This window comes from Megasphaera stantonii (assembly GCF_003367905.1).
GTDB classification, from domain to species: Bacteria; Bacillota; Negativicutes; order Veillonellales; family Megasphaeraceae; genus Megasphaera; species Megasphaera stantonii.
Window position 1 is genome coordinate 2,302,127 of record NZ_CP029462.1, and the last position, 115,343, is coordinate 2,417,469.

Sequence of the window (115,343 nt, forward strand, 5' to 3'; positions counted from 1 at the left end):
AGGAAGTTCGTTTTATGCAGTTGTAAGGGCACGGGCCCTTAGGAAAAATTCAGTGGCGATAGCTGCGGGGATCCACCTGTTCCCATGCCGAACACAGCAGTTAAGCCCGCAAACGCCGAAAGTACTTGGGGGGAGGCCCCCTGGAAGGATAGGAAGCCGCTGATTCAGAAAGAACGTATACGATATGTATGCGTTCTTTTTTTGTATATGGCGGCTTCCTATCCTTCCAGGTTCCTGGGATAAGCAGAGAGCCAGTTTTGAAGGAGCGAAAGCGACGCGCAAAACTGTGCGAATCGCTTATGTCGGGTCCGTGCGTAAGCAGCACATGTCATGAAGAAGTATTCATGTGTGCAGACCCGACTGATAGGTGAGACGACCGCTAGCAGGAGACGTATTATGTTATATATATAGCGGCTTCCCATCCGATGCCAAAGAACTTGCCCTGGGATAAGCATAAGCAGGGAACACCGTTTGAAGGAGCAAAGAGATGCGCAAACGGTAGTGAAGTTGCTTACTTAAAATCGGAATAAACAAAACATCAAGATATTTAACCTACGGATCGAGTGTGCCAACTTGATGCCTTGCAGGAAACATATTAATCAAGTAGGTATTCTTTTTATATAGATTCCTTTCTGTTTTTCCATTTTCCTGTATATGAAAATCGGGCCAAACGATTTAGTTTTTTAAGCGTTTTATATCGTTAACAATTGTTTTAATTGCATTATAGGTATAAAAGTGATATAATACTATGCGCTGGGGAAATTTGATAACTACGATTTAAGGGGTGTAGTATTATGACAAGATTTTCTAGTTTTGCTCAGACGCTGCAGGCGTCCGATATTGCCGAATTATTGGCGTTAACAGAAAAACCGGAAGTAATTTCTTTTGCCGGCGGCTTGCCTGCTCCGGAATTATTTCCGATTGAAGAAATGAAAAAGGTCGACGAAGCCATTTACAATGAAGAAGGCCGTAAAGCCGTGCAGTATGGCACGACGGAAGGTTACGTGCCTCTGCGCGAAGAAATCTGCAAGCGCATGAAGGATAAATTCTTTGTAGACTGCAAGCCTGAAGACGTCGTCGTCACGACAGGTTCGCAGCAGGCGTTGTTTATTCTGGCTCAGATTTTGGTAGACAAGGACCAGACGATTTTGATGGAAAGCCCGTCTTACATGGGCGCTATCATGGCTTTCGACCCTGTCGGACCGAAATATACGGAAGTTCCGACAGATGATCAGGGCATCGTTCCGGAAGAATTGGAAAAGATCTTGGCTGCCGATGATTCTATCCGCATGATTTACGTCATTCCGGAGTTCCAGAACCCGACGGGCATTACCTGGCCTGTAGAACGGCGCAAAGCCTTCATGGATATCGTCAATAAGTACGACGTCGTCGTATTAGAAGACGATCCGTATGGCGAAATCCGCTACGATATCGAAAAGCTGCCGTCTTTGAAATCGATGGATACGCAGGGCAAGGTCGTCTTCCTCGGCTCGTTCTCCAAGATTTTCATGCCGGGCCTGCGCCTGGGCTGGATTGTAGCAAATCCGGAAATTATCGATAAATTCGTAAAATTCAAACAAGCTGTCGACCTCGGCACGTCTACCTTCGGTCAGCGTCAGGCAGCATACTTCCTCAAGATGTTTGACATGGAAGCGCATATCGCTAAAATTACGGCATTGTATGCGAAACGCCGCGATCTCATGTATCAGTCCATGGAAAAATACTTCCCTGAAGGCGTTACCTTTACCTATCCGAAGGGCGGCTTGTTCACCTGGGTTACTCTGCCTGAAGGCATGGATGCGAAGGAATTAATGCCGAAATGCCTGGCGAAGGATGTTGCGTATGTTCCGGGCGGTATTTTCTACCCCAACGGCGGCAATGCTAACCATTTCCGTCTGAACTACTCCAACATGCCGGAAGACCGCATTGTCGAAGGCATCAAACGCTTGGGCGATGTATTGAAGGAAGAATTGGCAAAATAAGATTGTCATACAGCAAAAGGCACATGTCTTACGGCATGTGTCTTTTTTTTGCCTGTCATTGTGCTGAACCCTAATGCATGATACAATAAATTGTATTATGTAAGTGTTGGACAAGGAGGAGAGTATGGCGCGGCCTATTGATATATTAAAACGATACTTCGGTTACGAGTCCTTTCGTCCCGGCCAGGAGGAGGTTATTGATACCTTGCTGGAAGGGCGGGATTGTCTGGCTATCATGCCGACAGGTGCCGGCAAGTCGATTTGTTTTCAGGTGCCCGCTCTGCTGCTGCCGGGGATTACGCTTATCGTGTCGCCTCTCATTTCCTTGATGAAGGATCAGGTCGACTCGTTGGTCAATCAGCAGATTCCGGCGACGTATATTAACAGCCAGTGTTCCTTCGACGAGGCGAAGCAGCGCTTTGCGGCCATACGGGCTGGGCGGATCAAATTAGTATACGTGTCGCCGGAACGGCTGCAGAACGAATTCTTTTCGTCCTTTATGCAGACTATGCCGATTGCAATGCTCATCATCGACGAGGCTCACTGCGTGTCGCAATGGGGCCATGATTTCCGCCCGAGCTACTGCGCCGTGAAGGAATGGCTGGCTCGGCTGCCGCGCCGTCCTGTCGTCGGGGCATTCACGGCGACGGCGACGGAAAAGGTTAAGGCCGATATGATGAATCTGCTGGGGCTGCAAAACGAACGGGTATTTATTGGCGGCTTCGACCGGCCTAATTTATATTTCCGTGTCGTATCTCCTGCAGATAAAACGATGTTTATCCTAGCGTATTTGCAGCGGCACAAGCAGGACAGCGGCATCATCTATGCGGCGACGCGCAAGGAAGTGGAGCGGCTGTACGGCGAGCTGCGCCGCCGGGGCGTGCGCGTCGGCAAGTATCACGCCGGCATGAGCGACGAAGCGCGGCGAAAGGCACAGGACGACTTTACCTATGACAACGTCGACGTCATGGTGGCGACAAACGCTTTCGGCATGGGCATCGATAAGAGCAACGTCCGCTTTGTCATCCATTACCAGATGCCGAAAAATCTGGAAAGCTACTATCAGGAAGCGGGACGGGCCGGACGAGACGGCGGACCGGGCGAGTGTATCCTGTTGTTCAGCCGGCAGGATATTATGATTCAAAAGTATCTCATTGAAATGTCCGTCCAGGATCCGCAGCAGCAGGACAAGGAGTTCCACATGCTGCAGCGCATGGTCCAGTACTGCGAAGGACGGCATTGCCTGCGCCGCTACATCTTAACGTATTTCGGCGAGGAGCCGTCGTGGCAGCGCTGCGAAAAATGCGGCAACTGCGACCAGGAGACTGTAGAAGAAGACCGAACCTTTGAAGTGCGCAACATTTGCCAGTGCGTCGACGAGCTGAAAGGGCGGTTTGGCCTGACGATGGTCTGCGATATCTTGAAGGGCAGCCAAAATGCCAAGGTCAAGCGCTACGGGTTTCAGAATAAATCGTCCTTCGGCCTGCTGCAGACCTATTCGGGACCGGAAATTCGCGATATGGTCAAGCAGGCTGTCGAAGACGGATACTTGGAGCAGTCGGAGGGAAAATATCCCGTTCTTTCCCTGACTGCGTCGGGAAGGGACGTGCTGGCCGGCAACTGTCAGGTCGTACAAGCGCGGGTCGTCGCGCCGCCGGAAGCGGAAATCGACCTTCCGAAACGGCAGGTCAAAAAGAAAGCCTCCGTTATCGACGAAGATGCCTTGCGGCCCTTATTCGACGCTTTGCGGGCCAGGCGTTACGAGTTGGCGCAGCGCGAGCATATTCCGCCCTTTGTCATCTTTTCTGACGCGACGCTGTGGGAAATGGCGGCGCAGAAGCCCCTAAGCCTGGAGGCCATGGCGCAGATCAAGGGCGTCGGCGATTTTAAGCTGAACAAGTACGGGAATCAGTTTATTCACGTTATCGAATCGTACATACAGAACCAGAGGTGATACTCATGAGCACTGCTGATACGCAGTATTTAAATATTGTAGAAAACATTTTAGCACGGGGCTATTACGCCAACAACCGCACGGGCGTACCGACATATAAGCTGCCCCATCAAATCATGCAGTTTGATTTGGCTGAAGAATTTCCCATCTTGACGACGAAATTCGTCGCCTTCAAGACGGCTGTCAAGGAAATCCTTTGGATTTGGCAGCTCCAGAGCAACGACGTGAGGGAACTGCAGAAAATGAACTGCCACGTGTGGGACGAATGGATGCGGCCCGACGGCACCATCGGCAAGGCCTACGGCTATCAGATACGGAAATACAAGCAGGTAGACAAGCTCCTCGACATGCTGCGCAACGACCCGCAGAACCGCCGCATGATCGTATCGCTGTGGAATATTGAAGACCTGCCGGATATGGCGCTGCAGCCCTGCGCCTTCCAGACGCTGTGGGACGTGACGGATGGCCGCCTGAACTGCATGCTCATCCAGCGCAGCGGCGACATGGGGTTAGGCGTGCCGTTCAACATGACGCAGTATGCCGTGCTGATTCATCTCATTGCCCAGTCCGTCGGCCTGCAGCCGGGTTTGTTTACGCACGTCATCAACAACGCCCATATTTATGAAAACCACGTAGAAGCCCTCAAAACGCAGCTGGCCCGCCGCGGCGAAGCCATGGACGCACCGAAGCTCGTCATCGCTAAGGATATTACCGACTTCTACGCCTTTACGCCCGACGATATTGCCCTGGATAATTACCGGCATTTAGGAAAGCTGCCCATGGAGGTGGCTGTGTAAATGATACATATGATTGCTGCCGTAGCCCGCGACGGGGGCATCGGCAAGGACAACGGCTTATTATGCCATATTTCGGCTGATTTGAAGCGGTTTAAGGCGCTGACGATGGGATATACCATCGTCATGGGCCGCAAGACCTTTGAAAGCCTTCCGGGCCTGTTGCCGGGCCGGTCTCACGTTGTTGTGACGAGACAAGCCGCTTATGGCGAGGCCCATGACGGCATTCAGGTCTGCCATTCTGTCGACGAGGTCTGCCGCCTCATGGCCGACGGCGAAGAGTATTTCATTATCGGCGGCGCGGCCATGTACGAAGCGTTTATGGACAAGGCCGACAGCCTGTATTTGACAGAAATCGACGGCGTTTTTCCGGCCGATACGTTTTTTCCGGAATTCGATAGGAGCCAGTGGCAGATCTGCGAGCGGGAAGAGCATACGGCCGAAGAAGGAAAGGGGCATGCCTTCGCGTTTGTCCATTACGTCAGAAAATAGAATAAGAAGCGGCATGGCAAGGCGGCGCCGCAGCGTTTCTGCAAAACTTCCTATTGAGAATGGTACTGAAACATAGTAAAATAGTACCAGAGCCTGCGTGCTGTAAGTTTATGATTTATAGGAGTGATGTATTGTGTTGCAAGAAGACATGCGCCGCCGTTTGTACGTATCGGCTATGCAGCGCGGCGCTGCCGTATATGCTGTCCTGCTGCTGCCCCTTGGCTATGTCATGCCGCCTTATTTGGCTTGGGAAAACGGGGTATTGGAAATGCTCCAAAACATCGTTTTATTTGGCGATATGTGTTTGGCGGCCTATTTTTTCCGCAAGACGGCGGGAATGGGCGGAAAATCCATTCATCGGCTGTGGCTGGCGGCAGCCGGATATTTTTTACTGCTTCTGGGGCGGGAGCTCAGCTGGGGACGAGTCTTTTTCCCGACGGGAATGGACAGCCACGGCCCGACCTTTGTGTCCATGAATTCGATTCCCGGTCATGAAATGATACACGCCGCCATCGGCGTATATACGGCCGTCGTATTTTGCTCTCTCGTCGCTTGTATGCCTTGGAAGAAAATTCTTCATGATATTCCCTTTCCCACCTTTTTATTCGGCATCTTGGCGGCAGCGGCCGTGCTGGCGTCCTGCGGCGATAAGGGCTTGCTGTTTCATTCGTATATGGACGCCAACGTGGAAGAATTATCTGAATTATTGGTATACCTCGTCCATGGGTATTTTGCCTGGTATTATTACGAGTGGTTCCGGCGCCTGACGTAACAATAGCATATGCGGCTATACGAAATATTGCATGCTTCTTGCCCTATAGGGCGGCGTCTTGCCGTGCGGCGGCGGACTGTGATATCCCCTATGCAGGGGAGGGATGCATTATAGGTTACGCCGTAAATATATGGCATAATACAGCCATAAATTTGGTTGACATTGCTTATCGGTTATGTTACACTAACACAAGAGCTAGAAGCTAGCTGGAATTGTTTTTTTAGGAGGATTTCGTTATGCACGGAAAAGTAAAATGGTTTAGCGCAGAAAAAGGTTATGGCTTTATTGAAAGAGAAGATGGCGGCGATGTATTCGTACATTTCTCGGCTATCCAGGAAGAAGGCTTCAAATCCTTGACGGAAGGTCAGGAAGTTGACTTCGAAATCGTTGATGGCGCTCGTGGACCTCAGGCTGCTAACGTAGTTAAAGCGTAATAGCGTTCACAAAACCAAGTTCATAAATCGACCTTTTAACCGGTGACCCTGTTGTTGCCGGTTTTTTATATGCCCGTCGAAAGATAGGTTTTTCTAGGTCAAGAGGCGGCAAGCTGCACTGGCGGCATAAGGAAAAGAGAAAACGATTTGTATCCTGTGCCGGTAAAAAATATACTGCAACTATTTATATGCGTATGGAATAATCGGCGTAATCATGCGGATTTATAGCTGTATGTCAGTTGATACATGCATTAATTTGTATAAAATATGCATAAAAACTTGAAAAGTTATACTGTCTGTGCTATGATATGCACAGACAGTATTGTTTTTCAAGTTTGGAGGATGCATAGAATGAAACACGCAAATAGTTTTGCTGAGTATACGGCAGATGAAATCAAAGGAATCTTATTGTTAGCCGAAAAAATCAAACAGAATCAGAAAGCTTATTCCCATATTCTGGAAGGCAAGAAATTATACACCTTGTTTGAAAAAACATCGAATCGGACCTACCTGTCCTTTGCTATCGGCATGGAAGAATTAGGCGGCCGTCATTACAATCAGAAATGGGCGGACAGCAATTTCACCATCGGCGATTTGGGCAGTGAGGTAAAATATGTCTGCCGCAACGTCGACTGCATCATGGGCCGGTTTAAGAAAGCCGAAACGACGCATGGCTTTATGAAGAACGCCACCGTTCCGGTCATCAACGGCTGCGACAATACGTTCCATCCGACGCAGGCCCTGGCCGACATGCTGACCCTGTATGAAAAGACGGGCCGCTTTGACGTGAAGGTACTGTACATCGGCGCGAAAAACAATACGTACAATTCCCTGAGCGAAATCGTCGCCAAGCTGGGCGGCACGATGTACGGTTTGACGCCGTTCAGCCAGGTCATGGCCGTAGGCGGCGAATTTTACGACGAATTGAAGCAGACGGGCCATTATGTCGAAGTGCCGACGGATATTTCTCAGGCCGACTTGAAAAAAATCGTCGCCGACGTAGACTGCGTATATACCGATACGTGGGTAGATATGGAATTTTTCACCAATCCCGAATATAAGGAAAAGAAAGAATCTATCATCAATATGATGATGCCGTACCAGATTAACGCGGACCTGCTCGAAGGAACGGATACGATGGTATTCCATGATATGCCCATTCATCCGGGCTTTGAAATTTCCCAGGACGTCATGGAGGCCCATATGGAAACCATTCTCGACGAAGCGGAAAATCGCCGTCACGCCGAAAAAGGGCTGCTCGTCTACTTGATTACAGGTACCTTGGACTGGTAAGATATTCTCATATTAGCCGATATATGCAACACACCCGGCACAGCGCGTTTCAGGCGAAATCGCGCCGTACAGGGTGTGTTTTCATTTTACCGAGAGGAATGCTGTTCAGTCCGTTCTCCTTCTTCCTGAAGACGGCGGCTGTACGCTGCCAGACGCTCTTCCAGCGTGCCCGTATGAAGCTCGAACAGGTGGTTGTCGTAGTCGTAAAAATAAAGGGAACGGCCCTCGCCGGGGATGCGGCTCCGCGCCTCCCGCATGGGAACGCCGGCCTTCGTCAGCCGCTCTTTATAGGCCTCAAACTCGCCGTCGCTGATTTGGAAGGCAATGTGGTTGTACGTTTGTTCCGGCAGGGACGGCCCTTCCATGATGACGAGCCATAAGGAGCCGACGAGGAAAAATCGTTCCCGCGACAGGGAAAAGGTACGGCTGCCGCTGTCGTAGACGATGCGGGCGGAAAAGATGGTCTGAAAAAATTCTGTCGCTTTGTCCAGATTCTGAACGATAAATGTCATGTGGCTGACGCCGGAAATCATAGGCGATCCCTCCTGTGTGAGTTTGTTTTACTATACCATAACCGATGAAGGCGCACAAGGCCTCAGGGAAGAAAGGCGTTCCAGCTTCGGAAAGGGCCTCGACAAGACGGAGAGTTTTTGATAGTGTATATATGAATCTTTTAATAGGATATAGAGGGGGATAGTGCATGAGAATTTTAGTGGCAATGGAAGTCCATGAAGAACATGTGCGTTGGATTGAAGAGGCCGCGCAGGGCCATGAGGTCGTGTATTGGCCCGTCAAGGGGCTGGTCAGCGCCAGCGTATCAGAAGAAGAATTAGCCAAGGCCGACGTTATCATCGGCAACGTTGTGCCTGCCCAGCTGCGCCATGCCCGCAGGCTGCGCTGGCTTCAGGTCAGCAGCGCCGGCGCCGACGCATACTGCAAGGACGGCGTCATGCCGGCCGGAGCGGCCCTTACGAATGCGACAGGCGCTTTCGGCCTGGCCATAGCGGAGCATATGACGGCCCTGGTTTTTGCCATGATGAAAAAGCTGTACCGATACTACGACAATCAGAAAAACGCCGACTGGCATGACGAAGGCCAGGTAGAGTCGGTATACGGAAAAACGGTCCTGGTCATTGGATTCGGCGATTTGGGCCGCCAGTTCGGCAAGCGCATGAAGGCCATGGGTGCTCATGTCGTCGGCATGCGCCGCCGTAGTGGCGACGTGCCGACTGAAGCCGATGAAATGGGTACGATGGATAAGCTGGACGAGTATCTGGCCAAGGCGGATATTGTAGCGTCGTGCCTGCCCAACACGGCGGAAACGTATCACTTGTATACGAAGGAACGCTTCGACGCCATGAAGAAGGGCGCTTATTTTATCAACGTCGGCCGGGGCAGCAACGTCGTGCAGGACGATTTGTGCGCCGCTGTCCGCAGCGGGCACTTGGCCGGCGCTGCCGTCGACGTGACGGAGCCGGAGCCGCTGCCGGCAGACAGCCCGATGTGGCACACGCCGGGGCTTTACGTTACGCCTCACGTATCGGGCGGATACCATTTGCAGGCTACGCACGACAACATCGTCCGCATTGCCGCTGCCAACCTGCGTCATTTCCTGGCCGGCGAGGCGCTGGAAAACGTCGTCGATTTCGCCACTGGATATAAGAAATAAGGGAAAACACATGAGAAAACCCGCAGTAACGCGAGATAGTATTCGCTGTTACTGCGGGTTTTTCGGCCGAATAATGGGTATCGTCCGGCTTCCTTTATCGATAAAGTGAGCCGTTCCGTTCGTCGTGTCGATGAGGGCTGCTTTGAAAGCTTCCGTCCGTTCCTGCGGAATTTGCAGGGTAAAGGTTACGGTGTCGGAAAAGGCGCGGTCGGCGACGAGGATATCGAAGGACGGAGTCATCCGTTCCAGCGTGCTGACGAAGGAGTAGGAGACGGTAACGTCGGCAATGTCGTAGGGCTTATAATCGGCGATATCCGCTGCCTGAAGCCCCAGGGTGACGGCGTGGCTGTAGGCCCGGATCAGGCCGCTGGCGCCGAGCTTGACGCCGCCGAAGTAGCGCGTAACGACGACGACCGTATTGGTAACGCCGCTTTTTTTCAGCGTTTCCAGCATAGGCCGCCCGGCCGTTCCTGACGGCTCCCCGTCGTCACTCGATTTCTGCAGGGCGCCGTCGACGCCGATTTGGTAGGCGTAGCAATTATGATTGGCATCCCAATACTGCTTGCGCAGTTTTTCAATGCACGCCGCTGCTTCTGCTTCGCTGCGGACCTCTGCCAGCGTCGCGATGAAGCGGGATTTTTTTACGATGTATTCCGTTTCGGTCCGGCCGTATACGGACGTGATAAAAGAAGTAGTCATAGATAATCTGTCCTTTGCACTATACTTTTCTCTTATCATATCGCATTTGGCGGCGTTTGACAAAGGGGAAGCGCTATTTCCGCATCGACAGGTCTTCGATGTTCAGCAGCGTTTCGATGGCTTGCTGCTGCGATTGCGGCAAGGCGTGGATCGCCCGGATGATGCGGCTGTCCTTTTCGGAAATCGAAGCGCAGTACTGACAGTCCGATTCGTGTTCCTTATCATCCTGACAGAACATTCCCGGCCTGCCGACTAAGATGCAGATAGGGATTTGGAAAAAGTCGGCCATTCGCAGCAATACGGAAATGTCAGGGGAATACAAGCCCGTCTCCCATGAATACACGGCTTGCTTGGACATGCCGAACAGCGCGCCGAATTCCGTCTGCGTCAAGCCTTTTTTCTTGCGGTAATACCTGATTTCTTGTCCTAGTGTCATAATGTAATCTCCCAGTGTGAACAAATGATACGTTATAGTGTACTGCCCTTATTATAAGGTGAATAGAAATGCAAGTCAATACAAAAATTGCATATTCCTTAATCTTGTCAAAAAATATCTGAATATTTAAAAGATAAGATAAATTCTATTACTGCAACTATTTACACTTAAATCATATAATATGCATACATATGAATAAAAATTCTATAAATAAGGCGTAAACACTGGGATTGTTAATAATAAAATATTATATATGCGATAAATATAATTTATATTGAAAAGAAAGTATATACTAAATCGTGGAGGCCTTTTTGGTCGGCTGCGCCCATCAGTTCCCGGGCAGAGTGCATGGCTAAGATAGGAATGCCGACGTCCATGGTCCGGATGGGTAGATTGGCTGATAAGAGGGAACCGAGAGTCGAGCCGCCGGGCATGTCGGAGCGATTGACGAACCGCTGGCAAGGAATATGGGCCCTGCGGCATAAGGCGACGACAGCGGCCGCCGCTTCGGCGTCGCCGGCGTAGGACTGGCTGGCCGCCGTTTTGAGAGCGACACCTTGGCCGAGGCGGGGCATGTTGGTAATGTCGCACTTTTCCGGTACGTTGGGATGCATGGCGTGGGCGACGTCGAGGGACAGGATGAAGGCGTCGGACGCGTCGATGCGATACTCCCGGCGCGTATAGCCGAGGGAGGCGTAGAGTTCTTCTAACAGGGCGGGGAAGGCCTGGGACAAGGCGCCCTGTTTCGTCCGGCTGCCAACCTCTTCATTGTCGAACAGGGCGACGACGTGGAGGCCGTCGTGTCCCTTGCTTCGGACCAGACTGTCGACGCAGGCGTAGGCCGACGTCAGGTTATCCAGGCGGGGAGAGGAAATGAATTCGTTTTTCAGCCCCATCAGGCAGCCTTCTTCACACAAGTACACCGTAAGGTCGTAAGATAAGATATCCTCGGGCCGGCAATGGCATTCGGCGGCGAGAAATTGGAGAAAATAGGAGGCGTCGTCGCCTGGCCCCGTCAATGTCATGAGAGGCAGCATGTCTTTTTGAGGATTCAGGGCTACGCCGTCGTTGACATGGCTGTTCATGTGTATGGCCAGGCGGGGAATCGTCAGCAGGGGACGCCTGGCGTCGATCAGATGTACTGCCGGCTTGAAGGGATCGTCGCTGGCCACGGCTACCTTGCCGGCCAGGGACAGGGGCCTGTCGAGCCACGATTCGCGGATCATGCCGCCGTAAATTTCGACGTTGAGCTTTCCGTAGCCTTTTTGCGCCAGCGCCGCCGCCGGTTTGACGCGGAGGCAGGGAAAATCCGTATGGGCTGCGGCGATGCGCAGGTTAGCCCGCGGGTCAGGGCCAATTGTAAAGGCGATGAGGCTGGAATCGTAAAGGGAAATATAATATCCCTGACGAGGCTCCAGCTGCCAGGGCTCGTTCCAGCGCAGTTCCCGGAACCCTGCTTCCTTCAAGATGGCCGCGCTGGCTTTTACGGTGTGATAGGGCGAAGTGGCTTGGCTGATAAAATGCAGCAGGCGCTGCGAAAGATGTATGTCAGAGTATGTCATAATCGTACCGTCCTTTTCTGGAAAACTAGTATATCTTGGTATTTATTATAGCATATCTGGGAAATATGCGTTTAGAAAGGACATTTGCACGAATAAGCATGACGAATAGGGGAGGAAGCAGAAGGTTTCAGGAATTGCATGCTTTTTACTGTCTTTAATGAAATCATGCATTGAGTTTAAATAAATAAATTTAATAAAAGAAATTTCTTTAAAAATATCAAACAACAAGCAGATAAACATTGACATAAGTAAAGTGAGAAGTTTATAATAAGTATTGTAATTTGATGTATGCGAAAAAGGTATACTGAGCGGAACGCATGCGATGGTTAATGGTAGTGTATTTTCCTGACGAACAGCCGTTTCAGGGCATATGCCGCCGAAAATTTATGATGACAGAGGTGACGTAGTATGAGTGAACAAAATGCGAAAGTCGTTCGTGAAGATTTGAACCGCGGCCTGCAGGAAAGGCACATCCAGCTGATTTCCTTTGGCGGGGCCATCGGCGTCGGCTTGTTCTTAGGGTCGGCGTCGGCTATTGAAAAGGCCGGTCCGGCCGTCGTCGTAGCCTACATTATCTGCGGCCTGGCTATTTTCTTCGTCATGCGGGCTATGGGCGAAGTCGTTGTCGAGTATCCCGTATCGGGCTCCTTCAGCGCCCATGCCTATCAATTCTTGAATCCCTTGGCCGGATATATTTCCGGATGGAATTACTGGTATTTCTGGATTGTTACCTGCATGGCTGAGATTACGGCCGTCGGCGTGTACATGCATTTCTGGTATCCCGACTTGCCCCAGTGGATATCCTGCCTGGCTGCGCTGGCTATCATGACCTGTGCCAATTTGATTTCCGTCAAGGCTTACGGGGAATTTGAATTCTGGTTCGCCCTTATCAAGATTATTACCATCATCTTCCTTATCATTACGGGCGGCGCCATGATTTTCTTCGGCTTCGGAAATAACGGCGTGGCTGTCGGCCTCAGCAACCTGACGGCGCACGGCGGCTTCTTCCCCAACGGCTGGGAAGGCGTGTTCGGCACGCTGGTCATGATTTCCTTCGCTTACGTCGGCATCGAGGTCATCGGCGTGACGGCCGGCGAAGCCCACAATCCGGCGAAGACCCTGTCCGGAGCGATCGACAAGGTGCTGTATCGAATCCTTTTGTTCTACGTACTGGCCTTATTGGTCATCATGGCTATTTATCCTTGGAACCAGCTCGGCCATCAGGGAAGCCCCTTCGTCATGGTATTTGAAAAATTAGGCATCAGCAGCGCGGCTCATATCATCAATTTCGTCGTCATTACGGCGGCTCTGTCTTCGTGCAACTCCGGCATTTACAGTACGGGGCGCATGCTGTACAACCTGTCCCTGCAGGGGAAGGCGCCCAAGTCGCTGAGCGTCGTCAGCTCTCATAAGGTGCCGTACCGCTGCATACTCGTATCCGTATTGTTCATGCTTATCGGCGTCGCCATGAACTATTTCCTGCCGGCGCAGGTATTCGTCATCGCTACGTCTATCAGCTCCTTCGCCTGCATGATTACGTGGAGCCTCATCTTGTTCAGCCAGATGAGCTATCGCAAATCGCTGAGTCCGGAACAGCGGAAATCTATTCGCTATAAAATGCCCTTATCGCCGTATTCTAACTATTTTGCACTCCTCTTTTTCGTCGTCGTCGTCATCTCGGCGGCCTTCGACGCCACGACGCGCATCGCCATTTTTGCGACGATCGTGTGGGTAGCGGCCTTGCTGCTCGTCTATTACGGCACGGGCGTTCATAAGGCGGAAAAAATCCGTTTCGAGCATTATAAGGGAGACGCCGTGGACCCGTCCAACCGGTAGGCCCGAATCTTGAAAAAGACGATAGCGTGCAGTATAGTTATAGTAGAAATCATATAAGCAACGTAGGGAAAGCAGTTGCCGGTCAGGACGACTGGCGGCTGCTGTTCCTTTTTAGACAGGATGGTGACAACCCATGGATGTACTGGAATTAACGGAGCATTTTACGAAACGGCCTGTGTGGGCCCAAATTGATTTAGACGCGGCGGCGTATAATATGCAGCATATTCGTCAGGCCGTCGGGCCGGATACGCTGATTACGTCCGTCGTCAAGGCCAACGCCTATGGCCACGGCGCGGTAGAGCTGGCGAAGGTGTTTTTGGAAAATGGAGCGGATCGGCTGGCCGTTGCCTGCGTCAGTGAGGCCGTAGAGCTGCGGCGGGCCGGCATTACGGCGCGCATCGTCATCCTGGGCCATACGGACGGCCGCCGGGCGCGGGACGTCGTGCTGTACGGCATCGACGCCGCCGTATTTCATTATCAGGATGCAGTCCTGTTTTCCGAAGAAGCGCAGCGGCAGAATCAGACGATACATGTTCACATCGCCGCCGATACGGGTATGGGACGCATCGGCTACCGGCCCAGTGAAGAAAGCATCGCAGAAATCAAGAAGATCGCAGCCTTGCCTCATGTAGCCATTGAGGGGCTGTTTACGCATTTTGCCGTCGCCGATATGGCTGGCGACGAGTCGGTGGGCTATACGAAAAAGCAGTACGAAGCCTTTGCCTGGTTCTGCCGGCGGCTGGAGGAAGAAGGCGTTCCCGTTAACGTCCGCCATTGCTGCAACAGCGCCGGCACGGCAGTGTATCCCGATTTCCGCTGCGACATGGTGCGGCCCGGCATTATCCAGTACGGATACAATCCGTCCGACGAAGTGCCGGTCCCGTCTTTTACGCCCCGGCCGGTCATGTCCCTGCGGTGCTGCGTGACTCACATCAAGACGATTGAACCAGGCGATACGGTCAGCTATGGCCGTCACTTTACGGCAAAGCGGCCGACGGTCATTGCGACGCTGCCGCTGGGATATTCCGACGGCTATCCCCGCGTCTTGTCCAATCGGGCTGAGGTCCTCGTCCATGGACGGCGGGCACAGCAGGTCGGCAATATCTGCATGGATCAGTGCATGATCGACGTGACCGACATTTCCGGCGTTCAAATCGGCGACGAAGTCGTGTTGTTCGGACAGCAGGGCGGCGAAGCGATTCTGTTGGAAGAAATTGCCGGATTGATCGGCACGATAGATCATGAAATTCTCTGCAATATTAACCGCCGCGTCCCCCGCGTGTATATTCAAGGGGGAAAGGTCGTTAAGCGCGTAGAATATCTATTCGAATAGGTTCGGCAGCAGGCCATTGAGGATGGGCCGCTAAATACAGGTTCTCAATATAGGCGCGGCAGGACGTACGTTGCTTTGTACGGACTGCCGGGCCTATTTTTTGTTGCTTATTCTGCGGCCCCTATGGTATTATATAATGTAAACCTCAATGGGGCATCCTTGTCATAACGCAAGCCCTGATAGAGCGTCATTGCAGATATATTCGTGGAAACGGAGAGAACCTACATTGGATATTATAGAAAATAAATTCTACTTTTTGCTTACATATGGATGTCAGATGAACGAGTCCGACAGCGAGCGCTACGCCGGCCAGCTGGAATCGCTGGGGTATCGCCGGACGGAAGACATGGATATGGCAGACGTCGTCCTGCTCAACACCTGCTGCGTCCGCGAGACTGCCGAAGGAAAGATCCTGGGAAAAATCGGCGAGCTCAAGCACGTCAAGCAGCATAACCCGAACCTCATCATCGCCGTCACTGGCTGCATGGCCCAGGAATGGCAGGACCGCCTGTTTGAACGGGCGCCTCACATCGATTTGGTCATCGGCACGCATAATATACACAAGCTCGTCGAGCTCATTCGGGAACGGCAGGCTAAGTCAGGCCATTATTTGGAAGCCGACATGACTGTACCGGCCTTTCACGATTTGCCGACGAAGCGGTTCCAGAAATTCTTCGCCTGGGTGCCGATTATGAACGGCTGCAATAAATTCTGCACGTACTGCATCGTTCCCTACGTGCGGGGCCGCGAAGTAAGCCGGCCTATTGCCGACATCGTCAGGGAAATCGAGGAGATTGCCAAAGAAGGCTATAAGGAAATTACCCTGCTGGGGCAAAACGTCAATTCGTACGGGCTGGATTTAAAGGACGGCACCGATTTTTCGGCCCTTCTCCAGGCCGTGGACCGTATCGACGGCATCGAACGGGTGCGGTATATGACCAGCCATCCCAAGGACATGACCTTTGCCATGATCGATGCTATCGCCGACAGCAAGAAGGTCGTCAACCACATGCACCTGCCGATTCAGAGCGGTTCCGACGAGCTGCTGAAAAAAATGAACCGGGGCTATACGGTAGACCAATATATGGAACTGGTAGAATACGCCCGCAAGCGCATCCCCGACCTGGTTCTGACGACGGACATTATCGTCGGATTCCCCGGCGAAACGGAAGAGATGTTTTGCCAGACTCTGGATCTGCTGAAACGGGTTCAGTACGACATGGCTTACACCTTCATTTATTCGCCTCGCACGGGGACGCCGGCAGCCAAGATGGATCATCAGATTCCCCAAGAGGAAAAGAGCCGCCGCCTGCAGCGCCTCATGGACGTGCAGAACGTATATAGCCTGCAGCTGAATCAGGCTATGGAACATAAGGAATACGAAGTCATCGTCGAAGGGCCGACTAAAAACGACGAAAACCACTGGTTCGGCCGGACGACGGGCAATAAGATGATTATATGGGAACACGACGGGTCCGCAGCCGTAGGCGACACCGTAAAGGTCGCCGTCGATAAGGGGCAGACCTGGGTATTGAAAGGACATTTAATTCATTAAGGAGGCAGCGCGTTGGCTGATACAGTAAAGTTGACTCCTATGCTTAAGCAGTATTTGGAGGTCAAGGCTCAATGTCCGGATAAGATATTGTTTTTCCGGCTTGGCGATTTTTATGAAATGTTTAACGACGACGCTTTGACGGCATCGCGGGAATTGGATTTGACGCTGACCGGACGGGGCGTCGGAAATAAGGAACGGGTTCCTATGTGCGGCGTGCCCTTCCACTCGGCCGACACCTACATCGAGCGGCTGGTCCACAAGGGCTACAAGGTGGCGATCTGCGAGCAGATGGAAGACCCGAAAACGGTCAAGGGCATCGTCAAGCGCAAGATCATCAAGGTCATCACGCCGGGGACAATTACCCTGGAAAATGCCGTAGCCTCGAAAAAGAACAACTATATCAGCTGCGTCTGCGCGCGCGACACGTCGATTGCCGTCGCCCTGATGGACGTGACGACGGGAGAATGCCTGTGGTCCCTATGCAACGCCGGCGCCATGGACGACGTGCTGTTTGATATTTTTTCGGTATATGAGCCGAGCGAGCTCATATACGCCCATATGGACGAATACATGGACGCCGTCCAGGCTTATCTGCGCAGCCGGCTGGCCCAGTGCGCAGTGACGCCCTTTGCCGCTGACGATGCCGCCGACTACGAAGCGGTCGCAGTCCGGTATTTTGGGGCGGAAGCGGTAGAGGAAGCGAAGGGAGCAGCGGCCTGCATCGGCATGCTCCTGACCTATGTCGGCGAAGTCATGCAGTCCGATATCGGCCATATCAACTCGCTGGAACGCATTGACAACGAGCGCCGTCTGGTCATCGACGCCGCCAGCCTGCGCCATCTCGAAATTACGCAGAACGTCCGCGACGGCGGCCGCAAGGGCACGCTCCTGTCGATTTTGGACAAGACGAAGACCGCTATGGGCGGCCGGCTGCTGCGCAAGTGGCTGGAAGCGCCGCTGGTGCGCATGGCCGATATTACGCTGCGCCAGGACGCCGTCGAAGAGATTCTCAGCCATGAAATCATGCGGCAGGATCTGGCCGATACGATGGACCGGATTTACGATTTCGAACGCATCCTGACCCGCATCGAAACGGGGACGGCCAGCCCGAAGGACCTGGTGGCCCTGCGGGAATCTCTGGCGGCAATACCCCAACTCCGGTACATCCTGGAGCAGGCCGATGCGGACCTGCTCCAGCGCCTGCGCGATCGGATCCAGACGCACGACGATATGTACGACCTGCTGTGCCGCAGCATCAAGGACGAGCCGGGACTGGTTATCCGCAACGGCGGCGTCATCCGCGACGGCTATTCAGCCGAGCTCGACGAAATCCGCTCTATTGCCGCTAACAGCAAGGCCTATTTGAAGGAGCTGGAAGAGCAGGAAAAAGAAAAGACGGGCATCAAGATGAAAATAGGCTATACGAAGGTATTCGGCTATTACTTTGAAATTTCCCACGCCAATACAAAGCCTATTCCCGATTATTACGTGCGCAAGCAGACGCTGGTCAACGCCGAACGGTATATCACGCCGGCGCTGAAGGAGTTTGAAGTCAAGGTGCTGACGTCGCAGGAACGGATGCTGGAGCTGGAATACCAGCTTTTCGGCCAACTCCGCAGGGACATACAGGGCCATATCCGGGAAATGCAGCAGACCGCCCGGGCCATTGCCCGCGTCGACTGCCTGTACAGCCTGGCCTGCGCCGCCCATGACAACCACTATATACGGCCGGGCCTGAATACGAAGCAGGCCGTGCAGATCAAGGACGGCCGCCATCCGATTATTGAAAAATTCCTGAAGGACGAGCTGTTCGTGCCGAACGACGTGACGCTGAACCACAGCAGCCATGAAATCCTGGTCATCACCGGCCCGAATATGGCCGGCAAGTCGACGTACATGCGGCAGGTTGCCGTCCTGGTACTCATGGCTCAGACTGGCTCGTTTATCCCGGCCCGCGAGGCGTCTATCTGCCCGGTGGACCGTATTTTCACCCGCATCGGCGCCAGCGACGACATCCTGAGCGGTCAGAGCACCTTTATGGTAGAAATGAAAGAGGTATCTTATATTTTAAGCCACGCGACGGAGCGCAGCCTCCTCGTCCTCGACGAAATCGGCCGGGGCACAAGCACCTTTGACGGCATGTCCATTGCCCGGGCTGTCATCGAGTATTGCCTGAAGCACATCCACGCCCTGACGCTTTTTGCCACCCATTACCACGAATTGACCGACATGGCCGATACGTCGGAAAAAATAAAGAACTACACTGTGGCCGTAAAGGAACGGGGCAAGAATATAAAATTTTTGCGGCGCATCATTCCCGGCGGCGCCGACCGCAGCTACGGCCTGCACGTAGCCCGGCTGGCCGGCCTTCCCGAAAGCCTGCTGAAGCGGGCCGACGTCATCCTGTCGGAACTGGAGTCCCAGGGAGCCGTGGCGACGCCGGTGACTAAAAAAGAAAGCCGTCCGCCGGCGGACAGCCTGTTTACCGATCCCGTGCTGGAGCGGCTGTTGTCCGTTGACGTGTCGAGTATGACGCCTATTGAAGCGATTTCATTTCTCTACTCCTTGCAGAAAGAAGCTAAAGAAGGGAGCGGCATGAATTGAGTTCTATTATAAATTTGCTTGACGAGGCGACGCGCAATAAAATTGCCGCCGGCGAAGTCGTAGAGCGGCCGGCGTCGTGTGTCAAAGAATTGGTGGAAAACGCCATCGACGCCGGCGCGTCGGCTATCGAAGTGGAAATAGCCGATGGCGGCCAGTCGTATATGCGCGTTACCGACGACGGCTGCGGTATGAGCCCCGAAGACGCGCGCAAGTGCATTATCCGCCATGCGACGAGCAAGATCAGCGCCGTCGAAGATATCTTTGCCATCAGCTCGCTGGGGTTCCGCGGCGAAGCCGTACCCAGCATCGCCGCCGTATCGCATATGCAGATTACGACGCGCCGGCCTGACGACGACTTTGCTACGCATCTCCTTCTCGACGGCGGCGAGATTACCAGCGAAGACCAGATCGGCGCGCCTGTAGGCACGACGATGGAAGTAAGCGATTTATTTTACAATACGCCGGCCCGCCGCAAATTTTTGAAGAGCGAGCGGACGGAAAGCTCCAAGATCAGCGAAATGATTACCAAGCTGGCCTTGTCGCATCCGTCCATTGCCTTTACCTTTACGAATAACGGCCGGACGACGCTGCATACGGGCGGAGGCGGCGAGCTGAAAGAAACGATAGCCAATATTTACGGCGCGGCGCTGGCGAAGGAAATCTTTTCCATTTCTCATGACGACGGCGATATTGCCATTGAGGGCTACGTAGGCAAGCCGTCGGTGTTAAAGAGCACGCGGGCCTGGCAGACCTGCATCGTCAACGGCCGCATCGTGCACAATCCCCTCATATTTAAGGCCGTGGAAAACGCCTATCACGCCATGCTGCCCAAGTCGGGCTACCCCTTTGCCATGATTCACATTCACATGGATCCGGCGGCGGTAGACGTCAATGTTCATCCGGCCAAGACGGAAATAAAATTTGCCGACGAACAGGCCGTGTATCGGGCCGTGTACCACAGTATCATTACGGCTCTGGTAGCCCAGGAAAAGCCGGAGGACATTGCGACGAACATCGACATGCTGCCGCAGCAGATACAGCGCAGGGAAGCGGAGGAAGAGGCGTTGGAGCTGAAAGAGCAGACGGCGGCTCCGCCGGCACAAGCCCAGGAACTTCCCTTTGAGGACCTTTCGCCCCTGCCGCAGCGGCGCGCCGACGCTGTACAGGAACCGAGGCGTATGCCCGTGTGGGAAACGAGAGATGTCGTGACTCCCGTATACAGCCGTCAGGACGAGACGGGCAGAACGGCTGCGCGGTCGTCGGCCAATACATATGAGCCCTCCCGGTCTTCAGCTGACGATTGGGACGCCTTTAGCCGCGAACTGGCGTCGAAGGGGCAGGCGGCGCAGGACGACGCGCCGGTCATTACCTTCGACGGCGATGAAGACGTATTTATTCCTCTGGGCGAGGTAGCCGACTGCTTCATTATCGCCAAGAAGGGCCAGGATTTGTACATCATAGACCAGCATGCAGCCCATGAACGGATACGATACGACAAATTCTGCCGGCGGGCGGAGAAAATGCCCAGCCAGCAGCTTCTGACGGCGGAATTCGTGGAAGTCGACGGCGACGACATGACCTTGCTTCTGGAACGGCCGGACGTATTCGCCGATTTGGGCTATACCTATTCCGAGGCGGGGCCGTCGACGCTGCGCGTGGAAGAGGTTCCCTGCGACTTGCCGACGAGCCAGATAGCCGATTCTCTCGAGGATATCTGCCGGGCTCTTCACGAAAACGACGCCGTAGACAAGGCGGCGCTGCGCCATCGTTCCCTGGCGTATTTATCGTGCCACGGCGCGATCAAAGCCGGCGACGCGCTGAATATCCGCCAGATGAAGCAGCTGCTGGAAGACTTATTCCATACGGATAAGCCCTATGTATGCCCGCATGGCCGGCCGATTATCGTGCGCTTTACGCCGGACGAGCTGGCGAAATTATTCAAACGGACGTAGCGATGGAAAAAATATATGTAACGCCTTCGCTGAAGGCAAAAGATACGTTGACCAAGGAAGCCCGCGTCTGGGCCGATGAAATCGGCGCCGCCTTCGTGCCGCGCCGGGGCCGGACGATGGAAGAATTGCAGGCTGCGTACGGAGAAGATATCCTCGTGTATACGTCGCGGGGGCCGCAGCTCAAGAGGGCTGAGGGCACTCACTTTTTCAGTCTGAATATGGCAGAGCTTCGCATTCAGCATATTCGAAGGGGGCAGACAGATCATCTGCTCGAAGCTATCGGAGCGGAAGGGCCGATACGGCTCCTCGACTGCACCTGCGGCTTTGGCGCCGACGCGATTACGGCGTCCTTTGCCCTGCCTGCCGGGTCCGTCGTCCATGGGCTGGAAGCTTCGCCGCTGCTGGAAGCCGTGACGGAATGGGGATGCCGGTACTTTTGTCATGAAATGGACGATGTGACGGCGGCCTTGCGGCGCATCCAGGTGCGGCGGGGAAATTATAAAGAGTATTTAGAAGACGAGTCGGCCCCTCCGTACGACGTATTGTATTTTGACCCTATGTTCAGCCGGCCCGTGGCGTCGAGCTGCCAATTCCAGCCCGTGCGGCCTATTATGGATCACGAGCCGCTGACGGTGGAATCCCTGCGGCTGGCCGTCAAAAAAGCGCGGCGGCGCGTCGTCGTCAAGGGCCGGTATTTCCGCGAGCTGGAACAGGCGTTTCCGCAGATGAAGCGGTACGGCGGCAAATACAGCCGCGTCGGCTACGCCGTCTTAGACGGGGAGGCATAAATGGAGAAAGTAATTGCAATTATCGGCCCGACGGCCGTCGGCAAGACGGCCCTGAGCTTTTCCCTGGCCGAACATTTTCATACGGAGCTCATTTCCGGCGATGCCTATCAGATTTACAAGCGCATGGACATCGGTACGGCCAAGCCGACGGCCGGCGAGCTGCGCCGTTATACCCATCACCTCGTCGACATCGCCGAGCCGGACGAGCCCTATTCGGCGGCCTTGTTCTGCCAGATGGCCCGGAAGGCTATTTCCGACGTAGCGGCGAAGGGGAACATCCCCATTCTCGTCGGCGGAACGGGATTGTATGTCCAGGCATTGCTGGAAGGCTACAGCTTTGATAGCTCCGGCGCCGACGAGGCGCTGCGGCAGAAGGCCAGAGAGCGTATCGCTGCATTGTCGGAAGTCGAGCTGAAATCCTACATTATGGAGCAGACGGAGTGGCAGCCTGCGGACTGGCATGAACTGCTGTCGAATACGAACCGCCTCGTGCGCCTCATGGCGGCGATTGAAAAGGGCGAAGGCCGGCAGCTTGTGCGGGCCGGAAAGGCGGAAGGCCTCGTGTACGACGCTTTCGTCGTCGGCTTGTCCCTGCCGCGAAGCGAATTGTACGAGCGCATTGAACGGCGCGTCGATTTGATGCTGGAAGCAGGTTGGCCCAAAGAGGTCAAGGGGCTGCTGGACGCCGGCGTATCACCTCAGTGCCAATCCATGAAGGCCATCGGCTACGAAGAACTGACATTGTACGCCCAGGGAAAGATGACGCTGGCAGATGCGGCGGAGCGCATTAAAATACGGACACGGCGCTTTGCCAAGCGGCAGATGACCTGGTATCGCCGTATGCCCTATATACGCTGGTTTGAAAAAGAACAGTACCCTTCGGAAGCAGCGCTGGCCGACGATGTCATCGCCTGGATTGAGGGCAGATAATATATACATAATTATAAGAATAAATTAGAATCGTTCCTGCAAAGAGCAAAGACAGGATGCAGGGAACGCAGCAGGAGAAAGGATCTGAGTTTTTGTCTATCGATTTGGAACATATCAGAAAGCAGGCTATGGCGGCCTGCGCCGCTCAGTTTGAACGGATTGACGCGATTTGCCTGCATAACACGCAGAAGGTACTGCAGGCGTATAGAGAATGCCAGATTTCGTTGTATCAGTTTGCCGGTACGTCCGGATACGGATACAGCGACATGGGACGGGAAAAGCTGGACGAAGTATTCGCTCACGTGTTTAAGGCGGAAAAAGCCCTCGTACGGCCCCACTTCGTATCGGGGACCCACGCCCTGGCTACGGTGCTGTGTGCCCTCCTGCAGCACGGCGATACGATGATATCCCTTATCGGCGCGCCGTACGATACGATGCAGAGCGTTATCGGCTATGCCCACGAAACGCCGCATTCCCTGAAGGAAAAGGGCGTCATATACGATGAAGTGCCGCTGAAGAACAATGCCTATGATTTGGAAGGCATCCGGGAAAAAGTAGGGGCGGCCCAGCCGAAGCTGGTGCTGATTCAGCGTTCCCGCGGCTACAGCACGCGGGCGTCCTTGAAGATTTCCGATATCCGCGAAATCATTCAGACTGTCAAAGCCGTAAGCCCGCAGACGATCTGCTTCGTCGACAACTGCTACGGCGAATTCGCCGCCGAAGAAGAACCGATTGAAGCCGGCGCCGATATTATCGCCGGCTCGCTCATCAAAAACCCCGGCGGCGGCATTGCGCCGACAGGCGGCTACATTGCCGGCCGGGAAGATTTGGTCTCGGCGGCGGCGGACTATTTGACGGCGCCGGGACTGGGCGACGAACTCGGCTCCTATGCGGCAGGCTACCGCTTGTTCTTCCAGGGCTTTTTCATGGCTCCTCATGTGACGGCCCAAGCCATTAAAGGAGCCGTCTTTGCGGCGGCCGTCTTCACCCAGTTGGGATTCAAGGTATCTCCGCTGCCGGAAGAAGAACGGTACGACTTGATTCAGACGATTTATTTGGAAAATGAACAGAACATGTGCCTGTTTTGCCAGGGAATTCAGTCCTTCTCGCCAGTTGACGCCCACGTCACGCCGATTCCCGACGACATGCCCGGCTATGCCGACAAGATCATCATGGCTGCCGGCGATTTCGTGCAGGGCTCGTCCATTGAATTGTCGGCCGACGGTCCCATTCGCGAGCCCTATATGATTTATCTTCAGGGCGGCATCGTCTTTGAACACAACGTATTGGCCGTCATGAGCGCTGCCAAGTATATCAGCGACCATGCCGAAGGAGAACGGAATGATTAAGGAAGTCCTCGTCGTCGAAGGCCGCTCTGACGTGGCCCGCATTCAGGCCAGCGGCATCGACGCCGACATGATTACGACCGACGGGTTTAACCTGCGCCCGGATACGATCCGGCAAATACAGTATGCCTATGAAAAGCGGGGCATCATCATCCTGACCGACCCGGACAGCGCCGGCGAGCGCATCCGCAAGTATTTGACCGAGCGCTTTCCCGACGCCAAGCACGCTTTCATTCCCCGCAAGGACGCCATCGCCAACGGCGACCTGGGCGTAGAACAGGCGTCGCCCGAAGCGATTCGCCTGGCCTTGGAAAAGACGCGCTGCGCCGTGTACGAGCCGGAAGAACAGTTTACGATGGCCGACGTCGTATTGGCTGATTTGAACGGCTCTCCCGAAGCGGCGGACCGCCGGGCTGCCGTCGGGGCCATTCTTGGCATCGGCTACGGCAATGCCAAGCAATTTTTAAAGCGCCTCAATCACTACGGTGTTACCCGCGCCGAATGGGAAGAGGCCCTCGCCAAGATAGAGGAGGTAGACGACAGTGAAAGACGTTGATTTGTCCAATCCCGACGTAGTACGCTACGTCGTCAATCGCTTCGGCCTGCGCATGAACAAGAAGCTGGGCCAGAATTTTCTCATCCGCCATGCTGTCGTCGACGATATCGCCGCAGCGGCGGAGCTCAAGCCCGGCGATCCCGTGCTGGAAATCGGGCCGGGCATCGGCACCCTGACCCAGGCGCTGGCCGAAACGGGGGCGGCTGTAACCGCCGTTGAGCTGGACGACCATCTGCTGCCCGTATTGGACAAGACGCTGGAGCATTACGACAATGTCCGCGTCGTCCACGGCGATATCATGCGCATCGACATTGCCGAAACGATGAACCATAAGCCTTTTAAAGTCTGCGCTAATCTGCCCTATTACATTACGACGCCGATTATCATGAAGCTTCTTGAGCAGAAGCTTCCCATTGAAAAAATCGTCGTCATGGTGCAGAAGGAAGTGGCCGAACGGATGGTAGCCGCGCCGGGTAGCAAGATATACGGGGCCTTGTCCGTGTCGGTCCAATACTACACGGAGCCCCGGATGTTGTTTGAAATTTCGCCGAAATGCTTTATGCCTGCGCCGGAGGTTACGTCGGCCGTCGTGTCCATGGACGTGCGGCAGACGCCGCCCGTGCAGGTGCAGGACGAAAAACGGTTTTTCCAGGTCGTCAAGACGGCCTTTTCTCAGCGCCGCAAGACCTTTTCCAATACCCTTAAATCGGCGGGCTTGTCGAAAGAGCAGATTGCCGGCATATTGGAAGCCAGCCGTATAGACGGCAGCCGCCGCGGCGAAACGATGAGCTTGCAGGAATTTGCCGACGTAGCCGACGCCTGGAGCCATATGGCGGCGGATGAAGGGAAGTAATATTTCTTTGAGGAGGATTCAGACTATGGCACAGATTATTTCGTTCGGCGGACATACGCCGCAGATAGACCCGACGGCATATATTGCCGAATCGGCTGTCATTATTGGCAACGTTACGATTAAAGCCGGCGCGAATATTTGGCCCCACACCGTGATTCGCGGCGACGAAAGCCAGATTATCATCGGTGAAAACGTCAGCATTCAGGACAATTCGACGGTTCACACCTATCCGGCCCTGCCCATGATCATCGGCGACAATACCCTCGTCGGCCACAACGTCATCCTGCACGGCCATTCGATTGGCAAGGGCTGCCTGATCGGCATGGGTTCCATCCTCATGGACGCTACGGAAATCGGCGACGAATCGATCATCGGCGCTGGCACGATGATTACGAAAAAGAAGGTCATTCCGCCCCGTTCCCTCGTATACGGCACGCCGGCCAAGGTAGTCCGCGAGCTGTCTCAGGAAGAAGTCGACGGCGTACAAAGCGAGGTCAAGCTGTATGCCGATTTAGGGGCGGAGTACAAGAAGATACAGGGGGAATAGACTATGTTTTCCTATGAAATGCCGACAAAACTGTACTTTGGCAAAGGCTGCGTAGCCGAAGCCGGCGACGACGTCAAAGCCTTGGGCAGCAAAGCCCTCCTCGTTACGGGCCGCCGTTCGGCAAAGCAAAACGGCTCCCAGGCTGCCGTCGTATCCCTGCTGGAATCCTTGGGAATCGAATGGGTCTTGTTCGACGACGTAGAAGCCAATCCGTCTGTCGAAACGGTGCGCAAGGGCGCGGCTTTGGGCCGGCAGGAGGGCGTCGATTTCGTCGTCGGCATCGGCGGAGGCTCGCCTATGGATGCGGCCAAGGTCATTGCCCTGCTGTGTACGAATGAATTGGATGACGCGGCCCTGTTCAAAGGCCCGTATAAAGCGCCCTTGCCGATCGTCGCCGTGCCTACGACGTCGGGTACCGGCAGCGAGGTGACGAAGATCAGCGTGCTGACGAATCACAGCGCCGGCACAAAACAATCGGTCAAGTCGCCGCTCTTATATCCGAAGCTGGCTCTGGCCGACCCGTCCTTTACGATGGACGTGCCTGAAGCCGTCACGATCGATACGGCTATCGACGCCTTATCCCACGCCATAGAAGGCTACATGGCCAAGGCTTCGACGCCGGTCAGCGACGTGTGGGCCGAAGAAGCCATGCGGTTCCTCGGCGTTCATCTGACGAACCTTCGCGGCCACTTGCCTTACGCTGTCCGCGAAGACCTCATGTACGCCTCGACCTTGGCCGGCATCGTCATTTCTCAGGCCGGCACGACGCTGGTTCACGGCATGGGTTATCCCCTGACCTATTATAAAGGCCTGTCCCACGGCCGGGCCAACGGCCTGCTCCTGCCGCAGTACATGAAGCTCATGGAAGAATCCATGGCCGATAAGGCGGAACGGGTATGGGAAATCCTAGGATTTTCCGACGCCGAAGACTTTGGAGCCTTCATGAAAGACCTCATGCCCGAAGTGGTGGAGCTGAGCAACGAAGACGTTGCGAAATTCACGGCCATGACGATGAAGACAAATTCCGTGAAGGCTACGTCCTATGACGTGACGGCCGGTGTAGTGTCGAATATCTACAAGGCTATACGAAGATAATATATGTAACGATAGGAGAGGGTGATTGCCTGAGAGGCGGGCAATCACTCTTTTTGTGAATGTTTGCTGACAAATAACGTACAGCCTATTTACATAATCTATGATATAATAGCCTATATGTATTACTTGGATTGGCTTGTAAAGGAGGACTCATGGCAGAATTATTAGCGCCGGCAGGTTCGCTGGATCATGTGCTGTCGGCTATTGACGCCGGGGCGGACGCCGTGTATTTAGGCGGCAAGTCGTTTAACGCCCGCAAGTTTGCCCACAATTTTTCAGATGAAGAATTGGCCGAAGCCGTGCGCATTGCCCACGTATTCGGCGTAAAGATATATGTGACCGTCAACATCGTCATGGCCGATAAGGAGCTCAAGGCTCTGACGGGCTATTTGAAATATTTGGACTCCATTGGAGTAGACGGCATCATCGTGCAGGATTTGGCCGTCGCCGCCATAGCCCGCAAGGCTGCGCCCAATCTGCCCCTGCATGGCAGCACCCAGATGACCGTCGCCGATTTGGACGGCGTGCGCTTTTTGGAACGACTCGGCTTTACGCAGGCCGTCCTGGCCCGGGAAGTGTCCCTCGATGAAATCCGGGAAATATGCAGTCATACGACGATGGCTATTGAAGTGTTTATTCACGGCGCGTCGTGCATGTCCTATTCGGGACAATGCCTCATGAGCAGCTTTATCGGCGGCCGCAGCGGCAACCGCGGCGCCTGCGCCCAGCCGTGCCGCCTGCCGTACAATTTGACGAAAGACGGCAGCCCTTTGCTGAAGGAAGGCGCCTATATCCTGAGCTTGAAGGATTTGAACAGCCTCGAATATATCGACGCACTCATGGACGCCGGCGTGTCTTCCTTTAAAATCGAAGGCCGCATGAAGGGGCTGGGCTATGTCCGTTCCGTCGTGCAGGCTTACCGCCGCGTCATGGACAGCCATTGCCGCTCGGCTCAGGAGCGAAAGGACGCCATGGCTGATGCGGTGCAGCTGACGGCGGAAAGCTTTAACCGCACGTATCAGCACGATTTCCTCGCCGGGACGGTAGGCCGCCGCACTCTTACCGAGCAGGGCGGCGGCAATCAGGGACGGCGCGTCGGCATAGCCTCGGCATATCGGGACAACGTCGTCGATGCCGTATTGGACGAGCCCCTGGCTGCCGGCGATATGATCAAAATCGTCGCGCCTGACGGACGGGAATGTATCGATGAAGTTCGCTCTGCCGTCGGTACGTTTTCCAATAAGAAGCAATTTGTCCTGGAAATGCGCCGCAGCGATTTGCTGACCGGCACCATATACCGGCTGGCCCGCAAGGAAGACCGGCAGAGCCATGCCGAAGGGCTGCAGCGGCGCATCGCCTTGTACTGCCACGTCGATGCAGACGGCGAAGGGCGGCTGCGGCTGACGGGATGGGATGAAGGAGGCCATACGGCGGACGTCGTATCGGACTATGTCGTGCAGAAGGCGAAGAAGCGTCCGGCCACGGCCGAATGGGTGAAGAGCCAGCTCGATCGCCTCGGCGATACGCCCTTTACGCTGGCCGACGCTACGATTTGGGATGAATCGTATATGATTCCGGCCAGCGTGCTCAACGAGCTGCGCCGCCAATGCGCCGATAAGCTGACCGAAGATATTCTGGCGGAGTACGTCCGCCCGTCGGCCGGGACGCCGTCTGACGACTGCTTTGTCCAAGCCTCAGGCAATGGGCAGCGCATACCCTTATCCATAGCCGTCCGCTGCGATTCCATAGACGCCGTCCAGGCTGCCGCAGACAGCGGCGCCGACCGGGTGATTTTCGGCGGTGAATCGTACCATCACCATTCGTTTTCTGCCGCCCAATGGCTGGAAGCCGTCCGCATTGCTCATGAACGGGGCGTTTCCTTGTGGGCGGCGACGCCCCGCGTCGTGTCGCAGCGGCACAACGGGTTGGTGCGGCGTGAGCTGGAACAGGCCCTGCAGAGCGGCGTTGACGGCGTGTACGCCGGTTCTATGAGCGTGTTTTCCATGCTGCGGGATATGGAGGCCCATATACCCGTATATGCCGATTGGCCGTTAAATATATTCAACAGCGCGGCGGCAGGCGAATACGTGCGGCTGGGCTGCGCCGGCATTACCGTGTCTGCCGAAGCGACGCTGCGGCAGATAGGGAAGATAGCCGAAGCTGTCCGCTGCCCCGTCGAAGCCGTTGCAGCAGGACGGCTGGAAATGATGATTACCGAATCATGCGCCGTCGCGGCCTTCGCCGGAACGGGCCGCAAGACCGACTGTTCCGCTCCCTGCATGAAAGGCGGCTTTGCCTTGGAAGACCGGCGGAATGAACAATTTCCCGTCGTGACGGACCAGTATTGCCGCAGCCATATCCTGAACAGCAAAGAGCTGGATATGGTTCCCTATTTCAACGAGCTGAAGCGGGCCGGCATTTCTGTACTGCGCATTGAAGGACGGGGATGCTCTCCCGAATGGATAGGCCGCACGACGAAGCAGTATGTTCGTCTCCGCGACGGCTTGGAAACGATGGTCTTCGGCAAGGAAGACCGCGGCGTTACGCGAGGCCATTTTTTCCGCGGTATTTTATAAATCAGGAGTAACAAAAATAGATGAATAAACGAAGTTTGCGTATTCTCGGCTTTTATCAAGTACAAAACATGCTCGTACGCCTCGCGCCGTCGCGCATGTCCAAGGAGATTGCCCGCCGGCTCAAGCCGGTATGTGAGGCAGAGGAAGTAGCCCGGAGCCTGAACGATACGGAAGAAGCCTATCGCTGTCTGCAGAGCGAGGCGTCCGTACCGATGGGGGGCATCGTCGACATCCGTCCGGCCTTGGAAAAGGCCCGGCGCGACGTGACTCTCGAAGGGCAGGACTGTATCGATATTTGGAACAACGTCCGGCGGTACGGCGACATCCGCCAGTATTTTATGGATAAGGGGGAGGAATATCCCCAGCTGGCAGAGAAAGCCGAAGGTATCGGCGATTTTTCCCTTATTTCTCATAAAATGGCCGGCGTGTTCGACCAAAATCACCAGATTCGCGACAACGCGTCGCCGGAGCTCATGCGCCTGCGAAACCGCATCGTCGAGCTGGAACGGCAGACGAAACGGTACGTAACGGGCGTGCTGCAGAATAAAGAATACCAGAAGTATTTCCAGGACGCCCTGGTAACGGTCCGCAACAACCGCTATGTCGTGCCTATCAAGCAGGAATACCGCCATGCCTTTCCGGGCATCGTCCACGATACGTCGGCCAGCGGCTCGACGCTGTACATCGAGCCCTTGGCGATCGTCAACGCCAACAACGACTTGCAGGCTGCCCGCATCGGCGAGACGAAGGAAATCGAGCGTATTTTCCGCCGCCTGACAGCCCTTGTGAGCGGCCAATATGAAGACCTCATGGACAGCACGAAATGCGTCGCCACGCTGGAATTCACCTTTGCCAAGGCGCAGCTGGCCCAGCAGATGAAGGCCTGCCGTCCGGCCGTTTCGCAGAAAGGGATCGTCCGCCTCGTCCAGGCCCGTCATCCACTCATCGACGCGAAGGCCGTCGTCCCTAATACGATCGTTCTTGGCGGCGAGTACCGTATTCTTCTCATTACGGGCTCCAATACGGGCGGTAAGACCGTGTCGATGAAAACGCTGGGGCTGCTGGTCCTCATGCATCAGGCCGGCTTGTTTATCCCTGTCGGCGAAGATTCAGAGCTGCCCATTTTTCGCGACGTCTTTTCTGATATTGGCGACGAACAGGATATTTCCCAGAACCTCAGTACCTTCTCCAGCCATATGAAGCAAATCGTCTACATCCTGCGCCACTGCACGGCTGACGACCTCATTCTGGCTGACGAACTGGGCTCCGGCACGGACCCGGCCGAGGGGAGCGCTATCGCCATCGCCGTACTGGACGCCTTGTATCGAAAAGGGTCCTACGTCATGGTGACGACCCATTACAACGATTTAAAAAACTACGCCTACAATACGCCGGGCATTGAAAACGGCCACGTAGAATTCGATGAAGAAACGCTGCGGCCGACGTATAAGCTGCGCATCGGCGCCGCCGGCAGCAGCCATGCCTTCAGCATCAGCGAACGCCTCGGCATGCCGGCGGAGATACTGGCCAAGGCGAAGGAGCTGCGCAGCAAGGCTCAGGACGTCGACATGGAAGCTATTTTGACCAAGCTCAACAGCCAATCCAAGCGCATGGACGAAGAGCAGGCCGAGCTGGAACAGAAGCTGGCCGACGTGCGCCGCATAGAAGACGAGCTGCGCCGGGAAAAGGAAAAGGTATCGGCCAAGCGGCAGGATATTATCGACTCGAGCCGCCGCGAAGCCTTTGATTTGAAGCGCAATCTCCGCGTCGAAGCGGAACGGATCATCCGCGAGCTCAAGCAGCAGTCCAAGGACAGCTCCGACAAGGAAAAGGCCAAGGCTATCGACCAGGCCCGCCGGGCGATTCAGCAGATTTCCCTGCCTGATAAGGAAAAGCCGCGCCGCGATCCTGTCGACCCGTCGCAGCTTAAAGTAGGCCAAAGTGTATTTATCAATTCCCTGGACGGACTGGGTACGGTCACGGAAATCAACGGCAAGAAGCTGACCGTATCGGTCCGGGGCATGACGGTTCGCGTCAAGCTGCAGGATGTCAGCGCCCCCTATCTGGATGAAATCAAGAGGGAAGAGCAGGCAGAACGCAAGGCCAGCGCTTCGTCTTCCTTCCGGCCTATCCGCACGGCCAGCGTTGCAACGGAGCTCAATATCATCGGCAAGACTTATCAGGAAGCGCTGCCGGACGTGGAAAAATTCCTGGATCAGGCCTTGGCTGCCGGATTCAGCCCTGTACGGATCATCCACGGCAAGGGAAGCGGCGCCCTGCGCCGTCAAATCCACGAGTTTTTAGACAGCCAGCCCTTCGTCAAGAAGTACGCCCTCGACGACGTAGAAGGCGGCGGCGCCGGCGTGACGCTCGTATATTTTTAGTCAGCACATAAGGGGGAATGCTACATGAAACAATGCATGGATGCAGAGAATCTGCACCGCCGGCTGAAGAAGATCATCGGCCAGGTACAGGCTATCGACCGCATGATCGACGAAGATATTCCATGCGAAGATATCCTGTCGCAGATTAATGCGGCGAAATCGGCCCTGCATAAGTGCGGACAGGTTATTTTAGAAGGTCACATCCGCCATTGCGTCCGCGACGGCATTGCCCACGGCGACCCGGACAAGACCATCGAAAAGTTTACGAAAGCCGTCGAACGGTTTGCGAATATTAAATAAAAATGACATGAAAAGCCGCAGCGAAGCCGGCCTTTAACAAGGGCCTTCGCTGCGGCTTTTCTTTATTATTTAAACGATTAACTTAAATTTGATGAGATACATAAAACGATTAACTTAAAAGTTTACTGAAAATTTTCAAAAAAACTGCTTGCCAAAGACTATGAGTTGTGGTACTATGCATACATCAAGTCAAAATAAAAATGCGTTGAAGAGAAATAGTAAGTTCCAGAAAGTTTGCAGAGAGCCGCTGGCTGGTGGGAAGCGGCAACGGAATGGAAGTGAACTCGTCTCGAAGCAGCTCCCTGAACATTGCAGTAGGCGGAGCCGGGGCCTGGCCGTTAACAGACAGGAGGGTATCGACACATTGTCCGTACCTGCTGAGGGCATGCCGTATGGCATGAATTAGAGTGGTAACGCGTGAGTAAATCTTTCGTCTCTGGTGAGATGAAAGATTTTTTTTATTTTGAGTTGTACTATGGAAAGAACAGAGATTTTGAAGGAGATGGTAGTATGACGAACGAAACGAAGATTCCAAACACGCGATGGTGGCGCATTTTGCCGGCGACAGTGCTGGTATATATTGTGGCCAACATCGACCGCGCCAATATTTCCTTTGCCATGGCCGGCGGCATGATGGAAGACTTGGGCTTAGACGCCGTGGCGATCGGCATGGCCATCGGCATTTTCTTCTGGGGCTATTTGCTCCTGCAGGTTCCGGGCGGCCATTTGGCGGAACGGAAGAGCGCCAAGCATTTCATTGCGGCCATGATCGTCATTTGGGGCGGCTGCGCGACGATTTGCGGATTTATCAGCACGTCCTTTGAATTCAACGTCGTGCGCTTTATTTTGGGCATCGCTGAAGGCGGTATTTTTCCGGCGATTTTAGTCATCATTTCTCATTGGTTCCCGCCGGCGGAACGAGCCCGCGCCAATTCGATTTTCTTGCTGAGCTTCCCCTTATCGGCCATTATTTCCGGCCCCATTTCGGGCTGGCTCATCGCGACCTGGGGCTGGCGTGAAATGTTCATCATCGAAGGCGTTGCTTCCATCGCCTTGATTTTCTTGTGGATGCCCCTCATCGCTGACCGTCCGAGCAAGGCGAAATGGCTGAGTGAAGAAGAACGCAACTGGATTGAAAGCGAACTGGCTGCCGAAGCGGCCGCGAAAAAAGCCGCTGCCGCCACGAATAAGAGCGCGACGAAGACGAGCTACAGAGAATTGGTCTTCGATATTAACTTGTGGAAAATGGTTGCCGTATATTTCCTCATTTGCTGCGCCTTCTACGTATTGAGCTTCTGGCTGCCGACGATTATCAAGGATATCCTGAAAGCCGATATCGGCATGGTTGGCTGGCTGTCGGCGCTGCCGAATATCGCTGCCGCCTTGGGCATCGTCTTCTTCGGCCGCATGGCTGATAAGAGCCAGAACCGCCGCAAGTACTGCATCATTCCGTACGTCTGCGTCGGCCTGTGCATCATCGCTTCCGTATTTACGGCGTCCTATTCGGGTTGGCTGTCCTTTGCCTTCCTGTGCCTCTGCGGTTTCTTCTGGCTGTCGGGCCATCCCGTATTGTGGACTATCGTCGCCGAAACCTTCCAGCCCGAAGTGGCCGGCGGTGCCCGCGGAGCCATCAACGCCCTGGGCAATTTGAGCGGCTTCTTCGCTCCCATGCTGCTGGGCTACATGATTCAGAACTACAGCCGCGATGCCGGCATGTACATCTTTGCCGTATTGGTATTCCTGGCTGCCGTCATCGTATGGTCCATGCCTAAAAATGCCGAAACAAAAGCTGCCGTAGAAAAGACGAGAGAACACGTAGCGGCGACGACGAACGCCCACGCGTAAACTTGTTGTCAGAAAACCATAAGAGATAGCGTGAAGGAGAGATTCCGACGCGCTGTCTCTTTTTTATTTTACTTGACTGCCTATACCCCTATATGTATAATGAACACATAAAAGATATACATATAGGGGTATACCTATTTAGGAGGGATATGATATGGTTGAGCGACTCGAATGGTTTTTGGAATTAGGCGGTATGAAAAAGGATATTGTTTTGCTGGTCATATCGGGGATTGCCCTGGTTGTCAGCATTTTTGATCTATGGTCCCTGCCCTTTGAGCCGGCATGGGTGGCTATCGTACTGTGCGGCGTGCCGATTATCTTAGAGGCCTGTATTGGGCTGATTACGAAATTTGACATTAAGGCCGACGTACTCGTATCGATTGCCTTAGTAGCGGCAGTTATCATCGGCGAAGATTTTGCCGCCGGTGAAGTTGCCTTCATCATGCAGCTCGGCGCGCTGCTGGAAGAAATGACCGTCTCCAAAGCCCGGGCTGGAATTGAAAAGCTCGTCCGCTTGACGCCGCAGACGGCCCGGGTGCTGCGCGGCGGCAGGGAAGAACTCATCGAAGCCAGTCATGTACAGGTCGGCGATATCCTGCGCGTGATTCCCGGCGAAACGATTCCCGTCGATGGAGTCATCCTGTCCGGCCAGACGTCAGTGAACCAGGCCGTCATGACCGGCGAATCCCTGCCGGTAGATAAAAAAGCCGGCGATACTGTGGCGAGCGGTACGGTAAACCAATTCGGCGCTTTTACGATGGAAGCGAAGAAGGTCGGCGAAGACAGCTCTATTCAGCGCATGATCCGTCTCGTCCAGTCGGCTGACGCCGGGAAGGCCAAGATCGTCGGCATCGCTGACCGCTGGGCGACATGGATTGTCGTCGCCGCGTTGTCGGCTGCCGCTGCAACCTGGTTTGTTACTGGGGAAATAATCCGTTCCGTTACGATTCTCGTCGTATTTTGTCCCTGCGCCCTCGTATTGGCTACGCCGACGGCTATCATGGCCGGTATCGGCAACGTGACGAAGCACGGGTTCCTCGTCCGCGAAGGCGATGCTCTGGAGCGCCTGGCCGGCGTATCGAAAATTGCCTTTGATAAAACCGGTACCTTGACGTATGGAATGCCGCAGGTGACAGCTGTCTGGGCGTCAGAAACGGCTATTGGCAAAGAACAGCTGTACCGGCTGGCAGCCGCAGCGGAAGCGTCGTCGGAACATCCCTTGGGCAAAGCCGTCGTGCGGGGATTCCAGCAGCTTTACGGCACAGCCTTGCCGAGGGCAGAGCAATTTCACATGATCGTCGGCTCCGGCGTAACGGCCTGCATAGAGGGAAGAGACGTCCGTGCCGGTAATGAATCCATGATGGAAGCGGCTGGTACTGTCCTATCGAAAGAAGCAAAAGATAGGGCCGAGGAATATATTGCCCAAGGCAGTACGGTCATATACGTCGCCGTCGATTCCGCATTTGCCGGCTTTCTGGCATTGACCGATACGGTGCGCAGGGAAAGCGCAGCTATGATGCAGGATTTAACCAGATTAGGCGTACAGCCGGTGCTGCTGACTGGGGACAACGAAAACGCCGCAAAGGCCATCGCGTCCCAGCTAGGGATTCAGGACGTACATGCCCAATGCCTGCCGGAAGACAAGCTCCGTCATATTCGGGATTACCAAAACAGGCAGGAACGCATCTGCATGATTGGCGACGGCATCAACGATGCGCCGTCCCTGAAACAGTCCGATGTGGGCATCGCTATGGGCGGCATTGGCAGCGACATCGCCATCGACGCTGCCGATATCGTCCTCGTAGACGATGAAGTCAAAGAACTGCCCCATTTAGTGGCCTTATCGAAACGGATGATGTTTACGATTAAATGCAACCTGACCTTTTCCATGACCCTGAATTTCATCGCCGTCGCCTTGGCCATGTTCGGTATATTAAATCCCGTCGTCGGCGCCCTGGTGCACAATGCCGGCTCGGTTATAGTCATCGTCAACTCGGCCTTTTTGCTGAAATGGAATTACAACTCATAATAATGCGTGCGTATGCATAAAAGAAGGAGACAGCCGAAGAGGACATGTCTCCTTTATCTTTGCTGCCAAACAGATATGATAAAAGAACTGCGGAAAAGTGCATTAGCTCTTAATTTATCATTTTATTGCCTGGATAAGTGGAAGTATGGCGGGATCGGAATAGTTACGTTCCAAATGCTGTATGAATCGATTCCAGTGGCGGATAATTTTGACTATGTGAAGCTTTTTCTGTAAATAACTGCTAGGTATAGGTCTTCTATGATACAATCTAAATCATAGGAGGCTTAGTATCATGGCAAGAGAAAAGAAACCGGTACATAAGGTCATTATGACCGAAGGAAAACGCAGCATTATTCAACAACTGTTTCAAGAATATGACATTCAATCCGCAGAAGATATTCAGGAAGCACTGAAAGACCTGCTGGGCGGTACCATCAAAGAAATGATGGAAACCGAGATGGACGAACACCTTGGCTATCAGAAATCCCAGCGGTCTGACAGCGAGGATTACCGCAATGGGTATAAGAGAAAGCGGGTCAACAGCCGGTATGGTACCGTAGATATCCAGGTACCGCAGGACCGCAACTCCACGTTCGAACCGCAGGTGGTCCGTAAACGGCAAAAAGATATCTCTTCTATCGACCAGAAAATTATCTCCATGTATGCCAAGGGAATGACGACCCGGCAAATTTCAGAAACGTTAGAGGATATCTATGGATTTGAGGCTTCCGAAGGCTTCATTTCCGATGTAACCGATAAAATCCTGCCTCAAATTGAAGACTGGCAGAAACGCCCGCTGTCGGAAGTGTATCCTGTCCTCTATATTGATGCCATTCATTATTCTGTCCGGGATAACGGAGTGATCCGGAAGCTGGCAGCCTACGTCATTCTGGGAATCAACATAGACGGACAAAAAGAAGTTCTGACGATTCAGGTCGGAGACAATGAGAGCGCAAAATATTGGCTTTCCGTGCTGAATGAATTGAAAAATCGCGGGGTAAAAGATATCCTGATTCTCTGTGCCGATGGCCTGAGCGGGATCAAAGAAGCCATCGCCGCAGCCTATCCTAACACGGAATACCAGCGCTGCATCGTACATCAGGTACGAAACACGCTGAAATATGTAGCAGACAAGGATCGTAAGCCTTTTGCCAATGATTTAAAGACTATTTATCAGGCTCCGTCTGAAGAACAGGCTTTGGAATCTCTGGAAAGGGTAACCAAAACATGGTCTGTAAAATATCCGAATTCCATGAAAAGTTGGAAGCAAAACTGGGATGCCATCTGCCCAATTTTCAAGTTTTCCATGAACGTAAGAAAAGTGATTTACACGACCAATGCCATCGAATCCCTGAATTCCACCTACCGGAAGCTGAACCGTCAGAGAAGCGTATTTCCAAGCGATACAGCGCTTTTAAAAGCCCTGTATCTGGCGACGTTTGAAGCCACCAAAAAATGGACCATGCCAATCCGAAACTGGGGACAGGTGTATGGGGAACTGAGCATAATGTACGAAGGCCGACTCCCAGAGTAACGCATAGCTGGCAAAAGCAGGCGAAAATCCTGTCTGTACTTGACATGTTCAGCATGTGTTGTTATATATAAACCATGAGCTGAAAGTTCTCAAATTCGCTTTCAGCTTACCAAGTATCATAGAAGATCTATGTTTACAGAGATTTTTTCACAGGCTCATAATTTTAGCCTTTGCAATGGAACTAAAATAATATTCTAGTGGAATCAGTGCTGGGCTGCCCATGTCGTTGATGACTCTGAGACGATAATTGGATTCCCCCCTCCATTGGACAAGAATGTTTGTGGGAAAAATATCCATCGTAATGATTTCATTTTCAATTAAGTCTGTTTTTAATTTTTGAAGTTCTTCTATTAACATGGATACATTGGAATTTAATAATGTTGGATCCTGCAAATAGTCTGTTAAAGTTTTGCATTGGCCTCCATTAATATCCTGAATGAACTCATATACATGCCCTGTGCCTAGGTTGGTTTCTATAGGCCCATAATAGGCCGGCAGGATATCATAATTTTTATTTTTGCGTTTCAGGACTTTTAGATACTTAATTTCTCTATCTAAATCCTTTTGTCCCTCGTCACTGTAGGCCATTTTTATGCATAAGCCGGGATCATGGGGATGGCGATAGCATTTTTTGTGATACCCTTTGCCGATAAATAAATCGTCCGTTAACGTGATTATTGTGGTTTCCATAGATATATCTCCTGATTGATCATTAAGTGATAAAAGAGGTATTTGAAACAGCGAAAAAGGGCTGTTGCACATAATCAGAAGTGTAACAGCCCCTTGTCTTTTGCTTATACAGTAATGCGGCTGAATACTTCGCCAATAGGCTCGTTGATGACTAAATCGGCCGACTTATCCATATCCGTCGCTGATTTGTTGATGAGGACCAGCTTATGGCCTCCGTAGTAGCGGACCAGGCCGGCTGCCGGATAGACGACGAGGGATGTGCCGCCGATGATGAGCATGTCGGCATGGCTGATATAGTACAGGGACTGTTCGATGACGTCGTTGTCCAGTCCTTCTTCATACAGGACGACGTCGGGCTTAATGGGGCCGCCGCAGGCATCGCACTTCGGCACGCCCTCGCTGTGGAGCATGTATTCGGCGTCAAAGAATTTATGGCAGCGCTGGCAGAAATTGCGGTGCACGCTGCCGTGCAGTTCGAGGACGTTTTTGCTGCCGGCTTTTTGATGGAGGCCGTCGATGTTCTGCGTGACGATGGCTTTCAGCTTGCCGGCCTGTTCCAATTCGGCCAATTTTATATGGGCGGCGTTGGGCTGGGCGTCCAGGCAAAGCATCTTGTCGCGATAAAACCGGTAAAATTCTTCGGGCTGGCTGACGTAAAAGGAATGGCTCAAGATCGTTTCAGGCGGGTACTTATATTTCTGATTATATAAGCCGTCGACGCTGCGGAAATCGGGAATGCCGCTTTCCGTCGATACGCCGGCGCCACCGAAGAATACGATATTATCCGAATGTTGGACCATATCAATGAACTTGTCTACGTTGGTCATGGAAAACTCCTCCTTTTATATATCCTGTATATCAAATGTTTGTCGCAGCAGCCGAATGCCGCTTTCTGTACGGAAAACCTTGCGGCAGAACGTGCGGATCGCATCTTTGGGCAGGTTGTCTTCGTAGGCGTTGACGAGGAAGTCTGCTTCCAGCAGGATTTGATAATCCATGCCGTCTACGCCGTCGTACGTATGGTGATGGGCGATGAGGTAGCAGACGCGGTCGATGCGCCCTTCATCGCAGCCTAAAGACGAGAGGATGCGCCGCGCCGGCGCCGGTCCTTCGAGCTCCTGGTATTTGCCGCTGGAGCTGCCGTACTTTTCTTCGGCGGCGTGGATGCCGATGTCGTGGAGGATTGCCGCCGCAGCGAGGGTTTCCTGCATGTCGTCAGGGAGGCCTTCCAAGCGGCCGATCGTGTCGGCATAGGCATAGACCTTGAGGAAATGGTGGATGCGCCGGGCGTCGCCTCGGTCGAAGGCAATGGCTTGCGCAATGAGATTTGGCAGTAAGGACATATATAATCACCTTTCTTTCTTTTTTTATTATACTACAGGGCTGAAGTAAAGAAAATAAATGGAACCGCACTTTGGAAACTATAAATTACGAAGGCGGTCATAAACTTACAAGTTTTCAGCCTCTTGTCCGCTTGTATAGGATATGCAATATGCAATGAAAAAGCATAATACATATCAATTTGATATAGGCTATTCTTGTATAATTATTGACAACTACCGTAAAACGTATTACGCTTTTTGTATAGTGAAAAAAGATTTTATTATTTGATTACTCAGGCTCTACTGTCCTATCGTCTGCACTCCCGGGATAGACAAGATGTGCCGAGATGTCAAAGGGAAAGGAAGTGCGAGACGCAGTATGGATTTATTATTAGCATTAGATGATTTTATGTACTATCCCGTGTTAATCGTTGTTCTCAGCGTAGCCGGCCTGATTTTCTCGGCCAAGACGGGACTCGTTCAGATTCGCATGTTCGGCGAAAGCGTTCGCGTCGTCATGGAAGCGCCTGTGGAAAAGGGAGCTATTTCCTCCTTTCAGGCTCTCATGATTTCTACGGCTTCCCGCGTCGGTACGGGCAACATCATCGGCGTATCGACGGCCGTCTGCCTGGGCGGTCCGGGCTCGGTATTCTGGATGTGGCTGCTGGCCTTTATTGGCGGCGCCAGTGCATTTATCGAAAGTACTCTGGCTCAGGTATACAAACGGCGCGACAGCCAGGGCGGCAGCTACGGCGGCCCGGCGTACTATATCGAAACGGCTATGCATAACCGCACCTTAGGCGTCATCTTCGCCGTCTTTTTGATTTTGACCTATGCCGGCGGCTTTAATATGCTGGCTTCGTACAACCTCCAGTCTACCTTTGCCGTATACGGCTTTTATGATCAGACGTCGACGCCGTGGATTCTCGGCGCCATTATCGCCCTCCTCGTCGGCTACTGCGTCATGGGCGGCGGCAAGCGCATCGTCAAGGTGACGTCGGTCATGGTTCCTGTCATGGGCGCGATTTATATTTTAGCGGCCCTGTTTGTCGTATTGTTCCACATCGGTGAAATTCCCAATGTGTTGGCTATGATTTTTGCCGACGCTTTTGACTTTGAAGCAATCTTTGGCGGCGTTGCCGGTTCGTGCATGATTTACGGCATCAAACGCGGCCTGTTTTCCAATGAAGCCGGTATCGGCTCGGCTCCGAACGCCGCTGCGTCGGCTCACGTCAGCCATCCCGTAAAGCAGGGCTTGGTACAGATGCTGTCCGTCTTCATCGACACGATGCTCGTCTGCAGCGCGACGGCTTTCCTCGGCCTGTGCTCCGGCGTGCCCATTACGGAAGAAGCGGCCGGTGCCGTATACATTCAGCAGGCTGCCACGGCGGCGTACGGCAGTTTCGGCCCGATGCTGATTACCTTCAGCATGGTATTGTTTGCTTTTACGACGCTCATCGGCAATCTGTTCTACGTCGATAACTGCATCAACTTCATTCACCGCGGCGAACCGACTAAGCAGTTCATGACGGCCTTCCGCGCCGTCTGCGTCGTCGCCATCTTCGTTGGCGCCGGCATGTCCATGGCCGCCGTATGGGCTATTGCCGATATTCTCATGGGTTTCATGTGCCTCATCAACATTCCGGCCTGCCTTATTTTGGGCAACGTCGCCGTCAAAGCCCTGAAGGATTACCAGCGTCAGCGCGCCGAAGGCAAGAATCCGGTCTTCAAAGCCGAATCCATCGGCCTCAACCTGTCGGAAGTTGAATTCTGGAAATAATTATAATTAAGGATATAATTGACATCTCCCTCGATTTTGCTATACTAAGACTTGAGATTGAGGGGGAGCGCCCTGAGTCTTTTTCAATACATAGCGAGGGAACCCGTGTTTCGGGGTGAGAGGGTACTAGGGAGTACCGACCGCTGCCTTGGCGTCTGCAGGCGGGAGCCGTGTATTTAAGCTGCAATCATAAAAACTTCGCTCCTCGTGTTGCCGCAGATATGCCGGGAATACAACAAAGGGAGTGAAGTTTTTTTATGGAAAAAGATAAAAAGGTGCTGCGGCTGGTGCTGCTGGCTATGCTGATTGGTCTGGGCGTCGTCATTTCGCCGATTCTGCGTATTGAAGGCATGTGCCCCATGGCGCATTTGATCAATATTGTCTGCGCCGTTCTCATGGGGCCCTGGTATGCCCTGCTGTGCGCGACTCTCATCGGTATTATCCGCATGACGATCATGGGAATTCCGCCGCTGGCGCTGACCGGCGCCGTCTTTGGCGCCGTCCTGTCGGGCTTGCTGTACCGGGCGTCGAAGGGCAAGATTATCGGCGCCGTCATCGGTGAAATCATCGGCACGGGCATTATCGGCGCTGTCGTGTCTTACCCGGTTATGGAAATCTTCTACGGCCGTACGGGCCTGTCGTGGATGTATTACGTGCCTATGTTCATCAGCGGGACCCTCATCGGCGGCTCCATTGCCTTCTGCCTGCTCATGGCCTTGTCCCGCAGCGGCACGCTCCGCGAATTCCAGCAGAAATTAGGTATTCAGGTATATGAAAATGGAAAACGAAAATAATCTGTATGAGTCCTTTGCGTCTATCCTTCGCCATGTTGAAGAGACGAAGCCGCTCATTCACTGCATTACCCATCCCATTACGATGAACGACTGCGCCAATTTGGTGCTGGCCGTCGGGGCCAGTCCCAACATGGCGTCTCACCCGGAGGAAGCGGCGGAATTCGTGTCGCTGGCTTCCGTACTGGCCGTGAACTTGGGAAATATTGCCGACGACCGCATGGAAGGCATGCAGCGGGCAGCAGCGCGGGCCAACGAGCTGGGCATACCCATCCTCATCGACGCCGTGGGCGTATCGTGCAGTACCCTGCGCCGCCGTTTTGCCCATGACTTTATCGAGGCCTATCATCCGGCAGTCATCAAGGGCAACAGCTCGGAAATCCGCGCCCTCTGCGGGTTAGATTCCCATGGCTCGGGCGTCGACGCCGGCGCGGCCGACGCCGTGACGGCCGATACCTTTGCCGCGGCGGCTGGGGAATTCGGCGCCTATGCGGCGGCTCATCGGGCTGTCGTGCTGGCCAGCGGTCCTGTCGACGTCGTGACCGATGGAGTGCGGGCTTGCGGCATTGCCAACGGCACGCCGGTCCTGGCGAAGCTGACCGGCACGGGCTGCATGCTCGGCGTACTGACGGCTGTGTATATGTCAGCTCATAAGCCGTGGCACGCGGCGGTACTGGCGGCGGCGGCCATGGGCATCGCCGGCGAGCAGGCCGCGCAGGAAGCCAAGGGCATGGGCAGCTTCCATGTGGGCCTGTTCGACGCCATATCGAATGTGACGCTGGCTGACATATGGAAAGAAAAACGATTTCTTTTAATACAATAATATGTGTACATAAAAGGCGTTCTCTCGGCAGAACGCTTTTTTACGTATACAGAAGGTTATTTGATTTTGACAAACATACATCTGTTTTATACAATGCGGATATAGACTAGTGCATACGAGGTGAGACTATGGAAATCTGCAAAACCGTTTGTCCTTATGATTGTCCCGATGCCTGCGGGCTGTTGGCTTACAGAGATAAGGGAGTCGTCGTCAAGGTGGCCGGCAATCCTGAACATCCCTTTACCCGGGGGATGCTGTGCCCGAAAATGGCTCATTACGAGCGGACGGTGTATTCGCCAAGGCGGCTGCTGACGCCGCTGCGCCGGACCGGCCCAAAGGGCTCCGGCCAATTTGAGCCGGTGTCCTGGGACGAGGCGCTGCAAGATATTGCCGAAAGGTGGCGGTACATACTAGATGCATACGGCGGTGAAGCCATATTGCCTTATTCTTTCTCCGGCACGATGGGCATGGTTCAGCACAATGCATACCACGGCTTATTTTATCGGCTCGGCGCGTCTGAGCTGGAACGGACGATTTGCTCGGCCGCTAAGAACTACGGATGGAACTGCGTCATGGGACGTACGCTGCGCATGAGGCCTCAGGAAGCGCAGCACAGCGATTTCATCATCCTCTGGGGCATCAGCATGTTGTCGACGAACCTCCATTTTCTCAAAGATGTGCGGGAAGCGAAGAAGCGGGGCGCTCAAGTCTGGTGCATTGATACGTATGCTACCGAGACGGCGCGGCGGGCCGACCGGCTTATCCAGACCCGGCCGGGCAGCGACGGGGCCTTGGCCTTGGGCGTCCTGCATTGTCTCCGGCGGGATGGCCTGTGCGACGAGGCCTTTATCCATGCATACGTGCAGGGCTGGACGGAGCTGCAGAAGGACGTGCTGCCGAAGTATACGCCGGCCTATGTGCAGGAGGTCACAGGTGTTCCGGCAGCTGTCGTGGAAGAATTAGCCGCGGCTTATGGCCGGGCGAGGGCTCCCTTTATCCGCCTCGGCACGGGATTGTCGCGCTATACGAACGGAGCCATGACCGTGCGGCTCATCGCTTGTCTGCCTGCCGCCGTCGGCGCATGGCAGCATACTGGCGGCGGCCTGATGATGTCGACGTCGTGCAGTACGGCCTTCGACCAGTCCGTCGTGACAAAGGACGAGTGGAAAAAGCCGGTACGGCGCGTTAATATGTGCGAAATCGGCTCGGCTCTGCTGCAGACAGAGGAGCCTATACGCAGCCTTTTTGTCTATTCATCCAATCCGGCCTGCACGGCTCCTGACCAAAATCAAGTCATCGCCGGCCTGTCACGGGAAGATTTGTTTACCGTCGTCCACGAGCGGTTCATGACCGATACGGCCCGTTATGCCGATATCATCTTGCCGGCAACGACTTCGCTGGAGCATGACGACCTCTATTATTCGTACGGCAGCTACGTCGTCGGACGAGGAAAGGCCGTCATCGAGCCCTTAGGGCAATGCCGGTCTAACTGGCGCGTCGCCTGCGATTTGGCGAAAGCGATGGGAATAGACGATCCGTTTTTCCATCAAAGCGAAGACGATCTCGTCGAGGCGCTTATCGATTCGACGAGTTCCTGGCCCGTTCCCGTCGACGGGGAAGCCCTGCGCCGCGGCGACCCCGTCGAGCTGGGACTGCCGAAGCAGTACAAGCTGACCTTCGGCACGCCGTCGGGGAAAATCGAAATCAGAAATGGCAGGGAAACGCCGGCCGTGCCTGACTATTTCCCTGCCTGCGAGGAAGACGGAGATTATTATTTCACCAACGGAACGGACCCGCGCGTATTGGATTCGTCCTTTAACGAACGGGACGAATTGACCCGTTCCCGTACGATGGTATTATTCATGCATCCCGACGACGCGGCCCGGCAGGGATTCAGCGATGGCGAGAAGGTCGTCGCCTGGAATACGCGAGGCGAAGCCCTATTTACCCTGCAGATAACGGACCGGACGGCACCGGGCCAGGTCGTGTCGGAAGGCCTGTGGTGGATCGAGCGCTGCCCAGGCGACCGGTCGGTCAACGCCCTGACGTCGCAGCGACTGAGCGATAAGGGACGAGGCAGTACCTTTTATAATGTCCGGGTCAATGTGAGAAAGGCGGAGCAGGTAGTCCCATCATTGGGACAGCATAAAACTGCCGATAAAATCACATCTGACAAGTAAAACTACTTGACAGGCATCTCCTTTTTATGTATACTATCACAGTACGCTGAATGCGGAGGCGGTGACAACATGCTGGAAGATGTAGTGCGCAAGGGACGGCTCCTTGATATATACGGGCCTCTTTTGACGGAGCGGCAGCGGCGCTGTATGGAAATGTATTTTGAAATGGACTTGTCGCTGACAGAAATCGGCGAAGAGCTGAACATTTCCAGACAAGGCGCGTACGACATGCTGCGCCGGGCATCGCGTTCGCTGGAAGAATATGAAGAACGGCTTCACCTGCTGGCCCGGAACGACGCGGCCCGGGAAAAGCTGGAACAGGCCGCAGCCTTGCTGGAGCAGGGGACGGCCGAGCAGATTGAACAAGCTGCGCATATATTGAAAGAAATCGAGCTATAAAGGAGGCTTTTTATGCCATTCGAAAGTTTGTCAGAACGGTTTCAAGCGGCCTTCAAAAAGCTTCGCGGCAAGGGCAAGCTGTCGGAGGAAGACGTAAGCGAAGCGCTGAAAGAGATGCGCCGCGCATTGCTGGAAGCCGACGTTAACTTTGCCGTTACGAAAGATTTTATCAAGCGCGTACGGGAAAAAGCCGTAGGCGAAGAAGTATTCGGCAGTTTGAATGCTTCCCAAACCGTTATTAAAATTGTCCGCGACGAACTGACAGAGCTCCTCGGCGGGACGCAGAGCCGCATCGCCATCGCGTCCAAGCCGCCGACGATCGTCATGCTCGTAGGCCTGCAGGGCGCCGGTAAGACGACGACGGCAGGCAAGCTGGCCCGGCTGCTGAAAAAGCAGGGAAAAAGCCCGTTGCTGGTCGCCGGCGACGTATACCGCCCGGCTGCGATTACGCAGCTCCAGGTATTGGGACAGGAGCTGGACGTGCCTGTCTATACGGAAGAAGGATGCCAGGATCCGGTCAAGATTGCCAAGGACGCCATTCCTTACGCTTTGAGCCATCTCCGCGATATCGTCATCATCGATACGGCCGGCCGCCTGCACATCAACGAAGTCCTCATGGACGAGCTGGTCAACATCAAGGGAGAGGTTCATCCCCATGAAATCCTCCTCGTCGTAGACGCTATGACCGGCCAGGACGCCGTAACAGCGGCCTCGGCCTTCGACAACGCCCTCGGCATTGACGGCATGATCATGACCAAGCTCGACGGCGACGCCCGTGGCGGCGCTGCCTTGTCCATCAAAGCCGTAACGGGCAAGCCGATCAAGTACATCGGCGTCAGCGAAAAGCTCGACGGCTTGGAAGAGTTCCATCCGAACCGCTACGCGTCGCGAATCCTCGATTTGGGCGACGTAGAAACGATTATCGAACGGGCTCAGGCCGCCTTCGACGAAGAATCCATGGCCAACATGAAAAAGACCATGAAGAGCGGCAGCTTTACCTTTGACGATTTCTTCAGCCAACTGCAGATGATCAAGAAAATGGGAAATATGGGCAGCCTCATGAGCCTCATCCCCGGCATTGGCAAATATAAAAAAGAACTCGACAAAATCGACATGGACGGCAAGGAGTTCAAGCGCATTGAAGCGATTATCACGTCCATGACCGCCCAGGAACGGGCGAGTACGAACCCGAAAATGCTCATCAAGGACAGCCGCAAGCGGCGCATCGCCAAGGGCAGCGGCACCCGCGTCCAGGACGTAAACCGCCTTCTCAAGCAGTTTACGGAGATGCAGAAAATGATGAAGCAGGCTAAGAAAGCACAGCAGGGGAAACGGCGCGGCTTCCTGCCCCGCCTGCCCTTTTAAATAGCTGATTCCCCCAAAAGGGATACCATATAGAGGAGGTGAATTTCAATGATCAAAATTCGTTTGGCTCGTTTAGGTGCTAAAAAGAAACCGTTCTACCGTGTTGTCGTAGCGGATTCCCGCGACGCCCGCAACAACGGCCGTCCGGTTGCGACGATTGGCACGTACGATCCGGCTAAAGACGCTGACAGCCGTTTGGTAGTCAACGCTGAAGAAGCAGTAGCATGGCTCGGCAAAGGTGCACAGCCTACCGATACGATTCGCTCCCTTTTCAAAAAAGCCGGCATCATGGCTCAGTTTGAAGCATCCAAGAAGAAGTAAGAGAGGCTGAGACATATGGAAGAATTAATTGCATGTATTGCCAAGGCGCTCGTCAAACAGCCCGAAGCAGTTACAGTTACGAAAATTCAGAAAAAAGGCCTCGAAGTATATCAGCTTCATGTCGCGCCCGAAGATATGGGCAAAGTCATTGGCAAACAAGGCAAAATCGCGAAAGCGCTGCGCCTTGTTGTCAAGGCTGCGGCAGTGAAGGCGAACAAGAAAGTATCCGTTGATATCGTATAGGAGGAACCATGGATCAGATTACATTGCGCGTTCCTGTCGCCGTAAAAGCCAAGGTAACCCAGGCGCTGAAGGACAAAATCCTCAGAAATACGGACCAGGCGCTGAGTGATATCGATCGGGAAATGCAGAACCTGGAATTCCAGGCCAAACGCATGATGACCGAACAGGCGAAAATCGATGCCCAGGGCTTGATTTCCCTGCGGGCCCGCGTAGAAGAACAAAAACAGCGTCTCCAGGCTGCTAAAGCAAAAGCGCAGCATGACAGAAACGAAGCTGAACAGTTAGCAATCGGTTCCGAAATCAGACAAGGCACGCTTGAACAGACCGTAGTCGTCCAAGTCGGCGATGATTTGGGTAAATTAATGGGAACGGAAATCTTGGTCGAAGACGACAAGATCGTTGCCATTCGCCAATAACATACGATGGCTGGATTGGATTTCTTTACAATCGGTCAAATAGTTGCCCCGCACGGCGTGCGGGGTGATGTTCGTATTTATCCCGATACGGATTTTCCGAAGCGTTTCCTGCAAATGAAATATGGCTACATCGACGGCAAGAAGTATGAAGTTGCCGCCGCGCGGCTCCATAAGCGCGTCGTCCTTATGAAGTTCGTCGGCGTCGACGACCGCAATGCCGCCGAGCTGCTCCGGGGCAAGGAGCTCCAGGTGCCGCGAGAAGATTTGATGCCTCTGAAAGAAGGCCAGCATTATATCTTCGACATCATCGGCATGACGGCCTACGATTTGCAGGATGTGAAATTAGGGACTGTTACCGACGTCTTGCGGACGGGCAGCAACGACGTGTACGTCGTAACCGACGACGAAGGAAAGGAAACGCTCTTTGCGGCTATTCCCGACGTCGTCAAATCCATTGACGAAGAGTCTGGAAAAATGGTGCTCGACCCGCCTGAATGGGTAGACGAATGAGAATCGATATAATATCACTTTTCCCGGAATTGATAGAGGCCTTTTACCGGCACAGCATTATCGGACGGGCCCGCGCGGCCGGCCTGCTGGAGCTGGATGTAACCAATCCGAGAAATTTCACCTATGACCGTCATCATATGGTAGACGACACGATTTATGGCGGCGGTTGCGGCATGCTTATGAAAGCAGGGCCGCTTTTTGCGGCTGTAGAGGCCGTGCGCCGCGACGTGCCGAAACGGCGCGTCATCCTCATGGGGCCTGCCGGCGAAACCTTTACGCAGGCCAAGGCCAGGGAGTTGGCGGCATACGACCAGCTCATCCTCCTGTGCGGCCACTACGAAGGCGTAGACTACCGCGTAGAAGAAAGCCTGGCCGATGAGACCATTTCCGTCGGCGACTACGTCCTGACCGGCGGCGAGCTGCCGGCGATGACCATTACCGACGCCGTGGCCCGCATGATTCCCGGCGTCCTCGGCGCAGCCGGAAGCGCGGCCGACGATTCGTTTTACGCTTCTCTGCTGGAATATCCCCAATACACAAAGCCGGCCGTATTCCGCGGCTTGACTGTCCCAGAGGTGCTCCGAAACGGCGACCACGCCAAGATAGACGCCTGGCGGCGCCGCAAATCCCTGGAGCGGACGCTGCAGAAGCGCCCCGACCTGCTGGAAACTTGCGACCTGTCAGCGAAGGACAAGGCCATATTGGCGGAGCTGGAAGGAGAAGAAAGCCGATGAAATCGTCTCTGTACGTAGGATTGGTGCACTACCCCATATATGACAAACATTTCAACGTCATAGCCACGGCCATTACGAACTATGATCTCCACGATATATCCCGTTCGGCCAAGACCTATGGCGTGAAAAAATACTTCATTATCCATCATGTGCCGGGACAGCTGGACATGGTGCATAAGATCATGGACTTTTGGGAAAGCCCGGCCGGCAGGAAGTACAACGCCTACCGCACCCAGGCTTTCGACATCGTCGACATCCGCCCGTCTATTGAAGACGCCGTCAAGGCCGTAGAAGAGGCGGAGGGAAAACGCCCTTACGTCGTGACGACGGACGCGCGGACCTATGCCAATACCATTTCCTATAAGGAGCTGCGCCGCAAGCGCGAAGAAGACGACACGCCGGTGCTGCTGCTCTTTGGGACAGGCTACGGCATGACGAAAGAGACGATGGAGCAATTTGATTATATCCTGGAGCCCGTATACGGCGCAGGAGAGTATAACCACTTGTCAGTACGCTCGGCGGCGGCTATTATTTTAGACCGCCTGGCCGGCGAGGAGTGGTGGAAATAAGAGGGAGGCATTAGAATGTCTGGACATTCGAAGTGGGCAAATATTAAGCGCAAAAAAGGCAAGAACGACGCCATCCGCGGCAAAATCACCACGAAAATCGGCCGTGAAATCACCATTGCCGTTCGTATGGGCGGCCCGGATCCGGTCGGCAATATGCGCTTGAAATTGGCTCTCCAAAAAGCAAAAGAAAACAACATTCCGAAAGATAATATCAAGCGGGCGATCCAGAAAGGCGCCGGCGCTACAGAAGGCCAGAACTACGAAGAAATTACGTACGAAGGCTACGGCCCGGCCGGCGTTGCCGTTACGGTCAACGTCCTCACGGATAACCGCAACCGCGCGGCCGCCGAAGTCCGCCACGTATTCTCCAAATACGGCAACAGCCTCGGCGAAACCGGCTGCGTAGGCTGGATGTTCAAGAGCAAGGGCATCTTCGTCGTGAGCAAGGAAAACGCCGACGAAGACCAGATCATGGAAGTAGCCCTCGAAGCAGGCGCCGACGACGTCAAGACCGAAGGCGAAGAATTCGAAATCGTAACGACGCCCGAAGCCTTTGACGACGTAGAAAAAGCCTTGGCCGACGCCGGCATCGAAACAGAACACGCATCCATCACCATGGTTCCGGACAACACCATTACCTTGGACGCCGAAGGCACAGAAAAACTCGAAAAACTCATCGACGCATTGGAAGACCTGGACGACGTCCAGGACGTATACCACAACGGCGATATGGTGGAAGACGAAGAGTAAGACAACGAAATACAGCAATATAGATAAAAAGAAGAATGGCTCAGGCTGTTCTTCTTTTTTCTATTATAATATATTGCAGCATAAAAACGTACGTGGTGAAGTGGTCTTGATGAAAAGTGTGGCAGAGGGTTTGAAAAATGATATGATGAATTTGCCGAATGAAGCAGTTCATCTGCATGAAAATATGACATTGACTCTTATAGCGGACAGGCATGTGTAAAAAGAATGTAAGAATTAAGTAATGTGATAGTCATATGAGTGTAGTTAAAATATTTAAATTCCCTTGTTTCCTTTATTTGTTACAGTTTTGTTGCAGTCAGCGGGGGGCGTAGACGACTGAGTATAATTGGGGTATAATGTAATCTGATAAATTTTGAATTATGCTAAAGTGAGTGCAGCCGACATGAAGAAACATGAATTATCTTCTTCTATCTCAATAAAAAATAAGCATAGCGCAGTTCTAATGCCAGTAGTGCTGTTGGTAGTCGATTATGTGGCCATTTTATGCGCTGAAATGGTTTCTTTTAATTTGCGTAATTTTTTTGTTCCTGAAACGACATTTCGTCTATCGTGGTTGAGTATTCATGTTATTATTCCGTTTGTATACCTTGTTTTCATGCAAGCTCATGAGTTATATACTCGCCGCACGCAATTCTGGCGGATTATTTCTGAAATTTTTAACGTTAACTTGTATGCCATTGGATCTCTGGTTCTTATCATGTATTTGGCCCAGACAGTAGCGCAGACATCTCGTTTATTTGTTGCTTTGATGTTCATTTTTGCGTTTGTTTTTCTTATCACGGGCCGGTATATTATAAAAAAATTATTAAATCGGGTGAAGGTACTACAAGTTCCGATTTTAATCATGGGTGCAGGAAAGACAGCGGCCTTGGTGTTGGAATATTTGCAGAAAGACGCTGGCTTGGGATATGATTTTATTGGCTTTTTAGAGGATAACATACCAGAAAAAAAAGTATTGGCTATGATGCCTCATTTGGGGACGTTTTCTGATGCGGAGAACATCATCCGACAAACTGGCGTAAAGCACGTGTTGGTCATTGCGCCAGGCCTAAAAAATGAAGATGTGCAAGGTATTGTATACCGGCTGCAACCCTTAGTAAAGAGGATCGCTTTTATTCCTGACATGGGAAAAATGCCTTTGGCGACTTTGGATATGGAGAGCTTGATTGACGGTCATATCGTTACCTTCAGCTTCCGTAATAATCTGGCTCAGTGGTATAATAGATTCCTCAAGCGTGCCTTTGATTTGATCTGTACGACCATTGGCTTGATTTGTATTTCCCCTATATTGGCGGCGATTGCATTCTGGATTTATAAAGATTCGCCCGGCCCGGTTATTTTTAAGCATCGCCGTATTGGACGAGGCGGAAAAGAGTTTTCCTGTTATAAATTTCGCAGCATGTGTATGGATGCTGATATAAAATTAGAGGAACTGCTGGAAGCTGATCCCAAAGCGCGAGAAGAATGGCACAGTGAATTTAAACTGAAAAACGATCCGCGTATCACGAAAAGCGGCGCCTTCCTTCGCAAGACCAGCTTGGATGAGCTGCCCCAGCTAATCAACGTGCTGAAAGGGGACATGAGCCTCGTAGGCCCGCGGCCTATTATTAAAGCGGAAGTCCCTAAATACGGCCGATATATTAATGATTTCTACATGGTTCGCCCCGGCATTACGGGCATGTGGCAGACCAGCGGCCGCAATGACGTGACCTATGACGAACGAGTTCAGATGGATACTTGGTATGTTCGAAATTGGAACGTCTGGTTTGATATTGTCTTAATTTGGCGGACGATTGGCGTCGTTCTAGGGAAAAAAGGCGCATATTAGGTTAAGTATGTATTGTATAAGTTTCTGTTGGAGGAGTGCTGTTTAATGCCTATCGATCAATATATATCCATGGAAACAACACGAATTGACTATAAAGAAATGTTAGAAACGAAAAAGGCCAAAAATTGGTTGAAATCCGTATCGGCGTTTGCCAACACAGATACGGGATATCTTGTGTTTGGCGTGCGGGATACAGATCATGCAAAGGTGGGGCTGACGGATTGTCAAGCTGTTGGAGAGAAAATTACTGAATTAATTAAAGAACGTATTCAGCCTAGTCCGGACTATGATATACAATACGAAAATGAGGATGGCAAAGATTTTATCATATTAACTGTGCGCAAGGGCATATCCACTCCGTATTATTATGCCCATGAAGGGACAAAGATTGCTTTTGTTAGAAAAGGTAATCAGTCAGTTGTTGCGCCCCCTCATGAACTAAACGAGCTAATTTTAAATGGCCGTGGGCTGACCTACGATGCCCTGCCAAGTTCATTTTCCTTATCAGATGTTAGTTTTACCTTATTGGAAGCAACTTATAATAATACCAATAAAGAGGATGAAAGTTTTGATAAAAGCAGGGATTTAATTTCCTTTGGACTGGCTAAACCTGATGGGATTGTGACGAATGCAGGTGCTCTTCTTTGCGATCAAGGCATATTAGGCCATTCAAGAGTATTTTGTACTCGATGGAAGGGAACTATAAAAGGAAGTGTAGATATAGATGCTATTGATGATAAAGAATATAGCGGCAGCTTAATTTCTTTATTAGATAATGCAGTAACTTTCGTAAAAAACAATTCTCAAAAACGATGGGCTGTGAAAGGGCTGCTGCGAGATGAAGAAGCTGATTATCCGGAAAAGGCAGTTCGTGAAGTTGTTGTCAATGCATTGATACATCGGGATTACCAGATTTTGGGCTCGGAAATTCATATTGATATGTATGATGACCGATTAGAGGTATATTCTCCCGGCGGCATGGTCAACGGATGGAGGATTCAGGATTTAAACTTACTTCATGTACCGTCCATTCGGAGAAATCCGGTAATATCAGATATGTTTGGCCGTATGCATTTTATGGATAGAAAGGGGAGCGGAATTCAGAGAATAATGAGCGCGTATGCTGCTTCTGAACGTCAACCCAAATTTTATTCCGAGGCTTCAGCTTTTTTTGTTGAACTGCCTAATATGACGTATGATTCTGTAAAAACGCCTGATTCTGACAAGACTAACGATATAGCTGCTGCACGTCAAGAAGCTGATGGCGCGTCTGTTATTAAAGAACGGCTGCAGCATGTATGTCATAAAAAGACCATTGATTCCGTCCTCTTGTTTTATAATGCTGAAAGAGCGAATCATTGGGGAAGGGCAGTGCTGCGAGAAAGGCTAGGGATAAGTGATAGCGCCGTTTCGCGGATACTAAATATTTTATTAGAAAGACAGATTATTTGCAGAATGCGTCGAGGCCAATACAAATTTTTGTGGTAACTCATGGACACTGAACAACACATTTAGTGTGCTGAACAACACATTTAGTGTGTTGAACAACACATTTAGTGTGCTGAACAACACATTTAGTGTGTTGAACAACACATTTAGTGTGCTGAACAACACATTTAGTGTGTTAAACAATACTTTTGAAAAGAAAGGTAGACGTGCCGTTGAATATAAAAATTTTGATTGCTGCCCATAAAAAATACTGGATGCCTGATGACGACGTATACTTGCCGATTCATGTTGGAGCAGCGGGAAAAGCCGATTTGGGCTATACAAGGGATGATACTGGTGATAATATAAGTGAGAAGAATCCAAACTTCTGCGAATTGACTGCCTTATATTGGGCTTGGAAAAATCTGGATGCAGACTATGTTGGATTGGTACACTACCGCCGCTATTTTTCCCATACCCAGTGGGCTATGACGACAGAGGCTAAGCGAAGGAATATTCTTCATGGTGACGATTTTCAGCGGCTTTTGCAGGCTGCACCGATCATCGTTCCTGGAAAGCGCAATTACGTTATCGAAACGACACAGAGCCAGTATGAACATGCCCACTATTCCGGCGATTTAAAGGCCGTCAAAGAATTGCTTCATCGTCAATGTCCGCAGTATGACCCGGCATTTGAGCTAGTAATGCAGCGGACATGGGGCCATCGGTTCAATATGTTTGTCATGCGCCGAGACTACTATGACGCATATTGTTTTTGGCTGTTTAGATTGCTTTTTGAATTGGAAAAGCAGCTGGATATCAGCCAATACGATGCCTATCAGGCAAGGGTATATGGTTTCCTTGCAGAACGCTTATTGGACGTATGGCTGGAAACCAATCATGTGTCCTACGTAGAGCAAAGGGTTTCTTTTTTGGAAAAGCAAAATTGGCTGAAAAAGGGTGGAAAATTTATACAACGAAAACTATACCATAGAAAGGTTGGAAAGTAAGTGAACAGCGATATATCACAGTTACATAAATATATCCCGCTGCTAAGAGAGCTAGTCGTGCGGGATTTAAAAATCAAATATAGACGATCTTTTTTAGGATACCTTTGGAGCTTGATGAATCCATTATTAATGATGTGGATTTTAACTATTGTATTTTCTTATGTCTTTCGATTTGATATTCCTAATTATCCTTTATATTTAATCATAGGGCAAGTAGTATTTAATTTTGTTTCTGAATCTACAACGGCATCTATGTACTCCATTGTAGGTAATGCGGCTTTGTTGAAAAAAGTGTATGTTCCTAAGCCGATTTTTCCGTTAGCTCGTGTGGCTTCTAGCTTCGTAACGATGTTATTTAGTATGGTTGCTATATTTATTGTCATGATTGCGACCGATGTTTCCTTGACGCCGACGTTGTTACTTTTGCCAATACCTTTATTTTTCCTTTTTATATTTTCTTTAGGAGTAAGCTTAATTGTATCGGCAGTTGCCGTATATTTGCGGGATATGTTTCATTTGTACAGCGTATTTACGACGGCTTGGTCTTTTTTGACGCCGATCTTTTATCCTATTTCTATTGTTCCAGATGATTTTCGATGGATGTTATTTTGGAATCCTTTATTTTATATCGTATCGTATTTTCGAGAAATCATATTAAATGATGCGGTGCCGACTCTTGACAGTACGATGGTGTGTTTTGAATTGAGTATCGGAACATTAATTTTAGGGATGTTAATATTTAAGAAGCTGCAAAATAAGTTTCTATTATATGTATAAATGGAGGCTGTACTAGTGAAAGATCAACCAATCGTCAGTGTCCAAAACGTATCTATGCGCTTTAATCTAGCGCAAGAACAATTTTCAGGACTAAAAGATTTATTAATTATGGCAACTAAAGGAAAATTAAAATTCCATGAATTTTATGCCTTGAAAGATATAAGCTTTGATATTAAGCGTGGTGAATCATGGGCGCTTATTGGGAAGAATGGCTGTGGAAAAAGTACGCTTTTAAAAGTCATATCGGGCATATACAAACCGACGAGTGGTAAGGTCATCGTTCGTGGGACGATTGCCCCCCTTATTGAATTAGGTGCCGGTTTTGATATGGAACTTACGGCACGGGAAAATATTTTTTTAAACGGAGCGGTACTAGGCCATAGCCGCAAGGTCATGGAACAGCACTTTGATGAAATTGTAGAGTTTTCAGAACTTAAAGATTTTATTGACGTGCCTATTAAAAACTTTTCTTCAGGAATGATTGCCCGTCTTGGCTTTTCGATTGCTACTATCGTCCGGGCAGATATTCTTATCATTGATGAGATTTTAGCTGTTGGTGATTATGCTTTTCAACAAAAATGTTATAAGCGAATGGAAGATTTGATGGCTAATGGAACCACAGTAATTTTTGTTTCACATGATGATGGACAAGTACGAAAAATGTGTGATCATGCAGTATGGTTAAATAAAGGTAAAGTACAAATGATTGGAATTGCTGATAGTATTTGTGATGAATATAATGCAAGTATAAAGGATGGGAGTATGTAGAGTAGTTATGAATCGGGTTGCAGCTGTTATCGTAACATATAATAGAATTTCCCTGTTAAAAGAATGTATAAAAAATCTACTTATGCAGACTGTCTCTTGTGATATTTTAATCGTAGATAATAATTCTAATGATGGTACGCAACAATATATTGAAGATGCATATGAGAATTTTGAACAAGTGTTGTATAGAAATATGGGTAGCAATCTTGGTGGTGCTGGCGGATTTAATTATGGAATGAGGTGGGCTGTTGAAAAGGGATATAGTTTTGTATGGGTGATGGATGATGACTGTATTCCTAAAAAAGATGCACTTCAGCATTTTCTTGAATTTGAAAAAAAAAATACGAATGCATATGGATATCTGTCGAGTAAAGTTTTATGGAAAGATCATTCGATTTGTAAAATGAATGTTCAACGAAAAACAATGTACAGAGCTGTGCACGATTTTGAGAGTGATTATGTTCCAATTGTAATGGCATCTTTTGTTTCTCTTTTTATACCAGCGAAAATTATAAAAGAGGTTGGATTACCTATTAAAGAATTTTTTATTTGGACTGATGACTGGGAATTTACTAGAAGAATTTCTTTAAAATATAAGTGTTATTTATTGAATAATAGTGTTGTAATGCATAAATCAATAAATAATGTGGGGGCCAGTATTGTGTATGCTCCTACAAATCAATTATTTAGGTTTAATTATCTTTATAGAAATGATATTTATTTATATAGAAGAGAAGGCTTTAATGGTTGGATATATGAAGGTATTAGATTACTGTTTCATATAATTAGAGTTTTGATTTTCTCGAAAGATAGCAAAGCTAAGAGAATAAAAGCTATTATTTACAATTCATTTAGAGGAATACTGTTTAAGCCATTCGTTGAAAAAGTAAATAAAGATGACAGTGTCAATGGAGGATGAAATGATAACTGTAATTATTCCTACTAATAGATTCGAGTGTTTGAAGGTAATATTTGAAAAGTGCATTAATTTATATAAAGGAACTTTATTTAAATTTGCAGTACATGATAGTAGTGAAGACAATGATATTAAAAACTTATGTTTACAATATTGCAAAACAAAGAAATGTAATTTGCAGTATTATCAATATAATCCCTCTTTATCTGTTGACATTAAAGCGATAAATGCTATAAAAACGATTAACTCTGATTATTTTTGGCTTTTTGGAGATGGTAATTTAGTCAACTTTAATGAGATGGAGCAATTGTTAATTTCTAATGATTTTATGCGATATGATGTTTTAAATATAGATACTTTAGATCGTAGAGGCTATTTAGGGCAAGATAAGGAAAAATGTGCAAATTATATATATGCATATGAAAAACCTGTAGAGTATGCAAGAAAATATTTTTCTAGATTAACTTATTGGGGTTCTGCTATTATTAGGACTAAATATTATAATTGTATATTTTCTGAAAATATAATTGATAAATATGTTGATAATCAAATACCTTGGTGGATTGCATGTTCAATTTTTGAAGCTATTGCATATTGGAATGAAAAGAATATTAGATCTATTTTGGGCGTGGTTTATACTGATTGTATTTCATATAATCCAGCTAAAAAAGATCATTGGTGGACACAAGATGAAAAATATTACTTTTATGTATTCACTAAATTTAATCAAGGAATAAATTTATTACCTAAGATATATAGTTCAGAAAGAAAAACAATAATCTGTTTTTTTAGAAATGATGCATTGGTTAGCAATAGCTATTTATTATATTTGCGTAGTATAGGGACTCTTAATAGAATCTTTGTAAAAAAGTATAAAAGTGAAATAGTAGTAGTAGATGGATTTTATTATAAAATGCTATTTTTTTGCTGTATTCCACAAACGATAGCGGTTATTGGAAATAGATTAAAATACATAATAAAAAAATTTTTTAGTTAAATGTAAATTGTTTATGAAAGGAGATCAGTAATGAAAGTTGTTCTTTTAGCAGGAGGTTTTGGAACTCGTATTTCAGAGGAAAGCCAGTTTAAACCTAAACCTATGATTGAAATTGGAGGCATGCCTATTTTATGGGGCGAATTGTCAAGCTAAGTGCAACTTTTTAGAGTAATGTACTTCGTATGGCGTTTTGTATCCTAAACATTTTCGGGGACGGCGATTTAGTTCTGCAAAAACAGCTTGCACATAGGCTTCTGGAACGAGTGTGATGTCCGTCCCTTTCGGGAAATACTCTCGGACTAGGCCATTGGTATTTTCGTTGCTTCCCCGCTGCCAGGGCTGATGCGGCGGCGGGAAATAAAACGGCACGCCGTTCAAGGCCTCCGTGACAGCGGCATGATGGGCGAACTCTTTTCCTCTGTCCGGCGTAAGGCTTTTTACAGGTTGCCCTTGCAGTACCTGAAGCAATACCGTATTGACGGCTTGTGCTGTCTTTTTGGCTGCTTTGCCTCCTACCAGATACCGGCTCTTTCTATCTACCAACGTAACCAGACAGGCTTTTCCTGTCTTTCCTGCTATGGTATCACATTCCCAATGTCCTCGCCGGGAGCGGTTAGCGGCTCCTGCTGGCCGTTCCGAAATATCGTGAGAGATGGGAATAGAACCCCGTCGTTCCTGATATTGCCGGGTATGCCGGGATTTTCCATGATGCCGCAAGCGGCGGACCGCACCGCGGGACCCATGGGAGGACGACGTTTCATCAAACATACCGGCATATATGGCGCGGTAAATCGTTGCATAGCTAAGGAGTGCCTTCTGATGTTCCAGCTGCAAGCGTCCGGCAATTTCTTCTGGGGACCAATGATGCACCAGGAAGAGATTTTTAACCAATGCGAATAGCTCGGCATTCTCTAACCGCTTGTGAGGCTTGCATGCCTTACGGCGGCGGGCATACTGTTGTTGTGCGGTGATGGGCAGATACTTGCCGTTCACTGTATTTCTGCGTAGTTCCCGTGAGATCGTGGATTTATCTCGGCCGAGGGCCGCCGCAATTCGAGAGATAGAATAGGACTGCGCGCGAAAAAAGAGTAGATTTTCTCGTTCAGATAGAGTAAGATGATGATAGTGGCACATAGGTTTCCTCCGAGATATAGATTTTGTTTGGTAGCATTATTATATCAGAAACCTATGTGTCATTTTTTATAGGTGTTGCACTTGTATTGTAAATTCGCCGGCATATTATGAAAGGATATACTTTTTATGGATTTACAGAATTTATTATTTGCGCTGGCTATAAACAGCACTATATAAAAGAATGGTTTGCAGATTATTTTTTACATACTTCTGATATTACATTTGATTTTACAGAAGGGAACAGAATGATTGTTCATGATAAGCATTGTGAGCCATGGAAGGTAACTGTAGTAGATACGGGATTGACAACAATGACTGGAGGGAGAATAAAACGGATTCAATCATATATTGGAAATGAAACATTTATGATGACGTATGGAGATGGAGTTTGTGATGTGAATATAAAAGAGTTGTTGAAATTTCATAAAAAATGGGGGAAAATTGCAACATTGACTGCAGTACAATTAGAACAATCTAAAGGTGTTTTAAATGTAGATTCAGATAATGCTGTACGTTCCTTTAGAGAGAAATCAGTTAGAGATAGTGCTCTTATTAATGCAGGATTTATGGTGCTAGAGCCCCAGATATTTAATTATCTCGATGGTGATAACTGCATTTTTGAAAGAACACCACTTGAAAAGTTAGCTAAAGAAGGGCAATTGATGAGCTATACCCATAAAGGTTTTTGGCAATGTATGGACACCAAGCGCGAAAAAGATGAATTAGAAAAAATATGGGCATCTGGGGGTGCTCCTTGGAAAGTGTGGGAAGATTAAATGCGTGAATTTGATGTATGTTTTTATAAAGATAAAAAGGTTTTTGTTACAGGACATACGGGATTTAAAGGATCTTGGTTATGTAAAATTTTATCAAATCTCGGAGCGAAAGTAACTGGATTTTCATTAGTTCCACCAACAAATCCATCTCTGTATGAACTTGCAGAAATTGATAAAGACGTTTATTCTGTCATTGGTGATATTAGAGATTATACATCTTTGAAGAGGGCTTTTGATGAAGCAAATCCTGAAATTGTATTTCATTTAGCTGCTCAACCTCTTGTTAGAGAAAGCTATAAAAATCCTGTCTATACATACGAGACGAATGTAATGGGAACAGTCAATATTCTAGAATGCATTCGAACAAGCGGTTCTGTAAAATCATTTTTAAATATTACTACAGATAAAGTGTACTTAAATAAGGAATGGGAATGGGGATATAGGGAAAACGAGGAATTGGATGGATTTGATCCTTATTCTAACTCTAAGTCTTGCAGTGAATTAGTTACTCATTCTTACGTAAATAGTTTCTTTTCTGATAGTAATATTGCAATATCTACAGCTCGGGCAGGCAATGTTATTGGTGGAGGAGATTTTGCAATGGATCGAATTATTCCAGATTGTGTTCGAGCTGCTAGTAAAAATAAAGATATTATAGTACGAAATCCTTACTCAACCCGGCCTTATCAGCATGTGTTGGAACCTCTATATGCTTATTTAATGATTGCTGCTAAACAGTATGAAGACATTCAGTTTTCAGGATATTATAATGTTGGACCAAATGATGTTGATTGTTTTCGAACTGGGCAATTAGTTGATTTATTTGTGAAATATTGGGGAAATGACATTAAATGGATTAATAAATTTGATGGCGGTCCACATGAGGCTAACTTTTTAAAATTAGATTGTTCTAAATTAAAAAAAACTTTTGGTTGGAGCCCGCGATGGAACTTAGAAAGAGCTATTGAAATGACAGTTGTATGGAGTAAATGTTGGATTAATAAAGAGGATATAAGAACTTGTATGGATAAACAAATAGAATTATTTTTTAATCAAAATTTATAAAAGGAGTAATGTTATGACAAGCGAAGAATTAGCAAAAAGAATACGTTTTCATGCTATTAAAATGGTTAACCATGCACATGCTTCTCATATAGGGGGAATATTGTCTTGTGCGGACATAGTTGCTGTTTTATACAGTGAGATAGCTAGAATTTATCCGCATGATCCTGAAAATGAAAGCAGAGATCGTATTATTTTAAGCAAGGGACATAATGGAGTAGCAATATATGCAGCTTTAGCAGAATGTGGTTTCTTTAATAAAGAGTTGTTGAAAACGTATGGTGATAATGGCAGTTGTTTTTCTTGTCATATTTCACATAGGCATGTTCCAGGAGTAGAAATTTCTACTGGCAGTCTTGGTCAAGGTGTGGGTGTTGCTTGTGGAATGGCATTAAATGGAAAATTAAAGCACAGATCTTATCAAGTTTATGCTATTGTAGGAGATGGGGAATGTAATGAAGGAGCAATTTGGGAAATGGCTTCATTTGCTTCTCATCAGTGTTTAGATAATTTTACTGTAATTGTAGATAGAAATCGTATGCAGGCTATGGGGTGGTGTGAAGATGTTCTTAAAATGGAACCTTTTCAAGAAAAGTGGAGAGCTTTTGGTTGGCATGTAGTAAACGTTATAGATGGCAATAATCATAAAGAATTAAAAAGGGCATTTAGTCAAAAATCCAATAATAATAAACCGCGAGTAATTATTGCTAATACTGTGAAAGGAAAAGGTATTTCATTTATGGAAAATCAACTTTTGTGGCATTATCGAGATCCACAGGGAGAAGATTATTTTAATGCATTAAAAGAATTGGAGTGAAATAAATGAGAAATCATGTAATTGCTAGAATTGCAGAACTTGCTCAAACAGATAAACGAGTCATGTTATTAACTGCAGATCTTGGATTCAATGTCGTGAATATATTTAGTGGAAAATACCCTGATAGATATATTAATGTAGGCATTGCCGAACAAAATATGACATCTATTGCTGCTGGATTAGCTTTAGAAGGAAATATGGTTTTTACATATTCTATTGGTAATTTTCCTACACTACGCTGTATTGAACAAATAAGAAATTTGGTCTGTTATCATAATGCGAATGTTAAAATTTTAGCTGTTGGAGGGGGATTTGCTTATGGTTCATTAGGAATGACTCATCATGCTACTGAAGATATCGCTATGATGCGTTCCCTACCTAATATGAAAGTGTATGTTCCTTCTGACGAAATAGAGGCTGTAGCGTGTTTAAATGAAATATATTGGGAGGATGGTCCTGCCTATTTGAGAATGGCACGAGGAAAAGAAGAGTGCATTCATTTTAAAGGTGATAAATTTGATATAAATAAATTAGTTAAAATTGAAGGTAATGAATTTAATATTTGTATTCTGGCTTCGGGAACTATTCTGTCGGAAGCTGTAAAAGTAAAAAAAGCTTTAGAAAATTATGGTGTTCATGGTAGCGTTTATTCGGTTCCCAGAATAAAGCCTATTGATTCTAAAGGTATATTAGATTTAGCAAAAAAAGCCCAATTAATTATCACGATGGAAGAACATAACATTATTGGCGGTTTAGGTGGTGCAGTAGCAGAGCTTTTAAGTAGTTTAAAAGAACACGCTCCGCTGTTGCGTTTTGGATTGTCAGATGTATTTACTGGTGAGGTAGGCAGTCAAACGTATTTACGTGAATACTATGGATTAAGTTCAGATAAAGTAATAGATAAAATAATTCATCATTTAAATGTAGAGGTATAAAGTATGAAGAAAATTGCAATTATTGGAGCTACTAGTTTTATTGGTAGAAATTTGATTGAGCCACTTGTCAAAGATGATTGGGATGTAGTAGCAGTTGTTCGTACTAATAGTGTTAAAAGAGGATATCTTGAGCGTTTTTCTAATATTAAGATTTTAGAATGCGATATGAGCGAATATGATAAATTAGGGAATTTATTAGGCCCTGTAGATTGTTCAATTTATTTAACTTGGGATGGAACACGAGGACAAGAACGTTCGAATTATGAATTACAATTAAAAAATTATACTCAAGGTATGCTTGCTATTCAGTCTATTATTGAAAATGGATGCAAAAAAATATTGACTGCTGGGTCACAAGCTGAATATGGTCCTTGGTTTCAAAGTCGTAATCTTTGTGAGTTTGATAAAGAAAATCCTAATACTGAATATGGAAAGTTTAAGTTAAAATTTTATAAAGATATAAAATCGCTATGTGATAATCATAAGGTAAAATTAATAGAACCCAGGTTTTTTAGTTTGTATGGACCTGATGATTATGAGGGGACTATGATTATTTCGATCTTGAAAAAAATGCTTCATAATGAGCCGTGTGATTTAACTGAGTGTAAACAAATTTGGGATTTTTTATATATCACAGATGCAATTAATGGATTGATGTTATTGATCAATAAAAATATAGAATCTGGTGTTTATAATTTTGGATTTGGAGAAGGATATCCCTTAAAGTATTATATAGAGAAAATGTATAGTATAACAAAAAGTAAAAGTATACTGAATTATGGAACTATACCGTATCCAATAACCGGAATGGTTAATGTTAATCCTTGCATAGATAAACTAAAAAGTGTTGGATGGACGCCTAAAATTAGTTTTACTGAAGGAATAAATAGAATAGTTAATGTATTAAAATAAAGTTTATTAGAATGGAGAGCAATAGATTATATGTACGAACATGAAATGAATAAGTCTCTTTATAGCAAAGATTTAAAACCTGCCTTTTCTTCATATAAGAAGGCTATAGTTTTTGAGTCTAGTGAATTATTTGTGCCTTATTTACATGTAGTTTTATTATCTTTGTTAGATCATGTTTGTCATGGCAATAAATATGATATTATTATTCTTACTCACGAGATAGATATTCATGATTGTGAAAATTTAATCCAATTAGTTAGCAAATTTGATAATGTTCGATTACGTTTTTTTGATCCCACTGGAATTGTTGAATCCTACATAAAAAAAAGTAGATATAAATATTTAGATATAAATTATTATAGAATGGCTTTGCCATGGATACTAAGTGAATATGAAATAGTTCTGAATTTAGGAGCAGATATAGTAATCAATAAAGATGTAAATCTTTTATTAGAATGTGAGGAAGTAAAAAATAGATATTTGGCCGGTGTAACAGATTTAGGTTATTTGGGAAGATTGAATTTAGATATTCCAATAAAAGAGCTAGATTTATCTGCTCCTGAAGGGTATGTTAATGCCGATGTTCTTGTTATTAATTTAAAAAAGATACGTCAAGATTTTTCAAAAGAAACTGTTATGAATATATGGCAAAAATATAGATTTCGATGTGCGGAGCAAGATGCATTTAATGTTTTATTTGATGGAAAAATTCATTACTTAAATTTACGATGGAATTTATTTCCAGAACGCATGTCATCTGTTGAACATATTATGTTAAATAAGCCTGAAAGAATAAAACAATGGAGAGAAGCTTTAAAAGAACCTTTTATAATTCATTATGCGGCATATCCTAAGCCTTGGGATTATCCTAATGTTGGCTTTGGTAATGTGTGGTGGCAATATGCTAGAAAATCTGTGTATTATGAGGAAATTGTTCGTAGAATGTGTTTAGCTTCTGTGAAAAGTGAATATTTTAGAAAGCAGATTTGGATAAGGCGCTGGGGAGATGTTTTTTTTCCAAGAGGGACAAAGCGACGAAAAGTTTTAAACTTAATTTTTCCTAAACAATCTAAACAACGCGAATTGGTAAAAAAAATATATTATACATTTTTTAGTAATCCTAATAAAGAATGGAATAAAAAATTTGGTAAATATTAATATTTATATGAAAGATGGGATAGAATGTTTTATAAAGATTTAGATGTTATAATTCCTACGTATAATAGAGCACCTTATTTAAAAATTGCTTTAGAGAGTCTTTGTGAATCTATCGCAACATGGAGAAAAATTATAATTTTAAATAATGCTTCAACAGATAATACTTTAGAAGTTATTGAGTATATTTGTAAAAAATATCCGGAAAGAAAGATTGAAGTAGTTACCAATAAATGTAATATTGGTAATCCTGCCAATTTTAAAAAAACACAGACTTTAGCAACTAACAAATATGTAGCTATTTTCCATGATGATGATGCCATTCATCCAGAATATATTGATAGAGCGATGCAATTATTTATTGAAAATGAAAAAAAGGTTGTAATGATATCTGGAGGTGCATCTGCTTTATATAATGTAAATCATGAAAATTGGAGTATTTGTCCAGATAGCTATTGGTATTATCCAGCCAATAAAAATATTTTTTTACAATTGTTAATTGGACGGCCAATTTTTTGCAATTGTATTTATAAAACTGATGTATATAAAAATGTGAAATATGAACCAGAGAAATTTGGAAAATTGCATGACATAATTTTTATGGCAAAGCTTTGTGAGCAAGGAGATTTTATATTTGTACATGGAGAATGTGTACGATGGAGACAACATGCTAAAAGTGATTCCAATACTTTAAAAACGGGGCCGTTTCCAAGTGAAATATTAAATATCTTAAAAGAATTAAAGAAAATATTTTGTTTAGAAAACAAAAAAAAACAATTGTTCTGCGTTAACAAATAAGGCTTATAATATATTGTTTATTACATTATTATATAATTTTTCATTGTTCTTGTATCAATGGTCAGATTTAAAAAGATTTTTAACTTGGGATGATTTTAAAAAAGCGATGTTAGATGAACAAATATTTACAGTTAAAAATTATTTATTCTTTGATAAAATAATTGATTTGATTTTAAATCCGTGGATTCGTAAAATGGCTGAGAATTATAGACGAAAATGTAGTAAATCATATTCTTATCGAGTTGGTGCATCGTAATTTTTTTAGAGTATGCTATAAATAATGTATAAAGTCTCATTAACTATAAAGTATAAGAGGTTGTCATGTACGATTATTTAATAATAGGAAGCGGTCTTTTCGGTAGCGTATTTGCCCATGAAATGAAAAAAGCGGGGAAGTCCTGCCTTGTTTTAGAAAAGCGAGATCATATCGGCGGCAATGTGTATTGTGAAGAAAAAGATGGGATTCGCATTCACAAGTATGGAGCTCATATTTTCCATACATCTAATAAAAAGGTTTGGGATTATGTGAATCAGTTTGTTGAATTTAATAACTATGTTAATTCTCCTGTTGCCAATTACAAAGGGGAACTATACAATTTGCCGTTTAACATGAATACCTTTTCCAAGATGTGGGGCGTTGCGACGCCGACTGAAGCGGCGGCAAAGATTGCCGAACAGCGCACGGCCATTCAGGGCGAGCCGAAGAACTTGGAAGAACAAGCCATTTCTTTGATCGGTACAGATATTTATACGAAGCTGATCAAAGGCTATACGGAGAAGCAATGGGGACGGAGTTGTACAGAATTGCCGGCATTTATCATTAAACGCTTGCCGATTCGCTATACCTTTGATAATAATTACTTCAACGACCGCTATCAGGGGATTCCTATCGGCGGCTATAATGTCCTTATTCATGCTTTGCTTGACGGCATTGAAGTGCGTACTGGCGTCGACTATAATGAACACAGGGACGAATATCGGAAACTGGCTAAGACTATTATATATACCGGGCCGATTGACGCATACTTTGATTATAAACTCGGCCAGCTGGAATATCGGGGCCTGCGCTTTGAAACGGAACGGCTGGAAGAAGAAAATCATCAGGGCGTAGCGGTCATGAATTATACGGACAGGGAAACGCCGTATACGCGCAGCATTGAGCATAAGCATTTTGAATTCGGCACACAGCCCGTAACGTATGTAACGAAAGAATATCCGGCAGACTGGCATCCCGGCGAAGAAGCGTACTATCCCGTAAATGACAGCAGAAATTCGGAATTGTATAATCAGTATGCGGCCTTGGCCGCTAAGGAAGAAAACGTTATCTTTGGAGGACGCTTGGCAGAGTACAAGTATTATGATATGGATGACGTTATTGCCAGCGCATTGCAGGCTGTAGCAACACAAAAGGAGTAAGATAATAGACTAAATGTGTAAAGCTGTTATTTCGACAGCTGATTATGGTTTATGTTTTTGGCCTATGATTTATACAGTCGTGTCGAGTATTTTTTTGTAAATGCTAGCATTAGAAATAATGATATTAGCTGATTGTGGAATAATTTTTTAACGAGGCTTTCACGTGCTTCGTGTATCTTTTATTGTTCCTTTTGGTTTCTGCAATGTATTGCAGCGATGTATAGATACTGGATGAGTTGCTATTGGGAAAGTTTCCTATCAATTTCCTGATTTTCATGCTGCTGCTGGTGCAAATGGGCAACCAAATGCTTACTAGTGAAGACTTTAGTGGGTTAGAGTATCTGTAATGCCGTGTATCATTGGCTGGCGGATTTTGTATGGTTTCCTTATCATGGCTTAGTCTTTAAAAGTTTTTTTGCTCTTTTTTTATGTAGAACACTTTGAAAATCGTGGCGATTAAGCCTTATTAAGATTAATGTGAACAAATACATCGTTGGTATAACAAATATATGGCGAATTTACAATACAAGTGCAACACCTATAAAAAATGACACATAGGTTTCTGATATAATAATGCTACCAAACAAAATCTATATCTCGGAGGAAACCTATGTGCCACTATCATCATCTTACTCTATCTGAACGAGAAAATCTACTCTTTTTTCGCGCGCAGTCCTATTCTATCTCTCGAATTGCGGCGGCCCTCGGCCGAGATAAATCCACGATCTCACGGGAACTACGCAGAAATACAGTGAACGGCAAGTATCTGCCCATCACCGCACAACAACAGTATGCCCGCCGCCGTAAGGCATGCAAGCCTCACAAGCGGTTAGAGAATGCCGAGCTATTCGCATTGGTTAAAAATCTCTTCCTGGTGCATCATTGGTCCCCAGAAGAAATTGCCGGACGCTTGCAGCTGGAACATCAGAAGGCACTCCTTAGCTATGCAACGATTTACCGCGCCATATATGCCGGTATGTTTGATGAAACGTCGTCCTCCCATGGGTCCCGCGGTGCGGTCCGCCGCTTGCGGCATCATGGAAAATCCCGGCATACCCGGCAATATCAGGAACGACGGGGTTCTATTCCCATCTCTCACGATATTTCGGAACGGCCAGCAGGAGCCGCTAACCGCTCCCGGCGAGGACATTGGGAATGTGATACCATAGCAGGAAAGACAGGAAAAGCCTGTCTGGTTACGTTGGTAGATAGAAAGAGCCGGTATCTGGTAGGAGGCAAAGCAGCCAAAAAGACAGCACAAGCCGTCAATACGGTATTGCTTCAGGTACTGCAAGGGCAACCTGTAAAAAGCCTTACGCCGGACAGAGGAAAAGAGTTCGCCCATCATGCCGCTGTCACGGAGGCCTTGAACGGCGTGCCGTTTTATTTCCCGCCGCCGCATCAGCCCTGGCAGCGGGGAAGCAACGAAAATACCAATGGCCTAGTCCGAGAGTATTTCCCGAAAGGGACGGACATCACACTCGTTCCAGAAGCCTATGTGCAAGCTGTTTTTGCAGAACTAAATCGCCGTCCCCGAAAATGTTTAGGATACAAAACGCCATACGAAGTACATTACTCTAAAAAGTTGCACTTAGCTTGACAATTCGCCATGAAAAAACTCTTGCAATATAGCTTATAGTTAGTTTGCAAGAGTTTTTATTTATTCTATTATTTATTCCTAATTAGCAATAAACGGAATACCATAAGCTTTCATGAACAGCTTATTGAACAGGTCTCGGGACGAGGTGGTGGCTGTGGTGATGGGGAACCATTCTGGTTTTTTCAGGGTCAGGAGCCAGGCTTCTTTTGTTTCGTAGTTCAGCTTATAGGTTGTACGGCCGATGTTTTTCGTCGTGCCGTCGGGCGAGACGAGGAAGGAGTTGACGGACAGGACGTAAATGGGCGGCGCATATTCGTCGATGGAGAGGGTGTCGACCAGGTCGACTTGATAGTAGCCTTGGTGCATGGCTGTCGGTGCATAGTGCGGGCTTTCGTCGTAATCGTTCCAGTCCATAGCGTGTGATGCGCAGGGAAATAAAATGGCTCCGCTGAGCAGGATGGCGGCAATGCTTTTTTGCAGGATCTTTGCCATAAGGGATACCTCCTAATAATAAGTATAATTTTTGATTATATTACTATTTATTATGCTGCTTTGTCAATAGAATAATTGCTGTGGGAACATCCTGTTCCAATCGATTTTTGCAAGTGCGAGCAGTACATATAAACTTTTTGGAACGAATATTGATTTCTATATATAGGCAGATATATAATGGTCGTAATCCAATAGAGGATAGAATATTACCGGAAAGGATGACTGACGATGAGACATCAAAGGGTATCTAATATAATTATGACGGCTGTGATGGGGCTATGTGCTGTCATGGGTGCGCAGGCTGCCGATATGAGAAATCCGAGTCAGGAGCCTAATGTCGTTTCCAGCTATGAATACCAGTCTGTTTCCTATGGAAATACGGCTGACGGCAAGACCTATCATCGCGTCGTGACGAAGCGCAACGGCGTGACGGAATCGGATGTGACGACGGTCGATGGAAACGGCGGCGTTCTGACGTGGGATACGGACGACAGGGGACGCCATGTGGAAGGCTATATGAACGGCATCCAGCTGAAAGACGGCAACGTGACGGCGAATACCATAGCGGCGAAGCATGTGCAGGCTTCCGGTGCGGATTTAGGAAATATATACGGCAGACGCGTGGAAGCACCGACAGGGACGATTGGCGGCGTTGCCTTTGCAGGGCAGGGCGTTGTGAAGGGAATACAGACGGATGAAACCGATCCGACGTCGGCGGTCAGTGTAGCGTACTTGCAGCAAAAGTTAGCCGAGGTGGAAGCGGAAAATCAAAAGCTGCGGGAAGAGCTTGAAGCCTTAAAAAAGTAAAGATATAACTTCACATAACCTAAGAGCATCCCTTTGTTTTAGTGCGTCAGCGCTGGAATCTAGGAGGATGCTCTTTTTTATCGCTCCAAGTTCTTGCTGTTGGCCGTTGTTTATGATATATTTATAAAATGTTTACAGTATATTTACGAATGACGGCGACGTCGCGCTGAACGGCCGGGAGGGAGAATGGTTGTGTTGAAAGAAGGGAATTCGATGCCGGAATTGGCTTTGAAAATCGGCATTGTCGTATATTTTTTACTGATTGTTCCCGTGGCGTTTGTCATGCCTAATTATTTGGCATGGGAAAACGGCTTGTTGGAAATGCTGCAAAATATGGTGTTATTTTTCAATGTAATCCTTTGTTTTTCTTTTTTTCGCAAAACAGCAGGACAGCAGTTTCATAAATTGTGGTTAGCTGTGTCTGGATATTTTTTGCTGTTGTTTGGGCGAGAAATCAGCTGGGGGCGAATCTTTTTTCAGACAGACATGGATGAGCATGGGCCAACGTTCATCTCTATGAGCTCTGTGCCGGGTCATCAGTATATTCATGGCGGTATCTCTATTTATACGGCGATTGTGCTGGTATCTTTAATTTGGCTTGTTCCTTGGAAGAGAATTTTTCGCGAAATTCCGGTGCCTAAATTGGGATTTGCTATCCTGATCGTGACAGCTGTATTAGCGGCCTGCGGCGATAAAGGGCTGTTGTTTCATTCGTATGTAGACAGCAATATAGAAGAATTGGCCGAGTTATTGTCGTATATCATGCAGGGCGGATTTGCCGCTTGGTATTACAAGCAATTTAAAATGTTGAAATAGCGTTAACGGGCAAGAAAATATTCAAAAAATGAACGCCGTACATCCGATGTGTGATGTACGGCGTTGTTGTCGTATATGAGATTAAAATGACGGCGGAGAAACGGCGAAGATGACGACGGCTGGTTCTTCGCCTACGTTTTGCCAGGTATGCTTCGTTTCGCTTTTGATGCGCACGCTGTCGCCGGCATAGAGGACGCAGGTTTCGAAATCCAGGGTCAGCTCGACGGTGCCGGACTGGACGAGAGCGACTTCTTCTCCCTTATGGGCCAGCGGTTCCTGGCAGCTCTTGGCCTTAGGCGGCAAGGTGAGCTGCATCATTTCGATGGTGCCGTTCATGTCCGGCGTCAGGACTTCGTAATGAATGCCCTGGTCGATGAGCTGGCGGCGGTTTTCCTTGCGGACGACGTCGCTTTGGATGTCGGGGCTGTCCAAAAAAAATCGGTATAGCGGTTCGTCTAAGGCGATGGACAAGAGGCGAATCGTATTCAGCGACGGAGACGCCTGCCCTCGCTCTATCTGGCTGAGCATAGACGACGTGATTTGCGACGCCTCAGCCAGTTCTTTTATTGTCAGGCCGCGGGCCAGGCGGTAGCTTTTTATTTTTTGACCTAATTGCAGTGATAAATCCATGACAGGCTCCTTTCTGTATTGATACTAGCAGACGAAGGCCTTCTTCGTCAACTATGCGGGCCGCCTCACGTCAGCTTATCCAGCTCTTCCATCATGGCCCGGCGCCGCTTGTACTGCTGCCGCCATTGGCCGACGAGGGCCTGTACGAAGGGCGGCCCGCCGGGAAGGCGTTTCATCTTGCGCAGAATCCGTACGATTTTGACGTAGCTCGGACGGCCAAGGCCTTGAACGGCAATCTCTGTGACGATGTGTTCGTAAAGCTGAAGGAGCTCGTCGGGAAAATTCTCTTTGAGGATGGATTCGTATTGCTGTACTTCCGACAGGCGGCAATGCTTTTGGACGTGGCAAAGGAGGCGGTCGTAGAGCTTTTCTTCGGCGTATAGTTGTCCGGCGTAGGGATTGGTTCCCCAGCTGGTCAGGATTTTTTCCCGTTGCTCCCGCCATTCCTCCGGCTTATACTGACTTTTTAATTCCCTGTACAAATCGATATTGGCGACGTGGATGGTCAGGGCTAAATCCCACAGCATTTGGAGGTAACGTTCCTGATTTTCTGTCTTTTTGTATAACTCCTTGAGTTTTTCGCAGCATTCGCGGGCGATGTACGACGGCGTGCTGTCGGCGGCGTAGGCTTGTTCCAAGACGGCAATCGCATTGGCGTCGTCTTGCTGCCATTCGTAAAATTCGCTCAGCAGCAGGCAGACGCTGCCGTACTGTTTGTATTGGGCAATATAGGCTGCTTGTTCCTCGGCAGGACAGCCTTTTTGCTCCATCAGAAGGACATGGGTTTTTATTTTTTGCGGCAAGATGACGTTTTCAAAATCTGTCTGCCGAGCAGCTTTTTGTACTTCCTTATCGGTCAAGGCCAGCTTTTTGTCTAAAAAGTCCGGGCCGGGGAACTGCTGCAGGATAAACTGCATGGCACAGTCCTGGGCCAGCTCATACCATAGGCCGTCCTTATGGGTGTAATCGAGCTGCCGGGCTGCCCAGTCGAAGATGCGGAGCTGGTTTTCTGCCGTGCAGTAGGGAAGCAGCTTGCCGACGATTTGATAGCAGAAATCGAACAAGCACCACAGCCCGCCGTCGGAGTCGTCCATATCCGTGGATTGCAGCTGCGACAGGGTGTAATCTACCGTTTTGAAAATACCGTCTGCCGTAGCGGCGGATATACGCTGGTCCAGGGACGATAAAAAAGAGTACAGCTCTCCTGTAAAATAACTGGCCTGTTCATAATCTATATAGTCATCCCAGCCGGCGTCGGCGAAAATGCGATCGATTTCCCGTCTCCATTCTTTCAGCAGGCCCTTGGTCATGACGTTTTGCGTGAGCATGCGGAACCGGTTCTGCAGGGCCGGATCTTTTTCTAAGATGGAGTATAAAAAGGCGCGGACCGTCAGGTCGTCGGCGTTGTGTATGAGTTCAGCGAGGATGGTTTCCTGGTCCGGCTTGCAGGTCATTCCGGGGAAATCAGGCAGAACGTCGGCTTTCCAGTCGTCTAAGACATCATCTTCGTCCTCTCCGCTTTCCCATTCCGATTCATCGGGCTTTGCTGACAATATGAGGTCCTCCGTTTCCTGACAGGCGAACAGGACGGCGGCCATGTGCTTGCAGTGATTGTCGTCAGCCGCATAAGGGCAGGTGCAGGACATCGCCTGAATGATCCCGTCTTTTATGCCGATTTCAACGTCATAGTCTTCCGTTCCCAATACGACAGCTGTTATTTGCGTGTCTGTAATTTTGAGATCCTCGACGGCGGCATCGCGGTAATACTCTGCTCCGCGATGCAGTATATGCGGTTTAAATAAGAGTTCCCAGTCCATTGTATGCCCTCCTCCTTCGCATAGTTGTACATAATAGTCTTATTTGAAGATATATCAAAACGTTGCCGTCAGGCGAGAGGGCAACGTTTTGCAGAATCTTATCGTTCATCACCTTTTAAGATGGTGATTTTTTGTTTAAAATGAATGGCTTCGTCAAATTCCTTGAGCATTTCCGGGCTTGGTTCCTTGTCCATCTTGCTGACGACGTAGATGGCGATGAGGGAGAAAATGAATCCCGGTACGATTTCGTACAGTCCCAGCCAGCCGAATTGCTTCCAAATGAGGACGGTCAGGCCGCCGACGATGATGCCGGCCAGAGCGCCGTTTTTCGTCATGCGCCGCCAGTACAGGGACAGGAGAATCGTCGGGCCGAAGGCTGCGCCGAAGCCTGCCCAGGCATAGGCGACCATGGTAAGGATATAGCTGTTTGGATTCAGGGCCAGGATGATGGCCAGGGCCGAGACGACGAGAACGGTGATGCGGCTGACGAGGATCAATTCCTTGTCGCTGGCGTTCTTACGGATAAAGGTATGGTAGAAGTCTTTGGAAATGGCCGACGCCGTGACGAGAAGCTGAGACGACGCCGTACTCATGATAGCCGCCAGTACGGCCGATAAAATCAAGCCGGTGACGAAGGGCGAGAAGAGCATCTGGCTCATGACCAGGAAAACCTTTTCCGTATCGGCGCCGGTCAGCGGGTCGATCAGCACGACCTTGCCGACGAGGCCGACGAGAACGGCCGCGGCCAGGGAAATGACGACCCAGGTCATAGCGATGTGTTTCGATTTCTTCAATTCATCGGGATTGCCGATAGCCATGAAGCGGACGAGGATGTGAGGCTGGCCGAAGTATCCTACGCCCCAGGCCAGGGAAGAAATGATGCCGATAATGCCGGCCGTGCTCGAGTCGGGCACCATATCCAGCAGCTGCGGCGCATCGGCAGCGATGCGGGTCATCGTTTCGACGGGGCCGCCGACGACGATCATGCCGACGAGAGGCACGAGGACGATAGCCAGGAACATCATGCAGCCTTGGATGAAGTCGGTCCAGCAGACGGCCATGAAGCCGCCCAGGAAGGTGTACACGACGACGACGCCGGCGCTGAGGAGCAGCGCTGAGAAGTAATCCATGCCGAAGACCGTTTCAAACAGCTTCCCGCCGGATACGAAGCCCGACGACGTATAAATCAGGAAGAAGATGAGGATAAATACGGCCGAAATGATGCGGATCAGGTTCTGGTCGTCGTGGAAGCGGTTTTTTAAGTAGTCCGGCATGGTCAGGCTGTTGTTGGCGATTTCCGTATAATTGCGCAGGCGCTGCGAAATATAATGCCAGTTTAAATAGGTGCCGATGGCGATGCCGATGGCGATCCACGACGCGGATACGCCCGTAGAGTAGGCCAGGCCCGGCACGCCCATGAGCATCCAGCCGCTCATGTCGGACGCTTCGGCGCTCATGGACGTAATCCACGGACCGAGGCTGCGGCCGCCGAGGATGTAGTCGCTCAGGTGCCGCTGGGAGCGTGAATAATATACGCCAATGAGCAGCATTGCCAGCAGGTAAATAGCAAATGCCGTAATTACGGACACATTAGATTCTAGCATGAAATAATTCCTCCCCCTGCTCAAACAGGCCGAACGGACGCATCGGCAGACCTGCTCGAGCGATTGTCTTGTAATAGCATTCTGTATATAAATAAAATAATGGTTTCATTGTACTGTACTTTTGCCCGGCAGGCAAGGGTTTTATCGTGATAAAGTGGAAAAAATTATTAAATGTATTTATAATAATAGAATCTAAATACATTTTTGATGAATTTTCCCATGCGGCGCGCCGCTGCCCGGCGAAACGCATGCCAATCACTGCATACAGAAGAATGGGAGACAGTTATGAATATACTGACGTTAGACAAGGTAAAAAAATCATACGGCCTGCGGGTTCTCTTCGACGACGTGACCTTCGCCGTCGACGGCGGGCAGAAATTGGGCCTCATCGGCTTAAACGGCGCCGGCAAGACGACGCTGCTGAAAATTATCGCCGGTCTGGCTGAAGCCGACAGCGGGGAAATCTGGAAAAATCAGAAGGCCCGCATTCATTTCCTGCCGCAGGAACCGCAGTTTTTGCCGGGCCGCACCGTACTGGAAAGCGTGCTGGACGGCGACCTGCCGGTCATGCAGCTCCTGCGCCGCTATGAAGAAGCGGTCCAGCGCGGCGACGACGAGGGAGTCGTCAAGCTGACGGAAGAAATGGATGCGAGCCATGCCTGGGAGCTGGAGCAGCACGCCAAGGTCATTTTGCAGAAACTGGGCATTGACGACCTGACGCAGCGCGTCGACGAGTTATCCGGCGGCCAGCGCAAGCGGCTGGGGCTGGCCCGAGCCCTGATCATGCCCTGCGATCTTCTCATCATGGACGAACCGACGAACCATTTAGACGACAAGACGATCCTGTGGCTGGAAGCGTATCTTCGGGACAGTAAAGCGGCCCTCATCGTCAGCACTCATGACCGGTATTTTCTCGATACGGTCGTCGACTCCATGATTGAACTCGACAGGGGCCATGTGTATACGTATGAAGGAAACTATGCGGCTTATTTGGAGCTGCGGCAGGCCCGGCTGGAACAGGAAGAAGCGTCGGCAGAAAAGCGGCGCAACCTCATACGGCGCGAGACGGCCTGGATTCGCCGGGGCGCTCAGGCTCGCTCGACGAAGCAGAAGGCCCGCCGCGACCGGTACGAGCAGCTCTGCGCCATTGAAGACGGCAAGCCTGTGGAAAACGTGGAAATCTTCGATACGTCCGTACGGCTCGGCAAGACCATATTGGATATTGACGACGTGGCCTTTGCCTATCCGGGGCAGGAGGCGTTGTTCAGCGGCGTGACGTATCACGTCGTCAAGCACGACCGCATCGGCATCATCGGCGAAAACGGCGTAGGGAAGTCAACGATGCTGAAAGTGCTGTCCGGTGAGCTGCAGCCTACGGCGGGAACACTGACTATCGGCCAGACCGTCCGCTTCGGTTTCTTTACGCAGCAGCTGCCGGAGTTCGACGAGTCCATGCGGGTCATCGACTACATCCAGGAGCGCGGCCATTTCGTGACCAACCAGTTTGGCCAGCGCATATCGGCGACGCGCCTGCTGGAGCAATTTCTCTTTTCCGACGAGATGCAGTATACCTATATTTATAAACTAAGCGGCGGCGAGCGGCGGCGGCTCTATTTGCTCAGGCTGCTCATGGAGCAGCCTAACGTCCTTTTGCTGGACGAACCGACCAATGATTTGGATATACCGACGCTTACTGTATTGGAACGGTATCTCGATACATATCAGGGCGTTGTTCTCGTCGTATCCCACGACCGCTATTTCCTGGATCGCGTAGCCGATAAGCTGTTCATCATCGAAAACGGGACGTGGAAAAGATATTACGGCGATTACAGCGACTATCTGGCCGAAACCCTTGCCGTCCGCAGCGAGAAAGACGACGTGAAAAAATCGCCGGCTGCGGCGCAGTCAAAGGGTGAAGCGGCTCCGGTTGCCCGCAAAGTTGGTCTGACGGCCCGGCAGGAGGAAGAACTCCGGCGTATTTTGGAGGAACTGCCGCAGTATGAAGGATTACTAAAAGGCATCAACGCGGCCATCGCGGCGGCCGGAAGCGATTACGAACAGGTAGAATCGCTCTTAAAAGAGCAGCAGGAGACGCAGCGGAAGGTCGACGAGCTGACAGAACGATGGTGCGAGATGGAAGACTTGAAAGCGGAGTAAAAATATAAACATATGGACGGGTATGACATGGTATTTTTCGTATCTATGATAGTTTGAGCATTCATTCTTAACTATGCAAAATCAGCATAAAAATCATGTAAAAATCAGTAAATAAAATACGGTAAAGTAATGGAAATCAATTCTCTGTTTATGTTATTCTATAGGTAACGAAAAAAGTTTGTGATAAATGATTACATAGTTTGCATGTAAATATTTTTTACAAAAAGGAGAAAAAGATGTCTGTATTCCGTTCCAGATTCAAAGAACTTCAGCGGCGCGTTCCCATAGATGAACACAACTGTGCCGTTCAATTTGACGAAACTAAGTGCAAAAATTGCACATTGTGCCGCCGAGCCTGCTCCAACACGCAGAGCATCATGGACTATTACAGTTTGGCAAGTACGGGCGATATGCCGATTTGCGTCCATTGCGGTCAATGCGCTTCAGCTTGCCCCTTTGACGCTATTACGGAAGTAAACGACGTAGAAAAAGTAAAAGCAGCAATTCAGGATCCGGATAAAATCGTTATTTTCCAAACGGCTCCGGCCGTCCGCGTCGGCCTTGGCGAATCCTTCGGCATGGAGCCGGGGACTTTCGTTGAAGGCAAGATGGTCGCAGCCCTGCGGGCTCTTGGCGGCGATTACGTATTCGATACGGACTTCGGCGCCGATCTGACGATTATGGAAGAAGCGACGGAGCTGCTCCACCGCCTCCAGTCCGAAGAAATCCCTATCCCGCAGTTTACGAGCTGCTGCCCGGCCTGGGTAGAATTTGCTGAAATTTTCTATCCCGATCTCCTTCCGCATTTATCCTCGACGAAGAGCCCGATCAGCATTTTGAGCCCGGTCATCAAAACCTTCTTTGCGCAAAAGAAAGATATCGACCCGAGCAAGATCGTCAACGTCTGCGTTACGCCCTGTACGGCGAAAAAAGCGGAAATTCTTCGTCCTGAATTCAACAGCTCGTCTATTTTCTGGGATGTTCCGGAAATGCGCGACACCGATATCTGTATTACGACGCGTGAATTGGCGAACTGGATTAAAGAAGAAAATATCGACTTTGCTGCCTTGGAAGACAGCAAGTTCGATACCGCCTTCGGCGAATCGTCTGGCGGCGGCAAGATTTTCGGCAACTCCGGCGGCGTTATGGAAGCGGCTATCCGCACGGCGTACCACCTGTTTACAGGCCGTCCGGCTCCGAAGGATTTCATTCCCTTTGAAGAAGTCCGCGGCCAGGAAGGCGTCAAAAAAGCCAGCGTCGCCTTCGGCCATTTCGTACTTCACGTCGCCTCTATCAGCGGCTTGGCCAACGCTCGCGCCTTTATCGACGACCTCATCAAAAACAACGATTTCGAAAACTATTCCTTTATCGAAGTCATGGCCTGCCCCGGCGGCTGTATCGGCGGCGGCGGCCAGCCTAAGGTCAAACTGCCTCAGGTGAAAAAGGTCAACGAAGCCCGCATTGCCTCGCTGTACAAATCGGACGAAGAAACGGATATCAAAGCCAGCTGGCAGAATCCGGAAATCGAAGAATTGTACAAGCTCTTCCTTGATGAACCGCTGTCGGAAATGGCCGAATGGGCCCTTCATACCTACTTCAGCGACAAGTCCGATCAGCTGGGCAAGATGAAGAACTTGACGCCGGAAACGAACCCCATGTCTACGCGATTCAAACCGACGGTACATCAGCCGTTGTAATAGACCCATCATAGTTGAATAGAGACGTAAGACCAGCCTGACGTGTGCGGGCTGGTCTTTTTTTGCATGCGAACAATATAAATGATAAAATGAATCAATGTCTATTGACTTATGAGAATTATTCTTGTATAATTTGGTTGTCACCAAGGTAATGAAAATGCATACATGCCTTGCATATTGCCGGAGTCTATCGTTTTCACAAGAGTAAAAGAGAGGAAACTAGGCGCACTCGTCACTGAAATTGCTGAGAACGATACCCATCTGACAAATGTAAAAAAAAGAAAACATATTTCATTTGGAAGGGGTAATTCATCATGAAATCAAAAGTATTCGCATCCTTAGCGGCCGTTATGGCAGTCAGCGCGACTTGCGCCTTTGCGGCCAATCCCTTTGTTGACGTACCGACAGATAGCTGGGCCTACAAATCGGTCGTAGAATTAGCTGACGCCGGCGTCATTCAGGGCGTCGACGGCCAGTACTTCCAGGGCCAGCGCAGCATTACCCGCTATGAAGCGGCGGAAATGGTAGCTAAAGCGATGGCTCATATGGATAAGGCGTCGGTGGAACAGCGGGCCCTTATCAACAAGCTTGCCGATGAATATGCCGACGAGCTGAACAACCTCGGCGTCCGCGTGTCGAATCTAGAAAACCGCGTCGGCAATATTAAATTCAGCGGCGACGCCCGCGTTCGCTTCCAGCACAGCAGTGATGCCGGCTTGAAAAATGATGATGCCTGGGATTACCGTATTCGCCTCCGCGGCGTAGCCCAGGTCAATGACCGTACGACGGCGACAGTGGGCATCAGTACAGGTGACGTAAGCTTTGGCGGCAACGGCGCGGCCAGTGAAAATGCCGACGTATTTGCCGATGACATCAAAATCGATTACAATTTCGGCAGCCCGAACTGGAATTTGAGCTTGGGTCGCACGGATACGTACGTCCTCGGCGGCGAGAACGCCTATGGCTACCAATACGGCGACGTATTTGACCGGGCCGAATTGAAATACCAGAACGATTCCTTTGCCGTAACGGCTGGCTACGGTAAATTTAAGGAAGGCGACATCGCCGGCGACAGCGAACTGACATTGGACGGTGTAAAGACCGGCTACGGTGAAATCGAAGGATTCTTCGGCAACGGCTCGGCTGTCGGCGTATACTACAATGATTTCTCTACTGCCGGAGGAAGCGACCGGACAGCTGCCGATTATTATGACGTCGACGATCTGTGGGGCGCTTATGCCAGCGTAAATGTCGGTTCGAAATGGAATCTTTTAGCAAACTACGAAAGCATCAGCCGTGATAAATCAGATGACAGTGTCAGCGATCCGAAGGTCTGGATTGGAAAGGTTACCTATGGATCGGTCAGCGAAGAACAGAAAGGCTCTTGGGATGCCTGGTTAGAATATATCGACGCGGAAAAAGGAGCACTTATTGGCGGGGCGACGAACTCCTGGCGCGACGACAGTGTTCTCAACGGCGTTACCTCGTGGGGCGTCGGATTTGATTATGCCGTAGGCAAAAACGTAGTGTTGACAGTAGGACAAACCTTTGGTACTGAAGGCAAAAACGGCTTGAAAGACCCTGACGAATTTACCGATATAGAGTTAAATTTCTTCTTCTAAGAGACAAAAAGAGCCATTGTCTTTTACGTAAAATGTAGGAAAAGAAACAGAAAAATCTCTGTAATAAGCGTGTAAAAACGGCTGAAAATCGCATGGTGATGCGGTTTTCAGCCGTTTTGACGTACTGGCGGACTTTCGGTATACTAAGTTACGAAAAGAGCGGTGCCGGGAATGAATCCTGGGCAGGCGTCTCTTTGTAAAAGAGCGGAATAGAAAGACAAGAAAAGGCAGTAAAAGAGAGGAAACCAGGATGACTCGCCAATGAACCCTTTTCTTTTTTCCTAAAGACGCTCGCATGTAACGAGATAGGAAGAGTACTTAACTTTAAGAAAAGAGGTTTTCCAAATGAAATCCAAAGTATTAGCATCTGTAGCAGCACTGATGGCTGTAGGCGCGACCTGCGCCTTTGCGGCCAATCCCTTCGTCGACGTACCGACAGACAGCTGGGCTTACAAATCTGTTGTAGAATTGGCCGATGCCGGCATTATTCAGGGCGTCGACGGTCAATATTTCCAGGGCGAACGCAACATTACCCGTTATGAAGCTGCTGAAATGGTAGCGAAAGCCATGGCTCACATGGACCGGGCAACGGTGGAACAGCGGGCTCTCATCAACAAATTGGCTGACGAATACGCCGACGAATTGAACAACCTCGGCGTCCGCGTATCGAACCTCGAAAACAAAGTCGGCAACATCAAATTTACTGGCGACGCTCGTCTCCGTTATCGCTATCAGGATGGCAATAAAGATAACGACAGTTCTTGGGATTATCGTATCCGCCTTCGCGGCAAAGCGCAGATCAATGACCGCATGACGGCTACATTGGGCATCAGCACTGATAACCAGAGCTTTGCTGACAATGGTAAAGCTAGCGAGGAAAGTGATATTTTTGCCGACGATATCAAAGTCGATTACAATACCAAGTCCTTTGGCCTCAGCCTCGGCCGTACGGATAAGTATAAAATCGGTGGCCCCCGCGGCTACGGTTATGCATACGGCGATGTATTTGACCGCGTAGAAGCGCAGTTCCGCGGCGATAAATTCGCTGTAACGGCTGGCTATGGTAAATTTAAAGAAGGCAATACGGCTGGCAAAGTAGACGGCGGATGGCGTAATGGCAAGGAGGTTGACATTAACGGCGTAAAAACTGGCTATGCGGAAATCGAAGGCTTCTTTGGCAATGGTTCGGCTGCCGGCGTATACTATAATGACTTCAATGCAACCGGCGACGGTGTAGTCGGCGACTTTAACGCCGATGACCTCTGGGGCGCTTATGCTAGCGTAAACTTCGGCTCCAAATGGAACCTCCTGGCTCAGTATGAAAACACCAGCCTCGAAACCGCTTCGAAGGTTACGAACGATGACAGTGCTAACATGTTTATCGGTCGCTTGATGTATGGCAAGACTAGCATGTCGACGCCGAAATCCTGGGACATCTGGGTTGAATACCTTGACGCCGAAGACGGCGCTGATATCGGCGGTTCGACGGACTCTTGGAGATTTGGACAGATGGATAACATCACCTCCTGGGGCGCCGGTATTGATTATGTCTTCGCTAAAAATGCGAAGTTCAGCGTTATGCAGTCCTTTGCTTCGGATATCAAAGACGGCAACGATTCCGATCCGGAAGAACAGACCCGCGCAGAATTTACCTTTGCATTCTAATTCCATTGCAGCTATATACACGGAGACCGCTCAACTACGGGCGGTCTTCTTTTGCATGAAAACTCAGTTAAATAGCTCGAAAATATCTATATTTAGCCTTGCCTTTTCTGAATTTCCTGTTATACTAAAGACAGGCAAAAGGGAGAACGCAATTTGCCATGACGCACAAACCCCTCCATAGCTGGTATCTATGGAGGGGTTTTAACGTTTATTCTATGCCGAACGCTGACGGCCAGTCTGGCTGCTTATCCTTTTCTATCCAGACATTTGCAAATGTAATAAGATATCACATTTGCCGCGATAGAAAGTAACAGGGAGACCGCAATCTCAAACATGGCGCACCTCCTTCCTGTTGCAGAAATTTCAGGAAGTACAAGCAACGCGTTTAGTATAGCATAGATGGATTCGCATTGTCTGTAGGTGAAACTCGCGGCATTTCATTTTTAACTAAATTTTAATCTTAATTAAATTGCTAGTAATGTATGGCAAGAGAAATGTGATTATTTGAAATATGTTTTTGAAGAATAAGGATTTATGCTTTTCGACTAATAATTCGACTAATAAAATGATAAATTGCTGGAGATATTATATCGGAGAGACTATTGAAGTATAGATTACTGAATGAATCAGTGTTTTTACCGCTATGAGACGCAGCCTGAAAAATGTTATGTGAAAAGTGCAGTATCATGCCGTTGTCTGGTGTGGAATGAATAAAAGTTTACAGAATTTTGACAAAAAGTAAATTTTGCGTTACAATATAGGCAAAGCTGAGGTACGCTTTAGGCGTAGGTGCAGCTAAATAGAGCGCATATCTGTTGAGTTTTAAGGTAGTAAAAGAGAGGAAACTAGGACAACTCGCCAATGACCCCTTAAAACGAACGATATATGGCTCGACTGTAACACATCATGTATCGTTTTATATTTTAGAAAAGAGGTCATTTAACAATGAAAGCAAAAGTTTTAGCAGCATTGGCAGCAACAATGGCAGTAAGCGCAACGTGTGCATTCGCAGCTAACCCGTTTGTCGACGTACCGACGGATAGCTGGGCATACAAATCCGTAGTAGAATTGGCTGACGCCGGTATCATTCAGGGCGTTGATGGCGAATACTTCCAGGGCCAGCGCAACATTACCCGTTATGAAGCCGCTGAAATGGTAGCCAAAGCTATGGCACACATGGACAAAGCATCTGTTGAACAGCGCGCTTTGATCAACAAATTGGCCGATGAATATGCTGACGAACTGAACAACCTCGGCGTTCGCGTATCGAACCTCGAAAACAAAGTCGGCAACATCAAATTCACTGGCGACGCTCGTCTCCGTTATCGGTATATGCATGGCAGTGAAGGCAAAGAAAATGATAATTCTTGGGATTATCGTATTCGCCTTCGCGGGCAGGCTCAGGTCAACGACCGTACGACTGTAACGGTAGGTTTGACGACTGATAACCAGAATTTTGGTTCTAATGGGACAACAACTGATACTAACGAAGACGGTGATGTATTTGCAGACATCATTAATGTAGATTACAACTTCGGCAGCCCGAACTGGAAGCTCAGCCTCGGTCGTGAAGCCGGATGGATGCTCGGTGGTCCTCGTTCTTATGGCTATCAGTACGGTGATGTATTTGACCGTGCTCAGTTACAATATAGCAATGATAAGTTTGCTGTAACAGCTGGTTATGGTAAATTTAAAGAAGCTGACGCCTTCTTTGCTGGCGATGCTGATTTAGATGGTGTTAAAACTGGCTATGGCATGATTGAAGGTTTCTTTGGCAATGGTTCGGCTGTAGGGGTATATTATAATGATTTTACTCGTGCAGGTGGCGAAGGTCGTTTAAATGGAGATGCAACTGAGTATCTCGATGCTGACGATCTCTGGGGTGCATATGCTAGTGTAAACATTGGCTCTAAATGGAATATTCTTGCTAACTATGAAAAAGTTAGTAAAGATGGAGTTAGCATGAATACTGACAAAGATGTAAATGATCCGGAAGTTTGGATTGGAAAAGTAACTTATGGTAAAGCTATTATGGCTCAACCGAAATCTTGGGATATCTGGGTTGAATACCTTGATGCGGAAGACGGTGCATTCCTCGGCGGTTCCACGAACTCCTGGAGATTTGGCCAGATGGATAACATTACCTCTTGGGGCGCAGGTGTCGATTATGTATTTGCTAAAAATGCAATGTTCAGTGTAATGCAGTCCTTTGCAACAGATACAAAACGTTCTCAGGATGACTCTTATGCTGATAAAGAACAGACTCGTGCTCAGTTCGTATTCGCATTCTAATTTCATCTTTTAGAAAACAATCAAAGGCCGTCCGGCAACGGGCGGTCTTTTTGCTAATGTGCTATTAATATGTTTTCTGGAATTTAGTATAATGACAAGCAGAAAGATAAGTAATGCTGGTGAATCTCTACCGTAAGTGAGAACATAATTTGAAAAGGGACAGGCCGATGGTCTGCCTCTTTTTTTATAGAAAGGATATCTATGCGGTTTTATCATGTGCATAACCTATTTACAGCAATATGAGCCTAAAGTTACCAATATAGGATATGCCGGTCATACTAAATTTGTCTGCGGCATTGTCTTGAAGATTCACGATGCCAATTATTTTGCGCCTATATCTTCGAATACTAAAAAGTTCAGAACCTCCTTTGCTATCAAAAATAATATGGGTACTATCCTTTCGACTGTACGATTGTCATTTATGTTCCCGGCCATAGTGTTTTGTCGGAATTGAATTTTGAACAGATCAGAAAAACGGATGAAACATATTGGAGATTGCTGGAAATCAAGCGCAGATATTGCAGAAAGCATGCGGAGCAAATTCATGAGTTAGCATATAAAAAGTGTATAAAATTGGCTGCAACAGCAATCATGTAGTGTATCTATTGTGATTTTACGCTGTTAGAAAAGATATGTAGAAATTATACTTGTAGTATGCATGAAAAGAGGAGTGCAGAGACTTAATATCCATACGATTTCTTTTATATTCTTAAGACGGATCTGTGGATATGCTGTAAAGGAATATGTAAAAAAAGTTAAAAATAGTACAAGCGTATCTTGCTTATGAATAATTTTCCCGGCCTGTATAGTTAAAAAATTACTTTTTGGTTTACTGTTTTTTGACAAAGTAAAGATTTTCTGGGGCGAATTGTCAAGCTAAGTGCAACTTTTTAGAGTAATGTACTTCGTATGGCGTTTTGTATCCTAAACATTTTCGGGGACGGCGATTTAGTTCTGCAAAAACAGCTTGCACATAGGCTTCTGGAACGAGTGTGATGTCCGTCCCTTTCGGGAAATACTCTCGGACTAGGCCATTGGTATTTTCGTTGCTTCCCCGCTGCCAGGGCTGATGCGGCGGCGGGAAATAAAACGGCACGCCGTTCAAGGCCTCCGTGACAGCGGCATGATGGGCGAACTCTTTTCCTCTGTCCGGCGTAAGGCTTTTTACAGGTTGCCCTTGCAGTACCTGAAGCAATACCGTATTGACGGCTTGTGCTGTCTTTTTGGCTGCTTTGCCTCCTACCAGATACCGGCTCTTTCTATCTACCAACGTAACCAGACAGGCTTTTCCTGTCTTTCCTGCTATGGTATCACATTCCCAATGTCCTCGCCGGGAGCGGTTAGCGGCTCCTGCTGGCCGTTCCGAAATATCGTGAGAGATGGGAATAGAACCCCGTCGTTCCTGATATTGCCGGGTATGCCGGGATTTTCCATGATGCCGCAAGCGGCGGACCGCACCGCGGGACCCATGGGAGGACGACGTTTCATCAAACATACCGGCATATATGGCGCGGTAAATCGTTGCATAGCTAAGGAGTGCCTTCTGATGTTCCAGCTGCAAGCGTCCGGCAATTTCTTCTGGGGACCAATGATGCACCAGGAAGAGATTTTTAACCAATGCGAATAGCTCGGCATTCTCTAACCGCTTGTGAGGCTTGCATGCCTTACGGCGGCGGGCATACTGTTGTTGTGCGGTGATGGGCAGATACTTGCCGTTCACTGTATTTCTGCGTAGTTCCCGTGAGATCGTGGATTTATCTCGGCCGAGGGCCGCCGCAATTCGAGAGATAGAATAGGACTGCGCGCGAAAAAAGAGTAGATTTTCTCGTTCAGATAGAGTAAGATGATGATAGTGGCACATAGGTTTCCTCCGAGATATAGATTTTGTTTGGTAGCATTATTATATCAGAAACCTATGTGTCATTTTTTATAGGTGTTGCACTTGTATTGTAAATTCGCCGGTAAAATGATACACATAGTTGCGGTACGATATATTGTAGGCGTGACTCGTATAGAGTGAAACATGGTACAATGTGAGGCAGTAAGAGAGAGGAAACTAGGACAACTCGCCAATGACCCCTTGCAGCGTATATGGGACGCTCGCACGTAACGATGTAAGGCTTATTTTACATTATTTTATCGAAAAGAGGTCATTTCACAATGAAAGCAAAAGTATTAGCAGCATTGGCAGCAACGATGGCAGTAAGCGCAACGTGTGCATTCGCAGCTAATCCGTTTGTCGATGTACCGACGGATAGCTGGGCATACAAGTCCGTAGTAGAATTGGCTGACGCAGGCGTTATCCAAGGCGTAGACGGCGAATACTTCCAGGGTCAGCGCAACATTACTCGTTATGAAGCCGCTGAAATGGTAGCAAAAGCTATGGCACACATGGATAAAGCTTCCGTTGAGCAGCGCGCTTTGATTAACAAATTGGCTGACGAATATGCTGATGAATTGAACAACCTCGGCGTTCGCGTATCGAATCTCGAAAACAAAGTCGGCAACATTAAATTTACCGGCGATGCTCGTCTCCGTTATCGTTATCGTCATGGTGACTCTACTAAGGAAAATGATAACTCTTGGGATTATCGTATCCGTCTCCGTGGCCAAGCGCAGGTCAATGACCGTGTTACGGCTACAGTAGGTTTGTCTACAGATAATCAGAATTTTGGTCATAATGGCACAACGACTGACACTAATAAAGATGGTGATGTATACGCTGATATCATTAAAGTTGACTACAATTTCGGCAGCCCGAATTGGAATCTTAGTCTCGGTCGTGACGCTGCATATTTCCTTGGCGGTGCTCGTTCTTATGCTTATCAATATGGCGATACCTTCGATCGTGCTGAATTGAAGTATAACAATGGTAAAGTTGCTGTAACGGCTGGTTATGGTAAATTTAAAGAAAATGCAGGTAATGACTTTGCAGAAGGCACAACTGCCGGTATGAAGGTTGCTGGTTATGAGGACATGGATGGATTGAAGACCGGCTATGGCGAGATCGAAGCTTTCTTTGGTAATGATTCGGCTGCAGGCGTATACTACAACCAGTTCAGCCGTGCGGGTGGTGCTAATGATACGGTAGTTGATGCTGATGCTGATAATTTGTGGGGTGCTTATGCAAGCATCAACCTTGGTTCTAAGTGGAATATCTTGGCTAACTACGAAAGTGTTGATAGAGATTTCAGCTCTACGACTGGCAATGCAGTAAGTGATCCGCAAGTATGGATTGGCAAGGTTACGTATGGCAAAGCTGTTATGGCTCAGCCGAAATCTTGGGACATCTGGGTTGAATACATCGATGCTGAAGACGGTGCATTCCTCGGTGGTTCGACAGGCTCTTGGAGAAACTTCGGTCTGATGGATAATATGACGTCTTGGGGCGTAGGTATCGACTACGTATTCGCTAAAAATGCTAAATTCAGCGTTATGCAGTCCTTTGCTACTGACGTTAAAGACCATGCAAGTGATGGTGTTTCTGGTCAGAATGATGAAGAAATCACTCGCGCAGAATTCAACTTCGCATTCTAATCGAATCCTTAGGTTATATACAAAAGACTACTCAGTAATGGGTAGTCTTTTTGTTATACCTGCTGTCGTTGAATTTTGCCGCCAATATTGATACTATATACGTAACAGGACAATATCAATCAGCGTAATGGTAAGCGTAACAATATCGGTAACATATTCATGATGGAGGAGAGCCATGGGAATCTATTTAAATCCAGGCAGCGATAAATTCCAAGAAGCGCTGCGTTCTGCTATATATGTAGATAAAAGCAGTATGATTGCCTATACAAATCGTATATTCAAATCATCCAATAAGTATATCTGCGTCAGCCGACCCCGGCGATTCGGAAAATCCATGGCGGCTAATATGTTGTCGGCATATTACGACAGGACTGTAGACGGCAGCAGGGTGTTTCGGGGATTAAATATTACTGACGATGCGGATTTTGATACGTATCGGAATCAATGTGATGTGTTATTCCTCAACATGCAGGAATTTTTGAGCCGAAGCATGGATATGGCTTCTATGTTGGATTTGTTGAAACGGCGAATTTTGCATGACGTACTGCGGGAATATCCTGATGTGGAATATTTTGACAGAGCTGATATGATAGGCTGTTTGGGTGATGTATATGCTGAAACGAATTGTCCATTTGTCGTCATTATCGACGAATGGGACTGCATTTTCCGTGAATACCGAAACGATTACCAGGCTCAGCGGCAGTATTTGGATTTCCTGCGCGACTGGCTCAAGGACAAGGCCTACATTGGCTTGGCTTATATGACGGGGATACTGCCTATCAAAAAGTACGGAACCCATTCGGCGCTGAATATGTTTACGGAGTTTTCCATGACCAATCCGCGGGAGCTGATGCCGTTTGTAGGTTTTACGGCTGAAGAAGTTCGGAATTTGTGCGAACAGTACCATATGGATTATGAAGAAACCATGAGCTGGTATGATGGATACCAATTTCGAGATATGACGTCTATATGCAATCCCCGCTCTGTCGCATCGGCGATGGAAAGCGGTATATTAGATACGTACTGGACGGAAACGGAAACCTTTGAAGCGCTGAAAGTCTATATCGACATGAACTTCTCCGGCCTGCGGGATACCATCGTCAGGCTCATGGCCGGGGGACGGCAGAAAATCGATACGAGGTCTTTCGTCAATGACATGACGACCTTCCATTCGGCCGACGATGTGTTGACCTTACTTGTTCATTTGGGGTATTTAGGCTATGATTTTGATACGAAGGAAGTTTTCATTCCCAATCGGGAAATCATGGGCGAATACGTGACGGCGACGCGCGTATCCCAATGGTCGGAAATCGTTCATTCCGTGCTGCAGTCGGACAGGCTTTTACAGGCTACATGGAACGGCGACGAAGAAGCCGTAGCGAAAGGCCTTGAAGAAGCGCACTTGCATACGTCTCATCTGCAGTATAACGACGAAAATGCCTTGAGCTATACCGTCTCACTGGCCTATTACAGCGCGCGGCAGTACTATACGATTATCCGCGAACTGCCGACGGGCAAAGGCTTTGCCGACATGGCATTTCTTCCAAAGAAAAAATACGCCGACAAGCCGGCTATGATCGTGGAACTGAAATGGGATGGTACTGCCGACACGGCATTGCGGCAAATACGGGATAAACACTGTACGGAGGCTTTGAAGGATTACAAAGGAAATATCTTCTGCGTCGGCATTACGTATGACAGAGGCAGCAAAAAGCATACCTGCCGTATAGAAACAGAAACCATGTAATATGGGGTAGAAATCGGTTAGAAGCAATGACAGGAGGAGTATTCTGAGTGTCATTGCTTTTTCATGCCATACCGTCGTTGAATTTTGCCGCTGATGCTGATACTATATACATATATTATGTACGCAATATGAAGTATGTCGGTTAACGTACTCGTAACCAATGTCATAACGGGAGGACGACCATGGGTATTTATTTGAATCCGGGAGACAGGAAATTTAAAATGGCGCGAAACAGCCGCATATATGTCGATAAAAGCGGTCTGATTCGGTATCTGAATTCGGTTTTTGATACGGAGAGCCGGTTTATCTGCGTCAGCCGTCCCAGGCGATTCGGCAAGTCTATGGCGGCCAATATGATATCAGCGTATTATGACCGAACTGTAGACGGTGAGGCTGCTTTTCAGGGATTAGAGATCGCTGGCGATGCGGCGTTTGCTATGTATTGCAACCAGTGCGATGTTTTATTTATTAATATGCAGGAATTTTTGAGTTGCAGTCAGACCATGAAAGATATGTTGGATTTGCTGAAGCAAAAAATACTGCATGATGTATTGCGGGAATATTCCCATATCTCTTATTTTGATCGTACGGATATGGTTGGGTGTTTGGACGATGTTTTTGTAGAAACGCAGCGTCCTTTTGTCGTCATTATTGACGAATGGGACTGCATCTTCCGCGAATACCGAAACGATTATCAGGCCCAGCGGCAGTATCTGGATTTCCTGCGTGGCTGGCTCAAGGACAAAGCCTATATCGGCTTGGCCTATATGACGGGGATACTGCCTATCAAAAAGTATGGGACCCATTCGGCGCTGAATATGTTTACGGAGTTTTCCATGACCAATCCGCGGGAGCTAACGCCGTTTGTAGGCTTTACGGCAGAAGAAGTTCGGAAATTGTGCGAACAGTATCATATGGATTATGAAGAAACCATGAGCTGGTATGATGGATACCAATTTCGAGATATGACGTCTATATGCAATCCCCGCTCGGTCGTATCGGCGATGGAAAGCGGTATATTAGATACGTACTGGACGGAAACGGAGACCTTTGAAGCGTTGAAAATTTATATCGACATGAACTTCTCAGGTCTGCGGGATACCGTTGTCAAGCTCATGGCCGGCGGGCGGCAGAAAATCGACACGCGGTCCTTTGTCAACGATATGACGACCTTCCATTCGGCTGACGACGTGCTGACCTTGCTCGTTCATTTGGGGTATTTAGGCTATGACTTCGATACGAAGGAAGTCTTTATTCCTAATCGGGAAATCATGGGCGAATACGTAACAGCGACGCGGGTGTCCCAGTGGTCAGAAATTATTCATTCCGTGCTGCAGTCGGATAAGCTTCTCCAGGCTACGTGGAACGGCGACGAAGAAGCCGTAGCGAAAGGCATGGAGGAAGCGCACTTGAATACGTCCCATCTGCAATATAACGATGAAAATGCGTTGAGCTATACCGTCTCGCTGGCCTACTACAGCGCAAGGCAGTACTATACGGTTATCCGCGAACTGCCGACGGGCAAAGGCTTTGCCGACATGGCATTTCTGCCGAAGAAAAAATATGCCGACAAGCCGGCTATGGTCGTGGAACTGAAATGGGATAGCACTGCCGATACGGCGCTTCGGCAAATACGGGATAAACAGTATACGGGGGCTTTGCAGGATTACACAGGAAATATCCTATGTGTCGGCATTACGTATGACCGAGGAAGCAAGAAGCATACCTGCCGTATAGAAAAAGAAACAACATAATATCATATAAATATATTTAGAAGCAATGGCAAGGGAGTATGTCTCATTAAGTCATTGCTTTTTCTTTTGCCAGAAAAAATGAAACGGCATGTTTTGAAGGGTGCGACTACGGAGCACATTGCTCGATATGGCTGAAAACTCGGGGAGAGAATGAAATTTTTGTCCCATTCAGAGTCGGGCCGATGGTGCAATTTATGTAGTGTATAAGCGGCAAATATGCTATAATACAATATGATAAAAGCGTATTAAGTACGGTTTGAGGAGTCGCAGCATGAGTTCATTAGCTATTTTGATTTTGACGAAAAATGAAGAGGATAATATCGTAGACGTCGTTCGTAACGCCAAGACGTGTACGGACGAAGTCGTCATCATAGATTCGGGCAGTACGGATCGGACGGTAGAATTAGCGGAGCAAGAAGGGGCCAAAGTAGCTTTTCGGGCCTGGGATGGAGACTTTTCTGCCCAGCGGAATTTTGCTTTGTCGCAGACGGAGGCTGACTGGGTGTTGTATTTGGATGCTGACGAACGTATGGATGATGCTATGTGCCAGCATGTTAAACAGATTGCGGCGCAGAATGAGGCAGGGCAGTACGGCATGATACGTCATATGGTATTCAATGGATATCGGTTTCATCATGGCATTTTTGCACCCGATACGGTATATCGCATGTTTCTAAGAAAAGATGTAATTTGGGTTGGAAAAGTTCATGAACATGCAGAATGCCGTTCCCCAAGGAAAATGCTGACAGGGAGAGTAGACCATTATACGTATGAAAGTTGGCATCAGTGGTTGGAAAAGGCTGATCACTATACGACGATTTGGGCAAAAGAACGTTATGAGTCTGGGAAGCGGACTTCATTGAGCAGCGCTTTTCTGCATTCCTTTTTTGGCGGATTGCGGGCTTTGTTGATAAAAAAGGCCTTTTTAGATGGATGGATGGGAATCCTTTCTTGTGGTCAGCACGCCTTTTATACAATGCTGAAATATGTTAAGCTGTATGAGATGCAGATAAATCATAAAGAGGGATAGCACATGGATAGAATTTCTATTGTATTGGCATCAGACAATAATTATGCTCAGCACGTGGCTGTAGCTTGCGCGTCTGTATTAAAAAATGCGTCTTATCCTGAACATATAGATATTTACGTGCTAAGTGATGCTATAGCGGCGGCGCAGCGCAGCCGTATTGAGAAAACGGTTTTATCTCTAGGGGGGCATATCTCCTTTATTGAGGCAGATAGTGCGGCATTACAGGGATTTGTGAGCGGTCATTTAAGCAAGGCCGCATATTTGCGTCTTTTAATTCCGCAGCTGCTGCCAGAACATGTTCAAAAAGCGATTTATTTTGATACTGATTTAGTGGTGTTGGATGATGTAGAAACGCTGTGGAATATATCGCTGCAGGGATACCCTTTAGGTGCTGTGTGCGATTACGGCATTATGGCGTCTAAACGAATGCGTCGGCAAAAAAGAGAAACGATCGGATTGTCTGAAGGAAAACCATACTTTAATTCAGGAATGCTCGTAATTGACACCGTGCAGTGGCGAGAAAAGCAATACGGACAAGCCGTTATAGATTGCATTTCTTCCAATCAATTCAGACATCATGATCAAGATGGACTCAATATGATATTTCAAAATCACTGGCTTCCGTTGCCGCTGCGCTGGAATATCATTCCGCCAGTATTTTCATTGCCTCTCAAGGTATTTCTTTGCAGTGATATGAGAAAAGAAGCGGTCCAGGCATTAAAGTCGCCGGCAGTATTTCATTGGGCTGGCCGATACAAGCCGTGGGAGTTTTCTGTAAGCTCTTTATTTAATTCCTTGTATTATACATATTTGCAATACACTGAGTTTAAAGATGTGTCTATGCCGCAGCCGGGAAAAGATATGAAGGGGAAAAGTATTCGGCGGCAGGAATGGCGTATGAAATGGGCTCATTTTTGGACTCATATACTATAATTATTGAGGAGAATTTTTAATGAAAGCAACCCTAACTCCGCAGCGGTTAACCTTTGCGATTGCTGTGTGTATTACTTGTATGGTGTGTCTAACCCGTCTTTCCATGGCGGCAGGCCAGGTATTTAATGGATTAGCTTTATTATTTGGCATTATTTTACTTTATAAGCAACGAGACTATCTCTCTTTCCCGGAAGAAACAAAGGGATATTGCATTGCGTATGGCATTTTTGTGTTAAGTACGCTTCCAGCTGCATTATTTTCCGGAGATCTTTCTAAGGGAATGCATGAATTTTTACAAATGTGGTTTTGGAGATATGCTGTATTTCTTATAATACTTTTCTGTATTCGCCGACGTGATTATTTAGTCAACATGCTGACTGTATTTACCGCTGTTTTTGGTATTGATTGTTTAGTTACGCTGGTTCAGGTTTTATTTGATTTAAGTGATAATGGACGAGGGTGGGGGCTTGGCGGCAGTCAATTAGGCATTGCCAGTTTGATGTGTATTATGATGCCGTTGGCAGTAGTCATATTATTTGACTCAGCATTTGAAAGACGGCTGAAGAAGGTTTCTGCGTTTACTTTGCTATGTATTTGCATAGGGCTTCTTTGCAATAAAAGCCGAGGTTCCTGGCTTTCTAATATGGTATTAGTTCCTTTTTCAGCTTGGAGGTATGTTGTTTGTAATAAAAAATTCTTAGGTATTATTATTGGATTATTTATTGCTTTTGGTGCTTTCTTTGCATCTCAGCCACAGTACACTGCGCGTTTTGCTTCCATAACAAACATAACGACAGATCGGTCTAATGGGGATAGAATTGTTGTGTGGGAAGCTTGTATTGAAATGTATAAAGATCATCCAATTGCAGGCATAGGATTGGGCCAATTTAGCAAAACGTATAAAACTTATTACCGGACTGCTGATGATACACAGGGATTAAATCATGCGCATAACAATTTCTTCCATTTGTTAGCGGAAACGGGAACTCTTGGTATGGCCGGACTATTATATTTTACAGGTTATTTTGTCATGACAAGTTTTCGTAGATGGAAAAAAGATAAAAATCCCTATGATTTACTCATTTTAACAACTGTTCTTAGCTATATTTGTATTTTTGGTCAAGTTGAATATACGATGGATCTATCTTCTGGCGTGCGAATTTTCTGGTTTATTTTAGCGATCATGATGCAGCTGAAAGCATTGTCCCAAAAAGATACTTTCAATTAAAGAAGAATTGCGTCACTTTTGTATTATAATACGTGGAAGTGGAGAAGGTATATGGTATCTACATTTGAAAAAGTAAGTTGTAGCTTTTTGCGATATGTGCGAGGGACGACGAATCCACCCAAGTCGATATACACTTGGTCTAGAAAAAAATATGGTTATCGGGAAGATTTAATCCGATATTGGCTGAAAAAATATAAGAATGTATCTATTGGCAAATATACATATGGTTGGCAAAATATGTCCCCGTTTGATATGATTGCATCGATTGGCGCGTTTACTTCTATAGGAAAAAATATTTTGTTGGTTCCGACGAATACGCATAATATTCATTATGTGACAACAAGTCCTATTTTGGCGAATCCATCTTTTCGGATGATGAACAATATGACGTATGAAGAACGGCATCCTGCTCAATCAATTCATATAGGGAATGATGTATGGATTGGAAGTAATTCAATGATTTTTCAAGATGTGACTATCGGTGATGGGGCTGTTATCGGTGCAGGAAGTATTGTGCGAAAAGATGTCCCTCCATATGCAGTTGTTATTAACACAGATCAAATTTTAAAATATCGTTTTGATAAGGAAATTTGCAGGAAGTTGTTAGAAATAAAGTGGTGGGATTGGGAAGATAATAAGATAAAAAAAAGAAATTGATAATCTTTATAATATTGATAAGTTTATTAATTCACTAGAAATATCTTAATTAGGTATGGGGTGGAAATGAATAATGACTAACGCAGGGCTTTTGTCTGTTATTGTTCCGGTATATAATGTAGAAACCTACTTGAATCAATGTATAAGTTCTATTATCAATCAGACTTATGAAAATTTAGAAATTCTGTTAATTGATGATGGTTCTACTGACCGTAGTGGTATGATTTGTGATCAATATGCAGTTAAGGATACACGTATACGGGTTGTGCATCAAGAAAATCAAGGATTAAGCGGGGCGAGAAATGTTGGAACGGACCTTGCTCAAGGCCAATATGTAGCGTATGTTGATAGTGATGATTGGCTTGATATACACATGTATGATGAACTGCTTCGAATATTGCAGAAACATAAGCTGGACATGGTTCGATGTGCCGCGTTTTTTTCTGATGGAGAGAAAAAAGAAATCCTTTCTCCCAAAAAAGAATTTCAGAATCAGCTTTTTATTAATGAAGATGTTTTTAAACGATACTTTGATGAATTCCTTTGCAAGGTTGTATGGAATGCTGTTTATAAAAAAGATATTGTGAAAGGGATTCTGTCTCCGGAAAGATGTCATTCGCAGGATAATTATGTCTCTGGGATGTATTTATATCGTAGTAAAAGAATGATGATTATTGATAAACCATTATATTACTATCGCCAGAATCCCCAGAGCATTACACGGTCAGGTAACCGAAGGCCGTTAGATATTTGTATATGTACTAATAAACTTATTCATGATCTACAAGCCGATGGCTTCTCGGATACGTATTTTTTACATCTTTTATATAAGAAGTTAGCAAGAGAGCTATTTCATTTCGTCAGAGCAACGAATGATGGATATAAAATTAAAAGCATGAAAGATAAATTATATTGTTTTATATCAGAAAATTTGAGTTTTCGTAGGAGATTAGAATTTAAATACTTAATAAAAAGCAGAAACATTAAAGTTATTGATGCTGATAGTGAGGAATTTTTGTCATGAATCATATTATGAAAAAAATTGCTTTTAATGAGATTTCTGATTATTCTAAAGTATATAGTATTGCTGTTTGTACAGATAAAAATGTTGTTCGGGCGATGGGAGTGCTGTTATTTTCAATACTGCAAAATAATCCTTCGCGCTTTGCATTTCATATATTTTTTCGAGGGAAGCTTGATTTAGAAAATAAGATAAAAATTCAATATTTATCTGAGGAATTTCATGTTCCGATTATCATATACTTTATGAAAGATGAAATGCTATATGATTTACATAAGACGGAAAATATAAGTATTACAGCATATTATCGATTGCTAATGCCATATGTATTGGAGGAAGAAGGGGTTACTAAGGTATTGTATCTAGATGTTGATATGTTGTGCAAAGGGAATATTGAAGAATTATTTTCTATCGATATGCAGAAAAATATTGCTTATGTAGTCAAAGGGTTTACGTCTATACCTGAATGGTGGAAGCGTTATTGTGCTTTTCTTGGCATGCGTGGAAATCGCTATTTTAATTCTGGAATGATGTTAATTAATATTCCAACATATATAAGGCAGGATATTGGAAATAAAGCAATCCAATTAGCTAGAGAAGAAAATTATAAATATATGGATCAGGATGTATTAAATATATTATTGGAAGATAAGGTGATATGTGATACGGCTAGTCAGTATAATTGCACAATGTCTGTTCGGAACCATGAATTTGATGAAAATAAAGTAAAAATTGTTCATTTTACTGGGAGTAAAAAGCCATGGAAATTATATACTACTTTATGGGATAGTAATTATTGCTTTGGCGATAAAGAGCATTCTTGGAAATATTCGTATTATGAACAATGGAGAATTTGTGCAGGACAATCTCCATGGAAAAATGTTCCATATGATAAACCCAAGTCATATACTGAATGGAGATATTTATCCGATATGTATCGGCATGCTGGTGAGTATAAAAAGGCATGTAATGCATATGTAAAATATTTGTTATATAAATTGAAATCGAGGTAATGTATATGAACAATAAATTTACAACTGCGTATTTTGAGTCAGCAAAGTTATATACCGAAAAATACGATTTTAAATATATGGATGCAAATGAATCCCGAGACAGAATGCACGTTTGTTTTAATATAAATGACCCATTTTTTAAGCCATTAGGTGCAGAAATTACATCTATCTTAGAGGTTAATGATGATATTGCCTTTAATTTCTATGTTTTTGTGGACGTATATAGCGAAGATAATAAAGAAAATCTGCGTAAAACAGCAGAAAAGTATAAATGTAATATCTATTTATATGTCATGGATATGAGTATTTACCAGGATTTCCATATAAAAGTAAAACGATTTTCTCGTGTGACCTATATTCGCATCGTTATGCCCTGGATATTGCGTCAGTATACGAAATATTATTTGTATTTAGATTCAGATATGATTTGTGTTGGTAGTTTAAGGCGATTTTTAAATATTGATTTGGGAGATAAGGCAATAGGGGCTTTAACCTATCCGACACCAGATCGAGTTGCATTTTTGAAAATGAAGCAGGATGTTTATTTTTCTGATGGATTGATGTGGATTCAAGTAGATGAATGGATAAAACAGAAGATTACAGAACAAGTCTTTTCTTACCAAGGTGCTGATCCACGGCGATTTAAAGGTCAAACACAAGATTTATTAAATTTAGTGGTAGAAGGTAATATGAAACCAATTCCGGAATTATTTCATCATAAAAACAAAGATTTCAGTGTTCAAGGAATTTTGATTCACTATTCAGGAAGAGATAAGCCGTGGGAAATTGTACTGGATGAAGATGATGAATTATGGCGGCACTACTTAGATATTTCATTCTGGCCGAGTATGCCTGATCCTATGCCGCCTAAGAAACCGGAGTTTTATCATAGTTTTAAAAAATTAGCCGAAGTGTATCATAAAAAAGGAAATACCATGAAGCGGCTGCAATGCTTATTTTGGTATAGTGTGCTAAAGATTCAAAATAAATTATAAAGATAGGAAGTTGGTTGTATGAAAATAGCAATTGCCGGGACTGGATATGTTGGCCTTTCCAATGCCCTTTTGTTGGCTCAGCATAATGAGGTCGTTGCATTAGATATTGTGCCGGAAAAGGTAACAATGATGAATAAAGGAAGGTCGCCTATTGTTGATGCAGATATTATTGCTTTTTTACAGCGTGATGACCTGCATTTTAAGGCGACTTTAGATGCTAAAGAAGCTTTTGCAGATGCTGATTTTGTCATTATTTCTACGCCGACAAATTATGATACGGATAGAAATTTCTTTGATACATCGTCTGTAGAGACGGTAATTGAAGAAGTGCTGGACATTAATCCTCAGGCGGTGATGGTCATCAAATCTACTGTCCCTGTGGGATATACGGAAAGCGTTAAAAAGAAGTACCATACGGATAATATCATGTTTTCGCCGGAATTTCTCCGCGAAGGAAAGGCTTTGTATGACAACCTTCATCCGTCGCGCATCGTCGTCGGTGAGGATTCGGAACGGGCCCGCGTATTTGCCAATCTTTTGGCTGAAGGAGCAGTAAAGAAAGATATTCCCATGTTGTTTACGGGTTCTACGGAAGCCGAGGCGATTAAATTATTTGCCAATACGTATTTGGCCCTGCGCGTAGCGTACTTCAATGAGCTTGATTCGTATGCCGAAATGCGGGGCCTCCATACGGAGCAGATTATCCGCGGCGTATGTCTCGACCCGCGTATCGGCGATTTCTACAACAATCCGTCTTTTGGTTACGGTGGTTATTGCCTGCCGAAGGATACGAAACAGCTGCTGGCGAATTACAGCGACGTACCGCAGAATTTGATTTCCGCCATCGTAGCGGCTAACCGGACGCGAAAGGATCATATTGCCGATATGATTATCGCTAAAAACCCCCGCGTCGTCGGCGTGTACCGCCTGACGATGAAGACGGCGTCCGATAATTTCCGCGCTTCGGCGATTCAAGGCGTCATGAAGCGGATCAAAGCGAAGGGGATTCCCGTCGTCGTGTATGAGCCGACGTTGGATGCGGATGACTTTTTCCGTTCGCCCGTCGTCAAGGATTTGCGTGCTTTCAAGGACATGTGCGACGTCATCGTGACCAACCGCTGGTCCGACGAGCTGGCCGACGTGAAGGATAAGGTGTATACGCGGGATTTATTTGACCGCGATTAGATGGAGGAATATATTATGGCTGCATATCAGGCGTTTGACATAACTAAAAAGGTGCTTATTACGGGAGCCGCCGGGTTTATCGGCTTTCATTTGGCGAAGCGGTTGCTGGAAATGGGCGCCGTCGTACTGGGATTTGACAATATGAACGACTATTACGACGTGTCGCTGAAAGAAAACCGGTTGGGCGTGTTACGTGCATTTTCTAATTTTTCCTTTATCAAGGGCGATTTAGCGGACGAACAGGCTGTAACCACTGCGTTTAAATCGTTTCAGCCCGATATCGTTGTGAACTTGGCGGCCCAAGCCGGTGTGCGGTACAGCCTCGACAACCCGCGGGCGTATATTGATTCGAACATCGTCGGCTTCTTTAATATATTGGAAGCATGCCGTCAGTATCCCGTGCAGCATCTGCTGTTTGCTTCCAGCTCGTCTGTATACGGCAATCAGGAAAAAACGCCCTTTTCGACGACGGACAACGTAGACCATCCCATCAGCTTATATGCGGCGACGAAGAAATCGAACGAACTCATGGCGTATACGTACAGCCATTTATACGGCATCCCGGCGACAGGGCTGCGGTTCTTTACCGTATACGGCCCGTATGGCCGGCCCGATATGGCTTACTTTAAATTTGCCAACATGATGTATCGAAACGAGCCGATCAAGATTTACAATCACGGCGATATGTACCGCGATTTTACCTATGTAGACGATATCGTCGAAGGCATTGAGCACATGCTGTGCAATCCGCCGAAAGAAAATAAAGCCGGCGACAAATATAAGGTATATAATATTGGCAACAACAAGCCAGAACGGCTCATGCATTTTATCGAAGTATTGGAACAGGCTCTTGGCAAGACGGCGGAAAAAGAGTATCTGCCGATGCAGCCCGGCGATGTGTACCAGACCTACGCTGACGTAAGCGAATTGGAACAAGATTTTGATTTCAAGCCCAACACGAGTATTGAAGAGGGATTGGGAAAATTTGCTGCGTGGTATAAGGACCATTATAGAATGTGATGTCAGAGGCAACTAATGTTTTGTTAGTTGCCTCTGTTCGTGCTATAATACTGTTTTGAAAAGAGGATGTAACTATATCTGTGAAAAGAGGCATAACATGTTTGAGTATTTCTTTTTAGGAATTCAGCAAGATATCAAGTTAGCAGTTTTAGCACCTGTCGTATGCGCTTTATTTCGTTTGGCATTTATTGGCGTGTATCGGCCTAAAAAGAGATTGGCCCACGACGCAAAAAGGATAATCCGCTGCTTTCAGTTTGGCTTTTGGTGGGGAATGGATTTCAATGCATATGTCTTTTTGATTTCCATGATTGTAGTCAGTATTCCGGCTGCATTTGTTAGCTCCTATTATGCTGTCAGTGATGAGGTTCGTCTGGTTTTAAATACGGCATATATGGTGATCTTATATACTGCATTTATGGGAAAAATGATTTTTTATTATCATTTTCACGACATCTTTAACTCATTGGTGAAACTAGGAAAAAATGCAGATAAGATGAATTTTTTAGATATTTTTTTCAATCAAAATCATGGTTTTTTTATTTTATTAGGATATATTCCATACGTTGGATTTTGTGTTTTGGCAACGCAAGTATTATTATCTGTGCCGAGTATTCCTTATCCTGTTTTTAATGATCCATGGATACAATATCTGTTTAATGTCGTGGTAGTTCTTTGCAGCATTATAGGTTTTTATTATTTTCGATTTGGCGGAACTTTGCGCCATGCGAACAAACCTGAACGTGACACTATCCCTACTATTGTAAAAGAGGATGATTTTTTATCGAAAGCTGTTGTTGATGATTTAGTTGCTTTGGAAATGGCATTAAAATATCCTGTGCAGACTATTCTGACTCATGATGATGCTACATCTGAAAAAATTATGGAACCGCTTATTCTTAAAAGCACAGAAAGTGACAAGCTGATTTTAAAGAATTTTAAGCATATTGCTGCGGGTCCTCGTATACATACTCCATCACATATTTTCTTTGTTGTAGGAGAAAGTTATACTCAATCTATGTTAGATGAATTTTTTGATGTATTGCATTTGACTGATAGAGGAAAGCTTTTTAGAAATAATCCACATACATTTAAAGTAGAAAACTTTTTGCCGGCAGGACTGATATCGCAGCCGGCAGTTACAAGTCTCATGGCTGGTATTTACGACTGCCAATTGGAAATAAATGAGACGAATGAATTTTGGCATAATAGTCTTAGGACATCGTTGCCGTTGCAATTAAAAAAGTTAGGATATCGTACCTCTTTATGGTATGGAGGCAGCTTGTCTTGGGCTAGTATCGGTAATTTTGCGAGGGCTATCGGCTTTGATGAAGCCTATGGAGGACCGGATATTTGTGCGAAGGGGACGCCGTCAACTTGGCTGGGGATTTATGATCATCTGTTTTTGGAGGAAGTTGCTAAGCGAATTAAAGCTGATATGACTGTCCAGCCTACCTTTCATTTTGTATATACTACGTCAAATCATGGGCCGTATACGATTCCTATTAAGAAATATGGATGGGATCCTGACAAAATAATGCCCGATGCGCCGGAATCACTGCGTCGGAATAAAACGATGATGGTTAATATGGGAACTTACTGGTATACGGATAAATCGATGTTTTCCTTCATTGAAGAAATGCAGAAAACATATGAAGACAGCCTTATTATTGCAACGGGCGATCATGCGCGGCGTGTATATAATTATGACGGCAGCATTATAAAACGGACAACGGAAACGTTAAGGGAAAAATTTGCTACGTCCTTTGCCATGTATCATCGAGAATTTACTCCAGATATGTTTGCTAATAATACGATTGGCGGACATATGAATATATTGCCGACTATTTTTGAAGCGATTGCGCCGAAAGGGTTTGAATACTATTCGCTCATGGAGTCTTTCTTTAAACCGATTGATCGAGTTGTGACGCCGACGCATTGGATGACAAAAGATAGAATAGGCGATTATAGAGAACAAATCTCTCAGCAGTTAATTGTTACTGGCGATGAGGTGCCTGTTGAACATGACAGCATGCAATTTAAGAAGGAAAGAGATGCCTATTGTGAAATAACGGGTTGGATTTTACGCCATCCGGAATTGCTGGAACCTGTGGAAAAGCTTTTAAAATCTTAAAAACAAACATAAGGAGGCTGGAATATGTTAGAAGTAGGGACGAAAGCGCCGGCGTTTACCTTGCCGGATCAGAATGGTACTATGGTATCGTTGAGCGATTTTGCCGGGAAGAAGGTCGTGCTGTATTTTTACCCCAAGGACAACACGTCGGGATGCACGAAGCAGGCCTGCGGATTTGCTGAATTGTATCCCCAGTTTGAGGAAAAGGGAGCTGTCGTACTGGGCGTCAGCAAGGACAGCGTGGCGTCGCATAAGAAGTTTGAGGAAACTTACGGCCTGCCCTTTACGCTGTTGTCCGACCCGGAGCTGACGGTGATTCAGGCATACGACGTGTGGGTGGAAAAGAGCATGTACGGCCGTAAGTACATGGGCATCGAGCGCTCGACATATTTAATTGATGAAGACGGCGTAATCGTCAAAGCTTTCGGTAAAGTTCGGCCTGGCGATAATCCGAAAAAAATGCTGAAAGAAATATAAAGAAATACAAAAGGAAGCCCGCTGCGTGATGCAGACTGGGCTTCCTTTTGTATCATGCATGGTTATGAGTGATAAGGTACAATAAGTTTCGCAAAAATAAAAAGAGACATGGCTTGCAGAACTCTGGTAGAATGAAGTCGCGACACACCATTCTGAAAGGAGCAAGCAAACCATGTCTGAAAAGATTGTACAGCTTAACGAGGAAGTAATCAAGGGACAGCTCAAGGATCTTGTGCGTGGCAGCGTAGAGGAGACTCTCAACGAGCTGCTGGAGGCCGAGGCAGAGAAACTGACTCAGGCGGCCCGATACGAGCGCAATGAGAAGCGTCAGGGCTATCGCAGCGGCCACTACAGGCGCAGCCTCACTACCACTTCCGGGGACGTTACCCTCAAGGTACCCAAGCTCAAAGGGATTTCCTTTGAGACCGCCATTATTGAGCGGTATCGCCGCCGTGAAAGCAGCGTAGAAGAAGCCCTCATCGAGATGTATCTGGCCGGTGTATCCGTCCGGCGTGTGGAAGACATTACAGAGGCGCTGTGGGGCAGCAAAGTGTCGCCCTCAACCATCAGTGAACTGAATAAGAAGGCATATGTCCACATTGAGGATTGGCGTAACCGCCCCTTACAGGGAGGGCATTACCCGTATGTCTATGTGGACGGCATCTACTTGCGTCGCAACTGGGGCGGAGAGTTTGAGAATGTGGCCATTCTGGTAGCGATTGCGGTAAATGAAGATGGATACCGTGAGGTTCTTGGGGCTGCCGAGGGCATGAAGGAGGACAAGGCTAGCTGGGTCAGCTTCTTTCAATGGCTGCGAGGCCGGGGCCTGGATGGAGTTAAACTGGTAGTTGGCGACAAGTGCCTGGGTATGCTGGAAGCTGTAGGAGAAGTGTTTCCAGAGGCCAAGTACCAGCGGTGTACTGTACACTTTTACCGCAATATCTTCTCTGTAACGCCTCGTTCCAAGGTGAAGCTGGTGGCCAAAATGCTCAAAGCGATCCATGCGCAGGAGAGCAAGAAAGCTGCCCGTGAGAAAGCCCGGGCCGTGGTAGAAGAACTGCGTTCCATGAAACTGAAAGAGGCTGCCAAGAAGGTGGAGGATGGCATTGAGGAAACGCTGACTTACTGCGATTTTCCCTGTGAACATTGGACCCGTATCCGTACTAATAACGTCATGGAACGGCTTAACCGGGAGATCCGCCGCCGTACCCGTGTGGTGGGCAGCTTCCCGGACGGCAACTCCGCCCTCATGCTGGTCTGTGCCCGGCTGCGCCATGTGGCCGGTACCCAGTGGGGCAACAAGAAGTACATGAACATGAAGCACCTACAGGCGGCTCTGGAGGATACCTCCATTGCTGGGTGACTTCACTCATATCAGGGCCTGCAAACCATTTTGCGAAAAATACTTGACACTACCTTATGAGTTTTGAAGTTTGTCTTTCGTGTCCGTCGTGCCCTTCCATTGAAGTAGTATGAAGATGATGAAGGCGGCAGCAAAGGCGACGACGCTGGTCAGCTGGGCTGATTTGAGGCCCAGAGTCAGGCTGACGTAGTCGCCGCGCAGAAATTCCAGAAAGAACCGTTCCGCCGCATAAAGCATGACGTACAGGCAGAAAACCTGTCCTTTTTTATGGGGAAAACAGCTGTAGAACAATAAGACGATGAATACGAGGACATCAAGCTGGCCTTCCCAGACTTCTGCCGGCCATAGGGGCTGGCTGCCGTAGGTTCGGTAGGCCAGGGTCGTTTCGGGATAGATAATGCCGAAATTACCGCCAGTGGGATGACCGAAGGCATCGCCGTTCATGAGGTTGGCCATGCGGCCGACGGACTGGCCGAGAATGATGGCCGGTGCGATGAGGTCGGCAAAAGCCCAGGTGTCGATGTCGTGGCGGCGCGTGTACCAGTAGCCGGCGACAGCTCCGAATACCAGGCCGCCCTGGATAGCCATGCCGCCCTGCCAGACGAAGGGGATTTCCAACAGGTGGTTGTGATAATAGGCCCAGTCGAAGAAGAAGACGTCCCAAAGGCGGCCGCCGACGATGCCGGCTAGGCCGCAGCAGAGGGTAAAGTCGAATATGTGGACGTGCCAGCCCCGGCCATCCCGCTTCGTGATGTAGTAGGCTGTAATGCCGGCGGAGATGATGCCGAGCATAAATAACAATCCGTAGGCCCGGATTGGGAAATCGCCGATAAAAAAGAGATATTGATGCAATAGAATAGCCTCCTTTGATGTTTTATACTTTCTCTTTATGGTATAATAGCCATGCAGTATACCTAGAGAGGAAAATTGCATTTTTTTCATTATACCTGATTTCAGAGAAATTTCCACCTGTTTTGCAAAAGGAGGGTGTCTATGAAACATACATCGCGGCTGCGGACGCTGTGCCTGGCGTCGCTGCTCGCCGTGTCTCTTCAAGTTGTCGTGGCGGCGTCCGGCGGAGAGGCCGTATCGGAACAAGCCGTGCCGGACCGCGGGCCGTGGGCTGCCATTCCGCGGGCAGCCATACCGGCAGCGGCGGAACATCCGGCGTCTATGGCGATTCGGGAAGAAGAAGGCCGCTGGCTCGTATCGGAAAAAGCTTTGCAGGAGTATGGCCTGTACAAGGCCGATGCCAAGAAGGGGACGTATTGGCTGCGACTGCCGCCGGCAAAGGATGGATCCGTCTTATGGAAGGATATGCAGGCGGCGCTGCGCCTGCCTGCGCGGCAAAGTGACGGCGAAACGAGCCTGAATATACGCCGTATTTACCGCACGATGGGCCTTTCCCTGACGTGGGAAGAGGGGAAGCGGGAGTTGATGCGGCCCGTGTCTCCGACTCGTATCGCTCCGGCGCTGCGTTCCTTGGAGGACAGCAATAGAACGGCGGTGTCTACTAACGCTGATACCAAAAAAGAGAAGAAAAAGAACAAGAAGAACCGGAAGAAGAAGGAACGAAAGATGGGATTGGTCTTGTTTTGGGATCCTCTCATGCAGGGAGATGAAAATCTGCCGTCCTTGGATACGGCGCAGCCTGTCATGTCGCCCTGCGCTTTCCGCCTGACCGATAAGGGCGTAGCGCTGCGGCACGATGATTTCGCTATGCTGGCTGACGCCTATGCTGCGAAGGGCTACGCCATGTGGCCCCTCATCGACAATAACTTCGACCCGGCCCTGACCCATGCCGTATTGAGCGACGACAAGCTTCAGGACACGATGATTAAAGAACTGATAGGCTATGCGCTGCTGTACGATTTCAAGGGCTATAATATTGATTTTGAAAACATCAACTATGCCGACAAAGACAAGCTGACGGCTTTTGTAGGGCGTTTGAGCCGGGCCTGCCGGGCTTACGGGCTGAAATTGTCCATGGACGTGACGCCCATATCGAACAGCATGAACTGGTCCCGCGTATACGACCGGGCGGCCTTAGCGCCGCATCTCGATTACCTGATGATCATGGCCTACGACCAATTCAGCCGCACGAGCGATGTAGCCGGCCCCGTAGCATCGTATCCCTGGGTAGAAAAGGCTGTGCAGAACGTGACGGCTATCGTGCCGGCGGAAAAGGTCGTCCTGGGCATGCCGCTGTACATGCGCCTGTGGTATGAAACGACGGAAGAACAGGACTTGCCTCTGGATATCAATGAATGGCCGCCTGTTGCCGGGACGGAGGGAGCGGCTGAGAAGAACGCTGCGGCAGAGGTTTTGGCGCCGCAAAGGAAGAACGAGGCGAAGGGCAAGACGGCCGTTTCCAAAGAGGCGAAGCCGAAGAAGCCGGTGCTGCTGGTACGGACGCTGCCCATGTCGGCCAGCGGACTGCTGCTTGAAAAATACAAGGACTACGTTACGTGGAACGACGAGCTGGGCCTGTACTACATGGATTTGCCCTTGACGACGGGCCGGGTCCAGGTATGGTTTGAAGATGAAAAGTCCTTGACGGAAAAAGCTAAATTAATTACGAAATACAACCTCGGCGGCGCAAGTTTTTGGAGAAAAGGCTTCGAAGCGCCCCATTTTTGGCAGAGTTTTGCTCCGCAAGAATTGACTTGACGGCACGGGAACACTATAATAAGAAGAAGACCCTGCAGCAGCGCGGCACCGCCCACTGTACGCAGCGATAGGAGGCATAAGTAATTGGAAAAATATATTCCCCAAGAAATAGAAAAGAAATGGCAGCATAAATGGCTGGAAGACAAGACAGACCGTTGCCCCGACGACAACGGCAAGCCGCCGTATTATGTACTGGAAATGTTTCCGTATCCTTCGGGCAATCTCCATATGGGGCATGTCCGCAACTACACCATCGGCGACGTCATCGCCCGCTACCGCCGCATGAACGGCTACAACGTCCTGCATCCCATGGGCTACGACGCTTTCGGCATGCCTGCTGAAAACGCGGCTATCAAACACGGCACGCCGCCGGCAGATTGGACGTTCAGCAATATTGAAAACATGACGCGCCAGCAGAAGGCCCTCGGCCTTTCCTATGACTGGGACCGCGAAGTGGCTACGTGCCATGAAAAATATTATAAATGGACGCAGTGGATTTTCGAGCTGCTGTACAAGCGTGGCCTGGCATACCGCAAGGAAGCTAAGGTAAACTGGTGCGAAAAGTGCAACACTGTACTGGCTAACGAACAGGTTATCGACGGCTTGTGCTGGCGCTGCGATTCGCCCGTCGTCAAAAAGGATTTGAAGCAGTGGTTCTTCAAAATTACCGATTATGCCGACCGCCTTCTCGACGATTTGAAGCTCCTTCCCGGCTGGCCGGAACGGGTTAAAACGATGCAGAAAAACTGGATTGGCCGCAGCGAAGGGGCGGAATTCTCCTTTGAAATCCCAGAAATCGGCAAATCCATTCCCATGTTCTCTACACGCGTCGATACGGTGTTCGGCGTAACCTACATCGTACTGGCTCCGGAACATCCCTATGTGGAAGAACTCATTAAGGGACGGGACAACGAAGAAGAACTTCGCGCCTTTATTACGCGCATGAAGAACATGAACGACATCGAACGGACATCGAACGACGCCGAAAAAGAAGGCATGTTCACCGGCGCTTACGCTGTCAATCCCCTGAATAACGAACAAGTGCCGATCTGGATTGCCAACTACGTCCTGGTAGATTACGGTACGGGCGCTGTCATGGGCGTTCCGGGCCACGACCAGCGCGACTGGGAATTCGCTAAGAAATTCAACCTGCCTATCCGCTTAGTCGTACAGAATAAAGATATGAGCCTCGATTTGAATACGATGGAAGGGGCGTACCACGACCCGGGCGTTCTGGTCAACTCCGGCGAATTCAACGGCCTGACTGACGAAGAAGGCCGCAAAGCCATTACGAAATGGCTCGTCGACCACAACCTCGGCAAGGGCACGGTCAACTTCAAGCTCCGCGACTGGCTTATTTCCCGTCAGCGCTATTGGGGCGCGCCGATTCCTATTATTTACTGCCCGAAATGCGGCGAACAGCTCGTGCCGGAAGATCAGCTGCCGGTTAAGCTGCCGACGGATGTCCAGTTTACGGCCGGCGCCGTATCTCCCTTGGCGACGAGCGAAGAATTCGTTCACTGCACCTGCCCGAAATGCGGCGGCCCGGCGACGAGAGAAACCGATACGATGGATACCTTCGTCTGCTCGTCCTGGTATTTCCTGCGCTATACCGATGCCCGCAACGATGAACAGGCCTGGGACCCGAAGAAGGCCAACCACTGGATGAATGTAGACCAGTACATCGGCGGCATTGAACACGCAATTCTGCACCTGATGTATTCCCGTTTCTTCATGAAGGTCTTCCACGACGCCGGCCTCGTCGACAATGTAGAACCGTTCGAACGCCTGCTGACCCAGGGCATGGTCCTCATGGACGGCAGCAAGATGTCGAAATCAAAGGGCAACGTCGTATCGCCGGAAGAAATCCTCGCCAAATACGGCGCCGATACGGGCCGGCTGTTTATCCTGTTTGCCGCGCCGCCGGAACGTGACCTCGAATGGTCCGATCAGGGCGTAGAAGGTTCGTACCGTTTCCTCAACCGAGTATGGCGTATCGTCCACCAGTACATTGACCTGGCTAAGAACGGCGAAAGGGACCGCGATTTGACGGAAGCAGAAAAGGCGCTTCGCCTGCAGGAACATAAAACCATCGCCAAGGTGACGGAAGACGTCAAAGGCGTAGACGGCGACTATGCGCTGAATACGGCTGTCAGCTCAATTATGGAGCTGGTAAATGCCATGTATGCCTATGTCGGCGCCAATACATCTATCCGCAGCGACGTTGCCTTAGAGGTCAACACCAATCTCTTAAAGCTCCTGGCTCCCTTTACGCCGCACATTACAGAAGAATTGTGGCAGATTGCCGGCTTTGAAGGCAGTGTTCACGAACAGGATTGGCCGGAAGTAGATGCTGGCGCTTTGGTCGTCGATGAAATCGAACTGCCTGTCCAGATTAACGGCAAGGTACGCGAACGTATCACTGTTCCCGTTGAAATCGGTCAGGATGAATTGAGGGAAAAGGTATTGTCTATGCCGCGCGTCAAAGATTTCACCGACGGCAAGACGATTGTTAAATTTATCGTTGTACCTAAAAAAATCATCAATATCGTCGTAAAATAAAGGCGGCAATATATGAAGTATAGAGGAGGATGTCTGAACGGCATCCTCTTTTTTTTGCAATGAGGAGGAAGGTCATGGATGAGTTCAAGCCCTGGCCGGAAAGAATTGTCCGGCAGAATCCCTGCATGAATACGGTGCCGTGCGCCGTGCTGGCTCCTGTCGTCTGCGTGGACGGCGAAGAACATCTGGTATTCGAGGTACGCAGCAGTAAGCTGAGCTGGCAGCCCGGAGATATCTGCTTTCCCGGCGGCGTCATAGAAAAAAGCGACAGCAGCCCGTTGGAAGCGGCCCTGAGGGAAACGCAGGAGGAATTAGGCGTCAGCCCTTCTCATATTCACGTCTGGGGGCCTTTGGATTACGTCGAGTCTCCTGTCGGCGTAAAGATATATCCCTTTGCGGCGTATATCGACACGACGGATTTCGTCATCAGCAGAGGAGAAATAGACCATATCTTTACCGTGCCGCTGGACTGGTTTGCTGCCCATGAGCCGGAAATCGCCCAGGTCGAACTGGCAACGCGGCCGGGGCCGGGGTTTCCGGCGGGACTGCCCGTATCGAACCAAGTGGGATGGAAAAAACGAAGTACCTATAATGTGCTCTTCTATGCATATAAAGAATACAAAATATGGGGGATTACGGCCCAGATTCTTGACAACTTCAGGGGGATTCGTGATATAATAAACACGTAGCTTTCCTTAATTTTTGTATCAAGCATAATTTGCTATACGTAATGTTAAAGGTGGAACAAATTCATCTCTGCAGGGTATCTCTGTGCTGCAGGGGGACAGAACGAAGAACGGTATACCTATTTCACAGTTGAACCATTTCGGCATTTGTCAAGATGTTTTTTACACATTTTCACAGGTAGTCCGAAAAAGTCTGATTAAAAGTTAATGATTACAAAAAGGCATAGCTATATTCTGCCTTAGGCGGGATTTGCTATTGATTTAACATGTGAAAAGTTGTACAATTCAGGTGTAAGCACTTAAAGGTTGTGTATATGTGCCCCAAACAGTATGCACTGCACGGGAACGTTTCACTATTCACACTATTATTTAAGGAGAGTGGAAGTATCATGAATTTTAACTTGACAGACGTACAACAGGAATTTGTAAAATTGGCTAAAGACTTTGGCGAAAAGAAATTGGCCCCGACGATTACGGAACGCGACCATCAGGGTATTTTCGACCGTGCTCTCGTTGACGAAATGCTCAGCCTCGGCTTGGCTGGCGCTTATTTCGAAGAAAAATACGGCGGCGCTGAATGCGACGTATTGAGCTATATCCTGGCCGTTGAAGAATTGGCTAAATATGACGCTGGTATGTCCATCACATTGTCCGCTCACGTATCCCTCTGCATCAACCCGATTTGGCAGTTTGGTACGGAAGAACAGAAAGAAAAATACCTGCCCGGCTTGATCGAAGGCACGAAACTCGGCGCTTTCGGCTTGACAGAACCGAACGCTGGTACTGACGCTTCCGGCCAGCAGACCGTTGCTACGAAAGACGAAAACGGCGACTACATCCTGAATGGCTCCAAAGTATTCATCACGAATGCCGGCGAAGCTGACGTTTACATCGTATTCGCTATGACCGATAAATCCCAGGGCACGAAGGGCATCAGCGCCTTCATCATCGAAAAAGGCTGGGAAGGCTTCACATTCGGCAAGAAAGAAGACAAATTGGGCATCCATACTTCCCAGACGATGGAATTAGTATTCCAGAACGTAAAAGTTCCGAAAGAAAACCTCCTCGGCGGCGAAGGCAAAGGCTTCAAAGTTGCTATGATGACCTTGGACGGCGGCCGTATCGGCGTTGCTGCTCAGGCTCTCGGCATTGCAGAAGCTGCTTTGAACGATGCAGTTGAATACTCCAAACAGCGTGTTCAGTTCGGCAAACCGCTTTGCAAATTCCAGTCCGTTTCCTTCAAACTGGCTGACATGAAGATGAAGATTGAAGCTGCTCGTAACCTCGTTTACAAAGCTGCTTTCTTGAAACACGAAGGCCAGCCGTTCACGGTTGACGCTGCTATCGCTAAGAGATTCGCTTCCGACGTAGCTATGGAAGTTTCCGTTGAAGCTGTTCAGATCTTCGGCGGCTATGGCTACAGCGAAGAATATCCGGTTGCTCGTCATATGCGTGACGCTAAGATCACTCAGATCTATGAAGGCACCAACGAAGTTCAGTTGATGGTAACATCCGGCGCTTTGTTGCGGTAAGCAATTTTTAAGGTTTATGATACGGGCTTGGTCTGAAAAGACCAAGCCTGTTGAATAAAAAGATACTTTTTTTAGGAGGCAAACGTAAATGGAAATATTGGTATGTGTCAAACAAGTTCCGGACACAGCAGAAGTTAAGATTGACCCCGTAAAACATACCGTCATTCGTGCTGGTGTTCCTAACATTTTCAACCCCTTTGACCAGAACGCTTTGGAAGCAGCTTTGCAGTTGAAGGACAATCAGGGTGCAAAGGTTACTGTCCTTTCCATGGGTCCCCCGCAGGCAAAAGACGTATTGCGCGAAGCTCTGGCAATGGGCGCTGACGACGCTTATCTCCTGACAGACCGCAAAGTTGGCGGCTCTGATACATTGGCTACAGGTTATTGCCTGGCTCAGGCTGTTAAAAAAGTTGCTGAACTCAAAGGCATCGAACAGTTCGATATCATCCTTTGCGGCAAACAGGCTATCGACGGCGACACGGCTCAGGTTGGCCCGCAGATCGCTTGCGAACTCGGCATTCCTCAGATTACATATGCTGCCGAAATCAAAGTTGAAGGCACGACTGTAACGGTTAAACAGCAGAACGAAGAAGGCTACATCGTAACGGAAGCTCAGTTCCCCGTTTTGATTACAGCCGTTAAAGAATTGAACGAACCGCGCTTCCCGACCATCCGTGGTACGATGAAAGCAAAACGTCGTGAAATTCCTGAATTGTCTGCTGCTGACATCAACGCTGACGAATCTCAGATTGGTTTGAGCGGTTCTCCGACAAAAGTTCGTAAGATTTTCACACCGCCTCAGAGAACACAGGGTCTCGTTATTAACGAAGAAGACGCCCAGGTAGCAGTAGATCAGTTGATGGCTAAATTGACTGAAAACAAAATCATCTAATTTCTAAGGAGGAACAGTGAAAATGGATTTAGCAGAATACAAAGGCGTATATGTAATCGCTGAACAATTCGAAGGCAAATTACGTAACGTATCTTTCGAACTGTTGGGCCAGGGCCGTAAATTGGCTGACGGCATCGGTGACGAAGTAGGTGCGGTACTGATTGGTTATAACGTAAAACCGTTGGCACAGGAACTCATCGCTCATGGCGCTCACAAAGTATATGTATATGACGATGAAAAATTGGCTAACTACAACACAACGGCTTACTCTAAAGTTCTGTGCGACTTCTTCCATGAAGTTAAACCGAACGTATTCCTCGTAGGCGCTACGAACATCGGCCGCGATCTCGGCCCCCGCGTCGCTAACTCCCTGAAAACGGGCTTGACGGCTGACTGCACGGGTCTTTCCGTTGACGAAGACGGCAAGACGATCGTTTGGACTCGTCCGGCTTTGGGCGGCAACATCATGGCTGAAATCATTTGCCCGGATAACCGTCCGCAGATGGGTACTGTTCGTCCGAACGTATTCAAAAAACCGGAAGCTGATCCGAGCGCTACAGGCGAAGTTATCGAAATGGAAGCAAAACTTTCCGACGCTGACTTCATGACGAAATTCGTTGAACTCATTAAAATGGGCGGCGAAGGCGTTAAGATCGAAGAAGCTGACGTTATCGTTGCCGGCGGCCGCGGCATGAACGGCGCTGAACCGTTTGTTGGCGGCGGTATCCTGAAAGAATTGGCAGACGTATTGGGCGGCGCTGTCGGCGCATCCCGTGCAGCTGTTGACGCTGGCTGGATCGACGCTCTCCATCAGGTTGGCCAGACAGGTAAGACTGTTGGCCCGAAACTCTACATCGCTTGCGCTATTTCCGGTGCTATTCAGCACTTGGCAGGCATGACGGGTTCTGACTGCATCATCGCTATCAACAAAGACGAAGATGCTCCGATCTTCAAAGTTTGCGACTACGGTATCGTTGGCGACGCTTTCGAAGTAGTTCCCAAACTCACAGCAGCTATTAAAGCAGCCAAAGGTATGGCATAATACCTAGATTTCCATAAGCCTAAAAAAGGACTGTCTTCGGGCAGTCCTTTTTACGTAGCTGCAGTTCTTTAAGTTCTTAATTTGAAGTAAAAAAAGACTAAAGTTTCTTGACAAGGTACATCGCACGTCGTATAATTTACGCATACATAGAAATATGTAACAAGCCTTGAAAAGGACATGATATTTTCAGCGGCTTTATCAGAGAGGGGCATAGTTGGTGTGAGTGTCCTTAAAGCGTGAAAGTGTTACCCCCTTGGAGCTAATCGCCGGAAGTTGCAGTACGGCGGTTCGGTCGCCACGTTATAGCGTTTGAGTACATCGGTATTTTACTGATGAACTAGGGTGGAACCACGTGAGCATGCTCTCGTCCCTTGAGGACGGGAGCTTTTTTATTAAGGAGGATGTATTATGGCAGAATTAGTGTTAAAAGACGGCAGCAAAAAAGTATTTGCCGACGGCATTTCGTTGTATGATGCCGCAAAAGAGCTGAGCAACAGCTTGGCTAAGAAAGTATTGGTAGCGAAAGTCAATGGAGACGTAACGGATTTGCGGGAAACCATCGTCGACGGTTCTACCGTTGAATTCCTGACTTTTGACGCCCAGGAAGGGAAGGACACGCTCCGCCATACGGCATCCCATATCATGGCGCAGGCCGTTCAGCGTTTGTTCAAGGATGTTAAACTCGCTATCGGCCCGTCCATCGAAAACGGTTTTTACTACGATTTCGATACGGAACACCGGTTTACGCAGGAAGATTTCGCCTCCATCGAAGCAGAAATGGAAAAAATCGTCAAAGAAAATCTCGCTTTGACGAAAGAAGTCGTATCCCGCGACGAAGCGCTGAAAATGTTTAAAGACGCCGGTCAGGACTACAAG

General features: G+C 48.3%; 101 protein-coding genes, 1 rRNA gene and 2 other annotated features (1 of these 104 cut by a window edge). Of the genes, 87 read left to right on the plus strand and 15 right to left on the minus strand.

Features of this window, described 5'->3' with window-relative positions:
• Positions 1 to 48: 48 nt before the first annotated feature.
• The 8 genes from rrf (at position 49) to DKB62_RS10970 (ending at position 7,721) form a co-directional block, all read left to right on the plus strand.
• Positions 49 to 165, plus strand: a 5S ribosomal RNA gene (gene rrf, locus DKB62_RS10935).
• Positions 166 to 794: 629 nt separating this feature from the next.
• A complete protein-coding gene (locus tag DKB62_RS10940) occupies positions 795 to 1,982 on the plus strand; it encodes an aminotransferase-like domain-containing protein (RefSeq protein WP_087478865.1) in 1,188 nt (395 codons plus the stop codon).
• 124 nt (positions 1,983 to 2,106) lie between these two features.
• Positions 2,107 to 3,936: a DNA helicase RecQ gene (gene recQ / locus DKB62_RS10945; protein WP_107196498.1), complete on the plus strand. Its 1,830-nt coding sequence runs from the start codon at positions 2,107 to 2,109 to the stop codon at positions 3,934 to 3,936.
• 5 nt (positions 3,937 to 3,941) lie between these two features.
• Positions 3,942 to 4,733 (plus strand): thymidylate synthase, encoded by a 792-nt coding sequence (locus DKB62_RS10950; protein WP_095629422.1) that lies wholly within the window; start codon positions 3,942 to 3,944, stop codon positions 4,731 to 4,733.
• Entirely contained in the window at positions 4,734 to 5,222 is a 489-nt protein-coding gene (locus DKB62_RS10955; RefSeq protein ID WP_107196499.1) for a dihydrofolate reductase, read from the plus strand. It abuts the gene before it with no gap.
• Between the two features lie 133 nt (positions 5,223 to 5,355).
• Positions 5,356 to 5,994 carry a hypothetical protein gene (locus DKB62_RS10960; RefSeq protein ID WP_107196500.1) on the plus strand — a complete coding sequence of 213 codons (639 nt, stop codon included), beginning with the start codon at positions 5,356 to 5,358 and terminating at the stop codon, positions 5,992 to 5,994.
• 236 nt (positions 5,995 to 6,230) lie between these two features.
• Entirely contained in the window at positions 6,231 to 6,428 is a 198-nt protein-coding gene (locus DKB62_RS10965) for a cold shock domain-containing protein (RefSeq protein WP_087478254.1), read from the plus strand.
• 351 nt (positions 6,429 to 6,779) lie between these two features.
• Positions 6,780 to 7,721 carry a Rossmann-fold NAD(P)-binding domain-containing protein gene (locus DKB62_RS10970; protein ID WP_095629425.1) on the plus strand — a complete coding sequence of 314 codons (942 nt, stop codon included), beginning with the start codon at positions 6,780 to 6,782 and terminating at the stop codon, positions 7,719 to 7,721.
• A gap of 86 nt (positions 7,722 to 7,807) precedes the next feature.
• On the opposite strand, the gene fosX is transcribed toward DKB62_RS10970, so the two are convergent.
• Positions 7,808 to 8,254: a FosX/FosE/FosI family fosfomycin resistance hydrolase gene (fosX, locus tag DKB62_RS10975; RefSeq protein WP_095629426.1), complete on the minus strand. Its 447-nt coding sequence runs from the start codon at positions 8,252 to 8,254 to the stop codon at positions 7,808 to 7,810.
• A 167-nt stretch (positions 8,255 to 8,421) separates the two neighbouring features.
• On the opposite strand from fosX, the gene DKB62_RS10980 reads away from it, so the two are divergent.
• Positions 8,422 to 9,390: a D-2-hydroxyacid dehydrogenase gene (locus DKB62_RS10980; RefSeq protein ID WP_107196501.1), complete on the plus strand. Its 969-nt coding sequence runs from the start codon at positions 8,422 to 8,424 to the stop codon at positions 9,388 to 9,390.
• Between the two features lie 48 nt (positions 9,391 to 9,438).
• Here DKB62_RS10980 and DKB62_RS10985 read toward each other — a convergent pair whose 3' ends face one another.
• The 3 genes from DKB62_RS10985 to DKB62_RS10995 form a co-directional block, all read right to left on the minus strand.
• Positions 9,439 to 10,089 carry a YigZ family protein gene (locus DKB62_RS10985; protein WP_087478258.1) on the minus strand — a complete coding sequence of 217 codons (651 nt, stop codon included), beginning with the start codon at positions 10,087 to 10,089 and terminating at the stop codon, positions 9,439 to 9,441.
• A 73-nt stretch (positions 10,090 to 10,162) separates the two neighbouring features.
• The gene (locus DKB62_RS10990) at positions 10,163 to 10,525 is read right to left on the minus strand and encodes a helix-turn-helix transcriptional regulator (protein WP_095629428.1); all 363 of its coding nucleotides are present in this window, start codon (positions 10,523 to 10,525) and stop codon (positions 10,163 to 10,165) included.
• 269 nt (positions 10,526 to 10,794) lie between these two features.
• A complete protein-coding gene (locus DKB62_RS10995; RefSeq protein ID WP_107196502.1) occupies positions 10,795 to 12,087 on the minus strand; it encodes a M18 family aminopeptidase in 1,293 nt (430 codons plus the stop codon).
• Between the two features lie 408 nt (positions 12,088 to 12,495).
• Here DKB62_RS10995 and DKB62_RS11000 point away from each other — a divergent pair, with 408 nt between their 5' ends.
• The 18 genes from DKB62_RS11000 to DKB62_RS11085 all read left to right on the plus strand — a co-directional run bounded on the left by DKB62_RS11000 (position 12,496) and on the right by DKB62_RS11085 (position 38,150).
• On the plus strand, positions 12,496 to 13,923 hold the full coding sequence (locus tag DKB62_RS11000) for an amino acid permease (protein WP_087478261.1): 1,428 nt from the start codon (positions 12,496 to 12,498) through the stop codon (positions 13,921 to 13,923).
• Positions 13,924 to 14,056: 133 nt separating this feature from the next.
• Positions 14,057 to 15,256, plus strand: a complete 1,200-nt coding sequence (gene alr, locus DKB62_RS11005) for an alanine racemase (RefSeq protein WP_107196503.1) — start codon at positions 14,057 to 14,059, stop codon at positions 15,254 to 15,256.
• A gap of 277 nt (positions 15,257 to 15,533) precedes the next feature.
• The gene (gene miaB / locus DKB62_RS11010; protein ID WP_232818828.1) at positions 15,534 to 16,811 is read left to right on the plus strand and encodes a tRNA (N6-isopentenyl adenosine(37)-C2)-methylthiotransferase MiaB; all 1,278 of its coding nucleotides are present in this window, start codon (positions 15,534 to 15,536) and stop codon (positions 16,809 to 16,811) included.
• Between the two features lie 39 nt (positions 16,812 to 16,850).
• Entirely contained in the window at positions 16,851 to 19,415 is a 2,565-nt protein-coding gene (gene mutS, locus DKB62_RS11015; protein ID WP_107196505.1) for a DNA mismatch repair protein MutS, read from the plus strand.
• The gene (gene mutL / locus DKB62_RS11020) at positions 19,412 to 21,367 is read left to right on the plus strand and encodes a DNA mismatch repair endonuclease MutL (protein ID WP_107196506.1); all 1,956 of its coding nucleotides are present in this window, start codon (positions 19,412 to 19,414) and stop codon (positions 21,365 to 21,367) included. Before mutS ends, mutL begins: the two co-directional genes overlap by 4 nt.
• Positions 21,368 to 21,369: 2 nt before the next feature.
• Positions 21,370 to 22,155 carry a class I SAM-dependent methyltransferase gene (locus DKB62_RS11025; protein WP_095629433.1) on the plus strand — a complete coding sequence of 262 codons (786 nt, stop codon included), beginning with the start codon at positions 21,370 to 21,372 and terminating at the stop codon, positions 22,153 to 22,155.
• A complete protein-coding gene (miaA, locus tag DKB62_RS11030; RefSeq protein ID WP_107196507.1) occupies positions 22,156 to 23,085 on the plus strand; it encodes a tRNA (adenosine(37)-N6)-dimethylallyltransferase MiaA in 930 nt (309 codons plus the stop codon).
• Positions 23,086 to 23,183: 98 nt separating this feature from the next.
• Entirely contained in the window at positions 23,184 to 24,434 is a 1,251-nt protein-coding gene (locus tag DKB62_RS11035; protein ID WP_198643538.1) for a methionine gamma-lyase family protein, read from the plus strand.
• Positions 24,427 to 24,987 (plus strand): ribonuclease M5, encoded by a 561-nt coding sequence (gene rnmV / locus DKB62_RS11040; RefSeq protein WP_087478269.1) that lies wholly within the window; start codon positions 24,427 to 24,429, stop codon positions 24,985 to 24,987. The genes DKB62_RS11035 and rnmV overlap by 8 nt, the downstream gene beginning before the upstream one ends.
• Positions 24,974 to 25,840: a 16S rRNA (adenine(1518)-N(6)/adenine(1519)-N(6))-dimethyltransferase RsmA gene (rsmA, locus tag DKB62_RS11045; RefSeq protein ID WP_107196509.1), complete on the plus strand. Its 867-nt coding sequence runs from the start codon at positions 24,974 to 24,976 to the stop codon at positions 25,838 to 25,840. Before rnmV ends, rsmA begins: the two co-directional genes overlap by 14 nt.
• Positions 25,841 to 25,865: 25 nt before the next feature.
• Positions 25,866 to 26,387 carry a gamma carbonic anhydrase family protein gene (locus DKB62_RS11050; protein WP_107196510.1) on the plus strand — a complete coding sequence of 174 codons (522 nt, stop codon included), beginning with the start codon at positions 25,866 to 25,868 and terminating at the stop codon, positions 26,385 to 26,387.
• Between the two features lie 3 nt (positions 26,388 to 26,390).
• On the plus strand, positions 26,391 to 27,482 hold the full coding sequence (locus DKB62_RS11055; RefSeq protein ID WP_107196511.1) for an iron-containing alcohol dehydrogenase family protein: 1,092 nt from the start codon (positions 26,391 to 26,393) through the stop codon (positions 27,480 to 27,482).
• Between the two features lie 152 nt (positions 27,483 to 27,634).
• Positions 27,635 to 30,058 carry a U32 family peptidase gene (locus tag DKB62_RS11060; protein ID WP_107196512.1) on the plus strand — a complete coding sequence of 808 codons (2,424 nt, stop codon included), beginning with the start codon at positions 27,635 to 27,637 and terminating at the stop codon, positions 30,056 to 30,058.
• Positions 30,059 to 30,078: 20 nt separating this feature from the next.
• Complete coding sequence (locus DKB62_RS11065; protein WP_107196513.1) at positions 30,079 to 32,442, plus strand: endonuclease MutS2; 2,364 nt, start codon at positions 30,079 to 30,081, stop codon at positions 32,440 to 32,442.
• A gap of 24 nt (positions 32,443 to 32,466) precedes the next feature.
• Positions 32,467 to 32,742 (plus strand): metal-sensing transcriptional repressor, encoded by a 276-nt coding sequence (locus DKB62_RS11070; RefSeq protein ID WP_087478275.1) that lies wholly within the window; start codon positions 32,467 to 32,469, stop codon positions 32,740 to 32,742.
• Between the two features lie 196 nt (positions 32,743 to 32,938).
• Positions 32,939 to 33,183 (plus strand) — a binding site (T-box leader).
• Between the two features lie 69 nt (positions 33,184 to 33,252).
• The gene (locus DKB62_RS11075; protein ID WP_087478277.1) at positions 33,253 to 34,587 is read left to right on the plus strand and encodes an MFS transporter; all 1,335 of its coding nucleotides are present in this window, start codon (positions 33,253 to 33,255) and stop codon (positions 34,585 to 34,587) included.
• A 154-nt stretch (positions 34,588 to 34,741) separates the two neighbouring features.
• Positions 34,742 to 36,616, plus strand: a complete 1,875-nt coding sequence (locus DKB62_RS11080; protein WP_107196515.1) for a heavy metal translocating P-type ATPase — start codon at positions 34,742 to 34,744, stop codon at positions 36,614 to 36,616.
• A 292-nt stretch (positions 36,617 to 36,908) separates the two neighbouring features.
• Entirely contained in the window at positions 36,909 to 38,150 is a 1,242-nt protein-coding gene (locus tag DKB62_RS11085; RefSeq protein ID WP_107196844.1) for an IS256 family transposase, read from the plus strand.
• 147 nt (positions 38,151 to 38,297) lie between these two features.
• On the opposite strand, the gene DKB62_RS11090 is transcribed toward DKB62_RS11085, so the two are convergent.
• The 3 genes from DKB62_RS11090 to DKB62_RS11100 all read right to left on the minus strand — a co-directional run bounded on the left by DKB62_RS11090 (position 38,298) and on the right by DKB62_RS11100 (position 40,183).
• Positions 38,298 to 38,840 carry a YrbL family protein gene (locus DKB62_RS11090; protein WP_157949750.1) on the minus strand — a complete coding sequence of 181 codons (543 nt, stop codon included), beginning with the start codon at positions 38,838 to 38,840 and terminating at the stop codon, positions 38,298 to 38,300.
• 104 nt (positions 38,841 to 38,944) lie between these two features.
• A complete protein-coding gene (locus DKB62_RS11095) occupies positions 38,945 to 39,667 on the minus strand; it encodes an NAD-dependent protein deacylase (protein WP_095629445.1) in 723 nt (240 codons plus the stop codon).
• 15 nt (positions 39,668 to 39,682) lie between these two features.
• On the minus strand, positions 39,683 to 40,183 hold the full coding sequence (locus tag DKB62_RS11100; protein ID WP_107196753.1) for an HD domain-containing protein: 501 nt from the start codon (positions 40,181 to 40,183) through the stop codon (positions 39,683 to 39,685).
• 358 nt (positions 40,184 to 40,541) lie between these two features.
• On the opposite strand from DKB62_RS11100, the gene DKB62_RS11105 reads away from it, so the two are divergent.
• The 21 genes from DKB62_RS11105 (at position 40,542) to DKB62_RS11210 (ending at position 58,941) form a co-directional block, all read left to right on the plus strand.
• Positions 40,542 to 41,942 (plus strand): alanine/glycine:cation symporter family protein, encoded by a 1,401-nt coding sequence (locus DKB62_RS11105; RefSeq protein ID WP_107196754.1) that lies wholly within the window; start codon positions 40,542 to 40,544, stop codon positions 41,940 to 41,942.
• Between the two features lie 257 nt (positions 41,943 to 42,199).
• Positions 42,200 to 42,736, plus strand: a complete 537-nt coding sequence (gene thiW / locus DKB62_RS11110; RefSeq protein WP_095629448.1) for an energy coupling factor transporter S component ThiW — start codon at positions 42,200 to 42,202, stop codon at positions 42,734 to 42,736.
• Positions 42,714 to 43,556 (plus strand): hydroxyethylthiazole kinase, encoded by an 843-nt coding sequence (thiM, locus tag DKB62_RS11115; protein WP_107196755.1) that lies wholly within the window; start codon positions 42,714 to 42,716, stop codon positions 43,554 to 43,556. Before thiW ends, thiM begins: the two co-directional genes overlap by 23 nt.
• Positions 43,557 to 43,684: 128 nt before the next feature.
• A complete protein-coding gene (locus DKB62_RS11120; protein WP_107196756.1) occupies positions 43,685 to 45,736 on the plus strand; it encodes a molybdopterin-dependent oxidoreductase in 2,052 nt (683 codons plus the stop codon).
• A gap of 69 nt (positions 45,737 to 45,805) precedes the next feature.
• Positions 45,806 to 46,135, plus strand: coding sequence for a YlxM family DNA-binding protein (gene ylxM, locus DKB62_RS11125; RefSeq protein WP_095629450.1), 330 nt, complete (start codon positions 45,806 to 45,808; stop codon positions 46,133 to 46,135).
• Positions 46,136 to 46,147: 12 nt separating this feature from the next.
• Entirely contained in the window at positions 46,148 to 47,500 is a 1,353-nt protein-coding gene (gene ffh / locus DKB62_RS11130) for a signal recognition particle protein (protein ID WP_107196757.1), read from the plus strand.
• A 48-nt stretch (positions 47,501 to 47,548) separates the two neighbouring features.
• The gene (gene rpsP, locus DKB62_RS11135) at positions 47,549 to 47,821 is read left to right on the plus strand and encodes a 30S ribosomal protein S16 (protein ID WP_107196758.1); all 273 of its coding nucleotides are present in this window, start codon (positions 47,549 to 47,551) and stop codon (positions 47,819 to 47,821) included.
• A 15-nt stretch (positions 47,822 to 47,836) separates the two neighbouring features.
• Entirely contained in the window at positions 47,837 to 48,064 is a 228-nt protein-coding gene (locus DKB62_RS11140) for a KH domain-containing protein (RefSeq protein ID WP_087478288.1), read from the plus strand.
• An 8-nt stretch (positions 48,065 to 48,072) separates the two neighbouring features.
• Positions 48,073 to 48,480 carry a YlqD family protein gene (locus tag DKB62_RS11145; protein ID WP_087478289.1) on the plus strand — a complete coding sequence of 136 codons (408 nt, stop codon included), beginning with the start codon at positions 48,073 to 48,075 and terminating at the stop codon, positions 48,478 to 48,480.
• 6 nt (positions 48,481 to 48,486) lie between these two features.
• Positions 48,487 to 48,990, plus strand: coding sequence for a ribosome maturation factor RimM (rimM, locus tag DKB62_RS11150; RefSeq protein WP_107196759.1), 504 nt, complete (start codon positions 48,487 to 48,489; stop codon positions 48,988 to 48,990).
• The gene (gene trmD, locus DKB62_RS11155; protein WP_107196760.1) at positions 48,987 to 49,724 is read left to right on the plus strand and encodes a tRNA (guanosine(37)-N1)-methyltransferase TrmD; all 738 of its coding nucleotides are present in this window, start codon (positions 48,987 to 48,989) and stop codon (positions 49,722 to 49,724) included. The genes rimM and trmD overlap by 4 nt, the downstream gene beginning before the upstream one ends.
• Positions 49,721 to 50,293, plus strand: coding sequence for an RNA methyltransferase (locus DKB62_RS11160; RefSeq protein WP_107196761.1), 573 nt, complete (start codon positions 49,721 to 49,723; stop codon positions 50,291 to 50,293). The genes trmD and DKB62_RS11160 overlap by 4 nt, the downstream gene beginning before the upstream one ends.
• Positions 50,294 to 50,308: 15 nt before the next feature.
• Positions 50,309 to 51,043 (plus strand): YebC/PmpR family DNA-binding transcriptional regulator, encoded by a 735-nt coding sequence (locus DKB62_RS11165; protein WP_087478293.1) that lies wholly within the window; start codon positions 50,309 to 50,311, stop codon positions 51,041 to 51,043.
• Positions 51,044 to 51,446: 403 nt separating this feature from the next.
• Positions 51,447 to 52,892 (plus strand): undecaprenyl-phosphate galactose phosphotransferase WbaP, encoded by a 1,446-nt coding sequence (gene wbaP / locus DKB62_RS11170; RefSeq protein ID WP_107196762.1) that lies wholly within the window; start codon positions 51,447 to 51,449, stop codon positions 52,890 to 52,892.
• A gap of 69 nt (positions 52,893 to 52,961) precedes the next feature.
• Positions 52,962 to 54,380, plus strand: coding sequence for an ATP-binding protein (locus DKB62_RS11175; RefSeq protein ID WP_162860311.1), 1,419 nt, complete (start codon positions 52,962 to 52,964; stop codon positions 54,378 to 54,380).
• 173 nt (positions 54,381 to 54,553) lie between these two features.
• A complete protein-coding gene (locus DKB62_RS11185) occupies positions 54,554 to 55,330 on the plus strand; it encodes a DUF4422 domain-containing protein (RefSeq protein ID WP_107196765.1) in 777 nt (258 codons plus the stop codon).
• Positions 55,331 to 56,107 carry an ABC transporter permease gene (locus DKB62_RS11190; RefSeq protein WP_107196766.1) on the plus strand — a complete coding sequence of 259 codons (777 nt, stop codon included), beginning with the start codon at positions 55,331 to 55,333 and terminating at the stop codon, positions 56,105 to 56,107.
• Positions 56,108 to 56,122: 15 nt separating this feature from the next.
• Positions 56,123 to 56,875, plus strand: a complete 753-nt coding sequence (locus DKB62_RS11195; RefSeq protein WP_107196767.1) for an ABC transporter ATP-binding protein — start codon at positions 56,123 to 56,125, stop codon at positions 56,873 to 56,875.
• A gap of 7 nt (positions 56,876 to 56,882) precedes the next feature.
• A complete protein-coding gene (locus DKB62_RS11200; RefSeq protein WP_107196768.1) occupies positions 56,883 to 57,794 on the plus strand; it encodes a glycosyltransferase family 2 protein in 912 nt (303 codons plus the stop codon).
• Position 57,795: 1 nt separating this feature from the next.
• Positions 57,796 to 58,788, plus strand: a complete 993-nt coding sequence (locus DKB62_RS11205) for a hypothetical protein (protein WP_107196769.1) — start codon at positions 57,796 to 57,798, stop codon at positions 58,786 to 58,788.
• 30 nt (positions 58,789 to 58,818) lie between these two features.
• The gene (locus tag DKB62_RS11210; RefSeq protein WP_331225484.1) at positions 58,819 to 58,941 is read left to right on the plus strand and encodes a hypothetical protein; all 123 of its coding nucleotides are present in this window, start codon (positions 58,819 to 58,821) and stop codon (positions 58,939 to 58,941) included.
• Here the strand turns inward: DKB62_RS11210 and DKB62_RS11215 are convergent.
• A complete protein-coding gene (locus tag DKB62_RS11215; RefSeq protein WP_107196804.1) occupies positions 58,933 to 59,922 on the minus strand; it encodes an IS30 family transposase in 990 nt (329 codons plus the stop codon). The two genes, DKB62_RS11210 and DKB62_RS11215, sit on opposite strands and share 9 nt — an antisense overlap.
• 107 nt (positions 59,923 to 60,029) lie before the next feature.
• Between DKB62_RS11215 and DKB62_RS11220 the strand changes: the two genes are divergently transcribed.
• The 9 genes from DKB62_RS11220 to DKB62_RS11260 all read left to right on the plus strand — a co-directional run bounded on the left by DKB62_RS11220 (position 60,030) and on the right by DKB62_RS11260 (position 69,393).
• The gene (locus DKB62_RS11220; protein WP_107196812.1) at positions 60,030 to 60,698 is read left to right on the plus strand and encodes a glucose-1-phosphate cytidylyltransferase; all 669 of its coding nucleotides are present in this window, start codon (positions 60,030 to 60,032) and stop codon (positions 60,696 to 60,698) included.
• Positions 60,699 to 61,763 carry a CDP-glucose 4,6-dehydratase gene (gene rfbG / locus DKB62_RS11225; RefSeq protein ID WP_107196811.1) on the plus strand — a complete coding sequence of 355 codons (1,065 nt, stop codon included), beginning with the start codon at positions 60,699 to 60,701 and terminating at the stop codon, positions 61,761 to 61,763.
• A gap of 13 nt (positions 61,764 to 61,776) precedes the next feature.
• Positions 61,777 to 62,577, plus strand: a complete 801-nt coding sequence (locus tag DKB62_RS11230) for a transketolase (protein WP_107196810.1) — start codon at positions 61,777 to 61,779, stop codon at positions 62,575 to 62,577.
• Positions 62,578 to 62,582: 5 nt separating this feature from the next.
• Entirely contained in the window at positions 62,583 to 63,512 is a 930-nt protein-coding gene (locus tag DKB62_RS11235; protein ID WP_107196809.1) for a transketolase family protein, read from the plus strand.
• A gap of 3 nt (positions 63,513 to 63,515) precedes the next feature.
• Entirely contained in the window at positions 63,516 to 64,424 is a 909-nt protein-coding gene (locus DKB62_RS11240; RefSeq protein ID WP_107196808.1) for an NAD-dependent epimerase/dehydratase family protein, read from the plus strand.
• Between the two features lie 30 nt (positions 64,425 to 64,454).
• Positions 64,455 to 65,582, plus strand: a complete 1,128-nt coding sequence (locus tag DKB62_RS11245) for a glycosyltransferase family 8 protein (protein ID WP_107196807.1) — start codon at positions 64,455 to 64,457, stop codon at positions 65,580 to 65,582.
• A gap of 24 nt (positions 65,583 to 65,606) precedes the next feature.
• Positions 65,607 to 66,377 carry a glycosyltransferase family 2 protein gene (locus tag DKB62_RS11250; protein ID WP_107196806.1) on the plus strand — a complete coding sequence of 257 codons (771 nt, stop codon included), beginning with the start codon at positions 65,607 to 65,609 and terminating at the stop codon, positions 66,375 to 66,377.
• A 321-nt stretch (positions 66,378 to 66,698) separates the two neighbouring features.
• Positions 66,699 to 67,793, plus strand: a complete 1,095-nt coding sequence (gene glf / locus DKB62_RS11255) for a UDP-galactopyranose mutase (RefSeq protein WP_107196805.1) — start codon at positions 66,699 to 66,701, stop codon at positions 67,791 to 67,793.
• Between the two features lie 610 nt (positions 67,794 to 68,403).
• A complete protein-coding gene (locus DKB62_RS11260) occupies positions 68,404 to 69,393 on the plus strand; it encodes an IS30 family transposase (RefSeq protein WP_107196804.1) in 990 nt (329 codons plus the stop codon).
• 78 nt (positions 69,394 to 69,471) lie between these two features.
• On the opposite strand, the gene DKB62_RS11265 is transcribed toward DKB62_RS11260, so the two are convergent.
• A complete protein-coding gene (locus DKB62_RS11265; RefSeq protein ID WP_095629472.1) occupies positions 69,472 to 69,885 on the minus strand; it encodes a hypothetical protein in 414 nt (137 codons plus the stop codon).
• A gap of 309 nt (positions 69,886 to 70,194) precedes the next feature.
• Between DKB62_RS11265 and DKB62_RS11270 the strand changes: the two genes are divergently transcribed.
• Complete coding sequence (locus DKB62_RS11270) at positions 70,195 to 70,692, plus strand: bZIP transcription factor (protein ID WP_162860312.1); 498 nt, start codon at positions 70,195 to 70,197, stop codon at positions 70,690 to 70,692.
• Between the two features lie 186 nt (positions 70,693 to 70,878).
• Entirely contained in the window at positions 70,879 to 71,508 is a 630-nt protein-coding gene (locus DKB62_RS11275) for a hypothetical protein (RefSeq protein WP_157949747.1), read from the plus strand.
• Positions 71,509 to 71,589: 81 nt separating this feature from the next.
• On the opposite strand, the gene DKB62_RS11280 is transcribed toward DKB62_RS11275, so the two are convergent.
• The 4 genes from DKB62_RS11280 to DKB62_RS12635 all read right to left on the minus strand — a co-directional run bounded on the left by DKB62_RS11280 (position 71,590) and on the right by DKB62_RS12635 (position 75,809).
• Positions 71,590 to 72,138, minus strand: coding sequence for a cupin domain-containing protein (locus DKB62_RS11280; RefSeq protein WP_107196739.1), 549 nt, complete (start codon positions 72,136 to 72,138; stop codon positions 71,590 to 71,592).
• Positions 72,139 to 72,203: 65 nt separating this feature from the next.
• Positions 72,204 to 73,955, minus strand: a complete 1,752-nt coding sequence (locus tag DKB62_RS11285) for an SWIM zinc finger family protein (protein WP_107196738.1) — start codon at positions 73,953 to 73,955, stop codon at positions 72,204 to 72,206.
• Between the two features lie 98 nt (positions 73,956 to 74,053).
• Positions 74,054 to 75,559, minus strand: coding sequence for a sodium/proline symporter PutP (gene putP, locus DKB62_RS11290; RefSeq protein ID WP_087478812.1), 1,506 nt, complete (start codon positions 75,557 to 75,559; stop codon positions 74,054 to 74,056).
• Positions 75,546 to 75,809: a hypothetical protein gene (locus tag DKB62_RS12635; protein WP_162860313.1), complete on the minus strand. Its 264-nt coding sequence runs from the start codon at positions 75,807 to 75,809 to the stop codon at positions 75,546 to 75,548. Before DKB62_RS12635 ends, putP begins: the two co-directional genes overlap by 14 nt.
• Positions 75,810 to 75,844: 35 nt before the next feature.
• Between DKB62_RS12635 and DKB62_RS11295 the strand changes: the two genes are divergently transcribed.
• The 6 genes from DKB62_RS11295 to DKB62_RS12970 all read left to right on the plus strand — a co-directional run bounded on the left by DKB62_RS11295 (position 75,845) and on the right by DKB62_RS12970 (position 85,446).
• A complete protein-coding gene (locus DKB62_RS11295; protein ID WP_107196737.1) occupies positions 75,845 to 77,716 on the plus strand; it encodes an ABC-F family ATP-binding cassette domain-containing protein in 1,872 nt (623 codons plus the stop codon).
• 236 nt (positions 77,717 to 77,952) lie between these two features.
• Positions 77,953 to 79,413, plus strand: coding sequence for a [FeFe] hydrogenase, group A (locus DKB62_RS11300; protein WP_107196736.1), 1,461 nt, complete (start codon positions 77,953 to 77,955; stop codon positions 79,411 to 79,413).
• 314 nt (positions 79,414 to 79,727) lie between these two features.
• Positions 79,728 to 81,035: an S-layer homology domain-containing protein gene (locus DKB62_RS11305; RefSeq protein WP_107196735.1), complete on the plus strand. Its 1,308-nt coding sequence runs from the start codon at positions 79,728 to 79,730 to the stop codon at positions 81,033 to 81,035.
• A gap of 345 nt (positions 81,036 to 81,380) precedes the next feature.
• Positions 81,381 to 82,700 (plus strand): S-layer homology domain-containing protein, encoded by a 1,320-nt coding sequence (locus DKB62_RS11310; protein WP_095629480.1) that lies wholly within the window; start codon positions 81,381 to 81,383, stop codon positions 82,698 to 82,700.
• A 945-nt stretch (positions 82,701 to 83,645) separates the two neighbouring features.
• Positions 83,646 to 84,992: an S-layer homology domain-containing protein gene (locus tag DKB62_RS11315; RefSeq protein WP_107196734.1), complete on the plus strand. Its 1,347-nt coding sequence runs from the start codon at positions 83,646 to 83,648 to the stop codon at positions 84,990 to 84,992.
• Between the two features lie 214 nt (positions 84,993 to 85,206).
• Positions 85,207 to 85,446, plus strand: coding sequence for a type III toxin-antitoxin system ToxN/AbiQ family toxin (locus DKB62_RS12970; RefSeq protein WP_107196733.1), 240 nt, complete (start codon positions 85,207 to 85,209; stop codon positions 85,444 to 85,446).
• A 417-nt stretch (positions 85,447 to 85,863) separates the two neighbouring features.
• Here the strand turns inward: DKB62_RS12970 and DKB62_RS11325 are convergent, their stop codons facing one another.
• Positions 85,864 to 86,853 (minus strand): IS30 family transposase, encoded by a 990-nt coding sequence (locus DKB62_RS11325; protein ID WP_107196804.1) that lies wholly within the window; start codon positions 86,851 to 86,853, stop codon positions 85,864 to 85,866.
• A gap of 299 nt (positions 86,854 to 87,152) precedes the next feature.
• Here DKB62_RS11325 and DKB62_RS11330 point away from each other — a divergent pair, with 299 nt between their 5' ends.
• The 15 genes from DKB62_RS11330 (at position 87,153) to DKB62_RS11400 (ending at position 105,083) form a co-directional block, all read left to right on the plus strand.
• Positions 87,153 to 88,529 (plus strand): S-layer homology domain-containing protein, encoded by a 1,377-nt coding sequence (locus tag DKB62_RS11330; RefSeq protein ID WP_107196053.1) that lies wholly within the window; start codon positions 87,153 to 87,155, stop codon positions 88,527 to 88,529.
• A gap of 175 nt (positions 88,530 to 88,704) precedes the next feature.
• Positions 88,705 to 90,276 (plus strand): AAA family ATPase, encoded by a 1,572-nt coding sequence (locus DKB62_RS11335; protein WP_107196054.1) that lies wholly within the window; start codon positions 88,705 to 88,707, stop codon positions 90,274 to 90,276.
• A gap of 182 nt (positions 90,277 to 90,458) precedes the next feature.
• Positions 90,459 to 92,030: an AAA family ATPase gene (locus tag DKB62_RS11340; RefSeq protein WP_095629486.1), complete on the plus strand. Its 1,572-nt coding sequence runs from the start codon at positions 90,459 to 90,461 to the stop codon at positions 92,028 to 92,030.
• Between the two features lie 271 nt (positions 92,031 to 92,301).
• Positions 92,302 to 93,060: a glycosyltransferase family 2 protein gene (locus tag DKB62_RS11345; RefSeq protein ID WP_095629487.1), complete on the plus strand. Its 759-nt coding sequence runs from the start codon at positions 92,302 to 92,304 to the stop codon at positions 93,058 to 93,060.
• A gap of 3 nt (positions 93,061 to 93,063) precedes the next feature.
• The gene (locus DKB62_RS11350) at positions 93,064 to 93,993 is read left to right on the plus strand and encodes a glycosyltransferase family 8 protein (protein ID WP_095629488.1); all 930 of its coding nucleotides are present in this window, start codon (positions 93,064 to 93,066) and stop codon (positions 93,991 to 93,993) included.
• 19 nt (positions 93,994 to 94,012) lie between these two features.
• On the plus strand, positions 94,013 to 95,221 hold the full coding sequence (locus DKB62_RS11355) for an O-antigen ligase family protein (protein ID WP_095629489.1): 1,209 nt from the start codon (positions 94,013 to 94,015) through the stop codon (positions 95,219 to 95,221).
• A 51-nt stretch (positions 95,222 to 95,272) separates the two neighbouring features.
• The gene (locus DKB62_RS12900; RefSeq protein ID WP_107196055.1) at positions 95,273 to 95,878 is read left to right on the plus strand and encodes a CatB-related O-acetyltransferase; all 606 of its coding nucleotides are present in this window, start codon (positions 95,273 to 95,275) and stop codon (positions 95,876 to 95,878) included.
• A 73-nt stretch (positions 95,879 to 95,951) separates the two neighbouring features.
• Complete coding sequence (locus tag DKB62_RS11365; protein ID WP_095629491.1) at positions 95,952 to 96,902, plus strand: glycosyltransferase; 951 nt, start codon at positions 95,952 to 95,954, stop codon at positions 96,900 to 96,902.
• Positions 96,899 to 97,912, plus strand: coding sequence for a glycosyltransferase family 8 protein (locus DKB62_RS11370; RefSeq protein WP_107196056.1), 1,014 nt, complete (start codon positions 96,899 to 96,901; stop codon positions 97,910 to 97,912). The genes DKB62_RS11365 and DKB62_RS11370 overlap by 4 nt, the downstream gene beginning before the upstream one ends.
• A gap of 5 nt (positions 97,913 to 97,917) precedes the next feature.
• The gene (locus DKB62_RS11375) at positions 97,918 to 98,907 is read left to right on the plus strand and encodes a glycosyltransferase family 8 protein (protein WP_157949708.1); all 990 of its coding nucleotides are present in this window, start codon (positions 97,918 to 97,920) and stop codon (positions 98,905 to 98,907) included.
• An 18-nt stretch (positions 98,908 to 98,925) separates the two neighbouring features.
• Positions 98,926 to 100,092, plus strand: a complete 1,167-nt coding sequence (locus tag DKB62_RS11380; RefSeq protein WP_095629494.1) for a nucleotide sugar dehydrogenase — start codon at positions 98,926 to 98,928, stop codon at positions 100,090 to 100,092.
• 15 nt (positions 100,093 to 100,107) lie between these two features.
• A complete protein-coding gene (locus DKB62_RS11385) occupies positions 100,108 to 101,112 on the plus strand; it encodes an NAD-dependent epimerase (RefSeq protein ID WP_095629495.1) in 1,005 nt (334 codons plus the stop codon).
• A 97-nt stretch (positions 101,113 to 101,209) separates the two neighbouring features.
• On the plus strand, positions 101,210 to 103,243 hold the full coding sequence (locus DKB62_RS11390; RefSeq protein ID WP_095629496.1) for an LTA synthase family protein: 2,034 nt from the start codon (positions 101,210 to 101,212) through the stop codon (positions 103,241 to 103,243).
• 24 nt (positions 103,244 to 103,267) lie between these two features.
• Complete coding sequence (gene bcp, locus DKB62_RS11395; protein ID WP_107196057.1) at positions 103,268 to 103,720, plus strand: thioredoxin-dependent thiol peroxidase; 453 nt, start codon at positions 103,268 to 103,270, stop codon at positions 103,718 to 103,720.
• A gap of 172 nt (positions 103,721 to 103,892) precedes the next feature.
• On the plus strand, positions 103,893 to 105,083 hold the full coding sequence (locus tag DKB62_RS11400; RefSeq protein WP_115759899.1) for an IS256 family transposase: 1,191 nt from the start codon (positions 103,893 to 103,895) through the stop codon (positions 105,081 to 105,083).
• A gap of 54 nt (positions 105,084 to 105,137) precedes the next feature.
• Here DKB62_RS11400 and lgt read toward each other — a convergent pair whose 3' ends face one another.
• On the minus strand, positions 105,138 to 105,935 hold the full coding sequence (lgt, locus tag DKB62_RS11405) for a prolipoprotein diacylglyceryl transferase (protein ID WP_107195295.1): 798 nt from the start codon (positions 105,933 to 105,935) through the stop codon (positions 105,138 to 105,140).
• Between the two features lie 141 nt (positions 105,936 to 106,076).
• On the opposite strand from lgt, the gene DKB62_RS11410 reads away from it, so the two are divergent.
• The 7 genes from DKB62_RS11410 to thrS form a co-directional block, all read left to right on the plus strand.
• Positions 106,077 to 107,753 carry a glycosyl hydrolase family 18 protein gene (locus DKB62_RS11410; RefSeq protein ID WP_107195294.1) on the plus strand — a complete coding sequence of 559 codons (1,677 nt, stop codon included), beginning with the start codon at positions 106,077 to 106,079 and terminating at the stop codon, positions 107,751 to 107,753.
• A gap of 84 nt (positions 107,754 to 107,837) precedes the next feature.
• Positions 107,838 to 110,315, plus strand: a complete 2,478-nt coding sequence (gene leuS / locus DKB62_RS11415; protein WP_107195293.1) for a leucine--tRNA ligase — start codon at positions 107,838 to 107,840, stop codon at positions 110,313 to 110,315.
• Positions 110,316 to 110,389: 74 nt separating this feature from the next.
• On the plus strand, positions 110,390 to 111,004 hold the full coding sequence (locus DKB62_RS11420) for an NUDIX hydrolase (RefSeq protein ID WP_107195292.1): 615 nt from the start codon (positions 110,390 to 110,392) through the stop codon (positions 111,002 to 111,004).
• Between the two features lie 386 nt (positions 111,005 to 111,390).
• The gene (locus tag DKB62_RS11425; RefSeq protein WP_107195291.1) at positions 111,391 to 112,533 is read left to right on the plus strand and encodes an acyl-CoA dehydrogenase; all 1,143 of its coding nucleotides are present in this window, start codon (positions 111,391 to 111,393) and stop codon (positions 112,531 to 112,533) included.
• Positions 112,534 to 112,621: 88 nt separating this feature from the next.
• The gene (locus DKB62_RS11430) at positions 112,622 to 113,425 is read left to right on the plus strand and encodes an electron transfer flavoprotein subunit beta/FixA family protein (RefSeq protein ID WP_087477537.1); all 804 of its coding nucleotides are present in this window, start codon (positions 112,622 to 112,624) and stop codon (positions 113,423 to 113,425) included.
• A gap of 22 nt (positions 113,426 to 113,447) precedes the next feature.
• The gene (locus DKB62_RS11435) at positions 113,448 to 114,467 is read left to right on the plus strand and encodes an electron transfer flavoprotein subunit alpha/FixB family protein (RefSeq protein ID WP_107195290.1); all 1,020 of its coding nucleotides are present in this window, start codon (positions 113,448 to 113,450) and stop codon (positions 114,465 to 114,467) included.
• A 157-nt stretch (positions 114,468 to 114,624) separates the two neighbouring features.
• Positions 114,625 to 114,842: a binding site (T-box leader), on the plus strand.
• Between the two features lie 33 nt (positions 114,843 to 114,875).
• Positions 114,876 to 115,343, plus strand: the 5' portion of a protein-coding gene (gene thrS, locus DKB62_RS11440; protein ID WP_107195289.1) for a threonine--tRNA ligase. Its footprint extends 1,440 nt past the window's final position; 468 of the gene's 1,908 nt are visible here — the first part of the coding sequence; it begins with the start codon at positions 114,876 to 114,878; its stop codon lies off the right edge, out of view.

What these genes read in the sequence shown, in the direction of transcription:
- DKB62_RS10940 (WP_087478865.1), top strand. Translation starts at nt 795, where the DNA reads ATGACAAGATTTTCTAGTTTTGCTCAGACGCTGCAGGCGTCCGATATT.
- recQ (WP_107196498.1), top strand. Translation starts at nt 2,107, where the DNA reads ATGGCGCGGCCTATTGATATATTAAAACGATACTTCGGTTACGAGTCC.
- DKB62_RS10950 (WP_095629422.1), top strand. Translation starts at nt 3,942, where the DNA reads ATGAGCACTGCTGATACGCAGTATTTAAATATTGTAGAAAACATTTTA.
- DKB62_RS10955 (WP_107196499.1), top strand. Translation starts at nt 4,734, where the DNA reads ATGATACATATGATTGCTGCCGTAGCCCGCGACGGGGGCATCGGCAAG.
- DKB62_RS10965 (WP_087478254.1), top strand. Translation starts at nt 6,231, where the DNA reads ATGCACGGAAAAGTAAAATGGTTTAGCGCAGAAAAAGGTTATGGCTTT.
- DKB62_RS10970 (WP_095629425.1), top strand. Translation starts at nt 6,780, where the DNA reads ATGAAACACGCAAATAGTTTTGCTGAGTATACGGCAGATGAAATCAAA.
- fosX (WP_095629426.1), bottom strand. Translation starts at nt 8,254, where the DNA reads ATGATTTCCGGCGTCAGCCACATGACATTTATCGTTCAGAATCTGGAC.
- DKB62_RS10980 (WP_107196501.1), top strand. Translation starts at nt 8,422, where the DNA reads ATGAGAATTTTAGTGGCAATGGAAGTCCATGAAGAACATGTGCGTTGG.
- DKB62_RS10985 (WP_087478258.1), bottom strand. Translation starts at nt 10,089, where the DNA reads ATGACTACTTCTTTTATCACGTCCGTATACGGCCGGACCGAAACGGAA.
- DKB62_RS10990 (WP_095629428.1), bottom strand. Translation starts at nt 10,525, where the DNA reads ATGACACTAGGACAAGAAATCAGGTATTACCGCAAGAAAAAAGGCTTG.
- DKB62_RS10995 (WP_107196502.1), bottom strand. Translation starts at nt 12,087, where the DNA reads ATGACATACTCTGACATACATCTTTCGCAGCGCCTGCTGCATTTTATC.
- DKB62_RS11000 (WP_087478261.1), top strand. Translation starts at nt 12,496, where the DNA reads ATGAGTGAACAAAATGCGAAAGTCGTTCGTGAAGATTTGAACCGCGGC.
- alr (WP_107196503.1), top strand. Translation starts at nt 14,057, where the DNA reads ATGGATGTACTGGAATTAACGGAGCATTTTACGAAACGGCCTGTGTGG.
- miaB (WP_232818828.1), top strand. Translation starts at nt 15,534, where the DNA reads ATGAACGAGTCCGACAGCGAGCGCTACGCCGGCCAGCTGGAATCGCTG.
- mutS (WP_107196505.1), top strand. Translation starts at nt 16,851, where the DNA reads ATGCTTAAGCAGTATTTGGAGGTCAAGGCTCAATGTCCGGATAAGATA.
- DKB62_RS11025 (WP_095629433.1), top strand. Translation starts at nt 21,370, where the DNA reads ATGGAAAAAATATATGTAACGCCTTCGCTGAAGGCAAAAGATACGTTG.
- miaA (WP_107196507.1), top strand. Translation starts at nt 22,156, where the DNA reads ATGGAGAAAGTAATTGCAATTATCGGCCCGACGGCCGTCGGCAAGACG.
- rnmV (WP_087478269.1), top strand. Translation starts at nt 24,427, where the DNA reads ATGATTAAGGAAGTCCTCGTCGTCGAAGGCCGCTCTGACGTGGCCCGC.
- DKB62_RS11050 (WP_107196510.1), top strand. Translation starts at nt 25,866, where the DNA reads ATGGCACAGATTATTTCGTTCGGCGGACATACGCCGCAGATAGACCCG.
- DKB62_RS11055 (WP_107196511.1), top strand. Translation starts at nt 26,391, where the DNA reads ATGTTTTCCTATGAAATGCCGACAAAACTGTACTTTGGCAAAGGCTGC.
- DKB62_RS11060 (WP_107196512.1), top strand. Translation starts at nt 27,635, where the DNA reads ATGGCAGAATTATTAGCGCCGGCAGGTTCGCTGGATCATGTGCTGTCG.
- DKB62_RS11065 (WP_107196513.1), top strand. Translation starts at nt 30,079, where the DNA reads ATGAATAAACGAAGTTTGCGTATTCTCGGCTTTTATCAAGTACAAAAC.
- DKB62_RS11070 (WP_087478275.1), top strand. Translation starts at nt 32,467, where the DNA reads ATGAAACAATGCATGGATGCAGAGAATCTGCACCGCCGGCTGAAGAAG.
- DKB62_RS11075 (WP_087478277.1), top strand. Translation starts at nt 33,253, where the DNA reads ATGACGAACGAAACGAAGATTCCAAACACGCGATGGTGGCGCATTTTG.
- DKB62_RS11080 (WP_107196515.1), top strand. Translation starts at nt 34,742, where the DNA reads ATGGTTGAGCGACTCGAATGGTTTTTGGAATTAGGCGGTATGAAAAAG.
- DKB62_RS11085 (WP_107196844.1), top strand. Translation starts at nt 36,909, where the DNA reads ATGGCAAGAGAAAAGAAACCGGTACATAAGGTCATTATGACCGAAGGA.
- DKB62_RS11090 (WP_157949750.1), bottom strand. Translation starts at nt 38,840, where the DNA reads ATGGAAACCACAATAATCACGTTAACGGACGATTTATTTATCGGCAAA.
- DKB62_RS11095 (WP_095629445.1), bottom strand. Translation starts at nt 39,667, where the DNA reads ATGACCAACGTAGACAAGTTCATTGATATGGTCCAACATTCGGATAAT.
- DKB62_RS11100 (WP_107196753.1), bottom strand. Translation starts at nt 40,183, where the DNA reads ATGTCCTTACTGCCAAATCTCATTGCGCAAGCCATTGCCTTCGACCGA.
- DKB62_RS11105 (WP_107196754.1), top strand. Translation starts at nt 40,542, where the DNA reads ATGGATTTATTATTAGCATTAGATGATTTTATGTACTATCCCGTGTTA.
- thiW (WP_095629448.1), top strand. Translation starts at nt 42,200, where the DNA reads ATGGAAAAAGATAAAAAGGTGCTGCGGCTGGTGCTGCTGGCTATGCTG.
- thiM (WP_107196755.1), top strand. Translation starts at nt 42,714, where the DNA reads ATGAAAATGGAAAACGAAAATAATCTGTATGAGTCCTTTGCGTCTATC.
- DKB62_RS11120 (WP_107196756.1), top strand. Translation starts at nt 43,685, where the DNA reads ATGGAAATCTGCAAAACCGTTTGTCCTTATGATTGTCCCGATGCCTGC.
- ylxM (WP_095629450.1), top strand. Translation starts at nt 45,806, where the DNA reads ATGCTGGAAGATGTAGTGCGCAAGGGACGGCTCCTTGATATATACGGG.
- ffh (WP_107196757.1), top strand. Translation starts at nt 46,148, where the DNA reads ATGCCATTCGAAAGTTTGTCAGAACGGTTTCAAGCGGCCTTCAAAAAG.
- rpsP (WP_107196758.1), top strand. Translation starts at nt 47,549, where the DNA reads ATGATCAAAATTCGTTTGGCTCGTTTAGGTGCTAAAAAGAAACCGTTC.
- DKB62_RS11140 (WP_087478288.1), top strand. Translation starts at nt 47,837, where the DNA reads ATGGAAGAATTAATTGCATGTATTGCCAAGGCGCTCGTCAAACAGCCC.
- DKB62_RS11145 (WP_087478289.1), top strand. Translation starts at nt 48,073, where the DNA reads ATGGATCAGATTACATTGCGCGTTCCTGTCGCCGTAAAAGCCAAGGTA.
- rimM (WP_107196759.1), top strand. Translation starts at nt 48,487, where the DNA reads ATGGCTGGATTGGATTTCTTTACAATCGGTCAAATAGTTGCCCCGCAC.
- trmD (WP_107196760.1), top strand. Translation starts at nt 48,987, where the DNA reads ATGAGAATCGATATAATATCACTTTTCCCGGAATTGATAGAGGCCTTT.
- DKB62_RS11160 (WP_107196761.1), top strand. Translation starts at nt 49,721, where the DNA reads ATGAAATCGTCTCTGTACGTAGGATTGGTGCACTACCCCATATATGAC.
- DKB62_RS11165 (WP_087478293.1), top strand. Translation starts at nt 50,309, where the DNA reads ATGTCTGGACATTCGAAGTGGGCAAATATTAAGCGCAAAAAAGGCAAG.
- wbaP (WP_107196762.1), top strand. Translation starts at nt 51,447, where the DNA reads ATGAAGAAACATGAATTATCTTCTTCTATCTCAATAAAAAATAAGCAT.
- DKB62_RS11175 (WP_162860311.1), top strand. Translation starts at nt 52,962, where the DNA reads ATGGAAACAACACGAATTGACTATAAAGAAATGTTAGAAACGAAAAAG.
- DKB62_RS11200 (WP_107196768.1), top strand. Translation starts at nt 56,883, where the DNA reads ATGAATCGGGTTGCAGCTGTTATCGTAACATATAATAGAATTTCCCTG.
- DKB62_RS11205 (WP_107196769.1), top strand. Translation starts at nt 57,796, where the DNA reads ATGATAACTGTAATTATTCCTACTAATAGATTCGAGTGTTTGAAGGTA.
- DKB62_RS11210 (WP_331225484.1), top strand. Translation starts at nt 58,819, where the DNA reads ATGAAAGTTGTTCTTTTAGCAGGAGGTTTTGGAACTCGTATTTCAGAG.
- DKB62_RS11215 (WP_107196804.1), bottom strand. Translation starts at nt 59,922, where the DNA reads ATGTGCCACTATCATCATCTTACTCTATCTGAACGAGAAAATCTACTC.
- DKB62_RS11220 (WP_107196812.1), top strand. Translation starts at nt 60,030, where the DNA reads ATGAAAGGATATACTTTTTATGGATTTACAGAATTTATTATTTGCGCT.
- rfbG (WP_107196811.1), top strand. Translation starts at nt 60,699, where the DNA reads ATGCGTGAATTTGATGTATGTTTTTATAAAGATAAAAAGGTTTTTGTT.
- DKB62_RS11230 (WP_107196810.1), top strand. Translation starts at nt 61,777, where the DNA reads ATGACAAGCGAAGAATTAGCAAAAAGAATACGTTTTCATGCTATTAAA.
- DKB62_RS11235 (WP_107196809.1), top strand. Translation starts at nt 62,583, where the DNA reads ATGAGAAATCATGTAATTGCTAGAATTGCAGAACTTGCTCAAACAGAT.
- DKB62_RS11240 (WP_107196808.1), top strand. Translation starts at nt 63,516, where the DNA reads ATGAAGAAAATTGCAATTATTGGAGCTACTAGTTTTATTGGTAGAAAT.
- DKB62_RS11245 (WP_107196807.1), top strand. Translation starts at nt 64,455, where the DNA reads ATGTACGAACATGAAATGAATAAGTCTCTTTATAGCAAAGATTTAAAA.
- DKB62_RS11250 (WP_107196806.1), top strand. Translation starts at nt 65,607, where the DNA reads ATGTTTTATAAAGATTTAGATGTTATAATTCCTACGTATAATAGAGCA.
- glf (WP_107196805.1), top strand. Translation starts at nt 66,699, where the DNA reads ATGTACGATTATTTAATAATAGGAAGCGGTCTTTTCGGTAGCGTATTT.
- DKB62_RS11260 (WP_107196804.1), top strand. Translation starts at nt 68,404, where the DNA reads ATGTGCCACTATCATCATCTTACTCTATCTGAACGAGAAAATCTACTC.
- DKB62_RS11265 (WP_095629472.1), bottom strand. Translation starts at nt 69,885, where the DNA reads ATGGCAAAGATCCTGCAAAAAAGCATTGCCGCCATCCTGCTCAGCGGA.
- DKB62_RS11270 (WP_162860312.1), top strand. Translation starts at nt 70,195, where the DNA reads ATGAGAAATCCGAGTCAGGAGCCTAATGTCGTTTCCAGCTATGAATAC.
- DKB62_RS11275 (WP_157949747.1), top strand. Translation starts at nt 70,879, where the DNA reads ATGGTTGTGTTGAAAGAAGGGAATTCGATGCCGGAATTGGCTTTGAAA.
- DKB62_RS11280 (WP_107196739.1), bottom strand. Translation starts at nt 72,138, where the DNA reads ATGGATTTATCACTGCAATTAGGTCAAAAAATAAAAAGCTACCGCCTG.
- DKB62_RS11285 (WP_107196738.1), bottom strand. Translation starts at nt 73,955, where the DNA reads ATGGACTGGGAACTCTTATTTAAACCGCATATACTGCATCGCGGAGCA.
- putP (WP_087478812.1), bottom strand. Translation starts at nt 75,559, where the DNA reads ATGCTAGAATCTAATGTGTCCGTAATTACGGCATTTGCTATTTACCTG.
- DKB62_RS12635 (WP_162860313.1), bottom strand. Translation starts at nt 75,809, where the DNA reads ATGCGTTTCGCCGGGCAGCGGCGCGCCGCATGGGAAAATTCATCAAAA.
- DKB62_RS11295 (WP_107196737.1), top strand. Translation starts at nt 75,845, where the DNA reads ATGAATATACTGACGTTAGACAAGGTAAAAAAATCATACGGCCTGCGG.
- DKB62_RS11300 (WP_107196736.1), top strand. Translation starts at nt 77,953, where the DNA reads ATGTCTGTATTCCGTTCCAGATTCAAAGAACTTCAGCGGCGCGTTCCC.
- DKB62_RS11305 (WP_107196735.1), top strand. Translation starts at nt 79,728, where the DNA reads ATGAAATCAAAAGTATTCGCATCCTTAGCGGCCGTTATGGCAGTCAGC.
- DKB62_RS11310 (WP_095629480.1), top strand. Translation starts at nt 81,381, where the DNA reads ATGAAATCCAAAGTATTAGCATCTGTAGCAGCACTGATGGCTGTAGGC.
- DKB62_RS11315 (WP_107196734.1), top strand. Translation starts at nt 83,646, where the DNA reads ATGAAAGCAAAAGTTTTAGCAGCATTGGCAGCAACAATGGCAGTAAGC.
- DKB62_RS12970 (WP_107196733.1), top strand. Translation starts at nt 85,207, where the DNA reads ATGTGCATAACCTATTTACAGCAATATGAGCCTAAAGTTACCAATATA.
- DKB62_RS11325 (WP_107196804.1), bottom strand. Translation starts at nt 86,853, where the DNA reads ATGTGCCACTATCATCATCTTACTCTATCTGAACGAGAAAATCTACTC.
- DKB62_RS11330 (WP_107196053.1), top strand. Translation starts at nt 87,153, where the DNA reads ATGAAAGCAAAAGTATTAGCAGCATTGGCAGCAACGATGGCAGTAAGC.
- DKB62_RS11335 (WP_107196054.1), top strand. Translation starts at nt 88,705, where the DNA reads ATGGGAATCTATTTAAATCCAGGCAGCGATAAATTCCAAGAAGCGCTG.
- DKB62_RS11340 (WP_095629486.1), top strand. Translation starts at nt 90,459, where the DNA reads ATGGGTATTTATTTGAATCCGGGAGACAGGAAATTTAAAATGGCGCGA.
- DKB62_RS11345 (WP_095629487.1), top strand. Translation starts at nt 92,302, where the DNA reads ATGAGTTCATTAGCTATTTTGATTTTGACGAAAAATGAAGAGGATAAT.
- DKB62_RS11350 (WP_095629488.1), top strand. Translation starts at nt 93,064, where the DNA reads ATGGATAGAATTTCTATTGTATTGGCATCAGACAATAATTATGCTCAG.
- DKB62_RS11355 (WP_095629489.1), top strand. Translation starts at nt 94,013, where the DNA reads ATGAAAGCAACCCTAACTCCGCAGCGGTTAACCTTTGCGATTGCTGTG.
- DKB62_RS12900 (WP_107196055.1), top strand. Translation starts at nt 95,273, where the DNA reads ATGGTATCTACATTTGAAAAAGTAAGTTGTAGCTTTTTGCGATATGTG.
- DKB62_RS11365 (WP_095629491.1), top strand. Translation starts at nt 95,952, where the DNA reads ATGACTAACGCAGGGCTTTTGTCTGTTATTGTTCCGGTATATAATGTA.
- DKB62_RS11370 (WP_107196056.1), top strand. Translation starts at nt 96,899, where the DNA reads ATGAATCATATTATGAAAAAAATTGCTTTTAATGAGATTTCTGATTAT.
- DKB62_RS11375 (WP_157949708.1), top strand. Translation starts at nt 97,918, where the DNA reads ATGAACAATAAATTTACAACTGCGTATTTTGAGTCAGCAAAGTTATAT.
- DKB62_RS11380 (WP_095629494.1), top strand. Translation starts at nt 98,926, where the DNA reads ATGAAAATAGCAATTGCCGGGACTGGATATGTTGGCCTTTCCAATGCC.
- DKB62_RS11385 (WP_095629495.1), top strand. Translation starts at nt 100,108, where the DNA reads ATGGCTGCATATCAGGCGTTTGACATAACTAAAAAGGTGCTTATTACG.
- DKB62_RS11390 (WP_095629496.1), top strand. Translation starts at nt 101,210, where the DNA reads ATGTTTGAGTATTTCTTTTTAGGAATTCAGCAAGATATCAAGTTAGCA.
- bcp (WP_107196057.1), top strand. Translation starts at nt 103,268, where the DNA reads ATGTTAGAAGTAGGGACGAAAGCGCCGGCGTTTACCTTGCCGGATCAG.
- DKB62_RS11400 (WP_115759899.1), top strand. Translation starts at nt 103,893, where the DNA reads ATGTCTGAAAAGATTGTACAGCTTAACGAGGAAGTAATCAAGGGACAG.
- DKB62_RS11410 (WP_107195294.1), top strand. Translation starts at nt 106,077, where the DNA reads ATGAAACATACATCGCGGCTGCGGACGCTGTGCCTGGCGTCGCTGCTC.
- DKB62_RS11420 (WP_107195292.1), top strand. Translation starts at nt 110,390, where the DNA reads ATGGATGAGTTCAAGCCCTGGCCGGAAAGAATTGTCCGGCAGAATCCC.
- DKB62_RS11425 (WP_107195291.1), top strand. Translation starts at nt 111,391, where the DNA reads ATGAATTTTAACTTGACAGACGTACAACAGGAATTTGTAAAATTGGCT.
- DKB62_RS11430 (WP_087477537.1), top strand. Translation starts at nt 112,622, where the DNA reads ATGGAAATATTGGTATGTGTCAAACAAGTTCCGGACACAGCAGAAGTT.
- DKB62_RS11435 (WP_107195290.1), top strand. Translation starts at nt 113,448, where the DNA reads ATGGATTTAGCAGAATACAAAGGCGTATATGTAATCGCTGAACAATTC.